At 42.8% G+C, this 115,343-nt stretch carries 89 protein-coding genes, 2 pseudogenes and 1 riboswitch (2 of these 92 cut by a window edge); of the genes and pseudogenes, 69 read left to right on the top strand and 22 right to left on the bottom strand.

Annotation, left to right across the window (positions count from 1 at the left end):
* The 3 genes from ACOJQI_RS20390 to ACOJQI_RS20380 all read right to left on the bottom strand — a co-directional run.
* Positions 1-149: the 5' end (the start) of a hypothetical protein gene (locus tag ACOJQI_RS20390; RefSeq protein ID WP_421381541.1), read on the bottom strand. Its footprint begins 154 nt before the window's first position; the window shows 149 of its 303 coding nt (coding positions 1-149); it begins with the start codon at positions 147-149; its stop codon lies off the left edge, out of view.
* Between the two features lie 318 nt (positions 150-467).
* A complete protein-coding gene (locus ACOJQI_RS20385) occupies positions 468-2,330 on the bottom strand; it encodes a cell wall-binding repeat-containing protein (protein WP_421381539.1) in 1,863 nt (620 codons plus the stop codon).
* Between the two features lie 98 nt (positions 2,331-2,428).
* Positions 2,429-3,817, bottom strand: coding sequence for a cell wall-binding repeat-containing protein (locus ACOJQI_RS20380; protein WP_421381537.1), 1,389 nt, complete (start codon positions 3,815-3,817; stop codon positions 2,429-2,431).
* Positions 3,818-4,108: 291 nt separating this feature from the next.
* On the opposite strand from ACOJQI_RS20380, the gene ACOJQI_RS20375 reads away from it, so the two are divergent.
* Complete coding sequence (locus tag ACOJQI_RS20375) at positions 4,109-8,422, top strand: S8 family serine peptidase (RefSeq protein WP_421381535.1); 4,314 nt, start codon at positions 4,109-4,111, stop codon at positions 8,420-8,422.
* Positions 8,423-8,608: 186 nt separating this feature from the next.
* On the opposite strand, the gene ACOJQI_RS20370 is transcribed toward ACOJQI_RS20375, so the two are convergent.
* Both ACOJQI_RS20370 and ACOJQI_RS20365 read right to left on the bottom strand, forming a co-directional pair.
* Positions 8,609-9,940 carry a cell wall-binding repeat-containing protein gene (locus ACOJQI_RS20370; protein ID WP_421381533.1) on the bottom strand — a complete coding sequence of 444 codons (1,332 nt, stop codon included), beginning with the start codon at positions 9,938-9,940 and terminating at the stop codon, positions 8,609-8,611.
* A gap of 207 nt (positions 9,941-10,147) precedes the next feature.
* Positions 10,148-10,726 (bottom strand): hypothetical protein, encoded by a 579-nt coding sequence (locus ACOJQI_RS20365; RefSeq protein WP_421381531.1) that lies wholly within the window; start codon positions 10,724-10,726, stop codon positions 10,148-10,150.
* 177 nt (positions 10,727-10,903) lie between these two features.
* Here ACOJQI_RS20365 and ACOJQI_RS20360 point away from each other — a divergent pair, with 177 nt between their 5' ends.
* The 6 genes from ACOJQI_RS20360 (at position 10,904) to ACOJQI_RS20335 (ending at position 25,080) form a co-directional block, all read left to right on the top strand.
* Positions 10,904-13,321 (top strand): cell wall-binding repeat-containing protein, encoded by a 2,418-nt coding sequence (locus tag ACOJQI_RS20360; protein WP_421381529.1) that lies wholly within the window; start codon positions 10,904-10,906, stop codon positions 13,319-13,321.
* Positions 13,322-13,747: 426 nt separating this feature from the next.
* Positions 13,748-18,001, top strand: coding sequence for a cell wall-binding repeat-containing protein (locus ACOJQI_RS20355; RefSeq protein ID WP_421385525.1), 4,254 nt, complete (start codon positions 13,748-13,750; stop codon positions 17,999-18,001).
* Between the two features lie 223 nt (positions 18,002-18,224).
* Positions 18,225-20,324 (top strand): cell wall-binding repeat-containing protein, encoded by a 2,100-nt coding sequence (locus ACOJQI_RS20350; protein ID WP_421381527.1) that lies wholly within the window; start codon positions 18,225-18,227, stop codon positions 20,322-20,324.
* A 58-nt stretch (positions 20,325-20,382) separates the two neighbouring features.
* Positions 20,383-21,135, top strand: coding sequence for a hypothetical protein (locus ACOJQI_RS20345; protein WP_421381525.1), 753 nt, complete (start codon positions 20,383-20,385; stop codon positions 21,133-21,135).
* 102 nt (positions 21,136-21,237) lie between these two features.
* Positions 21,238-23,478, top strand: coding sequence for a SpoIID/LytB domain-containing protein (locus ACOJQI_RS20340; RefSeq protein WP_421381523.1), 2,241 nt, complete (start codon positions 21,238-21,240; stop codon positions 23,476-23,478).
* Between the two features lie 165 nt (positions 23,479-23,643).
* On the top strand, positions 23,644-25,080 hold the full coding sequence (locus ACOJQI_RS20335) for a lipopolysaccharide biosynthesis protein (protein WP_421381521.1): 1,437 nt from the start codon (positions 23,644-23,646) through the stop codon (positions 25,078-25,080).
* Between the two features lie 97 nt (positions 25,081-25,177).
* Here the strand turns inward: ACOJQI_RS20335 and ACOJQI_RS20330 are convergent, their stop codons facing one another.
* The 3 genes from ACOJQI_RS20330 to ACOJQI_RS20320 form a co-directional block, all read right to left on the bottom strand.
* Positions 25,178-26,335, bottom strand: a complete 1,158-nt coding sequence (locus ACOJQI_RS20330) for a heparan-alpha-glucosaminide N-acetyltransferase domain-containing protein (RefSeq protein ID WP_421381520.1) — start codon at positions 26,333-26,335, stop codon at positions 25,178-25,180.
* A gap of 195 nt (positions 26,336-26,530) precedes the next feature.
* Positions 26,531-28,579, bottom strand: coding sequence for a cell wall-binding repeat-containing protein (locus ACOJQI_RS20325; RefSeq protein WP_421381518.1), 2,049 nt, complete (start codon positions 28,577-28,579; stop codon positions 26,531-26,533).
* A gap of 132 nt (positions 28,580-28,711) precedes the next feature.
* On the bottom strand, positions 28,712-29,266 hold the full coding sequence (locus ACOJQI_RS20320; RefSeq protein ID WP_421381516.1) for a BsuPI-related putative proteinase inhibitor: 555 nt from the start codon (positions 29,264-29,266) through the stop codon (positions 28,712-28,714).
* A gap of 279 nt (positions 29,267-29,545) precedes the next feature.
* Here ACOJQI_RS20320 and galU point away from each other — a divergent pair, with 279 nt between their 5' ends.
* The 7 genes from galU to ACOJQI_RS20285 all read left to right on the top strand — a co-directional run bounded on the left by galU (position 29,546) and on the right by ACOJQI_RS20285 (position 37,275).
* On the top strand, positions 29,546-30,415 hold the full coding sequence (galU, locus tag ACOJQI_RS20315) for a UTP--glucose-1-phosphate uridylyltransferase GalU (protein WP_421381514.1): 870 nt from the start codon (positions 29,546-29,548) through the stop codon (positions 30,413-30,415).
* 16 nt (positions 30,416-30,431) lie between these two features.
* Positions 30,432-31,733, top strand: a complete 1,302-nt coding sequence (locus tag ACOJQI_RS20310; protein WP_421381512.1) for a UDP-glucose dehydrogenase family protein — start codon at positions 30,432-30,434, stop codon at positions 31,731-31,733.
* 240 nt (positions 31,734-31,973) lie between these two features.
* Positions 31,974-33,425 carry an O-antigen ligase family protein gene (locus tag ACOJQI_RS20305; protein ID WP_421381510.1) on the top strand — a complete coding sequence of 484 codons (1,452 nt, stop codon included), beginning with the start codon at positions 31,974-31,976 and terminating at the stop codon, positions 33,423-33,425.
* Positions 33,425-34,624, top strand: a complete 1,200-nt coding sequence (locus tag ACOJQI_RS20300) for a glycosyltransferase (RefSeq protein WP_421381508.1) — start codon at positions 33,425-33,427, stop codon at positions 34,622-34,624. The genes ACOJQI_RS20305 and ACOJQI_RS20300 overlap by 1 nt, the downstream gene beginning before the upstream one ends.
* A gap of 12 nt (positions 34,625-34,636) precedes the next feature.
* The gene (locus tag ACOJQI_RS20295; RefSeq protein WP_421381506.1) at positions 34,637-35,368 is read left to right on the top strand and encodes a hypothetical protein; all 732 of its coding nucleotides are present in this window, start codon (positions 34,637-34,639) and stop codon (positions 35,366-35,368) included.
* Positions 35,369-35,709: 341 nt separating this feature from the next.
* Positions 35,710-36,468: a glycosyltransferase family 2 protein gene (locus ACOJQI_RS20290; RefSeq protein WP_421381504.1), complete on the top strand. Its 759-nt coding sequence runs from the start codon at positions 35,710-35,712 to the stop codon at positions 36,466-36,468.
* A gap of 138 nt (positions 36,469-36,606) precedes the next feature.
* Positions 36,607-37,275, top strand: coding sequence for a sugar transferase (locus ACOJQI_RS20285; protein ID WP_421381502.1), 669 nt, complete (start codon positions 36,607-36,609; stop codon positions 37,273-37,275).
* Between the two features lie 136 nt (positions 37,276-37,411).
* Here ACOJQI_RS20285 and ACOJQI_RS20280 read toward each other — a convergent pair whose 3' ends face one another.
* Together ACOJQI_RS20280 and ACOJQI_RS20275 are read right to left on the bottom strand one after the other, a co-directional pair.
* Positions 37,412-38,380: an LCP family protein gene (locus ACOJQI_RS20280; RefSeq protein ID WP_421381500.1), complete on the bottom strand. Its 969-nt coding sequence runs from the start codon at positions 38,378-38,380 to the stop codon at positions 37,412-37,414.
* An 85-nt stretch (positions 38,381-38,465) separates the two neighbouring features.
* The gene (locus ACOJQI_RS20275; protein WP_421381498.1) at positions 38,466-39,098 is read right to left on the bottom strand and encodes a YigZ family protein; all 633 of its coding nucleotides are present in this window, start codon (positions 39,096-39,098) and stop codon (positions 38,466-38,468) included.
* Between the two features lie 493 nt (positions 39,099-39,591).
* Here ACOJQI_RS20275 and ACOJQI_RS20270 point away from each other — a divergent pair, with 493 nt between their 5' ends.
* Positions 39,592-40,734, top strand: coding sequence for a sensor histidine kinase (locus ACOJQI_RS20270; RefSeq protein ID WP_421381496.1), 1,143 nt, complete (start codon positions 39,592-39,594; stop codon positions 40,732-40,734).
* Positions 40,735-40,763: 29 nt separating this feature from the next.
* Positions 40,764-41,444, top strand: coding sequence for a response regulator (locus ACOJQI_RS20265; protein WP_421385524.1), 681 nt, complete (start codon positions 40,764-40,766; stop codon positions 41,442-41,444).
* An 88-nt stretch (positions 41,445-41,532) separates the two neighbouring features.
* Here the strand turns inward: ACOJQI_RS20265 and treR are convergent, their stop codons facing one another.
* Positions 41,533-42,252, bottom strand: coding sequence for a trehalose operon repressor (gene treR, locus ACOJQI_RS20260; protein ID WP_421381494.1), 720 nt, complete (start codon positions 42,250-42,252; stop codon positions 41,533-41,535).
* Positions 42,253-42,365: 113 nt separating this feature from the next.
* Between treR and ACOJQI_RS20255 the strand changes: the two genes are divergently transcribed.
* Positions 42,366-42,986 carry a DUF3225 domain-containing protein gene (locus ACOJQI_RS20255; RefSeq protein ID WP_421381492.1) on the top strand — a complete coding sequence of 207 codons (621 nt, stop codon included), beginning with the start codon at positions 42,366-42,368 and terminating at the stop codon, positions 42,984-42,986.
* An 88-nt stretch (positions 42,987-43,074) separates the two neighbouring features.
* On the opposite strand, the gene treC is transcribed toward ACOJQI_RS20255, so the two are convergent.
* The 4 genes from treC to ACOJQI_RS20235 all read right to left on the bottom strand — a co-directional run bounded on the left by treC (position 43,075) and on the right by ACOJQI_RS20235 (position 49,593).
* A complete protein-coding gene (gene treC, locus ACOJQI_RS20250; RefSeq protein WP_421381490.1) occupies positions 43,075-44,769 on the bottom strand; it encodes an alpha,alpha-phosphotrehalase in 1,695 nt (564 codons plus the stop codon).
* Positions 44,770-44,855: 86 nt separating this feature from the next.
* Positions 44,856-46,529, bottom strand: a complete 1,674-nt coding sequence (locus ACOJQI_RS20245) for a glycoside hydrolase family 13 protein (protein ID WP_421381488.1) — start codon at positions 46,527-46,529, stop codon at positions 44,856-44,858.
* Positions 46,530-46,914: 385 nt separating this feature from the next.
* Positions 46,915-48,327, bottom strand: coding sequence for a PTS system trehalose-specific EIIBC component (gene treP / locus ACOJQI_RS20240; protein WP_421381486.1), 1,413 nt, complete (start codon positions 48,325-48,327; stop codon positions 46,915-46,917).
* Between the two features lie 411 nt (positions 48,328-48,738).
* Complete coding sequence (locus ACOJQI_RS20235; protein WP_421381484.1) at positions 48,739-49,593, bottom strand: MurR/RpiR family transcriptional regulator; 855 nt, start codon at positions 49,591-49,593, stop codon at positions 48,739-48,741.
* 166 nt (positions 49,594-49,759) lie between these two features.
* On the opposite strand from ACOJQI_RS20235, the gene gnd reads away from it, so the two are divergent.
* The 7 genes and pseudogenes from gnd (at position 49,760) to ACOJQI_RS20200 (ending at position 57,919) form a co-directional block, all read left to right on the top strand.
* Positions 49,760-50,662, top strand: a complete 903-nt coding sequence (gnd, locus tag ACOJQI_RS20230) for a phosphogluconate dehydrogenase (NAD(+)-dependent, decarboxylating) (protein ID WP_421381482.1) — start codon at positions 49,760-49,762, stop codon at positions 50,660-50,662.
* A gap of 123 nt (positions 50,663-50,785) precedes the next feature.
* A complete protein-coding gene (locus ACOJQI_RS20225; protein ID WP_421381480.1) occupies positions 50,786-52,132 on the top strand; it encodes a GntP family permease in 1,347 nt (448 codons plus the stop codon).
* Between the two features lie 72 nt (positions 52,133-52,204).
* Positions 52,205-53,740, top strand: a complete 1,536-nt coding sequence (gntK, locus tag ACOJQI_RS20220) for a gluconokinase (RefSeq protein ID WP_421381478.1) — start codon at positions 52,205-52,207, stop codon at positions 53,738-53,740.
* A gap of 230 nt (positions 53,741-53,970) precedes the next feature.
* Positions 53,971-54,813, top strand: a pseudogene (locus ACOJQI_RS20215) (HAMP domain-containing protein); the annotation flags it as partial.
* Positions 54,811-55,758, top strand: coding sequence for a methyl-accepting chemotaxis protein (locus tag ACOJQI_RS20210; protein WP_421385523.1), 948 nt, complete (start codon positions 54,811-54,813; stop codon positions 55,756-55,758). The pseudogene ACOJQI_RS20215 and the gene ACOJQI_RS20210, both read left to right, overlap by 3 nt.
* Positions 55,759-55,915: 157 nt before the next feature.
* Positions 55,916-56,824 (top strand): DMT family transporter, encoded by a 909-nt coding sequence (locus tag ACOJQI_RS20205; RefSeq protein ID WP_421381476.1) that lies wholly within the window; start codon positions 55,916-55,918, stop codon positions 56,822-56,824.
* A gap of 249 nt (positions 56,825-57,073) precedes the next feature.
* Entirely contained in the window at positions 57,074-57,919 is an 846-nt protein-coding gene (locus ACOJQI_RS20200) for a DegV family protein (protein ID WP_421381474.1), read from the top strand.
* A 34-nt stretch (positions 57,920-57,953) separates the two neighbouring features.
* Here ACOJQI_RS20200 and ACOJQI_RS20195 read toward each other — a convergent pair whose 3' ends face one another.
* A complete protein-coding gene (locus ACOJQI_RS20195) occupies positions 57,954-58,814 on the bottom strand; it encodes a processed acidic surface protein (RefSeq protein ID WP_421381472.1) in 861 nt (286 codons plus the stop codon).
* Between the two features lie 102 nt (positions 58,815-58,916).
* Between ACOJQI_RS20195 and ACOJQI_RS20190 the strand changes: the two genes are divergently transcribed.
* From ACOJQI_RS20190 to ACOJQI_RS20100, 19 genes are all read left to right on the top strand, one after another.
* Entirely contained in the window at positions 58,917-60,413 is a 1,497-nt protein-coding gene (locus tag ACOJQI_RS20190; protein WP_421381470.1) for a DEAD/DEAH box helicase, read from the top strand.
* Positions 60,414-60,607: 194 nt separating this feature from the next.
* The gene (locus tag ACOJQI_RS20185; protein ID WP_421381468.1) at positions 60,608-61,123 is read left to right on the top strand and encodes a ComF family protein; all 516 of its coding nucleotides are present in this window, start codon (positions 60,608-60,610) and stop codon (positions 61,121-61,123) included.
* A gap of 67 nt (positions 61,124-61,190) precedes the next feature.
* Positions 61,191-61,598, top strand: a complete 408-nt coding sequence (locus tag ACOJQI_RS20180) for a TIGR03826 family flagellar region protein (protein ID WP_421381466.1) — start codon at positions 61,191-61,193, stop codon at positions 61,596-61,598.
* A 91-nt stretch (positions 61,599-61,689) separates the two neighbouring features.
* Positions 61,690-61,953 carry a flagellar biosynthesis anti-sigma factor FlgM gene (gene flgM, locus ACOJQI_RS20175; RefSeq protein WP_421381464.1) on the top strand — a complete coding sequence of 88 codons (264 nt, stop codon included), beginning with the start codon at positions 61,690-61,692 and terminating at the stop codon, positions 61,951-61,953.
* Positions 61,954-61,989: 36 nt separating this feature from the next.
* Positions 61,990-64,500 (top strand): hypothetical protein, encoded by a 2,511-nt coding sequence (locus ACOJQI_RS20170; protein WP_421381462.1) that lies wholly within the window; start codon positions 61,990-61,992, stop codon positions 64,498-64,500.
* Positions 64,497-64,793, top strand: coding sequence for an EscU/YscU/HrcU family type III secretion system export apparatus switch protein (locus ACOJQI_RS20165; RefSeq protein ID WP_421381460.1), 297 nt, complete (start codon positions 64,497-64,499; stop codon positions 64,791-64,793). The genes ACOJQI_RS20170 and ACOJQI_RS20165 overlap by 4 nt, the downstream gene beginning before the upstream one ends.
* 45 nt (positions 64,794-64,838) lie before the next feature.
* Positions 64,839-65,261, top strand: coding sequence for a flagellar export chaperone FliS (fliS, locus tag ACOJQI_RS20160; protein ID WP_421381458.1), 423 nt, complete (start codon positions 64,839-64,841; stop codon positions 65,259-65,261).
* Positions 65,262-65,285: 24 nt separating this feature from the next.
* On the top strand, positions 65,286-67,115 hold the full coding sequence (locus ACOJQI_RS20155) for a flagellin (protein ID WP_421381456.1): 1,830 nt from the start codon (positions 65,286-65,288) through the stop codon (positions 67,113-67,115).
* 98 nt (positions 67,116-67,213) lie between these two features.
* A complete protein-coding gene (locus ACOJQI_RS20150; protein WP_421381454.1) occupies positions 67,214-67,651 on the top strand; it encodes a YaaR family protein in 438 nt (145 codons plus the stop codon).
* A 61-nt stretch (positions 67,652-67,712) separates the two neighbouring features.
* Complete coding sequence (locus ACOJQI_RS20145; protein ID WP_421381452.1) at positions 67,713-68,204, top strand: flagellar protein FlgN; 492 nt, start codon at positions 67,713-67,715, stop codon at positions 68,202-68,204.
* 18 nt (positions 68,205-68,222) lie between these two features.
* Positions 68,223-69,812 (top strand): flagellar hook-associated protein FlgK, encoded by a 1,590-nt coding sequence (gene flgK, locus ACOJQI_RS20140; protein ID WP_421381450.1) that lies wholly within the window; start codon positions 68,223-68,225, stop codon positions 69,810-69,812.
* A gap of 15 nt (positions 69,813-69,827) precedes the next feature.
* A complete protein-coding gene (gene flgL / locus ACOJQI_RS20135; protein ID WP_421381448.1) occupies positions 69,828-70,706 on the top strand; it encodes a flagellar hook-associated protein FlgL in 879 nt (292 codons plus the stop codon).
* A gap of 86 nt (positions 70,707-70,792) precedes the next feature.
* Complete coding sequence (fliW, locus tag ACOJQI_RS20130) at positions 70,793-71,239, top strand: flagellar assembly protein FliW (RefSeq protein ID WP_421381446.1); 447 nt, start codon at positions 70,793-70,795, stop codon at positions 71,237-71,239.
* Between the two features lie 4 nt (positions 71,240-71,243).
* Positions 71,244-71,465 (top strand): carbon storage regulator CsrA, encoded by a 222-nt coding sequence (gene csrA, locus ACOJQI_RS20125; protein WP_421381444.1) that lies wholly within the window; start codon positions 71,244-71,246, stop codon positions 71,463-71,465.
* A 156-nt stretch (positions 71,466-71,621) separates the two neighbouring features.
* Complete coding sequence (gene flgL / locus ACOJQI_RS20120; protein ID WP_421381442.1) at positions 71,622-72,746, top strand: flagellar hook-associated protein FlgL; 1,125 nt, start codon at positions 71,622-71,624, stop codon at positions 72,744-72,746.
* A 140-nt stretch (positions 72,747-72,886) separates the two neighbouring features.
* The gene (flaG, locus tag ACOJQI_RS20115; RefSeq protein ID WP_421381440.1) at positions 72,887-73,255 is read left to right on the top strand and encodes a flagellar protein FlaG; all 369 of its coding nucleotides are present in this window, start codon (positions 72,887-72,889) and stop codon (positions 73,253-73,255) included.
* A 13-nt stretch (positions 73,256-73,268) separates the two neighbouring features.
* Positions 73,269-75,335 carry a flagellar filament capping protein FliD gene (gene fliD / locus ACOJQI_RS20110; protein WP_421381438.1) on the top strand — a complete coding sequence of 689 codons (2,067 nt, stop codon included), beginning with the start codon at positions 73,269-73,271 and terminating at the stop codon, positions 75,333-75,335.
* A gap of 33 nt (positions 75,336-75,368) precedes the next feature.
* Entirely contained in the window at positions 75,369-75,773 is a 405-nt protein-coding gene (fliS, locus tag ACOJQI_RS20105) for a flagellar export chaperone FliS (protein WP_421381436.1), read from the top strand.
* A complete protein-coding gene (locus ACOJQI_RS20100; RefSeq protein ID WP_421381434.1) occupies positions 75,773-76,123 on the top strand; it encodes a hypothetical protein in 351 nt (116 codons plus the stop codon). The genes fliS (ACOJQI_RS20105) and ACOJQI_RS20100 overlap by 1 nt, the downstream gene beginning before the upstream one ends.
* 49 nt (positions 76,124-76,172) lie before the next feature.
* Here ACOJQI_RS20100 and ACOJQI_RS20095 read toward each other — a convergent pair whose 3' ends face one another.
* Positions 76,173-78,728, bottom strand: coding sequence for an EAL domain-containing protein (locus tag ACOJQI_RS20095; RefSeq protein WP_421381432.1), 2,556 nt, complete (start codon positions 78,726-78,728; stop codon positions 76,173-76,175).
* A gap of 363 nt (positions 78,729-79,091) precedes the next feature.
* Between ACOJQI_RS20095 and hpf the strand changes: the two genes are divergently transcribed.
* Positions 79,092-79,667 carry a ribosome hibernation-promoting factor, HPF/YfiA family gene (gene hpf / locus ACOJQI_RS20090; RefSeq protein ID WP_421381430.1) on the top strand — a complete coding sequence of 192 codons (576 nt, stop codon included), beginning with the start codon at positions 79,092-79,094 and terminating at the stop codon, positions 79,665-79,667.
* Positions 79,668-79,787: 120 nt separating this feature from the next.
* Positions 79,788-80,621, top strand: a complete 834-nt coding sequence (locus ACOJQI_RS20085) for a DUF1028 domain-containing protein (protein WP_421381428.1) — start codon at positions 79,788-79,790, stop codon at positions 80,619-80,621.
* Positions 80,622-80,646: 25 nt separating this feature from the next.
* On the opposite strand, the gene ACOJQI_RS20080 is transcribed toward ACOJQI_RS20085, so the two are convergent.
* Positions 80,647-81,210 (bottom strand): class I SAM-dependent methyltransferase, encoded by a 564-nt coding sequence (locus tag ACOJQI_RS20080; protein ID WP_421381426.1) that lies wholly within the window; start codon positions 81,208-81,210, stop codon positions 80,647-80,649.
* Between the two features lie 183 nt (positions 81,211-81,393).
* Here ACOJQI_RS20080 and ACOJQI_RS20075 point away from each other — a divergent pair, with 183 nt between their 5' ends.
* From ACOJQI_RS20075 to ACOJQI_RS20040, 8 genes and pseudogenes are all read left to right on the top strand, one after another.
* The gene (locus tag ACOJQI_RS20075) at positions 81,394-82,437 is read left to right on the top strand and encodes an SEC-C domain-containing protein (RefSeq protein ID WP_421381424.1); all 1,044 of its coding nucleotides are present in this window, start codon (positions 81,394-81,396) and stop codon (positions 82,435-82,437) included.
* A 324-nt stretch (positions 82,438-82,761) separates the two neighbouring features.
* A complete protein-coding gene (gene secA, locus ACOJQI_RS20070; RefSeq protein ID WP_421381422.1) occupies positions 82,762-85,281 on the top strand; it encodes a preprotein translocase subunit SecA in 2,520 nt (839 codons plus the stop codon).
* Between the two features lie 148 nt (positions 85,282-85,429).
* Positions 85,430-86,531 (top strand): peptide chain release factor 2 gene (gene prfB / locus ACOJQI_RS20065; protein ID WP_421381420.1). Its coding sequence is split into 2 segments (ribosomal slippage): positions 85,430-85,501 and positions 85,503-86,531, totalling 1,101 coding nucleotides; the frame shifts between segments, so codons are not numbered across the junction.
* 347 nt (positions 86,532-86,878) lie between these two features.
* Positions 86,879-87,756 (top strand): annotated as a pseudogene (locus ACOJQI_RS20060) (YitT family protein).
* A gap of 59 nt (positions 87,757-87,815) precedes the next feature.
* A complete protein-coding gene (cccB, locus tag ACOJQI_RS20055; RefSeq protein WP_421381418.1) occupies positions 87,816-88,163 on the top strand; it encodes a cytochrome c551 in 348 nt (115 codons plus the stop codon).
* Between the two features lie 440 nt (positions 88,164-88,603).
* The gene (ftsE, locus tag ACOJQI_RS20050; protein ID WP_421381416.1) at positions 88,604-89,290 is read left to right on the top strand and encodes a cell division ATP-binding protein FtsE; all 687 of its coding nucleotides are present in this window, start codon (positions 88,604-88,606) and stop codon (positions 89,288-89,290) included.
* The gene (ftsX, locus tag ACOJQI_RS20045) at positions 89,280-90,164 is read left to right on the top strand and encodes a permease-like cell division protein FtsX (RefSeq protein ID WP_421381414.1); all 885 of its coding nucleotides are present in this window, start codon (positions 89,280-89,282) and stop codon (positions 90,162-90,164) included. Before ftsE ends, ftsX begins: the two co-directional genes overlap by 11 nt.
* A 32-nt stretch (positions 90,165-90,196) precedes the next feature.
* A complete protein-coding gene (locus ACOJQI_RS20040; protein WP_421381412.1) occupies positions 90,197-91,546 on the top strand; it encodes a murein hydrolase activator EnvC family protein in 1,350 nt (449 codons plus the stop codon).
* 228 nt (positions 91,547-91,774) lie between these two features.
* Here the strand turns inward: ACOJQI_RS20040 and ACOJQI_RS20035 are convergent, their stop codons facing one another.
* Genes ACOJQI_RS20035 through ACOJQI_RS20025 form a run of 3 tightly spaced genes read right to left on the bottom strand, consistent with a single transcriptional unit; the run spans position 91,775 to position 95,630 of the window.
* Positions 91,775-93,001: a Ger(x)C family spore germination protein gene (locus tag ACOJQI_RS20035; RefSeq protein WP_421381410.1), complete on the bottom strand. Its 1,227-nt coding sequence runs from the start codon at positions 92,999-93,001 to the stop codon at positions 91,775-91,777.
* Entirely contained in the window at positions 92,998-94,095 is a 1,098-nt protein-coding gene (locus ACOJQI_RS20030) for a GerAB/ArcD/ProY family transporter (protein WP_421381408.1), read from the bottom strand. The genes ACOJQI_RS20035 and ACOJQI_RS20030 overlap by 4 nt, the downstream gene beginning before the upstream one ends.
* Complete coding sequence (locus ACOJQI_RS20025) at positions 94,092-95,630, bottom strand: spore germination protein (RefSeq protein ID WP_421381406.1); 1,539 nt, start codon at positions 95,628-95,630, stop codon at positions 94,092-94,094. The genes ACOJQI_RS20030 and ACOJQI_RS20025 overlap by 4 nt, the downstream gene beginning before the upstream one ends.
* 177 nt (positions 95,631-95,807) lie before the next feature.
* Here ACOJQI_RS20025 and ACOJQI_RS20020 point away from each other — a divergent pair, with 177 nt between their 5' ends.
* The 6 genes from ACOJQI_RS20020 to ACOJQI_RS19995 all read left to right on the top strand — a co-directional run bounded on the left by ACOJQI_RS20020 (position 95,808) and on the right by ACOJQI_RS19995 (position 102,531).
* Positions 95,808-96,395 (top strand): hypothetical protein, encoded by a 588-nt coding sequence (locus tag ACOJQI_RS20020; RefSeq protein ID WP_421381404.1) that lies wholly within the window; start codon positions 95,808-95,810, stop codon positions 96,393-96,395.
* A complete protein-coding gene (locus ACOJQI_RS20015) occupies positions 96,388-96,975 on the top strand; it encodes a peroxiredoxin family protein (protein ID WP_421381402.1) in 588 nt (195 codons plus the stop codon). Before ACOJQI_RS20020 ends, ACOJQI_RS20015 begins: the two co-directional genes overlap by 8 nt.
* Positions 96,976-97,155: 180 nt before the next feature.
* Positions 97,156-98,286, top strand: a complete 1,131-nt coding sequence (locus ACOJQI_RS20010) for a trans-sulfuration enzyme family protein (RefSeq protein ID WP_421381400.1) — start codon at positions 97,156-97,158, stop codon at positions 98,284-98,286.
* Between the two features lie 89 nt (positions 98,287-98,375).
* Positions 98,376-98,491: riboswitch (SAM riboswitch) on the top strand.
* A gap of 110 nt (positions 98,492-98,601) precedes the next feature.
* Positions 98,602-99,900 (top strand): O-acetylhomoserine aminocarboxypropyltransferase/cysteine synthase family protein, encoded by a 1,299-nt coding sequence (locus ACOJQI_RS20005; protein WP_421381398.1) that lies wholly within the window; start codon positions 98,602-98,604, stop codon positions 99,898-99,900.
* Between the two features lies 1 nt (position 99,901).
* Entirely contained in the window at positions 99,902-100,942 is a 1,041-nt protein-coding gene (gene metX, locus ACOJQI_RS20000) for a homoserine O-acetyltransferase MetX (protein WP_421381396.1), read from the top strand.
* Positions 100,943-101,088: 146 nt separating this feature from the next.
* A complete protein-coding gene (locus tag ACOJQI_RS19995) occupies positions 101,089-102,531 on the top strand; it encodes a S41 family peptidase (protein WP_421381394.1) in 1,443 nt (480 codons plus the stop codon).
* A gap of 59 nt (positions 102,532-102,590) precedes the next feature.
* Here the strand turns inward: ACOJQI_RS19995 and ACOJQI_RS19990 are convergent, their stop codons facing one another.
* On the bottom strand, positions 102,591-103,133 hold the full coding sequence (locus ACOJQI_RS19990; protein WP_421381392.1) for a DUF402 domain-containing protein: 543 nt from the start codon (positions 103,131-103,133) through the stop codon (positions 102,591-102,593).
* Positions 103,134-103,330: 197 nt separating this feature from the next.
* Between ACOJQI_RS19990 and ACOJQI_RS19985 the strand changes: the two genes are divergently transcribed.
* The 10 genes from ACOJQI_RS19985 to uvrA all read left to right on the top strand — a co-directional run.
* Positions 103,331-104,536 carry a PDZ domain-containing protein gene (locus tag ACOJQI_RS19985; RefSeq protein ID WP_421381390.1) on the top strand — a complete coding sequence of 402 codons (1,206 nt, stop codon included), beginning with the start codon at positions 103,331-103,333 and terminating at the stop codon, positions 104,534-104,536.
* Between the two features lie 161 nt (positions 104,537-104,697).
* Positions 104,698-105,213, top strand: coding sequence for a BsuPI-related putative proteinase inhibitor (locus ACOJQI_RS19980; protein ID WP_421381388.1), 516 nt, complete (start codon positions 104,698-104,700; stop codon positions 105,211-105,213).
* A 132-nt stretch (positions 105,214-105,345) separates the two neighbouring features.
* Entirely contained in the window at positions 105,346-106,221 is an 876-nt protein-coding gene (locus ACOJQI_RS19975) for a GNAT family N-acetyltransferase (RefSeq protein ID WP_421381386.1), read from the top strand.
* 176 nt (positions 106,222-106,397) lie between these two features.
* The gene (locus ACOJQI_RS19970) at positions 106,398-107,168 is read left to right on the top strand and encodes an alpha/beta fold hydrolase (protein ID WP_421381384.1); all 771 of its coding nucleotides are present in this window, start codon (positions 106,398-106,400) and stop codon (positions 107,166-107,168) included.
* 59 nt (positions 107,169-107,227) lie between these two features.
* Complete coding sequence (locus ACOJQI_RS19965) at positions 107,228-107,878, top strand: HD domain-containing protein (RefSeq protein WP_421381382.1); 651 nt, start codon at positions 107,228-107,230, stop codon at positions 107,876-107,878.
* Between the two features lie 64 nt (positions 107,879-107,942).
* Positions 107,943-108,176 (top strand): CsbA family protein, encoded by a 234-nt coding sequence (locus ACOJQI_RS19960; protein ID WP_421381380.1) that lies wholly within the window; start codon positions 107,943-107,945, stop codon positions 108,174-108,176.
* Between the two features lie 252 nt (positions 108,177-108,428).
* Positions 108,429-109,439 carry a serine hydrolase domain-containing protein gene (locus ACOJQI_RS19955; protein ID WP_421381378.1) on the top strand — a complete coding sequence of 337 codons (1,011 nt, stop codon included), beginning with the start codon at positions 108,429-108,431 and terminating at the stop codon, positions 109,437-109,439.
* Positions 109,436-110,281: an alpha/beta fold hydrolase gene (locus ACOJQI_RS19950; protein WP_421381376.1), complete on the top strand. Its 846-nt coding sequence runs from the start codon at positions 109,436-109,438 to the stop codon at positions 110,279-110,281. The genes ACOJQI_RS19955 and ACOJQI_RS19950 overlap by 4 nt, the downstream gene beginning before the upstream one ends.
* Positions 110,282-110,480: 199 nt before the next feature.
* Positions 110,481-112,463: an excinuclease ABC subunit UvrB gene (gene uvrB / locus ACOJQI_RS19945; protein WP_421385522.1), complete on the top strand. Its 1,983-nt coding sequence runs from the start codon at positions 110,481-110,483 to the stop codon at positions 112,461-112,463.
* Positions 112,464-112,470: 7 nt separating this feature from the next.
* Positions 112,471-115,343, top strand: the 5' portion of a protein-coding gene (gene uvrA, locus ACOJQI_RS19940) for an excinuclease ABC subunit UvrA (RefSeq protein ID WP_421381374.1). The gene runs 7 nt beyond the window's last position; the window shows 2,873 of its 2,880 coding nt (coding positions 1-2,873); its start codon is at positions 112,471-112,473; its stop codon lies beyond the right edge, outside the window.

Here is a 115,343-nt window from a genome sequence, read left to right as displayed (position 1 = left end):
ATCAAGTTGCCGGGATAATACATCAGTGCAGCTGCCGTAAGTGATAGGAGCAAAAGAGAAAGTAATGCTAAGGCAAGCTGTTTTTTATTAAGACCTCGCATGAATTTTATTCGATGTTTGAATCCGGCTGGGAATTCACTCAACATCATCACCCGCATTTCCGTAATTTGGATATATTATAGTATGTTGAGGGTTTGTATAGCAAGAACAATTTTCAGAAGTTCGAACAATCAGGAGGCACCATGCTATTAAAGGTGAGTTGTTAATAGAATCCGGAAAGTTGTTGGTAGTATGGTTGAAATTGTTGATAGATCGGAAAAGTTGTTAATAGAATTCGTGAAATTGTTAATAGAACTAGCAAACTTGTTAATAGCCTCATAGGAAACAGCCGCCAACAATCATAAATGCAAAAACACAGCCCCCTGCAGAAAGCTGGGGGCTTTAACATTAATTATTCTCTTGGACTATTACCAAGCGTTCTTTGCTTTTTCAGCCAATGATTGTGTCGTTTGATCTGTTATAGCACTTTTACCGCCAAGGAGTGTTAACTGAGTGAAGCGGGATTGCACTAATTCGCTTATTACCGGCGGAACCGTTGATGGTTTCGTAAGTATGATCGGGTCATGGAATTTTGCAGCCAGAACCGCTCCAGTAAGGGCATCGGCGTAGTTTTCACCAGTAGCGACATATCCATGATGGTTTCCAATGTTTAATTCGCCAATGATTTTTTCTGCTGTTTCATAACGGTTTTCACCGGAAATTCGTCTATCATCATTAATGCGGCCGGTTACCGTAGAACTTATTGCATTTTCTCCGCCTACCACAATCACATTGGATTTCGAGTTTAATAAGTTGGCCATCTTTTGATCGAGCTTTTTCCCATTTTTGTCTGACAGCAAAATCGGAATACCGTTCTGGGCTGCATATGGCGCAATGGCTAATGCATCAGGGAATGATTCGCCTGTCGCTAAGATCATTGTATTGGAATCCTGCTTAGATAAAATATGATTGGCAATCGCATAAGCAGTTTCATACCGGTCATCGCCGGAAATTCTGTCTTGAATGTTAATAAAGCTCTTAAGTTTGTCCTCTGCCGATTGAGGGATACTTGCTTTTCCGCCGAGGATAATGGCATTCTCGGCACCCAATCGCTCAACCTCCTCTTTTATGACAGCAATGGAAGAATCGATCTTCTCCTGTTTTGAACTGTCGAGTAAAAGGATAGGCGCATCATAATGGCTTGCAAGGGTTGTGCCTGATAACGCATCAGGGTAATTATTGCCGCTTGCAATGATGACTGTCTCAGCACCTTCATACCATCCGACATTTGAAATCCCAGCTGCGGTTGTATATCTGGAATCTCCCGAGATTCTGGACGTAACGGGCTGGAGGTAGGCGGAAGCTGTATAGCCTCTTTTTCCTTTTAGGGATCCGTTTAAGACCTCTACTCTATATAGTACCCATTGTCTGTATTGATCAAATGGGCTTGCTTTCGTATGGCGGACATACTGATTTTCCTCTGTTACTTGTAGCAGCGTACCTTTTGGCAGTTTAGCTATTTCGGTTACACCGTAATCAGAATAGAATTTCACCTCTGAGGTTGCAATTGTTATATCATCTGTCTTGAAATTCAATGTTGAACTGGTTAATTGTCTATCGTCCTTAATTTGATCTACAGTAATGTTAAGCTTCGCATCATCACTGTCCGGGTCTGTATTGTATTTAAAATAGGACGTTTCGAATGGCAGTTCTTTTAAAGCGATACTTGCGTCATTTACAAAACTGAAACGGTTAATTTTATTAAACACTTCTTCTTGATAAGCATCTCTGTTTCTTGCGCCAGTGTCATGGTATAAAGGGCTGTTACTGGATACAAGGCCATTATAAGCAAGGATAGGGAAATACCAATTTTCAATGATGTTGCGGTCGCCTTGGTTGATCATTGGAATGATTCTATCTTTAGTGGATAATGTCCAGTTCCATTTTTCATTAAGTTTTTGCAGTCCTCTATCGACGTTATAGCAAATATTATTCAATAATTGATCTTTATCATCAATATCATCGGTAACTTGCATGATGCCGTATCCTTTTGTTCCTCCAGGATCCGAAGAGATCAGATCTTGTTTCCAGCCGCTTTCCTGCAGTGCTATCGCTTTCACTACTTCCGGCGGGATATGGTATTCTTTAGCTTTCTCCGTCAGTAACTGGTTCACCTGCTGCATATTATCCGGATCTATCTGGCAATTTTCTGCCGCTTCCGCATTGTTCAAAGGAAACAAAGGCAGAACAAGAGAAAGTGATAAAATTAGTGGAGCTTTTTTAAATTTCAATGAATACCCTCCTAAACTAGTATTCTACGATTATACCATTATTTAGGAATAGATGAAGAAAAAACGTGCAGAAAATTGATCTGCACGTTTAATGTTCTTTATTCAAATAGAGACCAGATTTCGTCTTCGACACTTTCATTTACAGCGCTGTAACCGCCAAGGATTGTGAAGCCGAATGTCCCATGGTTGATGAACAGCTGTTTAACAGAAGGATCAAGCTTGTTTGGAGGAGTCAGTAGAATCGGCTCATTAAAGTTTGCCGCCAATACAGATCCTGTCAAAGCATCGGCGAAATTAGTACCGGTTGCAAGGTGAACGAAATCAGTATTCAAGCCAAGCTGCTCCACAATTTGCACGGAAGTGTCATAACGGTTAATCCCGCCGATTCTCATTGGTTCTTTAAACTTGTTAAAGACCGTTTTGCTTACTACGCTGGTTCCGCCAATTACGAGTGTATCTGAGTATGTGTTTGATTGGGTCAATGTGGCAGCTGGAATGGTATCCGTCTTTGTTAACAGGATAGGGAAACCGTTTTGAGCCGCGTATGGTGCGATAGAAAGTGCATCAGGATAGTTCAATCCGTTTACTACAACAGAAGTTCCGTTGTTAGGGATCTTCTTCGCAATAGCCACTGCCGTTGCATATCGGTCTGCACCACTGATTCGTGTTGTGGTCATGCCCATGTTCTTCAGCTTTGTTTCGACTGCTTGAGAAATCGCACTTGTACCTCCAAGGATTGTTACCTTTGTTACTCCCAAAGTGTCGATTGCTTCCTCGACAGTTGGGTGCAGTGCATCTTTCCCGGTTAAGAGGATAGGTGCGTTTTTATAATAGGCAAGTGGTCCGCCGGCAAGGGCATCAGGGTAGTTTGTGCCAGTTGCAAGGATGATTTCATCAGCTTCGAACCAGCCGTTGTAAGCCACTTGCAATGCCGTTTCATAGCGGTTTGCCCCTTCAATCCGATAGATATAATTATCTGCACCTTGATAAGTAAAGAAGTAATATTGCTCATTAATGCCTTTGTTGTTTGCATCAGTAAGTTCGATATAATATGTCCCGGGAGCAAGCTGGTATTCAGCATGCAGGCCATATTCCACTGAGCTATCATAACTAGTGCTTGTCACTAGTTGCTTCGAACTGTTATAGATTTTACCGGTAAGCTTCATGCTTGGATATTCTTCGTAGGATCCACCAGCTAAATAAAAGGGATCATCTGTAGATACGGTAATTTTATAGTAGTCTTTGTCATCTTTGCTGAAGGAGCCTTCGCCGAGGTATTCATCACTAAATACATTTGCCGTTTCAATAGTGTTGTTAGGTTCATCTTCAGTAAAAACACCAGTTTCAGGGTCAAAACCCAAAGGGGTCACAGGACTGCTGAACTGCTTGATTTTGGAAGTCTCTTCAGCAGAAACAGCTGACGCACCAAGCAGGGTACCGGACAACAACAAGGTTGTTAAGGCAGATTTAAAGATAATTTTTTTCAATTTCCATTCCTCCATATAACTAAAAAATATTATGGCAAAACCTCTTTAAATTGTAACGGTCCCCCGTTCTGGTCACTCCCCCTGTGTTCTATGAATTTACAATTTCTAGAATATTATAATGTACTGAAACCTTAAATACTACTAATATTTTTATGGAAAAAACAGGTTTTTAGGACTATTGAAAAACCTGCGTATAAATGTCTTTTTTTGTCGAAGGAATCAGATATTACATATATTCGTAAATTGCTATAATTAGCTGGAATATATATGAATCGTACTGGAGGAGTACACTTGGGTAAAGTTAATAACATTGTTTTGTCCCTTTCTTTAACTGCAGCTTTAATAGGAAACGGAGCTTCCTTTGCGGCAGCGGAGAAAACGGACAGGCTGGTTCCTGTTCAATCTCTCGTAAAAGATCATTTGAAAGCTGATGACAAGGTAAACCTGCAATCATTTCAGACCAGCAAACAGTCAGATGAGCATTCCTTGGTCATCAAGTATAAAGAAAGTCTCCCTGCCTCTCTTCATCAAAAAGCCGGTGTGACGATCAAGAAGCGGCTAGCAAGTTTGAAGTATGATATCGTCACCTATTCGTCCAAAGCTGACATCAGTAAAATCATCAAGACGTATGAAAGTGATAAAAATGTACTTTCCATCCAGAAATCGGTTCCTTATAAAATGTTGGAAACAAATGATCCCAAGTTGTCAAAAATGAGTCATCTTAACCAGATACAAACTGTTTCTACTTCCAATTCAACAGGAAAGAGTGCTGTGACAGTGGCGGTCATTGACAGTGGAGTGGATGCCAGCCATCCAGATCTCAAGGCGAACTTATTACCTGGCATCAACATTGTAGATCCTGCGAGGAAGTCTATTCCGGATATGCATGGCACCCATGTCGCCGGAATTATAGCAGCGGCAGAAAACAACGGCATCGGCGGAAAGGGAGTAAATCCCCAAGCCAAGATACTGCCGATCGATGTATTTAACGGAAGTGAATTTGCCTATGACTATGCAATAGCGGAAGGCATTCTTTATGCGATAGAAAATAAGGCGAAAGTAATCAATATGAGTCTTGGCAGCTACTATCCTTCACCAATTATCCAGGAAGCAGTCCAGGATGCCCTGGAATATGGGATCACGGTCGTGGCCGCTGCCGGCAATTCAGGTTCCAGCGAACCGGAGTATCCAGCATCCTTTGATGGTGTCATCAGTGTAGGTGCAGTAGACAGCAGCAGCAAACTCGCTGCATTTTCATCCTACGGGCCATCAGTGGATGTAGTAGCTCCTGGAGAGAATATTTACAGTACTGCGTATGACGGAGGCAAGAAGTCGACCTTCAGGCAGCTGAGCGGAACGTCTATGGCATCCCCGATGGTTGCTGGAGCGGCTTCGCTGCTATTGGCGAAAGATCCGGAATTGACTCCTTTCCAGGTTGAAATGATGCTTGAATCAACAACCAGGGACTTAGGTGCTGCAGGGTATGATACGAGATATGGTTATGGATTAGTAGATATTAAATCAGCTTTGGCTTTTGATAAAACAAAATTGCCGGCACAATCCATCATCCATCAGAACAGTGTTTTGTCCGTTGCAGAATCGATCAATTTAACAGGAATGAAGTATGAGGCATCTTCTTCTTTTGTTAAACCTTACGAAAAGCATTGGAGAAAGCTGGAGGTGAATCCCGGGGACTACCTGCAATTCACCTTAGGAGGCTCTGAGAATTATGATTATCAATTGGACCTGCTGTTTTACCCGGAAGGTTCAAGGCAGCCGTATGATATCCTGGCCATCAATGATGTGTCAAACGGTGCAAATGAAGGGCATTTATATGAAGCCTTAGAAAAAGGAACTCTTGTCATAGGTGTGAAAGATGCCTTTGGTCACTTTGGAGCCGGGAAACAATCATCTTACACATTAAAGATTGATGCTTCAAATCAATTGCTTACTGATAATAATGACAAGAATTCCACAGTTCAGATGAAACTGCCTTTTCAACTCAATACTCCTCATTACCTTTCAAATGCAGAAGGAGGTAGTGACCAGGATTATTATCATTTCAATGTAGACCAGGCACAAGTTGTAAACGTTGATTTGTCTGCTGTACCAGGGGTGGATCCAAGTGTTCGCGTATATATGCACTCCGGCACTGAGTGGACAGAAGAAGACATTCTAATGGAAGGGAATCTCCGCGGAATTGGCTATGGGGAAACATTTTCTTTTGAGGCATTGCCTGATGTTTCGTATACTTTGGAGGTCACCAATGAATCTTTCTTTGATGAAGATGACTGGTTTCTAAATGACTATGAATATGTTTCGTTTGGAGGCATATCTTCCTCACATATTCCGTATCAATTAGCTGTGAGAGGTAAGGTTCTGCCGGAAGATGTTGATGGTTTCCCTAAGAATTTGTGGAATACAGAGGACGGGATATCAGAATCTGAGATAGAAACTTATCGGCAAACAGTACAGCAGAAAGCCTTGAACCCAGTTGAAAAATTAACTGAGGAAGAGGACATTTCTGAAGGGGACTCTCTATCTTCTCTTTCAACACTCCTTACTTTGGACAAAAAAGAGAACGAGTATATTCAGTATATGGATGATATTGACCTGTACCGTTTTACAGCTGAATCATCAGGGGTGTACAATCTGAATGTTTCGGAAGCGGGCGATTTTCAGCCTGCATTGGAAGTGTATACTCAAGATGCCATGACAGGTGAATGGCTGTTGGCTGCAGCAAATTATTTTGGTTTCGGCAAGAGTGATTTGCAGATAGGATTAACTGAGGGAGAAACCTACCTAATTATGATAGGAAACCAATACTTTCAGCCGAGTATTGAACCATATGATGTCTCTATGGAAGTTGAGTATCTATTTACCGGAGCAGGAGATATTTTCGAACCTAATGACGATCCTGGCTTCCCGACTATCATTGATGAAGGAACTTTTACAGGTGATTTCAGCAAACTGAATGATACCGACTTTTATTATGTGGAGCCGGGGCAGACAGGTTTGTTCAGTATTGGGGCAGTGCCAGCACCCGAAACCCTGCCAGCAGATATTCCAGGATCCTTAAGATCAGCCATAGACCCTGTGCTATTAGTGATTGAGGATTCAGACGGCAATGGGTATTTGGATTACGATGAGTACGAAAAGGTCCTCGCCTATGATAAAGGGTATGGCAATGAATCTGAGGTTGCATCGATTAAGCGTAAAGCGGAAAGTGGTTATTTCCTTGCTCTGTTCAACTATGATTTCGGAGGACCAGCAACGCTTACGCCATATAAGCTTCACTTCAAGCAAATAAAAATACAAGATGAGGACAAAGATTCTAAAATAGTAGAAAATGTGCCTCAAAAACCTTTGCAGCTGAAACTAAATGGGGACAAACACCAAGCTAAAGGCTATTTCCAATATCTAACGGGAAGCGATACAGATATTGACTGGTACTCACTGAACACTTGGAAGAAAACAAATGTGGTAATCACACTGGATACATCATACGGCACTGACGGTGTCATAAAAGTATTCAACAAGCAAGGAAAACTGATTAAAGAAAGCGATCTATACGGGGAAAATGACGCGGAGCAGCTGGACCTGTCCTTAACAGAAAGCGGCCCGTATTACATTGCTGTGCAGGATTCTGCAAGCAATCCAAGTGCAGAGCCGTATCAGCTTACTATAAGCACAGCTCCACTGAAAGGGACAGAGCGGATAGGCGGTAAAGACCGTTATGATACTTCTTTCCAATTCTCATCAAGGATTCCGGATCATTCATTGAATACGGTGATCCTCGCGTCTGGAAGTAATTATCCTGATGCATTAACGGGGAATGTATTGAATAAGATACGAAATGGTACAACTCTATTAATCAACGATGATAAAGCGGTTATGGCAAAAGCTGTACAAGAAGCCAAGAGGCTGCTGAGGGATAATGGAAAGGTTGTCATTCTGGGCGGTAAACAAGCTGTTTCGGCTACTGTTGAAAAAGAATTCAAAAAACATTTCGAGGTATTGAGGATTGCAGGTACCAACCGTACTGACACATCCATTGAAATTGCGAAAAAAGTCACTTCGAAGCCGGGCGAAATCTTCTTAACTTCTGGATCAAGCTTTTCAGATGCGCTGAGTATCGGAGTATATGCAACAGAAAAGCAGATCCCAATACTGCTGACAGATTCCGCTGATGCTCCCTCCGCATCCTTAGTAAGTTATTTGAAAGAAAATAGCATTAAGAAAGTGACCATTATTGGAGGAGAGAACGTTGTTTCTCCGAAACTAGTATCGGAGTTGAAATCCAAAGGAGTTATGGATATCAAGAGGATCTCCGGCAAGGACCGCTATGAAACTTCCGTTAAAGTGGCTGAAACTTTTTATCCAGCAGGTAAGGGAGCAGCACTGGCAAGCGGAAAAGTGTTCCCGGATGCCTTGAGCGGAAGCCATCTTGCTTATTATCAACAGATCCCTATCATCCTGACAGATGGCAAATCAGTTGGAAGTGCTGCATCAGCATATTTATCGAAAACGACGAAAGAGTCATACTATCTATATGGAGGAACGAATGTCATGGAGGCATCGGTAGAAAAGGGATTACCTGAATAAGTTACTAAAAAAAGGACCATTTAGGTGGTCCTTTTTTTGTTGAGAAGAACGAAAATCCTGAAATTGATTTAATACTAATCAAGGAAAATTCATTTAAACAAAAATGTTTATCGTAAAGAAAAGTGGGTATAAAAAAAGAAAACCAGCTTCCACATTAGTGAAAACAGGTTTTCTTAATTAAGTCTATTATTTTATTACTCTTACAGATCCCAAGTATCTAGGATTCCAATAACTGTTAGATAAACTTGTGATTTCCACTCCATCATTGCCACTGTGAATGAACTCATTGTTACCAATGTACATTCCTACATGGGAAGGACCCGGTTTATACGTTTCAAATACGACGATGTCGCCAACGGCAGGCTGGCTGACCCGTGTACCCTGATTCCAAATATCCGTGGTTGTTCTTGCTACAGAAATATTGTGCTGTCCATAAACATACATAAGGTAACCGCTGCAATCAAACCCGCTTGGCGTTGTTCCTCCCCATTTATAAGGAGTACCTAGATATTTTTTGGCTGTTTGAACAAGTGCATCGGTATTAAATACCAGCTTGTTCTGAGCATAGCTTGATACTGCAGATTCCCCGCCGATAATCGTAAAATTCGTTATGTTAGCCTTCTCTACTGTATTAAGAACTACATCAGGCACATTATTCTTTTCAACCAGAATCACTGGTGCATTTCGTTTAGCAGCAAAGACAGAGCCAGTTAAAGCATCTGCAAAACTGTCTCCTGTCGCTACGACTGTGGAACTGACCGTGGAAGGGTACAGCTCATTCACAATGGTAGCAGCTGTATCATAACGGCTGTCACCAGCTACTCTTTTAGCGTTTGGCAGCTGGTTCACAACTGAATTGCTGATTACGCTGGTTCCTCCAACTACAAGTGTAGATTGATACTTTTTAAGAGATTCTTTTGTTTCAGCAGGTACACTGTTCTTCTCCGTTAGTAATATAGGCATTGTGTTGTTGGCTGCATAAGAAGCAATGGCAAGGCTGTCCGGGAAATTTTGTCCGTACGTAACAACAGCTTTTGAAGCATCTAGAAAGTTAGCTATCTTTGCTGCAGTATGGTATCGGTTTTTCCCAGCAATACGTTCCGAAGCAATTCCGAGCCCGCTGAGCGTTGAGTCTACGTTAGAGCGGATTGCTGACTCTCCTCCAAGTATGTATGCTTTGCTTGGGCTTAACCGTTTTAACTCTGACTGTACCTCAGAAGGGATGTTATCTTTGGAAACAAGCAAGATAGGGGCATTATATTTTTTTGCCAAAGGCACTCCTGCCAAGGCATCCGGAAAGTTATCCCCTACAGCGATGATTACATATTTAGCACCGTTCGGCCATCCTTGCTGCGAGACTTTGATTGCTGTATCGTAGCGGCTCTCACCGCTGACCCTCTCGACTGTTTTGCCGGATGCGGCTGCAGGTGATGTGACAATCAGGGAGATAGCCAGGAAAAGTGTAGAAATTATAGTGAAAAGTATAGGTCTTCGACAATTTGGCAGTACGTTAGTCATAATATTTTCCTCCGTTTTGCAAATTCTAAACATATTCTATCATCTGAAACTACTAATTTAGTTTACAGTTATGTAACAAAATTTCTGAATATTCGATAATGTATGGTGGTAAATGTCTAAAATTAAGTGGCGGGGAGCCTTTGTGGCTTATACGAGAGAAGATATACAAAAAAAGGCCGTTCCCATATTTTAAGGGAACGGTTTCTTTTATGCTTGCTCAGCAGGTTGCTGTTCGAATTCGACTTGATCTAATAGCATTAAAGCATACAGGCTGCTGTATTTTTTTACGACTTCATCGACTTCTTCTGGAGTACAAGTGAAAAGAGGTACGAAAATCTCTCTATTCTTCTCTTCAGCAAAGGCCTCCATAAAGATTATGGTCAGGTCCTGTTCGATTTTACTCGATGCAAAAACGGACTCTACTTTCTTTATTACCTCATCGTCCACAATATCATGTTCAACCAATTTGCTTGAATAAATAGGGAAAAGCTGTTCCATGGATTCTTCGATACGATCCTGGGCGTCATTGGTTACCTGCGAAATGCCCGGTATATAAGGAAATTGCTTTTGTTCTATCAAAGATCGCAGCAAAGTGTATACCACTTTTGTAGATTCTACATTAAAGGCAATATTAGAAACGAGTAATTTAACGTACTCTCTCACATTTTCACATTTTTCATGTTTTTCAGACAGTACCCTTAGTGTCTCGGCTTGAATGACATTTTTATCAATTGAAGAAGTCAGGCTTTGAAAAATTGATCCTACTCTTTGACTTAAAGATTCCATATGTATGATTCCTTTCTGTGCAGGTATTTAGTACTTTAGTACTTATGGTTTATATTTTATCACATATTTCAGAATATTTGTCATAAATTTTACATTTTCGACTCTATGAAGGTTAGTGGGGATACTTAGGCTGTTTTATACACATTCTAAAATTTGAATTACTTAGGAAAAAATAACATGGACCATACATTTGGGCTGATGGGCTGCAAAGGGGGAGAAACAATGTCCTTTAATGAAGAAGTCGGGATTCATTATGATGATCGTACCGAAACTCTTACTATTATTTTAAGAGAGGATTATACAGAGTTTTCCGATGAGCTTGGCCGTTTTGGTTCCTTGCAAGGAAAACATTTAAGAGACAGAATCCATCAGATTGTAGATGCTAATCGTCAATATCGCTCTATTAAAGTAGTCAAGATAATCATTGGACCTGTAGTGGCAGCAACGATACTTTGGAATTCGGGCCATGCAAGTTCAGCTACAAGGTTTAACTTGGGATACTTATATTTTGGGAGCACCAGTCAGCAGATTTCTTTTGTAGATAGGACATATGGATCCATAAGCGTTGCTTCTCCGAGCTATTTTGATATCCATGAAGATGGAAATCTTGATATTGCTAATCTGGATACACGATTTATTGATGAAATTCACAGAAAAGGGAAAAAAGTCGTGCCATTTTTAAGTAATCATTGGGATCGCGCAGTCGGAAGGGCAGCCTTGGAAAACAGGGTACAGTTAGCTCAACAGATTGCTGATGTCATTTCTAAATATAACCTTGATGGGGTTAATGTTGATATTGAGAATGTAACCGAAACTGATCGGAGCAGTTATACTGACCTCGTAAGGTTACTAAGGGAAAAAATCCCTTCTGAAAAGGAAGTTTCTGTAGCGGTAGCAGCAAACCCTAATGGATGGGAAAAAGGCTGGCATGGTTCCTATGATTATAAGGAATTAGCCAGGTATTCTGATTATTTATTATTAATGGCATATGATGAAAGCTGGGCAGGAAGCCCTCCTGGACCTGTAGCCAGCCTTCCTTTTGTAGAAAAATCTATTAGATACGCATTTTCACAAGGGGTAAGGCCGGAAAAAGTTGTTCTTGGGCTTCCTCACTATGGACGATATTGGGAACACGGCAAGAGTTATGGCGGGACTGGGATCACGAATAATGTTGTTCAAAGTTTACTGCAGAGTCATAGTAATATAGTCACATACGATGTGGAGAGCGGATCACCCAAAGCTGTTATCACTGTGGGGCCTGATGAGCCGGTCAGTTATGTGAATGGTAAAGCATTGCGACCTGGAGAATATACAGTCTGGTTTGAAAATGATGAGTCCATTCATGCAAAGGTGGCGCTAGTTTCTAAATATGGCCTTAAAGGTACAGGCAGCTGGGCGCTTGGACAGGAGTCCGCCTCTTTATGGTCTAAATTTAAGAATTGGATTGTTGATAAGTCAGAAATAGATGTTCCATTAGTGACAGGAAGAGTGGGAATTACAACCACGAATGTTAATTTACGAATTGGACCATCTACAATCTCGGAGGTACTGACAATGCTGGACAAGGGAGAATTGGTGAAAATAACAGGGGGGGCAATATCAGGTGGCAGTTATCAATGGCTTCCTATTGAACTGGATTCCGGCTTAACTGGTTATGCAGCATCTGATTTTATTAAAGAAAGAGAGTATGAAGAACTTCACGGAAGTAACCGCTATGAAACAAGTGCAGTCATATCTCAGCGTGGATGGCCTGAAGGAGCAGACACTGTATTATTGGGCCGGGGAGATGTGCCGGTTGATGCTCTGGCAGGAAGCGTGTTAGCCACCAAACTCGATGCCCCATTGCTTTTAACTGCCACGGATAGAATTCCTGATACAATCTTGGACGAAATCACTAGACTCAATCCCCAGACTATCTACTTATTGGGAGGAAGCAGCGCTATATCAGAAGTAGCAGAATCACAGCTTATTCATAAAGGATACAGTATAAAAAGGATAACGGGAAAAGACAGATTTGATACATCTGTAAAGGTAGCAGAAGAGCTGAACAGTGATACTGAAGAAATATTTATTACTACAGGAACTGATTCTCCTGACCCTCTTTCCATCGCCCCTTACTCAGGAATGAAACAGATTCCTATATTGCTGGCTGGTAAGGAACATTTACCAGAATCAACAATGGCATATATATTGAACAATCATATAAAAAGAGTAACGATAGTTGGCGGTATAAATGCAGTTTCAGTGGACATTGAGCATCAGTTAAAGGCCGCGAAGGTAATTGGGGTGGAAAGGATTTCAGGCACTGATAGATTTGACACGAGTGTAGAGATTGCTAAAAGGTATCAGCAAGATTTTCCAGAAGGAAGTTCATTGTTCTTTGCAAGCGGGAGAAGCTTTGTTGATGCATTGGCAGGATCTACTCTCGCAGCAAAACAAAATTCACCTATTGTACTCTTAGAGGAGAAGAAAATACCTTCCCCGGTTAGTCAATGGCTGAATGACACTAAAATGAACAAGGATTTAAGCATAAAAATCTTAGGAGGTTATAATGTGATATCCAAAGATGTTAGGATAGAACTAATGAAAAGATAAGCGAAAAGCACCATGTAATTTCCGTATATTTCAATTAGAGTGCCGAAACACATCTGGAAAAGAATGTGTTTCGGACTTTTTTATACATAATAGTTGAATAAAAATTATTGAATACTTTATTGAATAAATACATAGGAATGTCTTTGTGTTATTCGTTTCAGCACAAAATGTCCATTTTTATCTAAGAGGGGGGATTATGAAAAACTTGTGAATATAAAATTGTTTGTTGAAACGTGTCATATTCTAAGATGAATTTACTATTCATTTTTTAGAAGAGTAAAAAAAATGAGAAAATATGGGTCAATAGGTTGACGAAGGAAATTAAAACTATTAAAATATGAATGTGCTTTAAATTTTCTAAATTCTTTGAATAGGGAAATTTAGGTAACAATTTATTAAAAACTCAAGGGGGTAAACCGGTTGGTAATGAAGAAGAAAGTATTATCTCTTGTTACTACAGCATCGTTGGTAGCTTCTTCTTTCGCTGGCGTCGCAGCATTCAATCCTGAAAAAGCTGATGCAGCGCTTCAAGAAACTAAAAAGTTCAAAGTCTCGAACCATGAAGAGGTCGTGGCGCTTGCTGCAAGTAAAGCATCGACTCAAGAACTAGTTATCGTTGGTAATGGTAAAGTTGATGTTACAAGTCAATTGACGAAATTAGGAGTAAAGGTAAAACAAAACCATAAGAACTATGTATATTTAGCTGATGTCCCTACTCGTAAAATCATGGATGTAGTCAAGTTGGATGCAGTCCGTACAGTGGGTAAAAATGCTGAAACAACTATTGATACAGTTAATGACCCGGAATTAAAGGTTGAAGGTCAAAATAATGTGAATGAAAGTGCGGTTGTTACGCCGGAGCAGCATGAAACGCATGGTGCGACTGGGGTACTTGATTTCCATAAAAAGTACAATGGTTCTGGTGTTAGAATCGGTATCATCGATTCGGGTCCCGATCCAGGTCACGAATCTTTCACAAACAAACCGGCTAATTTTGACCAGACCCGTAAGTACGGCAGCTCAAAAATCGTCGCTGTAAGGGACTATACTCAATACGGCGGAACATATCCTATTGAAGAAAGATATAAGCAGTACATTGATCCGGACCTTAACCCTGTCAATATTCTTGCAGAAGGTGATGTCCTATTCTTTACTGCTGATGCCAAGCCTGAGGGAGCTTCAGTAACAGTAGGCGGAGTTACATATAATACTGCTGGTATCGATGCATCGGATGATAAGCTTTATGTAAGCAAATCACACTTCCAAAATAAGTATCAGGACTTGAATGGTGATGGAAAATACACTTTAGATAAAGACAAGAACAAAGTTTACAATGACAATTTCTCTGTATTGCTTGCTGGAAATAAAGTTTACATCGATACTGATAAAGATAATGACTTTACAGATGAAACAGCTTATGCAAATGGTGAAGCAGGAACGTTTGATATTGACGTGAAAAACGGCCCTGTGGGTGCTAACTTCCGCATCGCGGATATGGACCTTGATTTCCTTGGTGCAGGTGCCTATAAGAGAGTCAACCTATTCACTGACTTTAATGGACACGGATCGCACGTATCTGGTATCGCAGCAGCAAATGGACCATTAAGAGCAAATACTTTTGGTGCAGTTGCCGGTGAAGGGGTTGCCCCAGGTGCAGAACTTGTCGGTATGCGTGTATTTAAAGAAGAAGGCGGAGCTTCTACTTTCAGCATCCAAAGAGCAATGGTTGATGCCGCTCTTCCAGAATCTAAAGGCGGATTTGATGTAGATGTCGCCAACTTAAGTTTGGGATCTTCTCCTGACCTGAATGATGGCGGAGGATCTTATGGAGAACTAATGTCTCTACTAAGTGAAGATACGGATATAATCTTCGTAACTTCAGCTGGTAATGCAGGACCTGGTGTTGACACTGTAGGTTCACCTGGTGATGTTGCTCCTATCATCTCTGTTGGTGCGCAAATCAATGCTCAAATGTGGGCGAAAGAATATAATTACTTCCCTTACGGAGTGAAGGAAGTGAAAAACGGAGTCAAAGTTCCTAATGAAGGAAATGGCTTATGGTACTTCTCTTCTGTAGGACCAAATGAAGTAGGTAACCAAAAACCTGATATAGTTGGACCTGGTTCTGCATATGCAGCACATCCAGTTCAAGCTGGTCCATATGTAGTAATGCAAGGTACAAGTATGTCTTCTCCATATGTTGCAGGAGCTGTAGCTTTGCTTAAGTCAGCAGCATTAAAAGACCGTATTCCTTTTGATTATGAAATTGCCCGTGAAGCATTAATCCAAACTGCTAATCATATGGATGGCTATAACCGTGCGCAAGAAGGTGCCGGTATTATCGATGTAGATGCAGCGTATGAATACCTTCGCGAACATTTCATCAAGGAAATCAAAGAAGTGGACGTAACAGTATACCATGGAGAGAAAATCTCTGCCGGTCCTGGTCTATATGTAAGAAACAAAGATATTCCTGAAACAGTTGAAGTTCTAGTTGAGAACAATACTGATGAAGCTAAGAACCTGAATGTTTCTGCTTCTCACGATTGGTTCACTCCATCTGTCTCTACTATTAAATTGGCTGCAGGCGAAAGCAAGTATATCACTGTAAGCTATGATAAGTCTAAATTACAAGATGGCACAAACGCTGGAACACTATTGTTTGATGATGCATCTACTCCATACGTTGAAGCCAGATCTGCCCAAACGATCATCACTGGTACAGATTTGAACCAAGGTAATCACTTCCGTTCTCGTATTAGCGATGAAGTGCAATCTTCCAAGACTAAAGGTTATACATTTAATGTAGAACCTGGTATGAGTGAAGTTCGCTTCTCACTAAACGCAATCAGTAAAGATGACGAATATCAAGGTCGCGTGCGTATGATTGTATTCGATCCTGATGGTGTAGAAGTAAATGAGTTTGTCGGCTATGCAGGATATGCTGGTCTTGGAGTTGAAGACTTTGTAGCAAAATCACCTAAAGCTGGTACGTGGGAAGTTCATGTATATGGAACTGCTGCGCCAACTGAAGGGAAAGAAGTTAACAAGTTCCAATTGGAAGCTCTTGCACAAGGTGTAGTGGCTGAACCTGGAAGTATCAACCTAGGTAAAGTAGCTCCTGAAACAAAAACTACTGAATCTGTAACATTCTCAAACTACCTATCTAATCCTAGAGCGGTAAAAGTGGTTACAGCTGGATTCAGCAGCAGTAAACCAGTATCTGAAAAGGTAACGGTTGCTACTGGCCAGACATTTAAAAAGACAATTGATATCAAAAACAATGTTTCGCTTTCAGTGAAAACAACGAATCCAACCAATTCTGGTGATGACATTGATCTATACCTCAAAGATGCAAACGGGAAAGTTGTAGCCATGGATGCGGATGCCGATGCAAAAGAATCATTTAACGTATCAAAACTTCCAAATGGTAAATATACTATTGAAGTTGAAGGTTACAGCACTGTAGGACCAACTACAACTGTTGATCTATCAGTAACCAATGAATCTGTTCTAGATCCAGGTGAAGCAGGTCTAGGAAAGGTAGAAGTGACAAATGCAGCAAAAACTCTAAAAGTTGGAGAGTCTCTAACAACTAACGTTGAGATTACAACTCCAGAAGAGCAAATTAATGCATTAGGTGCTGTTTACTTACTTGATGCTAATACAAACGAAGTTCTATCTATTGCTCCTATCCGAGTTAATGGAGAAATCATTACTGAAATTGCGGGAGAAAACCGTATTGGTACAGCTCTAGCAATTTCACAACAATTTGACTCTGCTGATACAGTGTTAATCTCAACTGGTTACAATTTCCCTGATTCACTATCTGCAGGTCCATTAGCTTCTGCTTATAATGCTCCAATCTTACCAGTTGGCAAAGATGGAAAATTATCTGCTGAGGTATTGAAAGAGATTAAGAGACTTGGTGCTACAAATGCTTATATTTTAGGTGGAGAAAGTGTTGTATCCCCTGAAGTATTCACGCAGCTTAACAGCATCAGCATCAACTCTGCAAAAGTTACTCGTTTGTCTGATGACAATAAGCCAAACCGATACGGTACTAACTTGAAAGTAATTAACGAATTACAAGCTAAGTTAGTTGCTAAAGGAACAATGAAGTCTGATGGAGTATTCCCTAATGGAGTATTCGTTGCAACTGGCGAAAACTTTGCTGATGCATTAAGTGCAGCATCTGTTGCTGGTGCAAAAGATATGCCGATCATCTTGACTGATGGTAAATCTCTATCCGATGAAGCAAAAGCAATTCTTGCAAAACAGAAGAAGGTTTATCTTGTTGGTGGTACAACTGTAGTTTCTAAAGAAGTTGAATCTACTGTAAAAACTGTTGCAAATAAGGCATTCTCTGTTAAGCGTCTTGCTGGTGTAAACCGTTATGGTACACTTCAAGCAATCCTTAATGAACTTGGTTCAGGTACGGATACCCTATTTGTAGCAAGCGGTAAAGACTTCCCGGATGCATTATCTTCTACTCCACTTGTGAACAAGGAAGGCGGAATGCTTCTATTGGTAGATCCTAACCAATTACCAAGAGAAGTTGATGCATTCTTAACAAGATTTGTTTATGAGAATAAAGTTACTGACGTAAACGTTCTGGGTGGCCAAAACGCTGTGAGCCAATCTGTAAGAGATGCTCTTCGTACTAAGGTAACAAAATAATTCATCATTTTTAAAGAAACCATCTGCTTCGCAGATGGTTTCTTTTTTTGTTTGTATTCTATATTCCAACGCTAAAATGTTTCAAAATTTATTAGATATATTACTTACTACCAATAATTACTAGTTTAACATGCTGATAATGTCTAAAATTCTCGAATTTCCTGTCCGATAATAATGGTATAATGTAAAAAGTTGAAAAATATGACAAGAGAGGAAGTTATGAATGAGGAAAGTCTATCAAGTTGTTGTTCTATTCATTTCTGTTTTATTGTTGATGGCCCCATTTCCACAAGTTAGCAATGCAGCAGCAAACCCTAAAACAGTGGTCCTGGATCCAGGCCATGGAGGAAAGTATTCGGGGACTTGTGGTTATTCAGGAAATAATACAGGATATTGTGAAGAACAGGCTAACTTGGATGTTGCTTTGAAGGTCAGGGATTTATTGCGAAATACGGATATCAGGGTGCTCATGACGCGGGATACTGATAAGCACTTTTCTGAATATACTTCCGGCGATGGCGGGGATCTGGATGTTCGTACCAAATTAGCGAATGAACTAGTGAAAGGAAATAATGATAATAGTATATTTATTTCAATCCACCATAACGCATCTCCTTATACTCCATACGTTAAAGGCTTGGAAACCTACTATTATGACGGCCTAAAGTATTATGACTCCAGGTGGCCGCACGATCCGCTTCAAATCGAGTATCTTCCTGAAAGTAGACGTTTGGCAGAAGATGTTCACCCTAGATTGGTAAGCAATTTAGGATATATTGATCGCGGTGTACATAGTGACGAAGCTTTTTATGTAATTCGAAATGCACAAATGCCTTCTATTCTGGTGGAGCTTGGTTTTATGACGAATAGGGAAGAGGAAGCCAATATTAAGTCTCCTGCCAACCAACAAAAAGCAGCAGAGGCCATTTCGAATGCAGTTATCAATTATTTTAAAGTCTTCGAGGTTTATGATAGTAAAAATAATAGACTAGGTGTTTATGCAACAAAAGAAGAAGCTATCAAACAAGCAAATAATGAAACTCGCTATTATAGAAAAGTTATCGATAAAGACAAGCAATCGGTTATCTATGAAAATTATCAGTACGAGGTTCATCATAAATACGGTACGAGAATCAGTGATTATATAACCAAAGAAGACGCAATAAACAAAGGAAAAAGTGTGGGGAGCACCAGAGTTGTAGAGAAGGGGACAAATTATACTGTATGGTCTGATTACCTCACTCAGAATTACCGGGTCATCTCCAATGGATCTACAATAGGAACCTACTACGATTATAAGCAAGCGGAAGCAACCGCGAAAAACAGGACAAATTCAAAAATCTTGAATATTACTACTCAAAAGGTTGTTTGGTCAAATGATCCTGGTGTATCTGTTTCAGCAAATGCAAAATTAAAAACACTATCAGGAAGCAACCGTTATGAAACGGCAGTTAAGCTTTCACAAGAAATGTACCCAAAAGGGTTCTCTGCAGATAAACCAATGAAAACAGTCATTCTGACTACAGGCGAGGACTTTGCTGATGCTTTGTCATCATCCCCGCTTGCTGATGAATATGGACAGGCTCCTATTCTTCTGACGAAGCCAACTAAATTACCGGATACAGTTTTAACTGAAATGAAGAGATTAGGTACTAAAGAAGTTGTCATTATTGGAGGGGAACTTGCAGTATCACCCCAGGTCCAATCAAGGATTTCTTCTCAAGGTATTAAAACAACCAGAATTAGCGGAAGCAACCGATTTGAAACCAATCGTTTAATTTTAGGAAAACTAAACTCTGTAGAAGGAGCGTTTGTAGCAGCTGGACGCAACTATGCTGACGCCCTAGGAGCAGCACCTGTTGCTGCTGCGAAAAATTGGTCTATCGTTCTGACAGAATCAGATTCAATTGAAAATGAGTCTCTTGCTTTATTGAAAAATAAACCAGTCTCCATCTTAGGTGGAGCAGCAGCTGTTTCCAGCAATGTTGAAAACTCTATCAAGAAGGTAAATTCAAACGTGGAGCGCATCGGCGGTCAGGATCGGTATGAGACACTATCCAGATTGCTATGGTATAACCACTACATCATGAATTCTTCTGAAGTTTTGGTATCGACCGGAAACAACTTCCCGGATGCACTTGCAGCAGCACCTTTAGCCTTTGGACAAAATTCTCCATTACTCCTAGTAGGGAAAAACATTGACAGCGGTACAGAATCTCTGCTGATGAAATACGCAGAAGAAACTTCAGTGAGCCAGATCAAAGTCATTGGTGGAGTTGTAGAGGATTATAATATCGATAAAATAAGAGAAATTTTGCATTAACCAGTTGGAAGAGACTCGGATATCCTTTCGAGTCTCTTCTTTTAGGAGGAACTATACAATGAAAAAGTGGTTATTTTTAGCGATTGTTGGTGTGATTCTGGCTGGATGTTCAAATGGGAATTCCGATCAGGTAAGCAATGAACCGTCAACAGAAGAGACGTCCAATGATGAAAACGAAACAAAAACCCAAGAGGAAAATACTCAGCAGTCATCACAAGAAGATACAGTTTCCGAAAAGGATGAAGAAGACGAAGCAAAAGAAGATGGTCAGGCGGCATCTGAAACTGAGGATAAGAAAAAGTCAGATCCAAATGCAGGATTGAAAAAATATAGACCGGAAGTTGGCATGAAAAATATATTTACAGACGGCACTGCAGAAATATTTTCTGAAACAGCAGTGGCTGAAAATGACCAATTTATACAAGTAGTACGTGACTTAAATGGAAATCGAACAGTGTCTGTCTATGAATGGACGGCAGACGAGCTGGTGCTGGTCTATCAAGATACAGAATCTGAAGATCCTTTCGCTCCAATAGTAGAGAATTTTGGATCCAATGAGGAAGAACAAATCATAGGTTCTAATGAAGAAGTTTGGAAGCTAATAGAAGATAGTGCTACTGTAACCACTGAACTTGGTGAGTTTACCAATGTTAAGGTCGTTCAGAAAACGACCAATGAAGTTGAAGGGGCGGAAACTATTTTCACTAGATATTATGCACCAGAGTATGGACTAGTTAAAGAGGTCTTTGAATTAACGGGTGAACAAGGATATTCTGGTGAAGCGGTTCTGGCAAAGTCTGAAAAAAGATAAAAAGTAATTGCTAACCACTAAAAAAACTATCATTCTTACCGAAACTATAAGTAAAGAGATAGGATCCAAGTCTATTAAAAACATTATTCTGGGGGGAGAAAATTGAAGAAGAAAGTAGTTACGATGTTATTAGCCTTTTTGCTGGCCGTCACGCCTTTTTTTACAAATGGCATTGCGAAGGCTGATTCTATCGACAACGAAGTTTCAGTGGCGCTTAAGTATTATACAGGGAATCCAACGAGTGTGAATGTCACCGTGCGGGGTAAATACAAGATACTGGAAAATCCGAATGTCATGCTGGAAGAAGGCTATGAGTATACAGTAAGTTATGATAGTGCTTCTGGAAGCATTGTTCTATATCGCGGAAGCAAAAAGTTAATTGCCACCTCCAGCATACATACTATACCGGTAAAGTATGGCTTGGATAATTATATCAGAATCAACGGCCGTGCTTATCTCGGAGATATGAACTTCAAACCTGAAAGCTCGAAATATGTGAGACCAGTCAATAAATTGCCGATGGAAGATTACCTAAAAGGAGTGGTTCCTGGTGAAATGCCTCCTTCATGGGATGTTGAGGCATTAAAAGCCCAGGCGGTTGCAGCACGGACTTATGCTATGAGCAAGATAGATATGACAATTGATGATACCGTGAACTACCAACGATATGACGGGTATTCTTGGTGGGATGCCAAACTGGCGAATTCAACTCAGGCAGTGAATGAGTCTAAAGGGCATTTTTTGAAATCCAACGGGAAGCTGATCACCGCTTTTTACAGTTCTAGTAACGGCGGATCCACTGAAAATAATGCTAATCTGTGGGGCGGAGTTGCGCTGTCTTATCTACCGGCACAGAAGGACCCTTATGATCCTGTTAATAGCTGGGACTTGAAGTTTTCCCAGCAGCAAATAAACATTTCTTCATTAGACCTTACAAAACCAGGAAGCTGGTGGAATTCAGTTAGTGAGTTCGATACTACAGTTGCAAATAATGTAAAGACCTGGATTAAATCCAACGGATACAGTAATAAAGATATTAAGCTTGTAAGTATCGATAAGGTTACAGTAAACCCGGAAAAAACTTCAGGGGACAGAAGGATTTCGGGTGGCTACCGTTTGAAATTCTTTGTAAAAAATGAGGACGGGAGCTTCCGCAGTAAAAACGGGGAAATCGAATTAGTCACCATAGGTAAAGAGGACATAGGTATTGCCACATTACGTTATATGTTCGGTACGTTGAAATTTAAAAGTCACATTGTAGACCAAGTTTCCCTCGATAATGGACAATACCTTATCAAGGGAAGAGGTTTTGGCCATGGAATCGGGATGAGTCAATATGGTGCCTTTGAAATGGCTAAAGCAGGAAAGGGTTACCAGGAAATACTTGATTTCTATTATCCTACTACTACGAATGAAAACTATATATATAACTCTATCCAAAATATACAGGGATTAAACCGATATGAAACAAGTGCTGCAATAGCAGATTTTGGTTGGACAGACACAGATGCGGTTGTCTTAGGCCGGGGAGATAACTCAGTGGATGCATTAAGCGGAAGTGTATTGGCCAAGAAAGTCAACGCACCGCTGCTTCTTACTAAGACAAATGAGCTTCCAGCTGAGGTAGAGCAATCTCTGGACAAGTATAGACCAGGAACCATTTATATCTTGGGGGGAGTTTCTGCTGTATCAGCTGAGGTTGAGAAACAATTGAAGGATGAGTATACGTCAAATGTTATCCGTATCAGCGGTTCAAACCGACATGAAACATCAGTGAAGGTTGCCCAGCAAGTTGATAATGCCAGCCATATTATCATCACATCAAATCAATCTGATTCACCGGATGCTCTTTCGATCGCATCATATGCCGGTACAAAACAAATGCCGATCCTTTATACTTCTCAAAGTAAATTAGAGAGTTCGATTGCCGACTTCATTAAGAACGAAAACGTACAAAAAGTGACAATAATCGGCGGAGATTCTGCAGTAAGTCTAGGGGTTGAAGATGACATTCAGGCTATTGTCGGAGCTGGAAATGTTGATCGAATTGCAGGAGCAAATCGATATGAAACTAGTGTTGAGATTGTAAAAGCTTTCGATTTGGATCCTAAGAAGCTATTTTTCGCAAGAGGAGAAGAGTTTATTGATGCCCTGCCTGGGTCAGTCCTTGCTGCAACAATGCAAGCACCGATCATCCTGGTAGGAAGAGATAAGCTTCCTGAAAGTGTCGAACAGTATCTCAATTCAACTTACACCTATATCCCTGCTATTCACTTCCTAGGTGGAAGCAGTGCGATTTCAGTAGACACCAGAAATCAAATAATCTCAGAAGTTCTTCATTAAAAAGAAGAGATCCTCTTCAAACCAAAAATTGGATTGAAGTGGGTCTCTTTTTGTATGGTCGAAGCTTTACGTACTGATTGGATTCTATTACAATTAGAGACAGTGTAAAATTAGCTATGAATTTAACAAAAACACTTTATTTAGTAAAAGAAGAGGAATGAACCCATGATTTCAAAACATGCTTTTTCGTATCTTTTATCCCATGGTGTACCGGCGATTGTCAGCTTCCTGAGCATTGCCATATTTTCACGGATGCTTGCTCCCGAAGAATACGGTACCTATGCTGTCGTTTTTGCCATTGCGGCCATTATCAATGCAGTTGTTTTCGATTGGCTGAAGATCAGCTTATTACGTTTCTATCCTAAGTTTGAACAAGAACCTAACTTTCTTGAAACGATAAAAGTTACCTTTGTTTCTCTTGCCCTGCTGACATTGACAGGCGGCATAGTTGTTTCTTTATTTTATGATAGTGAAGAATTGGCAGCCATCTATATATTCATTGCTGTTATCCTGTCATGGACACAATCCTGGCAAGGTCTGAACTTGTCCTTGGTTCGCGCTCAGCTGTCACCAAGAAAGTATGGCTATCTTGCATTCAGTCGTGCTACTGGCGGCCTCTTGTTCGGTTCTCTGCTCATCTATCTAGGGTTTGGAGCGAAGGGATTATTATTCGGGATTATGATTGGATTCTGGCTGACCCTGATCTATCCTACATTGAAATATTGGAAACCGTATCTTAAACCAAGCGCGTTTAATAAGAAGTATGTCCAAACCTTCTTTAAGTATGGCATGCCTCTTACAGTCACATTGATGCTGAGCATCATTATCCATAACTCTGACAGGCTTATCATATCGTATCTGCTGGGGAAAGATGCCACTGGAGTTTACTCTGTTTCATATGACTTGTCTGAACAAACGATTTTCACTCTAATGATGGTCATTAACCTGGCTGCCTTTCCGATCGTCATCAAAACCAATGAGACTAAAGGTCTTCAAGCGGCTTATGAACAAGTGAAAAAAAATACCTCATTATTATTGATGATCGCACTGCCTGCTGCCACTGGATTTGTTTTACTCTCCCCGAATATTGTTAATATTGTTCTGGGTGAAGCATACCGGGAAGCAGCATTGATTTTAATTCCATATATAGCAGTTGGGGCTGTCCTTAAAGGGTTTAAGTTATATTCAATTGATATCATGTTCCATTTGAGTCAAAAAACATCAATTCAAATGATTCCAGTCGCTATTTCCGCTGTAGTCAATGTAGGATTGAACTTCCTCTTAATTCCGAGGATGGGAATAGAAGGCGCTGCTGTTTCAACCATCATTGCCTATCTGCTCGCTGTCATTTTGAGCTGGATATTAGTCAAGTTGAGAATGGAAGTTCCATTTCCATTAGTGAACTTCTTGAAAATCGTTGTGGCGGTTGTAGTAATGGCGTTGGCGCTGTGGCCGATTAAAGATGCTATAGGGATCTGGATGGCAATCGTTCAAGTCCTGCTCGGAGGTTTGGTTTATCTATTGATGGCTGTTGTTCTGAATATCGAGGGCGTAAGAGATATTGTGAAAAAGAAAGCGTTTAAGAAGAGCGGTGCTAATTGAATCATAAAAAGAGAAAGTCCCGGTTGACGGGACTTTCTTTTTTTAATAGGTGGAATATTTTTAAGTGTATTTTCTTTTAATTGCAGTAGTGTCTGCCTTACAAACGGACATACCAGTGGAGCTTATGGAGGATAGCTGCCACAAGAGTCCAAAAGAGTAGTATCAACCCGGCAAAAGTAAGAGCAGGGTAAGAACTCCAAGATTCTATCCACTGTAACAGGGCGTTGTATAGAGTGGTGTTCTCTTGTGCCGGAACACTGCTGATAGATATATTCACCAGTATAGCGGTTAAGATGAATTTCCCGAAATAAATCAATAAGCTATTACGGCCAAAAGCTTCTATTAACCATGTAGGCTTTCTGATACCATTTGTGTTAACTGGTTTTTTGGAGTCATCAAAGAACAGATACATAAGCGCAAGAAATCCAATTGTGATGGCTGCGGAAGTTAAGGTGAAACTTCCGGTCCAAAGTCTCTTATTAATAGGAAGGAACTGATATGAAATGAATCCGGAGAATCCTATTGTAACTGCCAAGCCGCCTAATTTTAGTGAGACCCTGTCCCCTCTGTAGAGCATGATGAGTATTCCTGCTGCGTACCCAAGCAGGACATTCCCCAATGCGCCAGGAATTGTCAGGACACCTTCTGGATCATATCCCCGCTCTCCTTGCCAATAAAGGTGGTTCTCGCTTATAAGCATCTTATCTGCTGTTATTCCAATGTTGCAGTCCGCTTGCGGAAGTCCCTGGGTACATTCCTGGCTGTAACTTAGCAGCAGTCCAGTGTGAGAAGAGACAATAATCAATGCAAGGATTGCAGCTCCCCACCAAGACCGGATGATTCTTGTCAAAAGCACCAGCAGGATGCCGGTCACCGCAAACACCTGCAATACTCCAGTGAAACGCAGTGTGGAAAAGTCCAGATTCCATCCGACGATGATATTAAATATAAGTCCCAGAATGATAAAGCCGACTGTTCTTTTTAATAATTTTCTCCATTTAACTTTTTTAAAATAGGCAATCGCCATCCCTGCTCCAAAAAGGGTCATAAATGCAGGGAAAACCAAATCCGTAATTGTAAGGCCGTACCATTCAGCGTGGTGGAGGAACTCGTAGCTTCCAGAAGGAAGGTTCCCCAAAAATACTGAAAGCAAAACCACTATTCCTCTTGTTAAATCAACTGATTGTATCCTGCTTTTTGGTTTGGGTGTTTCTGTAATAAGCGGTACTTCTGTTTCTTGTCGTTCAGCAAGCAATCCATCTTCCTCCTGTCTATGTAACTCTCTATTTATTGTAATATAGTTGGAATTTGAAATGTGAAAAATATATAAATTTGTAAAATGATGTTAGATTATGAAGGGGAATGAATTGCCGCTTCACCGCATTAACGCATTGAGGGACAGTCCCCTGTTACTTTAAAGTAACAGGGGACTGTCCCTCTTTTTAGGATGTTAGTTGGCGTTGTAGACTAGTTTATCCAGGTTCCAAGCCATTTCTAATGAGATGGCTTGGGGTCCGCCAAGGATGTGGTAGCCTTGCCTTTCTGGATAGGATTCTATTGCTTTCTTAATTACAGGTAATTTGTTTTCTTTTACAAGTATGATAGGGCTTCCGGTTTTAGACGCCATGCCGCTCGCTGTGAGGGCATCAGGAAAGTTTTCGCCGGTTGCAAAGATAAGGTCTCTTGCGGTGTTACTCTTATCAAACTTACTATGCACCAGATAATTGGTTTCATATCGATCTGCTCCGGCTACTCTCTCTGAATTGGGAATATCAGTGGTGATACTATCCGACAAAACATTCTGCCCGCCAATTAAATAAACCTTTGAAACTTGATGATCCTTGATATAGTGAGCTACTTTGTCCGATACTTCATTTTTTTTGACGAAGAGGACAGGGTATTGGTAACTGCCGCTATAGGCTGCTACTGATAGAGCATCCGGGTAATTTTCCCCTGATGCCACAAAGACTTTATCAGTGGAATAGGGAATCAACTTGTTGACTTCCACTGCTGTTTCATAGCGGTTAATGCCACTGACTCGAATTGTTTTTAAGTTGATTTCTTTCAACTCTGAATCCACTTCGCCTGAAATTGCACTTTCGCCACCTATAATTATTACACTATCGGCATTCAGTCTGGAAATTTCTTCTTTAACTCTTTCGGATAGAGTGTGTTTTTTTACAAGCAGAATCGGACTGTCAAGGTAGGATGACAAGGGTGAGGCTGCCAGGCTGTCAGGGAATTTATCTCCACTGGCGAGAATGATGAATCTTCCTGAAATCCTATTATTCTTCCACGTAATACTTCTTTCACTTAGTTCATCCCAGTTATTCTTCGAGATTTCTACTGACGTTTCGACAGAGGTTATCCCAGATAACCTGTTATTATTCTCTATGGTATCTAAAGCATTTAAAGCATTGATGGTGCCATGTCCCAAATCATATTCGCTTTGTAACGGAACAGCAGACTGTTCAATAATACGCTTTACTTGAAGACCGGTTAAGTATGGGGCTTGCTGCCGCAGCATAACTCCCAAAGAGCTGGCTATGGCGGTAGACATGCTTGTTCCTTCCATGGCTTTATAACCATCAATCCACGTACTGTAAATATTAGTACCGGGTGCCGCAACACTCACCTGAAATCCGTAATTTGAGAAGGGGGCCTTTTCAAATGTCTTGGTGTCTATACTAGCAACACCGAGCACATCTTCATATGCTGCAGGAAACATTACAGTATCATCATAATCATTGCCGGCAGCACTCACAAGCAGGACATCATTGCTTACAGCGTAATCGATTGCCTCCTGCAATGACCTCATTGTATAGTAGCTTCCCAGGCTTAAGTTTATTACATCTGCACCATGATCTACCGCATAATATATTCCTTTAATGATCGTGGACATATACCCAGTGTTGTCATCAAATACTTTTATTGGCATCAAGTTAACTTTATGAACAGTCTCAGTCTTGCTATTGCCGGAGAAAGAATTTATTAATCCTGCCACATGTGTGCCGTGGCCATTCAAATCGGAAGGGGGCTGTGATTCATCAATGAAATTTTTCCCTTCTATTAAATACGGTTCTAAATCGGGATGATCTAAATCAACACCAGAGTCGACAACCGCAACAGTAATTGAAGACTTAGGCGAGAACCTTTTCATCGCTTCATCATTATGTATTGCTGCCGCTATTTGTTGCTGGCTTTCTTGATAGGCTTCACTGGTGGTATTCTCTAGTACGTGTACCAATCGATCTCTTTCTACATACTCAACGTTTGGTTGCTTTTGTAAGTTATAAATCACTTCTTCTGCTTTGGAACTTGGAACCGATAGAACATCAATGGAATCATCTTCATTGTCCACTGATAATGCACTGACTTCTCCATCATTCTTATATTTTACAATTAATTTGACTTGATCTTCTGCTTTTGAAATCGTAAAGGGATAAGCGAGAGAGACCAGTACCAACAAGAGAATGGAGAAGACTTTTCTAGTAAACAATTTGCAGCACCTCTTTTATTAATTGTATCTATTATGCTATTTTATCTTAATTTTCAAAAATACTAAATGTGTATTATTACCAATTTTATTCTGTTAAAAGGAAATAAAAAAAGGCCGCCGTAGCGTCCTTTATCAAAATGATAATGAATCTGTATCTACTTCAAAATCAATCGTTTTTACAAAGTCACCTTTCGTTTCTGTTGTAAGCCAAACTTCCAGTGAATAGGAACCAGGAGTTAAAGCAGGGAAAGATAGATCTGTTGAATAAGTTTCTCCAGGAGAGACTACTTGTTCTGACATCACCTGCATGAAAGCTTTATCTTTGCTGTATTGCTCGACCACTTTTCCGTTTTTCTTAAGGATGTAGTCGTATCTTTGACTTGTTCGAAACTTTAGAATGAGATCTTTATCAGTATTGTTATGCACTGTATATACAAACTCATTCAGTCCTTCACTGCCTTCAGCCTTGTTTAATGTAGAATACACACCTTGCCGCATGTTTTCCTCTCCCGCCTCTTGATCTTTTCCTGTGTCACCGTTCGTTTCGTTCTCACTATTATTTGTAATATTGCTTGAAACTTCTTTAGAAGTTTCGTTATCCTCAATCGTTTGATCATTTTGCAAGGTTATAACTACCCAAGATATTAGGGAAGCTAAAGCAATGAATGTAATAAGCCATCTGGCCATGGATTATCCTCCTAATTAGAATCATTTATTAGTGATCTCACGTTGGAAAAACATAGAAGGTAGTTCCTTCTATGATAAATAAATATCTTTTAACAGACAAGTTTTGCGTTAGGGGAGCGGGGTACATATCATAGTATGTACCCTGCTTATAAATAAGTATGAATAATTTAAAGCTTGTTCTACAATTAAGTAACAAAATGAGTTTTTGACACTAATTATGCTATAATAACAATTGCTTTTGATATTCTTGGAAATACATATTAAGATGAGGTGTTAATTATGAAAGTGAAAAAGGCGATAATTCCTGCAGCCGGCTTAGGAACAAGGTTTTTACCTGCTACCAAGGCACAACCGAAGGAAATGCTACCTATTGTTGATACACCTACTATTCAATACATAATTGAGGAAGCGGTCTCTTCCGGAATTGAAGACATCCTGATTGTCACAGGAAGAGGGAAGCGTGCGATAGAAGACCATTTCGATAAAGCTCTATTGCTTGAAGATATGCTGGAGTCAAAAGGCAAATATGAAGAACTTGAACAAATCAAGAGGATCTCTGATATGGCTGATATACATTATATCCGCCAGAAAGAGCCTAAAGGGCTGGGGCATGCCATTTGGTGTGCTCGGAAATTTATAGGTAATGACCCATTTGCCGTCATGCTTGGTGATGATATTGTCGTTTCTGAAAAACCATGCCTCAAGCAGCTGATTGAGAGATTTGAGGAAAAGCAAAGTTCAATTATCGGAGTGCAGGAAGTCCCTGATGAGGACGTTTCTAAGTATGGCGTCATTTCTCCGATAGGAACAGTCGACGGGGATCTTGTTAAAATAAAGGATCTTGTCGAAAAGCCTCCTTTGGAAGAGGCACCATCCCGCCTGGCCATCATGGGCCGGTATGTGCTGACACCGGAAATATTGGATATCCTTGAAAATGTTGAACCGGGCAGCGGGAATGAAATTCAGCTGACAGATGCTCTGAAAGAGTTGAATCACCAACAAGATATGTATGGCTATCTTTTTAATGGCAGAAGATATGATATAGGGAATAAATATGGATTTGTTCAAGCTACCCTTGAATTTGCTTTAATGAGGGATGACTTAAGAGAACCATTGACAAAATGGCTGAAAGAAATCATTAACGACTGATGAAGGAGTAATATACATGAATGTTAGTGTTATCGGAACAGGCTATGTAGGTCTGGTATCAGGAGTGTGCTTTAGTGATATCGGCAATAAAGTGACCTGTGTAGATTTGGATGAGACAAAGATTAACAATTTGAAAAAAGGCATCGTTCCTATTTATGAACCCGGTTTGAAGGAGCTTGTTGTCAAAAATACCGAAGAAGGCAGATTATTTTTTACCACTGATCTTTCTCAGGCTATGAAGGATGCAGATGTTGTTCTCATTGCTGTAGGTACTCCTGAAAAGGAAACAGGGGAAGCTGACTTAAGGTTTGTTGAAGCTGTAGCGAAGTCCATCGGGGAAAACCTTGATGACTATAAAGTCATAGTCACAAAGAGTACAGTTCCAGTAGGGACCAACCGATATGTGAAATCCATTATTTCAGAGCATTGCGGGCACGAGAACTTTGACGTGGCCTCTAATCCCGAATTTCTCCGTGAAGGTTCTGCTATTCATGACACGATGAATATGGAAAGAGCGATCATTGGTGTTGAATCGGAAAAAGCTGGAGACATCTTAACTGAGCTGCATAAGCCGTTCAATACGGAAATTATGGTGACAGATATTGAAACAGCTGAAATGATCAAGTATGCTTCCAATGCTTTCCTTGCAACAAAAATCAGTTTTATCAATGAAATCGCTAATATCTGTGAAAAACTGGGTGCGAATGTCATTGATGTCGCCAAAGGAATGGGCTTGGATGCCCGCATTGGAGCGAAGTTCCTGCAGGCAGGCATTGGGTATGGCGGTTCTTGTTTCCCTAAAGATACCAAAGCACTTGTCCAAATTTCCGGGGAAGTGGAACACGACTTCCAATTGCTCAAGTCTGTAATCGAAGTGAATAATAAACAGCAAAGAGTATTGATAGACAAAGCTATAGCCCGTTTTGGCAGTTTGTCAGGTAAGAAAGTAGGGCTGCTGGGACTGGCTTTCAAGCCGAATACAGATGATATGAGGGAAGCTGCTTCGATCGTCATCTCAGAGGAACTTGTAAAACAAGGGGCTTCTGTAAAAGGCTATGACCCAATTGCAAGAGAAACAGCGGCAAAAGTCCTGCCGCAGGAAGTCGAAATTGTATCTTCAGTCAACGAGGCTATCGAGGACGCAGATATCATCATGATTCTGACAGAGTGGGATGATATTAAAAATATTGATTTGGAAATGATTGCAAACCTGCCTTCTAATCCAGTTTTATTTGATGGAAGAAACTGCTTCTCGCTGGATGAAGTAGCTAAATATAATTTGGAATACCATTCAATTGGCCGTCCTTCACTGATATAAATAATAACCCTGTTTATTTTTGGAGAAAAATGTCGTAAAATTGAATAGTCATAATAACGGAAACTTAGGATGGAATCAAAATAATGATTCCATCCTGAGTTTTTATGTTCAATTGATTTCTTCAGGGAGTATCCAAGCTTGTATTAAATCCAATACTAAAAAGGATCACCCGGCAAAAATAAACTGTTCTTTCATTGTTTATATACATAAGAAAGTCAAGAAAATTAGTGGAGGGTTATAATGGAGAGGAAAATAAATAGGTTGCAATGGATTTTTCAGGTTTTACTAGTTACTCTCCCAGTATTATTTATCTACTTTATATTTAAATCGGGATATGTAACATCCACTAAAACAACCTTATTCTTAATGATTGTCTATATGGGTTTTATCGGAGTACTATTATGGAAGAAAAGGGCGGCAGAAAACCTTCGTTTGGAAACTGTTTTGCTGTATTTGTTGATTGCTTCAGCATTCTTACAGGCCTCTTTCTTTGTAATTGAACTGGGTCCTTTCAGTTTATTCCCCTATCGTCTGCTGTTTTTATCGGTAACGGCCCTTCTTGTGCTGACCGTTCTCTTTAATCGCGGGTTCATTTATGAAGTCGATCTCAAGGTTAAGGGATATGCAGCGTTTTTGGTATTTTGGTTAATTTATGCATTATTGTCATTTACTTGGGTAAAGAATATTGTCGATGCCATTAAATATTTTGTTGTCATAGGCATTGGAATAATGGTTATCTTCTTAGTGGTGCTTCTTTTCAGGAAGTTCTCTAACTACATAATTTTTTACTATACATGGATATTCATGCTTGTGATTGTGACAGCCATTGGTGTATGGAATCATGTCACTGAACATCACCTGGTGACCTCGGCTATCATTAATGAGCCACCCCACAAGCAGCACATCCCTACATCGGTGTTCAAGAATCAGAATGACTTTGCCAGCTATCTTGCGATTAGTGTGTTTTTCCTGTCGGCATCTATAAAATATATTAAAAATTTCATCTATCGGTTAGCCTGCCTGGGTTTGCTTGGTGTCATGCTTTACCTTATTTATGTAACAGAATCAAGGGCGAGTATTTTAGCCATTGTTATCGGAGCGGCAGGCATGTTTTTCTTATGGCTGTCCACCAAAAATAAAAAACGATTGGTCATAGCGGGGGCTGTTTTGGCAGCATTGTTATTCATCGTTAAGTTTGATACTTTTTATAATATATATAATAAGGTAACGGAATTTAATCCTGCTCTTCAGGTAACCGATTCTAATGATATGCGAAGAAACCTGCTCCTCAATTCCACCAATTTCATTATAGATACCTATGGTTTCGGTGTCGGTTCTGGAAATGCGGAACATTACATGAAGTATTACAAGGAGTACCCTACCGGAGGTATCTTGAATGTCCATAATTGGTGGGTTGAGATATTTGTGGATTTCGGAGCTGTAATATTTATAGGATATGTCCTTTTATTTATTGGATTGATTTTTCATATATACCGATTCTCCAAAATGTCGGTAAATCGATTTGAAAAGATGGTCAGTCATGCTCTTTTGGGGAGTTTGATTACATTGTCGTTTGCCAGTATAAGTCCGAGTTCAATGTCTAATCTTAATTATTATTGGATTCTTCTTGCTTTTGCGTTAGGCTTTGTAAACTGGAGCCGGATAAAGTATTCGAATAAGGGGGTATCTTAATGAAAGTACTGGTACTCTCCCATTTATATCCTTCAACAGTCCATGAGACCAATGGAGTTTTTGTCAATGAGCAGGTAAAGGAACTAGCTGCCCAAGGGTGCGACATAACAGTTGTTTCACCCGTTAAGCTTGCTCCGTTTCCATTAAATAAAGTAAGCGCTAAATGGAAAGCGTATGCTGATTGTCCTTATGAGGATACAAGAGATGGGATAAAGGTTTATTATCCAAGATATATCTCACCGCCTAAGATGATATTGTTCAAACATACTGGACAGTTTATGTATAAGGCTGTTGAAGATCTTGTCAGCAAACTTCATAAAGAACAAAATTTTGATTTAATACACACCCATGTGGCACTGCCGGACGGTGCAGCAGCATACCGCCTTTCCAAAAAGTTAAATCTACCTTATGTATTAACTATTCATGGACAGGATCTGCAAAAGACGGTCCATAAAAACGAGGCTTGCAGAAGGGAAATCGGCAAAGCCATTGAAAATGCTGAAAGACTTATACTTGTAAGCAATAAATTGGCGAGGTTGAAAGATAAATTTTATCCGGAAATTAACACTCCTGTTTCGGTTATTTTCAATGGAGTCAATAAATTCTTTTTGCAAAAAGATGTAGTAGAAAGTAAGGGAGAATCTTATTTTTCAACTGAAGGCCCTAAATTGCTGAGTGTTTCCAACTTGTATACAGAAAAAGGGATAGAGGATAATATCAGGGCAGTTAAAGAATTGACCAAGAAATATAAAACCCTGGAATATATTATCGTCGGAAAAGGATATGATGAGGATAGACTGAAAAATCTCGTTTCAGATTTAGGACTTACTAATCATATTAGATTCATCGGTGCTAAAAAGAATAATGAAGTGAAACAAATAATGCGGCAATGTGATATATTTACAATGCCAAGTACAAATGAATCTTTTGGAGTTGTCTACATAGAAGCAATGGCCTGCGGTAAACCGGTTATTGGCTGTTACGGACAAGGTATTGAGGATATTGTAGAGCACGGTAAGACCGGTTTCATGGTCAATCCGCACAGTCCTGACGAAATTGTCCAGGTCTGTGAAGAACTCTTGACAGATGATGATTATCGTGCAGAAGTCGGCAATGAAGCATATAACGTTGTCTTGAAGAGATTCACCTGGGAAATCGCAGCAAAAGAAATTGTAACCGTATATCAAAACTCGTTATAGTATGGAGGCATTATGAACGAATTAAAAAGCCTGTTTAAAAGTATTGGGAGTAGAATAAAAAAATACCTATGGGTTGTAATTTTGATTCCTGTTTTGGCAACCGTGTTGTCACTTTTTGCAGAACCTCAATTGACTGTCCAAAAGAAGACAGATCCTTATTTAGCTACCGCTGAAATTCAGCTTGGACAGTTTGGAGATGACCAGGTCAATAATCCTGATCAAAGTATTTATTACTTGAAAAGCACCAGCTTTTTGAAAAGTGCAGCTGAGGAACATGGTATAGAGACAGATGTAGAGGAATTGAAGCAAAGGCTGGAAGTAGTCAAGGAAACCAACCGGCATATTAAACTTACTTATATCGGTGACGATAAAGGAGCCCTTGACACTTTAGAGGCTATTGTGAACAGTTTTATGAGTCTAAGCGAAGAGCGCTATTCAGAACGTGTGGAAGTTGCCCAAACATCAATTGAAGAATTGCAGGATAAAGCTGTGGCACCGGAAGCAGAAGTGGAGAAAGATAAGTTCCTTTACCAATTAAAAGCTGATCTAACGGCGTGGAATGATGCTCAACTTACAGAACCAGTCCAGTTGATGGGAGAGGCTGAAGAGGAAGTCATCCAAGCGGAGCTGCCAACTTCCGACCCTGTCAATCGTGCTGTTCTTGGCTTGCTTGTCGGAATAATGCTGGTTGTGGTCATCATTGTCACACCTGAAATCTTTGTAACCAGAAACGAGCGTTTATAGAGCGCAGAGAAAAAAACGACAACTTCAATTTAAAAAGAATCTGTATTAAGGTGCAGATTCTTTTTTATTTTGAGCACATTATAAATAAAACAGTGATTTATGCCCATTTTAAAAATGTTTTGAGCTCACGCAGACGGGAATAATATTATTGAAATAAGTTAAAGCATTTTTTTGAAAAAGCTTGTAACTTTTATAGGGAGTTTATCGTCTAAGTATTAGGCTTGCAAAACTGGGGTTGTAATCATTTTTTAAAGGCAGGTAAAATTCTGTCACCAAGTTGATATATGCAAAAAGGCAAATTTGTAGTATATTGTTAAGTGGTTGAAAGGAGCATATCACCAATGAACAAAACAGAGACACCATTAATATCAATCATAACCCCGGTATACAAAGCTGAAAAGTACTTAGGTGAAACCATTCGTTCCGTTAAAGAACAGACTTATGAAAACTGGGAACTCATCTTGGTTAATGATCAATCACCTGATAACAGCAGGGACTTGATTTTATCTTTTGCAGAAGAAGATTCAAGGATACGCTTGATTGACTTGGAAGAAAACAGCGGGGCTGCAGTTGCTCGGAATACCGCAATCAACGCTGCAAATGGCCGGTACCTGGCTTTCCTGGACAGCGATGATCAATGGCATCCTGAGAAGCTCGAGAAGCAGCTGGAATTTATGCAAAAGAATAAAATAAGTTTTTCCTTTACAGGTTATGAAATCATTGAGCAGGATGGCAATAAAACCGGTAAAATTGTTCAAGTGCCTGAAAAAATCAACTATAATCAGTTATTAAAAAATACAATCATTGGGTGTCTGACTGTAATGCTGGATAAAGATAAAATTGAAAGAGTGCAGATGGTCAACATCAGAACAAGACAGGATCTAGTATTGTGGCTTGATATTCTCAAGCAGGGCCATACTGCATATGGAATTAATGAAAGTCTAGCCTATTACCGAAAAGTAGAGGGATCCATCTCCAGTAATAAGCTGAAAGCCGCCAAACAGAACTGGAAGGTATATCGTGATATTGAAAAATTATCTTTGCCCAAAGCTCTCATTGCCTTTGCAGGATATGCCTATAATGGATACAAAAAAAACTAATGTAATCAACGTTTCAACTGATACTAAGGAATAGGGATTCTCAATTTTATCTTGACAAAAATCAGTATTAAGTAGAGAATATAGACGAATATAGACAATAACTGATATATTCATCCAAAACTTGAGGTGAAATCGAAAATGGCAATTGATCGTGCAGAAATTTACTATAAGAATTATTCCAATTATAGAGAAAATTATGCAGACAAACAAATAAATTTAGATGATAAAAGAATGTACCTTGCCCTAAAACGATTTGTGGACATTATGATTTCAGCTGTTGCATGTGTAGTCGCTCTTCCGATTATCTTGCTCGCTGTAATCGCAATCCGTTTAGAATCCAAGGGGAACCCTTTCTTTATACAAGAAAGAAGTGGATTAAACGGTAAAAAGTTTAAGATAATGAAGCTTCGTTCCATGCGAGTAGACGCAGAAAAGAATGGACCGCAGTGGGCGCAGAAAAATGATACCCGTGTAACACAAGTAGGAAAGTTCATCCGCAAAACGAGAATTGACGAGCTTCCTCAGTTATACAATGTGTTAAAAGGTGATATGAGTATCTTTGGACCAAGACCGGAGAGACCGATGTTTGTCGAACAGTTCAACAAGGAAATTCCTGGTTTTGAAAAGAGATTATTGGTTAAACCAGGTCTGACAGGATGGGCCCAGGTTAATGGCGGATACGATATTACCCCAGAAGAGAAGTTAAAACTTGATTTATACTATATCGAAAACATGTCTCCTTCATTGGACACTAAAATTATTTTGAAGACACTCAAAGTTCTTTTAACTGGTGAAGGCGCAAGATAATCCAGCTCAAAAACACTTCCGTTATTTTTAAATAGCGGAAGTGTTTTTGTTTTCTTTTACATCTCACCGGCTTCAATGATTGCCTGGAAACAAAATAAAAAACCCGCCGCACTAATAAGTGCAGCAGGTTTACTCATCATGTATCCTGTTCCAGGTGCTGGCTAAGTTCTGTTTGCAGCTCTGAAAGCTGCGCTTCGTCCGGACGGAAATAATAAATTCCACCTATATAGTCATCGGTACCGCCTAAAGTAAGCTTCTCAATCTTATCTGAGCTGAAACCAGGGTACTTTCTTTGAATGGCAACTGCATGCGTGACCCGCATGTTTGTCTGGATGTTATCACCTACATGCTCTGCTACATCATCCAGCTTTGAAAGTGATGACGGGGAGAGTAGTTTATCAATAACTGCCATCATTACTTGTTTTTGCCTGTCACCACGACCGAAATCACCTCGTGGATCCTGTTTTCTCATACGTGCGTAGGCAAGGGCTTCTTCACCATTAAGTGTCATTTCCCCTTCAGTAAAATAAATCATTTGTTTATCTTCATCGCTTTTCTCGGAGAAGTCGAATGGAACATCTATTTTAACGCCGCCAACTTCATCAATAATGTCTTTAAACCCGCTGAATCCAACCGTTACATAATAATCAATGGGAATATTTAATAAATTTTCCACAGATTCAATTGTGGCTTCCTTTCCTCCAAAAGCATAAGCGTGGTTTATTTTATCCTTCTCGGCTTTTCCTGGAATTTCAGCCAGGGTATCCCTTGGAATGCTCAACAATTTAACTGTTTGGTCAGATGGATTGAAGGTGGCGACCATCAGTGAATCTGTCCTGCCATTTTGCCCCCCGCTGGAGTAATCTTCCACACCCATTATTAAAACAGAGAAGGGATCTTTACTGACTTCGACCGCTTCTTCCCTCAGCTTGGACTTATCACCTCTGTCCAATTGGTTAAACGACTGATTTGCGGCATCATACGCACTGTATAATATATAACCGCCATACGCACCGGCCCCCAATAGAATGAGACCAAAAATCATAATGATCCTCTTAATGCGCAGCCTTCTTCGCCTGCGGTTCTTATTTTCATATCTTTCCAAAATAATCACTCCTGAATTGAGTATTGCCTTCAGTAGTATATATCTTATTAGTATATACATCAATAAAGTAAAAGATTAAAAATTATTACAGTTCGGTTTCTAAATAATGAAGGTTCTCTTCAGAGATTTCTCCTTGACCGTTTGTAAGCTCCGTCATCCATTCGACAAACGCTGTCTTCTTATTTTCTTCAACAAAAGTTTCAATTTCTACGGCATCCAAATAGTTGATTCCTTTAAGAGGATAGATAGAAGAGCGAATCTCATTTTCGACTTTTCCCAGCCACGTATAGTCGATTTTTGTCTTCATCACCCGCATCAGGGTTCTTTCGACAACTCCAATTGCATTGAGGCCCTCTGAGACTGATTTTCCATAGGCTCTGATTAACCCGCCGGCTCCCAACTTGATCCCCCCGAAATAACGTGTCACGACGACTACAGTATCCTTCAAATCCCTCTTCTTTAGAACCTCCAGCATGGGAACGCCAGCTGTTCCGCTCGGCTCGCCGTCATCATTTGCTTTTTGTATGAGGTTATGTTCGCCTATCATGTAGGCGGAACAATTATGGTTGGCATTCCAGTGCTCTTTTTTTATTTGCTGGATGAATTCCTGTGCTTCCTCTTCTGATTCAGCACGTTTAATATGAGCTATGAAACGCGAACGTTCAATGGTTATTTCATGTTCTCCCGTTTCTTTCACTGTTAAATACTTTTGCAGCAAAGTAATACTCCTCTCTACTAGGTTTATCTATAATTAATCAAGGGTAATAAATCACAATTCGACAAATTGCTCATCTTCCATTTTACTATACATAATCACACAACGCATTAACGAGTTAAACTTTAACGCTTTAAAGCAATGGGGGACAGTCCCCCATTGCTTTAGAGTGCTAAAGCGGAATGGGTTTGGGGAATAATATGTAATGAAAGTTTAATGTTCGACAAAATATGACATGGTATAATAGACATAAAATTAGCTCGCTTAAGCGGCTTTTTGAAATATGCCTAAATGAATAAAGGATTTCTTATAGATTTTATGGAATTTTTACTTTAGGATAATGGAGGAAGTTCCATAGGAAATTAGGCGTGGTAATCCGTCAATCGATTTATGCCTATTTATTCATTTCAGCGGGAGAGCTAACTTTTAACTATTTTGAAATAGTAATGAAATAAATTCCATGTACAATGTACTTGTTACTAGGAGGAGGGTCCCCGTGTCAATTAGAAAGGTGAACACCAAGATGCTGGATAATATTTTAGAGCAGATGATCGACACGGTCGGCCGCAGTAAGAATGATGTTTTTGAAATCGGCGAACAGTGTCGAAATGATTATGAATCAATCACTGAAGAATTAAAAGTAATTAGGGAATCAGTCTATAAGGTCATCAAAGAAGGTGACGAACTTGAACGGAAGTCCAGGTTTGCAAGAAAAAGGCTTTCAGAAGTAAGCCAGCACTTTCAGAATTTTTCTGAGGAACAGGTCAGAGAGGCTTATGAAAAGGCACATGACCTTCAAATGCGGCTGTCATTGAACCGCCAGACTGAAACGAGGCTTCGTGAGCGCCGGGACGACCTGGAAAGGCGGATTCGTAATTTAGAGGAAACCATTGACCGGGCAGAGCATTTAAATTCCCAGATTTCTGTGGTCCTCAATTATTTAAGCAGTGACTTAAGGCAAATGGGTGCAGCACTTGAAGATGCTAAAGAAAGACATGATTTTGGACTTCAGATTATAGAGGCTCAAGAGGAAGAAAGGAAAAAGCTTTCCCGGGAGATTCATGATGGTCCGGCGCAAATGCTGGCTAACGTATTGCTTCGGTCTGATTTGATTGACAGAGTTTATAGGGAAAATGGTCCTATGGAAGCTCTTGGAGAGATTAAGGATCTTAAACAAATGGTCCGTTCGGCACTATATGAAGTCCGCAGAATTATTTATGACCTAAGACCGATGGCCTTGGACGATCTGGGTTTGGTTCCGACCCTCACAAAATACTTAAGTACTATCGAAGAGTATCATAAGAGTACAAATATAAGGTTTGTGAATGTCGGTCAGGAAAAAAGGCTTCCACCCAAGTATGAAGTGGCATTATTCAGGCTGATTCAGGAATCGGTCCAAAATGCTTTGAAGCATTCTGAAGCCACAGAGATACAGGTGAAATTGGAAATTAACAAAGATAAAGTAACAGTCATTATTAAAGATAATGGTAAAGGATTCGATACTAAACAAAAGAAAAGCGGGTCCTTTGGAATCATGGGCATGAAAGAACGGGTGGAAATCCTTGATGGGGAAATGAGCATCGATTCAAAAGTCGGTTCAGGAACCCTTATCCTTGTCCAGGTTCCATTATCAGCATAAATTTTTTCTCGTACACATAGGGAGGCGAAATCATGGCAACGAACATTGTCATTATAGACGATCATCAGTTATTTCGAGAAGGGGTAAAACGCATCTTAGAATTTGAACCAACTTTTAATGTATTGGCAGAGGGAGACGATGGCTCAGAGGCTATGGAGCTGGTAGAAAAACATAGTCCCGATGTTGTATTGATGGATATCAATATGCCGGAAATCAATGGTGTAGAGGCAACTCAACAGTTGATCGAAAAGCACCCTGACACTAAGGTCATCATTCTTTCCATTCATGATGATGAAAATTATGTAAGTCATGCACTAAAAACAGGAGCACTCGGCTATCTATTGAAAGAAATGGATTCCGAAGCACTGATCGAAGCGGTTAAGGTAGTGGCTGCAGGTGGTTCTTATATCCATCCGAAAGTTACACATAACCTAATCAACGACTACCGCCGTTTGGCAAATACACAGGAAACAGGCGGCTTCAAGCAAAGCGAAGTAAGGCGCCCGCTGCACTTGTTGACTCGCCGTGAGTGTGAGGTACTTCAGATGCTGGCTGACGGAAAGAGCAACCGCGGTATCGGGGAAGCTCTGTATATCAGTGAAAAAACAGTGAAAAACCACGTAAGTAATATTCTGCAAAAAATGAATGTAAACGACCGTACTCAGGCAGTTGTAACAGGGATTAAAAATGGCTGGGTGGAAGTTAGATAAATTAATGGGACGAGCTCTTAAATCAAGGGCTCGTTTTTTTTGTGTGGATTTTAAACAAATAGGCTGTCCTCATAAAACAGCCTGTTTGTTAATGCTTCCTCCGCGCAAAGTCAACAAACCGGAACTTGTCCAACCTGTGCCGCGATTCAGTATATTGGAAGAGCGTCGTATCTTCCAGATGCACGTAGTTCTTCACGACAACCACATGGTCGAAACCTGCTAGGTCAAGATAGGAGCGGTCTTCTTCTGTACATTTCTCCACGACGATTTCTTTTTTTGCATAGGAAATAGGGAGCTTCATTTCATTTTCCAGGTATTCATAGATAGAACTCTCGCAAATTTCCTTTGTCAGCAGAGGGACATTCTTTTTCAAGAAGTAGTCTTTATCAAGGATGATACGCTCGCCTTTGATATTGCGGGCCCTTACGACCTTCCAAACCTCTTCGTCCAGGCTGCAGCCGAGCTGTGTTGCCAGTGCTTTATCCGGCTTGATCAGGCCGAAATCATAGACGATTGTTTGGGATTCCCCTCCCAGCGAACCCTGTAGTTCCTTAAAGCTGACAAGTCCCGAAATCGGGAAACTCAGTTTTGACACATCCAAAACAAGGGATCCTTTTCCGCGGATTTTTTGGATGAACCCTTTCTGGGAGAGGAGGGTCAGCGCCTTGCGGATGGTTTCCCGTGAGGTTTCATAGAGTTCTGAGAGTTCGTTTTCAGATGGAAGCGTTTCGTTGGCCGGGTAGGTCTCATCTTGGATCTTATCCGCCAGTTCTTGATATATTTGCATATATTTATTGTTTTTTGTCATAATATCACCATATTTATTTTACCATACTCAGGTATTTTCAATAAGAACTTGAGAGTTTTATGATTTTTCAGGTAAAATGGAGATATCGCATATTTTAGAAAAGGGTGAAGGATTTGACTACACAGCTTTGGAAAAAATTCATGATTGGTCTTGGAGTGAGCAGCCTTCTGCTTGCAGGCTGTAACAATAATGAAGGAACTGAAAATACGGACAAGCCTGAAGATAATACTCAGGAGGAGCAGACTACCGAGGAAACTGCTAATCCATATGAAGAGGAAACAGCTCAAATCCTGGATGATGCTCAGGAAATGGAAGAAGCATCAGATATTCCTGAAGAAGAAAAGCAGGCCATCATGGATGCGTTTAATGAATATATTGAGTCTTTCAACGATGAAGATGTTGAACGATACATGGCTACACTTTCAGAGACACCAGTCAACTTTACGCTGGAAGAGGAAGAAGCAGCCGTCAACAATGTATTCAGCAAACTCGATGTAAGAAGAAAAGCTTCAAATGTGAAAATCGTTAACTATCAAGGAAAAAAAGCAGACGTTTATGCTGAATTGGAAGTAACTACGAAAGATCCTAACAGTGACCGCCAGGCGACTACGCACGGCAGACAATTGACAATTTTCCAGAAGACAGATGAGGGCTGGAAGGTGTCCATGATCAGGGTTATGCAGGATCCTGAGGAAAAAGCGGCTGAAAGTGAGTCAGAGTCTGATTCTGAATAATTTGAGGAAGTGCCAGCTTATTGCTGGTGCTTTTTTTGTGGGAAGGACGCTCAAAAAAATACCCGCCAAAATCAGCGGGTATGAGTAGTTATTTTGTTAGTCGATATACAACCGATTCATATGGACGAAGTTTGATGAGCTCAAGGTCCGTTTGGCTGTCATCATAGTTGGATATCAGGATTTCACTGCTCCAGCCATCGATGTCCAGTTCATCGTTCGGCAGGTCGAAGACGGTTTTATTACCGTAGAAGTTGTTGACCACAAGCAGCTTTTCGTTTTCTCCGTTGCGTACATAGGCGAAGACATCTGCGTGTTCCGGTGTCAGCAGCTGATAGTCGCCGTCTGTGATGATGTCGTGTTCTTTTCGCAAAGAGATCAGTTTTTGATAGTGATAGAAGATGGAGTTTTTGTCTTCTAATGCTTTCTCTGCGTTGATTTCAGGATAATTGCGTGCTACCGGAATCCAAGGAGTACCGTTTGTGAAGCCTGCATTTTCGCTGCTATCCCATTGAACCGGTGTACGTGAATTGTCACGGGATTTATGACGAAGGATTTCCAGGATTTCTTCCTCGGATTTCCCTTCCTCTTTTAAAATGTTGAAGATGTTGATCGACTCAACATCACGGTATTCTTCGATGCTTGTGAATTTGGGGTTTATCATCCCGAACTCTTCACCTTGGTAGATGTAAGGTGTTCCCTGCATCATATGGATGGTTGTTGCAAGCATTTTCGCTGAAAGGTTGCGGTACTCCCCGTCGTTGCCATACCGTGACACGATACGCGGCTGATCATGGTTGCACCAAAACAGGGCATTCCAGCCGCCGCCTTTGTGCATTTCACTCTGCCATGTAGACAGGATGTCTTTCAGCTGCAAGAAATCAAAGTCTGCCACAGTCCATTTTTCGCCGTTCGGATAATCGACTTTTAAATGGTGGAAATTGAATGTCATGCTCAGTTCGTTGCGTTCAGGGTTTGAGTATTTTATGCAGTTCTCGATGGTTGTCGAGCTCATTTCACCGACAGTCATGATGTCGTAATTTGAGAATACTTCTTTGTTCATTTCGTTCATGAATTCGTGAACGCGTGGGCCGTCCGTGTAAAACTTGCGTCCGTCTCCCGGTGCCACTGAACCGTCATCGTCAGGGAAGTCCTGGTCCTTGGAAATCAGGTTGATGACATCCAGGCGGAAACCGTCGACACCTTTATCGAGCCAAAATTTCATCATGTCGTATACTTTTGTGCGGAGTTCTTCGTTTTCCCAGTTCAGGTCAGCCTGTGTGACGTCGAACAGATGAAGGTAGTATTGGCCTGTCTCATTGTCATATTGCCAAGCGTTGCCTCCGAATTTTGACTGCCAGTTTGTCGGTTCCGATCCGTCTTCCTTGCCGTCATGCCATATGTAGTAGTCACGGTAAGGGTTATCCTTGGATTTGCGGGATTCGATGAACCACTCGTGTTCAGTTGAAGTGTGGTTCACAACAATATCCATGATGATCTTGATGCCTTTGTCATGGGCTTCAGATAATAGTTCGTCGAAGTCTTCCATCGTTCCGTACTCTTCATGGATGTTAAAGTAGTCGGCGATGTCGTAACCGTTATCGCGCTGAGGTGATTTGTAGATCGGTGTCAGCCACACGACATCGACGCCCAGCTCTTTCAGGTAGTCCAGTTTCTCGGTAATTCCTTTGATGTCCCCAACACCATTGCCTGATGTATCATTGAAACTCTTTGGATAAATTTGATAAACAACCGATTTCTTCCACCAAGGTTGCTGTTTTTTCATATTCATAACACCTGCCAGAAAGTATTTTGTTATTGTGCTTTAATACGTTAACGTAACAGGGGACTGTCCCCCATTGCGGTAGTGTGTTAAAGGGTGAAGACGATGCCTTCGTAGGGCTGCAGTTTCATTTGTTTGGTTAGTTTTGCTTCGCCTTTGTAGTTGCGAATGAGTGAGCTCGCATTTTCGCTTACGACTTCTTCAGGGAGTTCGACTTCCAGGTCTTCGCCGTAGAAGTTACAGAGTACAAGGAGTTTTTCGTCTCCCAATGTCCTTGTGTAAGCATATAGTTTTTCGTGATTAGGCAAGATCAGGTCGTATTTTCCGTATACGATGATGTCATACTGTTTGCGCAGCACAATAAGTTTTTTATAGTAGTTAAAGATCGAATCTTCATCGTTGATCTGTGCTTCTGTGTTGATTTCCTTATAATTCGGGTTGACGGCAAGCCAAGGCTGACCGGATGTGAACCCGGCATTCTCTGATGCATCCCATTGCATTGGGGTACGGGCATTGTCCCGGCCTTTTACATAGATGCTTTCCATTGTCTTTTCTACAGGTTCGCCGGCTTCCGCCTGTTCCTTGTAAAAGTTTAGTGTTTCAATGTCTTCGTACTCATCAATTGAGGAGAAGTGGACGTTGGTCATGCCGATTTCTTCCCCTTGGTACACATAAGGTGTTCCTTTCATCATGTGAAGGATGGTTGCCAGCATTTTCGCTGATTCCTTGTGGTATTTCCCGTCATCACCAAATCTTGAAACGACGCGGGGCTGGTCGTGGTTATTAAAGTAAAGTGAGTTCCAGCCGTCTTCCTCCAGAGCTGTCTGCCAGTGAGTCAGGTTTTCTTTTAAATCAGGGAGATAGAGGGGCTTTAAATCCCATTTCCCGTTTTTGCCGTTATCCAAGCTCATATGGGAAAATTGGAACACCATATTCAGTTCGTCACGGTCCTCACCAGTGTACAAGCGGGCCTGATCTGGGTTGACGCCGGGCATCTCTCCGACTGTCATGATGTCATACTTGGAAAGGACTTCACGGTTCATTTCCTGGAAGTAGTCATGAATCTTCGGACCATTGCGGTAGTATTTGCTTCCAGAAGCGTACTTTTTCCCGGGTTTCACTTCATCATCAGGGAGGCCTTCCACCTTGGAAATGAAGTTGACGACGTCCATGCGGAATCCGTCGATGCCTTTATCTAGCCACCATTTCATCATCTGATAAACTTCTTCGCGCAGCTCCGGGTTTTCCCAGTTGAGATCAGGCTGTTTTTTCGAGAAAAGATGGAGGAAGTACTCACCGGTTGCCTCATCGTATTCCCATGCAGAACCTCCGAAATTGGAGCCCCAGTTGTTCGGCTCTTTGCCGTCTTTCGGCTTGCGCCATATGTAGTAATCGCGGTAAGGGTTATCCTTCGACTTGCGGGATTCCACGAACCATTTATGTTCATCGGAACTGTGGTTGACGACAAGGTCCATGATCAGTTTCATGCCGCGGTTGTGCATTTCCTTTAAAAGAAGATCCCAGTCATCCATTGTACCGAATTCATCCATGATGTCCTGGTAGTCGCTGATGTCATAGCCGTTGTCATCGTTTGGTGATTTATAAACGGGGGAGAGCCATACGACGTCGATACCGAGCTCTTTTAAATAATCAAGTTTGGAGATGATTCCCGGGATGTCACCGATGCCGTCGCCGTTCGAGTCCATGAAACTGCGTGGATAGATCTGATAGACAACACTTTCTTTCCACCATTGTTTTTGCATGTTTCCCACTCCTCTAGTCTTCATAGTGATAGTATGTATTGTTTGAATGTTTTTATATCCGTTGCTGCTTAGAAAAGGGTGTTGATTTCAGCTGCAGGGGCGCGACTCCGCGGGGCGGGCGTTGAGCCTCCTCGGCTGCGCCTGCGGGGTCTCACCTGTCCCGCTAATCCCGCAGGAGGTCGCACCTCCTTCCACTCCAATCAACATGGTATGAGAACGAAAAGGATATTGTTTTATGTTGAAAATATGCTTTCTTAGACGAGTTGACTCTTGCTCTTATTTGCAATCAGCTCTGAACTGAATAACATTAAACACCCTTAGAAAAACAAAAGAGAAGAGCCGGTGCGAGCTTGGGCCGGCACCGATTCTTCTTCATGAAAATGTGTTAGTTCTTTTTAGAAAACTTGGAAAGCACAAGTGTCAGTACGAAAGGTACGATTAGTGCTACAAGCATACCGATTGCGAAGATTCCCCATTGTGTTGATGGAATCGAGAAGAAGGCAGGGATACCGCCGACACCGATGGATGGTGCGATGACATTTCCGACTGTGATGATCAGGCCGGCAATCGCTGAACCAGTGATCGCAGCGATGAATGGGTATTTGTAACGAAGGTTGACCCCGAACATCGCAGGCTCTGTAATACCAAGCCAAGCAGATACCCCAGAAGATACCGCAAGACCCTTAACTTTTTCATTGTGTTTCTCAACGATCAGCATAGCGAATGCTGCTGCACCTTGGGCAACGTTTGAAAGGGCAACCATCGGCCATAGGAATGTTCCGCCGATTGAACCGATCAACTGAAGGTCTACCGCAAGGAAAGTATGGTGCATACCTGTGATAACAAGCGGTGCGTAAAGACCACCGTAGATAAGACCGCCAAGTGCCGGTACTGCATCAAAGATAGCTGTAACGCCGTCTACTAACCATCCACCAAGTGTGAATGTGATAGGTCCGATGACGGTGAAAGCCAGGAAACCTGTGACTAATAATGAAATCGGGGCAACCGTAAGCAATTGGAATGCATCCGGAATACGTTTTCGAAGCCAGATTTCAATTTTTGCCAATACCCATGAAGCCACAAGGATAGGCAGGACCTGTCCTTGATAACCAACTTTTTCAACGGTCAAGCCAAGGAGATTCCAAGTCGGGATTTCGCCGGATTGCTGTGCGCTCCCGTAACCCCATGCATTAAGCAAATCAGGGTGAACAAGCATTAAACCAAGGACCATACCGAACAGCGGGCTTCCGCCGAAACGGTTAAGGGCACTCCACCCGATTAAACCAGGCAGGAATACGAAGGCCGTGTTGGCAATCAAGTTGATGATCGAAGCGATATCAGCCCATTGCGGGAAAGCTTCGACAACACTTTCATCCATGAAGATTCCCGGCTGTGTCAGGATATTGTTGATCCCCATCAATAGACCGGCTGTAACGATCGCAGGCAGAATTGGAATAAAGATGTCTGCGAGTGTTTTTACCGCCTGTTGAAGCGGATTCATTTTTTCGGCAGCTGCATTTTTTACATCCTGTTTAGAAGCTTCCTGAACTCCGGTTTCTTCCGCCAGGATTTTATAAGCTTTATCAACAACTCCCTGTCCGATGACAATCTGGAATTGTCCGTTAGTAGAGAAGGAACCTCTGACAAGATCAATATCTTCCAGGCGTTCTTTGTCTACAAGACCCTCATCATTCAATACAAGACGAAGGCGGGTCACACAGTGCGTGGCAGTATGGATGTTCTCCTTCCCGCCGATCGCTTCAATAATTTCGCGTACAGATTCTCTATTTACGCTCATGGTTTTCCCTCCCGTACGGGGTTTTTCCCCTTGTTTTCAAAGTTGCGCCTGCTGCAGTTCATGTTATGAAAAATAATTTCAATTACTATTGTGTGAAGAATGAACCAATCTATCCATTCAAATATTCCCCGGTAACTGCAGATTAAACAACCAAGCAAAAATAACGCTTACAAATAACGCTTACATTTTTTAACGACTTGTTGTATATACAAGTTATGAGATTATTGTATTCCTGTATATACAAGTTGTCAACACTTTGGTGACAGGCACGCCCCGGTTTTTGTCGTACGATTTCCTTGGCAAAACAAAAAAAGCCTGTGAAAATCCTTTGAATAAAGGGCTTTCACAGGCTTTAGTTTATTAAAAATTACCAAATTCTATCGACATATTTCGAGGCGTGACTGTCACGCACTAAATCCTCTTCACAGATATCGCGTTCCGCATCTTCTTCAACGCGTTCTGCCCTTCTTTTTCCCGCTTCAGCATGACACTGACATACAGGGCATCAAAGATGGATAGCTGGGCGATACGGGAAGAGAGGGCTTCGGATCGGTAGTCGGTTTCTTCTGAAACAGTATATAAGGAAATGTCCGATTTTTCGCTGAGCGGCGACTTCGCGAAGTTGGTGATCGCAATCGTCTTTGCCCCTGATTCTTTCAATACTTTCATAACCTGCAGGATATCTTTCGTAGATCCTGAATGAGAGATGAGTACTGCACAATCCCTTTCGGTCATCTGGGAAGCCGTCATTAATTGAATGTGGCTGTCGGTTGAAGCATGGACACGCAGTCCCGTCCGGATGAACTTATGATAAGCATCCATGGCAACAATCCCTGATCCGCCGCTTCCAAAGAATTCAATATTGTCCGCAGTCACCATGGCATCGACTGCTTCCTGGAATTGATTTTCTTTTAAAACCATCAACGTATCTTCAATCGTCTTCATATTAGAACGGAACACTTTTGATGCGATTGTTTGAGGTGTGTCGCTTTCGTCGACATTCTCATGGATATCACGCATGGGAGTGACAATTTCCGCGGCAAGGGCAATCTTCATGGACTGATAGCCTTTGAAACCGATTCTTTTACAGAAACGGAAAACAGTTGAATCGGCAACACCGAGTGTATCGGCAAGGCCGTTTATAGTTGAATGAATAATATCTGTAGGATTGTTTAAGATATAATTGGCAATTTTTTTCTCTGTATCACTGAACTGGGAGTAATGTGATCGAATACTCGCCAAGCAGTGCTGGTGATTTTTCTTCATGTTTCTCCACTCTCCTGAAAGGGTTTTCATAATTCTATTATACAAGAAAAGAGGAAAAGAAAAAAATATTTTTCTGAAATCGCTTGCAAAAAGAAAAATATTTTTTATAATAGAGTTATCGCGAAAATAATTTTCATAAAACAATTTTTCAACTGAGGTGTTATTAATGCAAATCGGCATGATTGGTTTAGGAAAGATGGGATATCAGCTCTCCCTGAACCTCACAGATCATAAACATAATGTTGTCGCTTTCGATTTGAACGAAGAAGCGATGAAAAAAATTTCCACAGAAGGAGTTCAGACCGCTTCTACTATTGAAGAACTCGTTTCTAAATTAGAAAGACCAAGAACAATCTGGATGATGGTCCCTGCGGGTGACGCAACAGAGTCTGTCTTTGGACAAGTTCTTCCTCATCTTGAAGAAGGCGACCGCATCATCGACGGCGGAAATGCCCACTACAAAGATTCTTTAAGAAGAGACGAGCAGGCTGTTGAAAAAGGTGTTTACTTCTTCGACTGCGGTACAAGCGGCGGAGTGGATGGAGCACGATACGGTGCCTGCACAATGGTCGGCGGAAATGCAGAAGTATTCAAAGAGATCGAGCAAATCTTTTCTGATATCTCCGTTGAAAACGGTTACCTTTATACAGGCAGAGCCGGCAGCGGTCACTTCCTGAAAATGGTCCACAACGGCGTGGAATACGGAATGATGCAGGCGATCGCTGAAGGCTTTGATATTTTAGAAAAAAGCCCGTTCGATTACGAGTACGAAAAAGTGGCGCGCGTTTGGAACAACGGTTCTGTCATCCGCTCTTGGTTAATGGAACTGACCGAGAACGCGTTCTCCAAAGATGAAAAGCTTGAAGGCATCAAAGGTGTCATGCATTCTTCAGGTGAAGGAAAATGGACGGTTGAAACGGCTCTTGATCTTCAGACAGCTGCACCGGTCATCGCGCTGTCACTGATGATGCGCTACCGCTCTTTGGAAGACGACACCTTCACAGGTAAAGTCGTTGCGGCGTTAAGAAATGAATTCGGCGGCCATGCTGTTGAGAAAAGTGATAACTAATTAATACTGCGGTGCCTGGCACAAAAAGAGTATTTTGAGCCAGGCACCAAATTAAAACCCATTATAGCAAGCGTTTACAAACTATTAATCTACTATACTACTTAGGGAAGGCAGGAATAGACAATGTCAGATCAAATGTTAATTCTTGTGGCATTAGCAGGTATTTTTCTTCTATTATTCTTGGTTATTAAAACAAAGCTTCACGCTTTCGTAGCTTTATTGCTTGTGAGTTTGATTGTTGGTATCGCGGCAGGCATGCCGTTAAATGAAGTCGTTGGTTCGATACAAAGCGGAATGGGTGGCACCCTCGGATTTGTCGCCGTTGTTGTTGGTTTAGGTGCAATGTTCGGCCGTATGCTTGAGGTATCAGGCGGTGCGGAGCGTCTGGCGCAGACGATGATCAAAAAGTTTGGCCAGGACAAAGCGCAGTGGGGCCTTGGTATTACAGGTTTCCTTGTAGCAATCCCAGTATTCTTTGATGTTGGTTTCATCATCTTGGTGCCGATCGTTTACGGTCTGGCTAAGAAAACAGGAAAGTCTCTTTTATACTATGGTATCCCGTTGCTTGCAGGTCTTGCGGTAACACACAGCTTCATCCCGCCGACTCCAGGACCGATCGCGGTTGCTGATTTACTTGGAGCAGACCTTGGCTGGGTAATCCTGTTCGGTTTCCTTGCGGGTATTCCGTCCATGATCATTGCAGGTCCGCTTTTTGCAAAATACATTGCGAAGAAAATTCATGTTGTTGTTCCTGACTACATGGATGCTGATGAAGAAAAAGTTTACGATAAAGATCTTCCAAGCTTCAAGCTTGTGGCGTCACTTATTTTCATTCCATTAGTATTGATTTTATTGAATACGGTTTCAGGTGTACTATTAGAAGAAGGAAACACAATCCGCAGTATCTTAACGTTCCTGGGTCACCCATTCGTTGCGTTGACAATCGCGACACTGATGACTTTTACATTCTTGGGAACAAAACGCGGTTACTCGCGTCAGGATGTAGCAGATATTGCTACGAAATCTCTTGAGCCTGCCGGGATCATCATCCTTGTAACAGGTGCCGGTGGTGTGTTCAAGCAAGTATTGATCGACTCTGGTGTAGGACAAGTCCTTGGTGATATGATGGCTGGATCCGCTCTGCCGCCGCTAGTGCTGGCATTCTTGATCGCAACAGTTGTCCGTGTGGCACAGGGGTCTGCGACAGTATCAATGGTTACAGCAGCAGGTCTGATGTCTCCATTAATCGCGACTCTTGGACTTGAAGGCCCGATCCTTGGCTTGATGGTTATCTCGATCGCAGCCGGTGCGACAGTATTCTCACACGTGAACGACTCAGGCTTCTGGCTTGTGAACCGTTACTTCGGTTTGGATGTAAAAGATACATTGAAAACTTGGACGGTAATGGAAACATTGATCGGTTTCGTCGGATTCGGTGTGGCGATTATTCTATCATTCTTTGTAGCATAATATAATCAATTCAAAAGAAAGGAAGGGCGAGCAATCGCCTCTTCCTTTTCTGCGTACGGGAGGATTTTCAACATGGCAAATTATTATATTGGCGTCGATATTGGAACAACAAGTACAAAAGCAGTGGTTTTTGATCAAAAAGGACAGGCAGTGAGCCGCTTTGGAGTGGAATACCCGCTACATACTCCGGTGCCGGGTACCGCTGAGCAGAATCCGGAAGAAATTTTTCAGGCGGTACTGACGGTTGTAAAAGAAAGCATGATTACAGGAGGAGTCAGCGGTGAGGATATCCGCTTCGTTTCCTTCAGTTCAGCCATGCACAGCCTGATTGTGGTGGATGAGGAAGGTCAGCCGCTGACAAATTCGATTACTTGGGCGGACAGCCGCAGTGCTGCCTGGGCGGATAAAATTAAGAATGAATTGAACGGACATGAAATTTATTTGCGTACGGGAACACCGATTCATCCAATGTCGCCGTTAGTTAAATTGGCTTGGTTAAAAGAAGAGAAGCCTGAGCTGCTGGCTGCGGGCAATAAAATGATCGGAATCAAGGAATTTGTTTTCCATCGCCTGTTCGGCGAGTATGTCGTGGACTACTCGATCGCTTCTGCAATGGGAATGTTCCATTTGGAGAATCTTGATTGGGATGCTGAAGCCCTTGAAGTTGCGGGTGTGACGGCAGAGCAGCTTTCACGACCGGTTTCTACCACTGAATCATTGACTGGCTTAAAAGCGGAATTCGCGAAGATGATGGGCCTTCCGGAAGAAGTGCCGTTTATTGTCGGTGCCAGCGATGGGGTTCTTTCCAATCTTGGAGTGAATGCGATTGAACCGGGCGTTGTTGCTGTGACAATCGGGACAAGCGGAGCCATCCGGGCAGTGACAGACCGTCCGGTGACAGATCCGAAGGGCCGGATTTTCTGCTACGCCCTGACGGAAAACCACTGGGTAATCGGCGGGCCGGTTAACAATGGCGGTATGATTTTCCGCTGGGTCCGTGATGAACTGGCTTGGGCCGAAGTGGAAGTGGCGAAACGCCTTGGAAAAGATCCATATGAGGTACTGACGGATATTGCCGAAAAAATCCCTGCGGGTTCCAACGGCCTGCTGTTTCATCCGTATATGGCGGGAGAAAGAGCGCCGCTTTGGAATGCCGATGCCCGTGGTTCGTTCTTCGGACTGGGTATGCACCACAAGAAGGAGCACATGGTCAGAGCGGTCCTTGAAGGAATCGTCATGAACCTTTACAGCGTTCTGCTGGCCTTGGAAGAATTGATCGGGACACCGGCGAAAATCCAGGCGACTGGCGGCTTTGCCCGTTCAACGCTGTGGAGACAGATGCTTGCTGATATCTTCGACGGAGAAGTAAGCGTGCCGGAAAGTTTTGAAAGCTCCTGCTTAGGTGCAGTTGTACTTGGAATGTACGGCCAGGGCGAAATCGACTCATTTGACGTAGTCGGAGACATGGTCGGTTCCGTGCACTCGCACCAGCCGAACCGTGAAAACTCAGAAATCTACCGCGAACTGATGCCGATCTTCATCCGCATCCCGCGCCTGCTCGAAAGCGAATACGAAGCCATCAGCCAATTCCAAAGAAAACACTCATAAAAAATTGGGGGACAGTCCCCTGTTACTTTAGCGTAGCAGGGGACTGTCCCCCATTGCTTTAAAGCGGTAAAGCGACTCCTCTGAAAAATGTTGAGAAATTCAGAAAAACATATGAAGATTTTGTGAATGATGTCGAAATAAGTAGTAAGACAAATTCCGTAAAGTCCTCCTAGGGGGCATCATGAATTATTATTTCACAGTCTTAATTACATAAGGTGAGGGGTCGAAAGATGAAGAAACCGGGGAGTAAGTTCAAGAGGAAGCCGAAGTCTCAGGTCGAAAAGCCAAAGAAACCTAAGAAAGAATCCAAAGGCAATCTTAGTGTTTGGAAGAATATGAAGGTCGGCCAGAAATACATAATCGCTTTAAATGTTACCATCGTTCTTTTCTTGATATCATCCGTTATTATTTTTATGCAGTACAATAAGATCCAAAATAATATTGAAAAGGTGGATGTCAGCAATGTCCGCTCCGTCAAACTGACGGAAATGGGAAGTATCTTCCGGGATAAGGCCTTATTGCTGCAGCGCTATGCCAACGAAAAAGATCAGCAGATTGTAGAAGATTTTAACACTCAAGAAGAAAAGTTCATTACGTTCACACAGGATCTTACATCTCAAATGAATACAAAGCAGGAAAAGGAATTATTCGCATTTATTATCGAAAGTGATAAAGAATTAAACAGTCTCTTTCATGACGAGGTTGTTCCTAGCGTAGACAGAAATTCAACAGTCCTTCTTGATACGACTTTGAAAAAAGCCGGCATCATTGCGCCGAACACAGTCAAAAAGCTTTATGAACTTCGTACCATTGTCATGGAGGCTAAGGATGCAGCCCTTGAAGAAGCATATGAAGGTATTAGCCAAAGCAAGATTATCATGGTTGCGGCCATCATCATCTCCTCGGTATTGGGAATTGCTATCCTGTTTATCATCAACCGCATGATCTCAAGAAGCCTGAACAGGGTGGTTAAAACAGCCAACGCCATTTCTGAAGGGAAATTGAATGCCGAGGAGCTTACGTACCTTGGCAAGGATGAGGTCGGCCAATTGAGCCTGGCAATCAACAACATGAAAAATAACCTGGCTTCCATGGTGAGGGACATGCGCAAGGTATCCGAGACGGTTACAGAGCAAAGTGCTACGCTTTCTCAGTCCTCTTTGGAAGTCAGAGAAGGCAGTTCACAGATTGCCGTCACCATGCAGGATCTGTCAGCAGGTGCCGATCAGCAGGCTAACTCGGCTTCAGAATTGAATGAGATGATGGTTAGTTTTACAAGAGCTGTAGAAGAATCCAACCGTTTTGGACAGGAAGTCAACGAATCTTCTAAAATCGTTCTTTCCAAAGCCGAGGAAGGGTCTGCATTGATGTCTGAATCCGTTGATCAGATGAAAAAAATCTACACAGTGGTAGAGACATCCGTCGAAAAGGTCGAATCATTAAAAGCACGTTCCAACGAGATTTCAAGCCTTGTCAATGTCATTCAGGGAATCGCGGATCAAACGAACTTGCTTGCCCTTAATGCTGCTATTGAAGCTGCCCGTGCCGGAGAAAGTGGAAAAGGCTTTGCCGTTGTGGCAGAAGAAGTAAGGAAGCTTGCCGTTCAGGTTTCCCAGTCGCTTGAAGGAATTTCAAAAGTGGTTCACGGCATTCAAAATGAATCCAATACCATTGCTTCCTCGTTGAATGATGGATACACAGAAGTCCGAAGCGGAACCGAAAGCATCGAGAGGACGAGGGACAGCCTTACTGCACTTGGCGGCCAGATCTCGTCAATGGTCCACAACATTGAACGAATCTCTGCTAACTTAGTGGAAATCAACAGCAAAGGTTCTGAAATGAACGAGTCCATCGAAAACATTGCATCTATTTCTGAAGAATCGGCTGCAGGGGTTGAAGAAACATCCGCAACGGTCCAGCAGTCCACAAGCGTCATGGAGGAAGTTGCCCGTAACGCAGAAAGCCTCAATGACCTTGCAGATAAACTTGATGTTTTGATTCGCAAGTTCGAAGTTTAATATGTTTTGAAAAAATCCGGCTGAGGATATCCGCCGGATTTTTTTTGCGTGGAAGAGAGAAGAAGGGGATTTCATCCATAAGCAAAAACTGCAGTCATTTTCTTCTAAATATTGTATTATGATAGGTATTGATTTATAGAAGAAAGAAGGAATACATATGGTCAGGTTATATGGCGGTCTTATTACCCTCAGTCTGATTTGGGGGCTTTCGTTTGTTTTTATAAAGGTTATTGTCGATCCTGCAGGTGTCTGGGGGACGACTTTTCTAAGATGTCTGGCGGGTCTTCTTGTACTGCTTCCTTTGTTCATTAAAAACAGGATGAAAAAAGAGAAAGCACCGCTTCCAATTGGCAAGCTGTTGATCGTTGGCCTCGTAAATGCCGGGCTTCCATGGTCTTTGATCGCCTGGAGTGAAACGCAGATCAACAGCAATACGGCATCCATCCTCAATGCGACGACACCTCTTTGGACAGCACTAATTGGGTTTGCAATCTTTTCAGTCGTCTTGACCGGATTTCAATGGATTGGAATTTTAGTGGGATTTGTAGGAATTCTGGTATTGATGGATTTCCAGGTAGCCGGCTTGTTCACTTCTAACTTTATCGGGATTGGGACGATGCTGCTTGCCACCATCTGTTACGGCTTTGCCGGACAGTACACTAAACGGTCGTTGAAAGGTGTCAGCATGGTGGCGATGTCCACTTTCCAATTGCTTGTCGGCATGGCAACAGGGTTGATCGGAATGCTGTTCACAAGGGGAATCGAGTGGGGAGCTCTATTTGATATAAAAGTCCTCTTATCAGTCATCGGATTGGGCTGTTTTGGATCGGGAGTAGCTGCCTTACTATACTTCTACGTGCTCACCAACGGAAGCCCGGAATTTGCTTCAACCGTAACTTACTTGATTCCAGCTTCAGCAATGGTATGGGGATTCGTCTTGTTGGGAGAGCCCATCACCTCAAACCTAATACTTGGACTGATCATTATCTTTGCAGGTGTCTTCCTATCCTCAAGAAAAGGAAAAAAACGGGGAACAGTGGGCAAATCATTGGCAAACCAACGATAGTAAGTTATTAATCAAACGTTTGATTAATAAAAATAACGCTTTACCACTTCACCGCGGTGGGGGACAGTCCCTTGTTACTTTAACGTATCAGGGGACTGTCCCCCACCGCTTTAGTGTGGTAAAGAGGTTTTTTCGCGGATTGTAATGCAAATCATTCCTTTTTCATATAAAATGGTCTTTATACATAAAGTTATATAAGACAAGTTACCGGGTCGGTCCGGTAAAATATATATTAAGGAAGGTACTTGAATGAAAACTGCAATTGTGACGGATAGTACTGCTTACATCCCCAAGGAATTGCGCGATCGATATGATATAAAGATGATTCCACTCAGCGTCATTCTCGGCGGTGAATCCTATCGTGAAGAGGTTGATATATCCGCCAGCGATTTTTATGAGGAAGTCAAAAATGAAGAAAAGCTCCCGACTACTTCTCAGCCTCCGCTTGGAAGTTTCGTTGAGCTGTATGAAGACCTGGCGAAAAATTATGATGCTGTCATTTCCATTCACCTTTCAAGCGGAATCAGCGGAACCTACCAGGGCGCGGTACAAGCAAAAGACATGGCAGAAGGGATAGAAGTGTATCCTTATGATTCCGAGATCAGCTGCATGGTTCAAGGATTCTACCCGATTTATGCTTCAAAGCTCGCTTCAGAAGGAATGGACCCAAAGGAAATCCTGATTAAATTAGATGAAATGAAAGAAACGGTCAAAGCCTATTTCATGGTTGATGACTTGGCACACCTGCAAAGAGGCGGCCGTCTTTCCGCGGCACAGGCTATTATCGGAAGCTTGCTGCAAGTCAAACCGCTCCTGCATTTCCAGGAGAAAGTCATCGTGCCATTTGAAAAAATCCGCACACGTAAAAAGGCGATGAAGCGTATTGTCGAATTGCTCGACAACGACATCCAAAAGGGATATCCAATGCAAGTAGTCATCATCCATGCCAACCGCGAAGAAGAGGCGGAAAAGTGGAAAGAAGAATTACAACAGAAATATCCGGATACTGATTTCACTGTCAGCTACTTCGGCCCTGTCATTGGAACCCACCTGGGCGAAGGCTCGATGGGCATGGGATGGTCCAGGAAAATGTAAAAGAATCCCGCTGAAAAAATTCAGCGGGATCGTTTTATTTGCCAGGAAGCATATGCTTCAAGTTCGTCAACTCACCGGCAAGTTCACCAACATCGGCAAGCTCCTCAGCACCTTCCAGAACATACTCATGAGCCATCATTTCTTCCGATAACCTCATATCCAGAAGCAGTGTACCTTGGTCGTCAAATAGTTCAATAAACAATGCTGCTTCATTGAACGTTTTCATAGACAGAAGTTCATTGAAGGAAACGCTCCTTCTTTTACCTGAGACATCCTCAATATAATACTTTGGATTGATTTTTAACATTGTCATCATATCAGACCAGACCAAACCCAGCTTCTCGACTTGGGCTGGAGATAGTTCAGCCTCGGGATCCAGCTCAAGATAAGGTTCAATTCTCGCAGAAATCAAATCCATCTGCGTCTCCAACTCTGTTTCATCCAATGCCATTAAATGATTGAAGAAGGCGTCCACTTCATTCTCCGTCAGTCCCATTGTTGCTAAAAAGTCCTCCGCCTCTTCCATATACGTGTCGTGATTTTTGTAAAAGTCGATGGAAACATCCAGGTCCTCAACAAACCAATAATCATCGACCGTCTCCCCGAAGCCTGCCAACAGTTCATCAAGCTCAGCTCTGGTCATTTCATAATCCGCCAGCAGCTGAGCCAGTGTTTCATCCGTTAGCGGTGTTCCCATCATCACCCGTAAATCATCAGCCGTTTCAAAATCATCCAGCGTCAGCTCGTAGTAGTCAAGGTACTCCGTAAGCTCCTCCGGTGTCCAGCCAAGCTCGGCCAGCAATTGGTTGACGTCCTCTTGAGGAGGTGCCGCATATGTAACAAGCGATGACGAAATTAAAAGAAAAACAAAGACGAACCCAGTAATCTTTTTCAAGAAAATGCCTCCATTCAATGAAATGTTTTCCTAGCTATTATGTGAAAGAATGGAGGAATCATTCATGGGAAGGAGAATAATAATAGAAAAGGAGTGATGTATTTGCGATTTCAATTTACGGAAGAAAAAATCATCCCGAAACCTCTTATAAAAACCATTAATCAAACGTTTGAACGAATTTCAGATTTGCCGGAAGAACTCCCGGCACCGCCATTCAATCCCTCTTTCCTATTTAATCCTGATCTCCAATCTCTCCTGGAAGGAAAGGCTCTTCTCCCCGAAGAAATCCCTCATTCAACGGAAGAAATCCAACGACACTATGAAAACGGCCACCTCATTTATTCAAAAGGAATACAGACAGTTAAAGGCAGGTCACAGTGCATGCGCTGCGGAAATAAAGACGACACCCTATTCGCCAGTTTTCCTTGCAGCCGCTGTGGAGACGAGTGTATCTACTGCAGGAAATGCATCATGATGGGAAGGGTGTCGCAGTGTTCACCGCTAATCGAATGGACAGGACCTTCCCAAAACACAAAAATAGAAGGGGTTGAATGGAAAGGAACTCTGTCAAATGGCCAGCAAACCGCCTCCGACAAAGTAATAGGAGCAATCAGCAAAAACACCGATCTCCTGGTATGGGCAGTATGCGGCGCAGGGAAAACAGAGGTGCTCTTCAACGGTATTCACCAGGCACTGAAAATCGGAAAAAGAATCTGTATCGCCACCCCGCGGACCGACGTCATCCTGGAACTCGCTCCCCGCCTGAAAAAAGTATTTCCTGCAGCGAACCCAGTCGCCCTTTACGGAGGGAGTGATGACCGCCAAAAACTCTCCCAGCTTGTCCTCTCCACAACACACCAGCTCTACCGCTATAAATCAGCCTTTGATGTTATCATTGTCGATGAGGTCGATGCCTTTCCTTATTCATTTGATCAAACACTTCAATATGCCGTACAAAAAGCACGAAAACCCCATTCCTCCCTAATCTACCTCACAGCCACTCCCGACAGCCAACTCAAGAGAGAAGCCAAACAGGGAAAAAGGGATTCCGTCACCATCCCGGCCCGTTATCACAGGCATCCTCTGCCAGTTCCTTCTATTAAATGGTGCGGCAACTGGAAAAGCCAACTTGATAAGAATCGTCTTCCATTCCCCATCAAGCAATGGACGGAAAACCGAATATCCATAAACAAGCAAGCCCTCATCTTTTTCCCGAGTGTTAAAACAATGGTTACCGCACTTCCACTCTTCCAAAAACTGAACTCAAATATCGAATCTGTCCATGCCGAAGACCCAGAACGAAAAGAAAAAGTCCAGCGCATGAGAGTTGGAGAGATTCCGATATTACTGACCACAACCATTTTAGAAAGAGGGGTGACCATTCCTAATATCGACGTTGCGGTGGTGGGGGCAGAAGAAGAGATCTTTACTGAAAGCGCCCTTGTCCAAATTGCCGGCCGGGTCGGCAGAAATGCCGAATATCCTTCGGGTGATATTACCTTTTTTCATTACGGCAAGACATTGTCAATGATCCAATCTATAAAACATGTAAAAGAAATGAATCGCGAAGGAATGAAAAGGAGGCTCTTGAACAAATGAATACCCACTGCCTCGACTGCCACAGGGAAATTGATTACCCCGTTACCTGGAACTCCTTCCTTTTTACGCCAAAAGAATTATGGCTCTGCCAAAAATGCTTCTCTCAACTGCATCTCCTCATTGGTGACAGATGCAATCTCTGCTCCCGGCCATTGTCTTCTCTCAAACCGCAGTATATAAAAGAAGGAACCTGCTTGGACTGCATCAGATGGGAGCAGGACCCTAAGTGGACGGGGGTTCTCGCACAAAACACTTCACTATTTTTATATAATGAGTATTTAAAAGAATACCTCGCACGCTTCAAGTATCGCGGGGATTATGTTCTGGTAAAAGCTTTCACTCAAGAGCTCCAACTAGAAATCTCCAAAATAAAATACGACTTCATCACCACCATCCCTTTAAGCCCTGAGCGCCTGCAGGAAAGAGGATTCAATCAGGCTGAAGCGCTGGCAAGGGAAGCTGGTCTCACCACCGAGCCCCTGCTCATCCGGCGGCATTCCGAGAAGCAATCAAAGAAATCACGCCAGCAGCGGATAGACAGCGAAGAAGTTTTTGAAGTGAAATCTGGCCAGGAAGCCGACATCTCCAATAAATCCATCCTCATCATCGATGACATCTACACCACCGGGACCACCCTCCGGCAGGGAGCCAAAAAGCTAAAGAATGCCGGAGCCCGGGAAATCTCCTCCATCACATTGGCAAGAGGCTGACAATACTAAAGAGTTACGTCCTGAAGCCGATATAAGAAATAAGAGCAAGAACGAGGGGAGAAGAACCATGTCAGAACTGTTAAATTGCCCAAAATGCAACGGACTTTTCATAAAAAGCCAATTCCGAGATACATGTGAAAACTGTTACAGGGAAGAAGAAAAGAAATACGAAGAAGTGTATCAATTCTTGAGAAAGCGGGAAAACAGGGCTGCTTCCATTGAGCGAGTTGTAGAGGTAACAGGGGTAGAAGAAAAACTCATCCACAAATGGGTACGAAAAGGCCGTCTCCAAACAGCCCATTTCCCGAACATGGGTTATCCGTGTGATAAATGTGGAAGAATTATACCGAAGGGGAAACTTTGCGAACGATGTACAAACGAGCTGACGACTGACCTGCAAAGATTAGCCTCAGAAGAGCAATTTAAAAACAAGAAAAAGCAGGCTACCTACTACTCAGCTGGTGAACGGGAATAATTAGGAAAAAACGCCCAGAGACCCCATACTAAACAATCCGGTGCCCGCTCCGATATAATAATTAGGAACCGTAGAGAAAGTGAGTGGTTTTATGAAAATCAACAATATTAATACTCCGAGATTGAATCCATATAACAAGCAGCTTAATAAAATCGATCAAGCAAAATCCATCAATAAGCCTTCAGATAAAGTGGAGATTTCCTCTGAAGCAAAAGATATGCAAATCGCAAATCAATTTAACGTCGAGCGGCAGGAAAAGGTGAAAAACCTAAAAGTCCAAGTAGAAAATGGAACCTACAAAGTGAATCATCAGGAACTAGCTAAAAGCCTGAAAAATTTTTACAAGCAGCAGTGATCCTAAAGAAGTTCTTTTACGGAGCGTGAACACGTTATGCAAATTCATCATGATCTGAAAGTTTCATCCAGCCCTTTTGATCCTAAATCCCTTTCTTTAAAAGAAGGGGATATTTCTTCTGCTATCGTAAAGGAGAAACTCCCTAATAATGAAGCTGTAGTCAATATCAAAGGACAGGAGATCAGGATGAAGCTTCAAGGGGAGTTTGCAGCTAATGAAAAAATCAAAATTCAAATCAAAGATCCCCAAACTCAACCTCCTTCCGGGAAAATCATTGAGCGGTCTCCTCTTCCCGTTGCGGAAAACAGAACGCAAATCCAAAGCCAGTCCATTAAGTTTACAAATGAAATAAACATTTCCCATGAAATGAAAGCCGCAATAGATCGGCTCTTAAGTAAAGGGATTAAAATAAGCAGAGAGTCACTAACCCATATAAAAAATTATATTGAGTATACAAACAGAACAGAGTACCAGAAGATTGAAACGCTTGACATGCTGGCCAAAAAGCAGATAAACATCACTCCATCGACACTTAAATCAGTTGACCAGGCTTTGCATGGAGAAGGGGTTGCTAAGCAGCTTGACACTCTCCTGAAATCTGCAGACCCAGAGTTCGACTGGAGTTCAGTCAGTGACACAATCCAAAAGGACAGGGAAGCAGCTTCTAAAGGGGTGAAAACCCAATCGGATATTGACCAGTTGATTCAGAAAGCCAAAATCTCGTTTCCAGAAGGATCTTCTCAGCAGCAGGAGGCAGAGGAACTAATCAATACTATCAGCAAACTTGATAGAGCAGCCATCCAAAGGTTAAAACAAGCCATAGATGCCTTGCTGAAAACTATGAAAACCTCAGGTAATCTTCAAATGCTTTCGGAATTAGAAGGCCTTTTATCGAAGGGCGCTGATATAGAAGGCGTTGTCCATCAGTTAAATAAACTGATGCCTACAGAAGGTGAAGCCGAATCGGCAGAATCACTCGTGAAGGATGCTGTTAAACTAACAAATCTAAAAGCAAATCTGACAATGAAATTGGATGTCCTTTTTACAAGTGATGGAGAATCTAGTGATATTAAAAGGTCTGAAGAACAGCCAATACATAAACTACTGCAGCAGCAAATAAAAGCAGTTCAGAAAGAACCCGACTTTAATAGAGTCATTAATACTATTGAAGAAAATGTGGTTCGGTCCTCTTTTTTGTCCGATTCCCAAAAATCTGCTGTGATACATGTCCTTGGTAAGGCAGGTGCATTATTTCAAAGCGGGAAAGAACTCGTTGCGAGACAAGAAGTGCTGAAAGTGCTAGGCAGCATAGAAAAGCAGGAAGCTGGTAAAAATCAGGCAGCAATCGCCTCAACTCCACCTCAGCAGCAAGCCGAAGCCTACACATTAAACGATGAAATACTCTCAATGATTCCAGTCCAGTCAAAGGATATCATCGTAAACACAATAACGAAGAAATTATCTCAAATGGCGATGGACTTTAAAGAATTCAAGAATGATATATCCAGGAACCTGCAAAGTGTTCAGCAAATGATCCAACAGTCCAAACAGCGTGCTTCCATAACGGCCAGGCCCATGCTGGAAAACACGATCAAACAATTGGATCAAGCCATACTGAAAAGTGATTTCATGCTTTATACAGACATGAAAACAGAAAAGGACCTCTTAATGGCAAGCTCGCGTCTTGCAGAGGCGAAGAAGCTGCTCGCTAAAGGCGACTATTCAAGTGCCCATAAGATTGTCCATGAAGTGAAAACAAACGTGGAAAAAATGATTTTCAAGCCATCGGATGTCCGGGTAAAGCATTTTGTATCAAAAGAGATTCTTCAATATGAACCAATGCCTTTGTCAGGCAGATTTAGTGAGAACATCAAACACTCTGTTCAAGCCGTTTCCCATGAACCGTCAGCAAGGCAAACCTTCGAATATTTACGAAGTTTGGGCCTTACTCATGAGTCGGAGCACGCACAGTCACTCGTGCAGAACGGTAAAGCAAAAGAAGATCTTCAAATGTCATTGAAGAATATATTGATGAAGTTTAATCAGTCTGATTCAGAATTCCAAGGAACTGCAAAAGGTGATCAGCTGCTTCAAAACCTAACTGGCCAGCAATTAATCAGTAAAAACGATTCTTCCGGATTGCAGAACCTGATGTTTACCCTGCCGATGCTGTTAAAAGACCAAGTGGAAGATGTCAAAGTGTACATCAACTCGAAGAATCCCCAGCAAAAGGTGGATTGGGAAAACTGCAATTTGTACTTTTTAATAGAAACACAGAAATTAGGAGAGGTCGGCATTGCGCTAAGCTCAGTTGATCGTACGCTATCCGTACAAATAAGAAATGACCGTGACGGTTTTCAGAAAAGGATGGAGCCGGTGGCTGATCTTGCCAGAAAGCGGCTGGAGGGAATCGGATACAAAATTGGAAGTATACAATTCTCCAAGCTGACGAAACAACCTGATGAAGAGACCAAGGAACTACGGAGACCGCCTCATAAGGGAGCAGTAACAGGAATGACCGAGAAAGGATATGATTTCACCATATGAATTCTATCTACTATAACCAAAAAAACAGAAGAAACGTGAACGGTCCTACTGCCGCTGTCATCCGCTATGATGAGTCGGAAGAAAAGGCTCCGAAGGTCGTCGCGCGAGGTTCAGGGCATATAGCCGCAAAAATTATGGAACTTGCAAAAGAACACAACGTATCGATGCAGGAGGATTCCAGCCTGGTCCAGAGTCTCCTGGATATTGACCTAGGAGAGAATGTACCTCCCCAGCTGTATTCAGTCATTGCGGAAATCTTACTTTTAATTGAAGAAATGGAAAATGAGTATTAACAAACAAAATTTCCCACCGATATAGATAAGGGAGGTACATAGCACATGAATTTACTTACAAAAGAATTTATCTACCAGAAGTCGTCGCAGGAAATCACGGCATTACTATATGAAGCTTTAATAGCGAATGTCCAAGGCGCCATTACAGATATTAATGAAAAAAAATTAATAGATTCCAATGAAAAACTGCAAAAAGCCAATGATATTCTAGAGAGATTAGGTGCAGGGCTGAATTATGAGGCCGGCATCATAGCTGACCAGCTGGACGCACTTTATAACTATATGTCCGAGCTAATCATTAAGGCAAATGTTTCGAAAGACGTTACTCTTCTCGAAGAAGTCATCCAAATAACTGGAGAATTGGCAGACTCGTGGAGAACTTCTATGAGAAAACCAAAGCAGCCTCTTAAAAGAATGACACAGAAAGCAAATGCCTACGAAAAAAACGTCATGGTATACGATAAATAAAAGAACAGAAGCGAGGATATAAAGATGAAGATCAATCACAATATACAAGCCTTAAATGCATACAGAAACCTTTCTCAAACGATGGGGCAGACTTCAAAGAGCCTTGAAAAACTTTCATCAGGCCTTCGTATCAACCGTGCGGCTGACGATGCTGCAGGTCTTGCGATCTCTGAAAAAATGCGTTCTCAAATCCGTGGTTTAGGAATGGCAGAAAGAAACTCCCTCGATGCGATTTCCTTGATCCAAACAGGTGAGGGTGCATTAAACCAAACACATGAAATATTGCAGCGCATGAGGGAACTGGCTGTTCAGGCAGGAAACGGGACATTGGAAGAACAGGATCGCACAGCAATCCAAAATGAAATCGACCAGTTGACTTTTGAGATTGATCGTATTGCGGACACGACTCAATTCAACCAGAAGAAGTTGTTCAGCGGTTCAGAAAAAGGACATGCGTTTGCCAGTGTGGATTCCTCTAAAATTGATTATACGAATAATGGAACCTGGAACGGCACCGTTTCCGCTCCCCCTTCTGAACCAGCTAGTATTGAATTAGTTTTTGACGAGGCGGTGGGTGGTCTATCAGACACAACTACTCCATCCCAAATTGAAGGCAAGACATTTACAATCAATAATAAGACGTATGAAGTTGTAACTTCAGCAAATCCAACATCTATAACGGTGAATGGAAATATTGCAGTAAAAGTAAATTGGCAGGAGCCCCTGACTGATAATGCGATATCCAGCAATATAGACAGTTTAATGACCTCTCTAAAAGGGGCCGTTGAGGCTAACGATACAGTATTCAATGATCCGTCAAATCCTGTTTTAAATTCAACTATTATGACAGCAACGGACTCTGATGGTCTAACAGAAGGGAGTCCAATCTCAGGGAAATTGATTCTTTCATCTTCCAAGAATATGTCAGTTGCTGAAGGGAAAGAAATCAGTCTTGACTTGTCAGGTTTTACTGCAGTTAAAGCTTATGAGCCGGGAACGACAACTCCTGCTACTACATTAACAGGAGAGCCGACATCAGCTATTTTTGAATCTACTCAATTAACATTCGGAAGCCTGCCTACCGCAAGCGATGAAGTGCCATACGCAGGTGACGAGTTGAAAATTGAAGGGTTGACGATCAGATTTTCTCATTCCCCTCAGGCAGGATATACCGGCGGACCGAGTGCAACACTAGATATTAAAGGAAAAGATCTATTTGAGATTGCGGATAGCATCAAATCTGTATTGAGCACAGCCCAAAGTGAGAAACCTAGTGTTGTGGAAGGGTTAAGCAGCTTTGATGTCGTAGGGAATACCCTTGTCCTATCAACGAACAGAACGGATGACGGAAGCACAAACGGCCTGGACATCAGCATGAAAGATGTGAACTTTGAAGCATATAAAAACAAAGATCTTGAACTGGACATGCAGATCGGGGCAAATGACTCTGAAGTACTCAAATTGTCACTGAGTGTCATGGATGCAGGGAAACTAGGATTAGCACGCGGTGCTGACGGATCATTCCTCGGTACGGGAATCAATGCTGTTAAAGGGGTCGATGTCAGTTCCTCTGAAGCAGCAAGAATGGCAATCTCCCGTATTGATAATGCCATCAGGCTTGTTTCAGAACAGCGCAGTGAACTGGGGGCGATCCAAAATCGTCTGGAACACACGATCACAAACCTGACTACTGCAAATGAAAACCTGACGTCAGCGGAATCTCGGATCAGGGATGCAGACATGGCAAAGGAAATGACTACATTTACAAAAAACAATATCCTGAACCAGGCTGGACAAGCAATGCTGTCCCAAGCAAACCAGCTGCCTCAGGGAATCCTTCAATTATTGAAATAATTAAAGCAGGTGGCGGGTCAAACTTTTGGCCTGCCTCTTTTTTCTTGGCAGCAGTTCCTATAGAATTATCTCTATAAAGCCTAACTGAGGTGGTAAACATGGACGTACAAAAGATTGGGAGAACCGGATTAAATAAGATAGATAAGAAGGCCAAGACAGCTACAGAATCAGTCTCTTTTACAGAGGTCATGTCAAAAAAGAGAGAAACAGCTCTTTATGATAAATTTGCAAACATGGCAAAAGAAATAGAGACACAAGGAAAAATCCTGGTGGAATCAAGAACAGTAGAGGATTTAAAAAGATATAAAAAGATGGTGAAAAACCTTCTGGAAGAAGCGGTCAACAATGCCTTGCAGCTGGAGGAACAAAGAGGCTTCAACAGGCGTGGACGCACAAAAGTCTATAAAATCGTCAAGGAAGTGGACTGGAAACTTGTCGACCTTACGAATGAAGTCCTGCAAAAAGAACAGAAAGGCCTGAATATCCTGAACATGGTCGGAGAAGTCCAGGGACTGTTAATTAATATTTACACTTAATTTCTTAGAGAATCAACCGATATAACTAACAGTGATCATTTATATGAAAGAAGTGTAGAGAATGTCGAACGTAAAGAGTCTTGGTCAGCTGTTAGAGAAAATGGTCAAGCTGCAGAAAAGCCTCTATCAGCTTGCTTTGAATAAGACGGATATCTTAAAAATCGGAGATGCAGAAGCTCTAGGACAATTGATGAAAAATGAACTGAGCCATATAAAAGCAATTGAAGCATTAAACAATAACTCTGAATCTATTAAAAACCTGATTGCTTCAGAGCAGGGGGTCCCGCTCCCTGTAACACTGTCAGCTATCATTGAGTCGGTACCCGCTTCGGAAAAAGATGAACTGCGCTCTGCGCAAACGGAGCTGCTGCTTGTCACAGAAGAATTAAAGAAACGGAATGAACTGAATCAAGAGCTGCTGCAGCAGTCTCTTCAGTTTGTAAACTTGAACCTGGATTTACTGGTTGGCCAGCAAGACCCCGGAAACTATTCCCCGTTTAACGGCGATGAAATCGGGATGAGCAACCGCCCAATCTTTAATTCAAGAGCATAAAAGGAAGGAGGAATAATCATGCGAGCAACTTTTCAAGGGCTGGAAACGGCCAGGAGAGGCATGTACACCCAGCAAAGCGCCCTTCAAGTGACAGGGCATAATGTGGCGAATGCCAATACACCTGGTTTTACAAGGCAGAGAGTCAATTTTGAACAAACAGAAACCTATCCACCACCGGCAATGAACAAGCCTCAAATTCCGGGTCAAATCGGTACCGGCGTTCAGGCTGAATCAGTCCAAAGGATAAGGGACTCGTTCCTGGATGTCCAATACAGAGGAGAAAATAACAAGCTGGGGTATTGGGAAACAAAAGCGGAATCCCTGAAGAAGATGGAAGAAATCATGAATGAACCATCAGATTCAGGCCTCGGCAAAACAATGGATATGTTCTGGCAGTCCCTGCAGGATCTGGCGGTCAATCCCAAGAACTCAGGTGCCCGCTCCGTTGTCCGGCAGCGCGGGATGGCTCTTGCAGAGACATTTCAGTATCTATCAAACTCATTGTCTACCATCCGGCAGGATCTGAAAAATGAAATCGGGGTAACGGAAAAGGAAGTAAACTCCTTATTAAAGCAGATACATAATGTCAACCAGCAAATAGGGGATGTTGAGCCACATGGTATGACCCCCAATGATTTATATGATGAAAGGGATCGTCTGATTGATGACCTTTCCAAGCTGGTGAACATCAAAGTTTCTTATGAGCCATCCGGAGGGAACGCAAATCCCCTGGCTGAAGGGAAAGCCCTTATCTCATTAGTGGGCAGCAATAATGTCCCGTATGCCAACCTCGTGCACGGAAAAGGATATCAGGAAATCAAGGTGAACATGTCTGCATCCGTGCCAGATGCTAATGTGGAAAGCATATCTGTCGGAAGCCAGAGCTACACGATGGAAAAATTTAATTCCGATGGGAAACTAAAAGGGTTGATCGAATCCTTTGGCTACATCGACAAGGATGGAAATACACAAGGTTCCTATCCTGATATGATGGCAGAACTGGATAATCTGGCATTCACCTTTGCCACGGAATTCAATAAAATCCATTCGGCAGGGATGAGCCCCAATGAAATTAATAATGTGGATGAAAACGGCGAGAGAAACCCAATCAATGAGGACATTCTTTTCTTTGTAAACGGCGGGTCCAATGATTTGACCCCAGCTGACAGAAAGGGCTTCGCACAGAGAATCGGTCTTTCAGACGAAGTCAAGTCCAGCTTGGATAATATAGCGAACGCGGATGGGACAAACCCTGAGGAAGCAACAACGGGAGATTCCAGCGTATTGCTTCAATTGACAGAAGTCATCAACAAGGACTTTGACTACGGACAGAACTCGCAAATGTCCAACTTCAGGAACTATTATGAAGTCCTAATCGGGGGCATGGCGGTCGATACACAGAATGCTGTCCGTCTTACCAATAACAGCGCCACCCTGAGGCAGGCGGTTGAAGAAAGAAGGATGTCCACTAGCGCTGTTTCACTCGATGAAGAAATGACCAATATGATTCAGTTTCAGCATGCATATAACGCATCAGCGAGAATGATTTCCCTTCAAGACGAATTACTCGATAAAATCATCAACGGTATGGGTACCGCTGGAAGATAGGCAGGTGGATAAACAATGCGCGTAACACAAAGTATGCTTGCGTCTAACTCGCTGCGTCACTTAAGCAAAAGCTATGAAAAACTCGGGGATTACCAGGACCAGCTGGCAACAGGGAAAAAGATCACCCGTCCCTCCCAGGATCCAGTGGTGGCCATGAAAGGCATGTACTACCGTTCCAACCTCGCTGAAAATGAGCAGTATCAGCGAAACCTCTCCGAAGCCTATCTGTGGATGGACCATTCTGAAGCAGGGCTGGAGCATGCCACCAATGCCCTCCAACGGGTCCGAGAACTTGTCATCCAGGGAAAAAATGATACCTACGGAGATCAGGACCGTGAAGCCATCTCTCAGGAAATCGAGCAGATCAAACAGGATTTAGTGGAAGTCGCCAATACAAAAGTGGCTGGACGCTATATCTTCAATGGGACCAACGTAGATTCTCCCCCGGCAACCCATGGGGAACCGCCGGTTGTTACTATGAATACAGAAGACTATCTTGTGGAGGTTTCACAGGGGCTGAATTTAAAAGCGAATATCGATGCCGGTCAAGTATTCAGCCAGGAACTTTTCACAGCCTTGGAAGATATTAAACAAACCTTCCACAAAGACTATAGCGCTCATAAGATGGATAAGCTTCTAACGAACTTAGACAGCAAAATCGGCTCATTACAAGCAGAAAGATCCGAAACAGGAGCCCGCTACAACCGTTTGGAAATGATAGATAACCGCCTGACTAAAACAGAAGTCATGGCGAACCAAATCATATCCGATAACGAAGATGCCGACATCGAAAGGGTCATCACAGACTTAAGGGCACAGGAAAGTGTCCATCAGGCAGCATTAAGTGTCGGGGCAAGGATCATCCAGCCCACATTGATGGACTTCTTAAGATAACTTCATATTAGTTTAATAAAGGACTGTACTTATTAGAGGACAGTCCTTTAAACATAGATTGAAATTTAAAAAGAAGGAATGAAAACATGAAAATCTTAACGAAATATCATGGAGAAATAGAGGTACAGCCTCAAGATGTACTAACCTTTGACCACGGAATACCAGGCTTCTTGGAAGAAAAACAATTCACCTTACTGCCATTGCCGGAAACCGCTTTTCACATCCTGCAATCAATGAAAACACCAGAACTGGGCTTTGTGGTTGCAAGTCCTTTTACCTTTTTCAAAGACTATGACTTTACACTGGACACGACGACCGTTGAACAACTTGGCAGCCCTTCTGAGGAAGAGGTGCAGGTACTCAGCATTCTGACAATTAAAGAGCTTCTGCATGAGTCAACCGCAAACCTGCAGGCACCGATTATTATCAACCTAGCAACGAACAAAGCCAAGCAAGTCATCCTTAACAACACTGAATACAAGCCCAAACACACAATCTTTGCTCAGCCAGAGCATGCCGGGCAGAAGGGGTGAGGAGATGCTGGTATTAACAAGAAAAGCAGGCGAAGCCATTCAAATAGGGGATGACATCGAAATCAGTATCGTCTCTATAAAAGGTGATCAAGTCAAACTGGGTATCAACGCTCCGAAAAACATTGAAATCCACCGAACAGAAATCTACCTGTCCATCCAGGAAGAAAATGCTGAAGCATCAAAAGGCATAGAGAACCTCTTGAATCTTTTACCAAAAAAAGAATAAATTTTTAACTGAAACTATTAAAACTGGCCGAAGGGTGCCGATATTACTAGTGTAAGCAAGAGAATGGCAGGGCGGCCGACCAGTTGTTCTTTTGCAAACTAATACTTAAGCAGTTCACAAGGATGTGGACTCTATATTCAAGGAGGAAATTTTATAATGAGAATTAATCATAATATTGAAGCCCTTAATACGTTCCGCCAAATGGGTGCAGCAAACAAAGGTATGGCTAATTCAATGGAGAAGTTAGCTTCTGGTCTACGGATTAATAAGGCAGGAGATGATGCAGCAGGTCTTGCAATCTCTGAAAAAATGCGCGCACAAGTTAGAGGGTTAGATCAAGCATCTGAGAATGCTCAAGATGGTATTTCACTAATCCAAACAGCTGAAGGTGCTTTAACTGAAACACATGATATTCTTCAACGCATGAGAGAATTAACTGTGCAGGGTGCAAACGATACAACTCAACCTGAAGATAGAGCAGCGATTAAAACAGAGTTAGATCAACTTATTGAAGAAGTTGATCGTATTGCATCAACGACTCAGTTTAATGGTAAAAATTTATTAACTGGAAGTTTAGGTGTTAAGGCTGCCGGCACTGGTTCTGCAGAGGCAGGATTAACAGGTGCGGGTGCGACTATAGATGTTTCTGGTGTTACCTCTGGAGCAACATTAACTTTTGGTCTTACTGGGAATAACCTTTCAGTAGATAATGGCAGTGGAGTTGTTCAGACAATTGATGTAGGAGATGCTACTAATATTGGAGCAGGCACCACGTTAGATTTTGATAAAGTCGGACTGAAAATAACCTTCTCTGCAGACACTGATGTATCGGCTACTGGTCTTGCATTAAGTACAAAAGATATTGACACTACTGGCAATCAAGCAACACTACAAATTGGTGCAAATAAAAACCAAAAACTTGATATATCTATTGGAAATATGAGTTCAGATGCAGCAGGCTTGGATGTAGGCAAGTCAGTTATTAAAGTAGATAGCTATGCGAACGCTCAAACATCTTTGGATAAACTTGATTCAGCTATTGCAGAAGTCTCAACTCAAAGAGCAACTCTTGGTGCTTGGCAAAACCGCCTAGACCACACAATTAACAACTTGAGCACATCTTCTGAAAACCTAACAGCAGCCGAATCCCGTATTCGTGACGTTGACATGGCCAAAGAAATGATGAACCAAACAAAAGAAAGTATCCTTGCTCAAGCTTCTCAAGCAATGCTTGCAAAAGCAAACCAAAACCCACAAGGTGTACTTCAATTATTACGTTAATATTAGATTACTTAAAAGGGACTCTAGTGATAGGGTCTCTTTTTTATCATTATTATCTACTAACTCTACTAATAGTATAAACAATTTATACTCCTGACCGATACTATCATAGAGAATAGTAATTCTAGGAGGCTTATTAAATGATTGAAAAAGTGGCAGGCAGCGGGGGAAACTCCCAAGTCCAATCATTTACTTTTAAGAAAGAACTCAGTGAATTAACACCGGATAAAATTCAGGAAATCCAAAACATTGACCTTCCAAAAGATCAACACCAAGAGCCTGTCACAAAAGAGGAAGTTCAACAAGTCGTAAAAGGGATGAATGAGTTTTTATCTGCTACCAACACTCATATCAAGTTTGAGTTTCATGAAGAATTAAAGGAATACTATGTAACAATAGTGGACAATACATCGAATGAAGTAGTGAAAGAGATACCTGCAAAGAAGGTATTGGATATGTATGCGGCCATGACGGAATTCGTCGGGCTTTTAGTAGATAAAAAGATTTAAAGGAGTGATAAAGATGAGAGTTGGCGGATTGGCGAGCGGAATGGATATCGATTCGCTGGTAGCGGATTTAATGAAGGCCGAGCGCATACCTTTGGATAAGTTGAAGCAGAAGAAGCAGACGCTGGAATGGAAACGGGATGATTACCGGGCGATGAATACGCTTCTTCTTGATTTTCGTTCCGAACTGACACAGTTTAAGCTGACTTCAAAGTACCGAGCGCGCCAGACGGCCTCCACGGACGAAAGCAGAGTCACTGCAACAGCTTCGAGCGGGGCGTCACAGGCTTCTTACACTATCAATAATGTTACACAGCTGGCAACCGCTGCTACCAAAGTTAGTGGAACTGACCCTGCAGACAAGTTATCCAGTAATCCAAACAACAAGCTGGACGCAAAAGCAGGACTGTTCAACCAGACATCAAAGCTGGCTAACGGGTCAGGGTTTACTTGGTCACAAGGTGTCATTGAAAAGCAAACAATCAAAGCGGCAGCAGATGGACCGTCTCTATCTATTGATATTGGTACAAGCACCTTAAAAGATCTGGATAAGATGAGTGTCAAGGTCAGCGGGAAATCGTTTGAAGTGTTGACGGCTGAACCGACTGGAGGGCTTGGAAGCAATCAAGTTCTCGTAGATGGGGATGGAAATCTTAAGTTTGGCAGCACTGTGAAGAAAGACAGCTCTGTGACTGTGGAGTATGTAACTGTTGATAAGACCCAGAATATTGATACGACCAATCCAGTGAAAGAATTTCAACTGGCCAAAGGGTCAATTAGCACTCTGACTCTTGATATAGATGGTAAAAAGTATACTTTAGGAACAACTGATGACAAAGGAAATACCGAGTTAGTTGAAGTAGGGAACACTGCCAATTCTGTCGGGATGATCAATAAAGAAACCGGTAAAATTACTTTTACAGAAGAAAAGTCGAACCTGCCAATCTCTGTTACATATACCCAGAATTACACAGATTTCTCCCTGCAGACTGTTAATAAAGATGGCGGGAAAAAAGTGAATTTCCTCATCGCCGGGAATGAATCTCTCAATGGAGCTATCAGTAAAGTAAACGGATCGGATGCAGGGGTGACGATGTATTATGATTCATTCGCTGACCGGGCCACGCTGACGCGGACCGAGACGGGAAATTTCAACACAGATGGTTCAGAAATAATTACTTCCGGTGATTTTCTGGATAAGTTGATGAAGTTTGGCTCTTCCACTGAAACCGGCGGAACGAATGTCGAGTTTGAGGTGAATGGACTTAAGACAGAACGTACGTCCAACACGTTTGAGATGAACGGCGTCACGTTTACAATTAAGCAGACATTTAGCTCAACGGATGTACCCAACGGAGTCAGTACTTCGGTCAGTAACAATACGGAAGATGTTTTTAACAACATCAAGGGCTTTGTTGAAAAGTACAATGAGCTCATCGATAAAATCAGCAAGAAGACCGGTGAAGAATTTTATCGCTCCTATGGACCGCTGACAGACGACCAGAAAGAACAGTTAAGTGACAAGCAGCAGGAACAGTGGGAAGAAAAAGCGAAAAGCGGTTTATTAAGAAGAGATTCGACGCTGTCCGGTCTGCTGAGCACTATGAGGACAGACTTTTACCAGCCGGTTGATAATGCCAATGTTAGCCCTATTTTCAAGCAGCTTTCGAGTATCGGGATAACCACTACCGCCAACTATCTTGAAGGCGGAAAACTGGAAATCAATGAAGCCCAACTGAAAAAAGCGATAGAAGAAGATCCGCAGTCAGTCGAAAATCTTTTCAGAGGCGGCAGTGAGGCGACTTCTGATTCCCAAAAGGGTATTGTGCACCGTCTTTATGATTCAGTAAATGAAACGATCGATAAATTAAAGGAAAAAGCCGGCGGTGCTTTTTCAACTCAGCAGCAATTCATGCTTGGAAGAGAATTGAAAAATGTCGACAGTCAGATCACCCGTTTTGAAGACCGGATGAAACAAGTGGAGGACCGCTATTGGCGTCAGTTTACCGCGATGGAAAAGGCCATTCAGCAATCGAACCAACAATCGGCGTATTTGATGCAGCAATTCAGCGGCGGAATGTAAGATAAGAATGCAGAAAAGCAAGGGAGTGTCATTATGGCAGTAAACAACCCGTATAAAACGTATCAAAATAACTCAGTTACGACAGCCTCTCCAGGGGAACTGACGTTAATGCTTTATAACGGCTGCTTAAAATTTATTCAGCTGGCCAAAAAAGGAATCGAAGATAAGAATATTGAACAAAAAAACATCAATATCCAAAAGGCTCAAAATATCGTCAGTGAACTCATGGTTACCCTGAACATGGACGTAGGGGTTTCAGAGAATATTATGAAATTGTATGACTTCATCCACCGCCGCTTGGTGGAGGCAAATATTAAGAATGACCTTGGCGCCCTGCAGGAGGCTGAAGAGCTTATCACGGATTTTCGTGATACTTGGAAGCAGGTCATTCAGCTCGACCGCCAGCAGAAGTTTGAAGGTAAGGGCGGACAAGTGTAATGTCGGCTGTTGAGGACTGCCACAGGATAACGGAAAAGCTCCACAGTTTGGTTCATAGAGAGGTGGATGAAGAAGAGCGCGAAGACCTGATTAAAGAGGTGGAGTGGCTTCTCGGACAGCGCGAGACGTTATTATCACAGATTTCCCCTCCATTCACGGAAAAAGAAGGCAGACTGGGAAGTGAAATTGTATCCTGGAACAAAGCAATCAATCAAAAGCTGAAAACCATCCAACTCTTCATCAAGCGGGATATAAATGGTGTTTCAAACAAGAAAGATAAAGCGCAGCGCTATTCAAATCCTTATGATAACCTTCAGACAGATGGCTACTTTTATGATAAGAAAAAATGATTAACACAATAAAGCCGGCATTCTCTAGAGGATGCCGGCTTCTCTTTGCTTATCGATTTTTCACTTCCCTCAGAAACTCAAACAAGTCTTTCTCTATCAGATTTGTATTGCCGGGGGCGATATCCCTCTTTAGTGCAAGGGAAAGGGTATTCAATGATTTGGTCAGTGTCTCCCTTTCGGCTTCGGTAAGCAGGAATGCAACACCGTACCGAAAGAAGTCTTCATCAACTTCCTCTTTCCAAACGACTTTTCCCTTAAGGAACATATCTTCCCCAAGAATTCTAAGTGAGAATTCTAGAAGGATATCGCGGTTAGGCGGAAATTGGATGTGAGAAATGAAGCCCAATCCTCCCGGTCCGATATCCGTGATGGCTATGCTGGTTTTCCCGGTGGTGATTTTTCTGTTATTGATGCTGACAATTGTGGTAAAGCCTTCAAGTGGCAGGCGGGGATGCAATCTGAAATATTGGCGCCGTTCAAAGGTGAAGCTCCTGGTCCCCCGTGAAAGTGGTTTAATCGTCTTCTCCCTAAGCATAGTAACAAATTCTTCTACAGGAACAGGCTTGCTGTAGACATATCCCTGTATGAAGTGGCAATTAATCTTTCTTAGATATTCCAGTTGTTCCTTTGTTTCAATTCCCTCAATTGTGGCAGACATATTTAAATCCTCTGACAGGCTGGCAAGATTTTTAATGATTGCTCCGTTTTTTGAATCACTCCCCAGCTCCTTGGTATACGAACGGTCAATTTTGATACCATCAACAGTCAAGTCTTTTAGATATGCAAATGAGGTATATCCTGTTCCGAAATCATCAATTAGGATGCGGAATCCCTTTTCTCGCAACTCATCAATGGTTTGTTTGACAATCTCTTCGTGATGAAGAAAGACTGCTTCTGTAATTTCCAGCTGGATCAGCCAGGAGGGGAGTGCATATTTTTCAAGAACAGAGAGAAGGTTTTTTGTTAAGTCTTTGACAAGGAAATGCTGTGGAGAGAGGTTAACCGAAACCGGAACCAGGGAAATACCCTGATTTCTCCACTCCTTCAATGTCATACAGGCTTTTTCGAAAACCCATTCTCCCACATCGATGATAAAGCCATTCTCCTCCGCATAAGGGATGAATTCGTTCGGAGAGACAAGACCCCACTCAGGGTGATTCCAGCGCAGTAGCGCTTCAGAGCCTATTATTTTATTGAGGCGCACATCAACTTTGGGTTGAAAGTATAGCTGCATTTCATCGTTATTCAAAGCGTATCTAAAGTCTTTCTCCAACACGAAACGTTTATAAGCATCAATGCTGTTTTCAGGAGAATATAATTGGTACGAGTTCTTCCCGGTTTCTTTGGCTCTGTTCATCGCTGCAGAGGCATTCTGAAATAGTTCGTTTATTCCATTAGAGTCTGAAGGATAGAGGCTGATACCAATGGAGATGGTCATCAGCAGTTCTAATTCCCCTATTACATAAGGCTCTTTTAACTGAGTGATGATGCCTTTGCATAGAGCTGTAACACTATTCAGCCCTTTGTAATCCTTCATGAGCAAAACGAAGTTATTGTGGTTGAAACTTGAGACAAAGATGCCTTTATCTTGTAAATTTAACAAGCGGCGTGCTGCTTCTGCCAGAATCTGATCTCCAATGACAGGCCCAAGTGATTCGTTTATGTACTTGAAACGGTTTAAATCTATATAAATAAAAGCAAATTTGGTGTTTTGCTGTATATAGCTTTTCATTTCATTCTCGAGCATCTTTCGATTGGGTAAAGCTGTCAGTGTATCATGATGAAGCAAATGCTCGACCCGGTCTCCGAGTTCTTTGTCTTTCGTTATGTCAGTTACGATGCCATGGTACCGGATGATGTTGTTTTTGTTATCTATAATTGGAAGAATTTTTTCGTTCAACCACTTTATTTTTCCAGATGGAGTAGTGATTCGATAGCGGTGGCAGATGCTTTCTCCTTGTTTTAGATGCTTGATATTTTCTTCATAGCTTTTCTGGTCGTCTATGTAGACTAAGTCTCTCCATTGAGTTTGTCCTTTTAAAAACTTCTCAGGATCCATTTCAGCAATATGCTTTACTCCTTTGCTGCAAAAGGTTATGGATTTTCGTATATTATCATAAGACCAGATGGCGGCTTTCAGTGTGTCGGATGCATGTTCCAGCTCCTGAACTTTCATCTCGAGTGTAGACTGCAGGGTGATTTTTTCCGATACATCATGAATAATGGCATATACGCCGATTGTTTTATGGTGTTCTTTAATAGGGATATGGGTGATTTCCAAGTTTAAGAGACTGCCATCTTTATGATATGCCTGAGAGGTGAACTTCTGGACTTTTCCTTTTACTGCAGCTTGAAAGTGTGTCCAGACTTGATCTTTCAATTCGGCAGGAGTAAAGTCAGTAATTAACGCAGTTTCCGGCAGCTTATACCCCGTAATAGAGGTGGTGGCTTTATTGATGTCCAGGAATTTTCCTTCAGTATCAAAGAGTATTATGATATCGGGTGACTGATCGAAAAGTAACTTTAAACACCTTTCTTCTGTGAAGGAAGAACTCTTTATTTCTGTTGGCAAGTTCTTTCGAAGAAAGTTCAACAGTGGTGCCAAATGGAAAACACTCCTTTTTGATAAACATGTTGTTAATTTAGTATAAAAGTACCAGTAAGTATCAGCAATACATAATTTGTCAGAAAACCACGGTAATTGTTTCCTGTTTTATCGTAGGGTGACGAATTATGTCGAGGAAGATAGTATTTTTGTGCAATGATTCACAAAGTATTCAATGATTAGAGGTCTACAAAAGATGTTTACATGAGAAAATGATAATAGAATATTTCTCATATCCCCTGTCTATAAGCTTTCAACAAGATATTCAATAATTCGTCAAAATTTTTCGAAAGATTAAGCAGGAATATTAAAGGGAATAGAGAAATATATAAACATAGCTTTATCTATAAAGGAGGAGTTTACATGTTGAACTACAACATTCGAGGCGAGAACATTGAGGTAACTCCAGCGATTCGCGAACACCTGGAGAATAAGATTGATAAGTTGAATCGTTACTTCAATGAAACTCCTGATGCTGACGTAAATGTTAACTTGAAGGTTTACGCTGATAAGAAGACTAAGGTCGAAGTGACAATCCCGATGCCGCACTTAGTATTGCGCGCCGAGGAACGCCATGAAGATATGTACGCAGCCATCGACCTGATCGTAGATAAATTAGAACGCCAGATTCGTAAACACAAAACAAAAGTGAACAGAAAAATGCGTGAAAAAGGCAGCCCGAAAGAATTCTTCGCCGCTCAGGAAGGCTTGACAACAAGCCAGCTGAATGAAAAAGCCCGCGAAGATGAAAGTGACATTCCTGATGAAGTTGTAAGAACAAAGCAATTCAACTTGAAGCCGATGGACAGTGAGGAAGCGATTCTTCAAATGAATCTTCTCGGCCACAGCTTCTTCATCTACACTGATGCAGAGACTAATGCGACGAATATCGTGTATAAGCGCAGAGACGGCAAGTACGGGTTAATTGAAACAGCATAAAATCTGAAATAAACATCCTGCAGGTTTCTGCAGGGTGTTTTTATATATTTGAAAAAGGGAATTTGTTTCGGGCGGCGAATAACTTTAGGGGAAGATAAATATTGTCGGGAGGAATGCAACATGACATTCAGCATTGTCGGATTTGATCCGAAGGAAAAGGAATGGGGAATTGCTGTTCAGTCTAAATTTATCGGGGTTGGTGCGGTTGTTCCATTTGCTCGTGCAGGAGCGGGAGCAGTGGCGACACAGTCTTACGCCAATACAGCATACGGACCACAGGCTTTGCAGCTGATGGAAGAAGGAAAAACAGCGGAAGAAGCGTTGGAGATCATTACGAAGGATGATCCTGAGCGTCATTTACGACAGGTCGGCCTGATTGATGCACAGGGGAACGCCGCTACTTTTACAGGAGAAGGCTGCTATGACTGGGCAGGAGGAATGATGGGAGAACATTTTGCTGCCCAGGGAAATATCCTGGTTGACCAGAGGACTGTCGAGGCGATGGCTGAGACTTTTACTTCAACAGAAGGGACTCTGGCAGAGCGGCTTTTGAAGGCACTTGACGCCGGCCAGGAAGCGGGTGGCGATTCTCGCGGCAAGCAGTCGGCTGCTATCTATGTGGTCAAGGATAAAGGAGGTTATGGCGGCTTCAATGATCGCCTGATCGATTTAAGGGTGGATGATCATCCAGATCCGATTAAAGAGTTGATCCGGATTTTTAACCTTCATCAGCTCTATTTTGCCGCTTCCAAGCCTGAGAGAGTGGTACCAGTGGATGGGGATGTCCATGAAGAGCTGAAGGCTGAGCTGGAGCGCCACGGCTATTTGAAAGAGGATAAGACGGTGAACCAGGCTTTACGTGATTATCTACATACTGAGAACTTCGAGATGAGGGAGCATGAAAGCAGAATTGACCTGGATGTCTTGGAGTTCATGAAAAAACAAAATAGATAAAAGAAACGGATAACGTCTTGGTACGTTATCCGTTTGGTTTTACAGCATCGATTATGAGCGATACGCAATTCAGTTCGCCGTTTTTGTTTCTGGGATCAAAGCGCAGGGAACGGAATATTACTCCTTCTGCAGGATTCCATTCCTCGGCATAGAACACACCATTCTCATCACAATATTCAAGCAGGTTCACTTGAAAACCTGCGTCCTGGAACATCTGCTGAAGCAGTTTGTAGTTATACAAAATTTGATGTGAAGCCGCAGGATGTTCAACAGGTCCGGGTCCCCCGACTTTTACTGTATTTTGATACTCTTCGTTCGGGAAAAAACCGTCTGGGACAGCACAGCGGATATAGCCTCCTGGTTTTAAGTATCGGAAGCATCTTTTTGCAGCTGCCAGCCCTTCCTCAAAGGTAAGATGTTCCCAAACATGTTCAGCCACAATGGCATCTATCGAATTGGGAGAAAATTGTGCTTTCCACTGCTCCTCTTTTAGCAGATCCAGTTCATTTTCTTGGGTATGCCGCCAGCCGGGGTTGTTATTGTATTCACCGGCTCCTATTACGATTTTTAATTCTTTAATTGTTTCCATGAGCTCCTCCATATCGTTAATTCCTCTATTAATTCGCTTAAATCTTGCTTTTTCCTGTTCCGATTAGCAACTTTTACAAGAAGCGTATTGCCCCTAAACAGTTTAATGTTTGTGGGAAGTAGATTATAATAGTAGTTTGTGAGCTTTATATAGAACTGAAAAGCAACATCAGGAGGTACGACTATGACAAGTATTCGCCGAAATGATCCGTGTGAGTGCGGAAGCGGTAAAAAGTATAAGAAATGCTGCGGTAATCATTCCGCTGTCAATATTGATGATTTAGTGCTGGGCGAGCTGGAAATCCTTCAAGCGCAGCTTTATGATTTTATCGCAGTACATAATAATGAAGAGCTGGAAACTGATTATCATCGCTACTATTCTGAAATGAAGGTGATGAATAAAGACCAGGAAATCTATGAGATGGCTTTCTTAAGCTGGTATGGTGTGACGAAAAAGCTGGAAGACGGGCTGACACTGGCAGAGCGCTTTGTCGAAAAACAGGGCAAGGCGGTTACCAGGCCGCAAACTGTAAAGAGTCTGGAAAAATGGAAGCAGCCGAGGATTGTGGCTGGTAAGGTTACATCTGTTCAAGGGACGGAGCTTGTGATTGAAGATACGGTTGAAGGAGAAGTCTTCAATGTGAAAGGGGCTAACCCTGAGATTGTTGCTGGCTGTTTCTTTTTAGGCATTCTTCTTCAAAACGGGGAGACCTATCTGCCGTTTGCACAGTATTTCGTTTACCCGGGAATTGCAGAAGTTTGCAAGGATGCTATGGTTGAAAAAATGAAAGAGGCAGATCAAGATGAGGTTGAAGAGTATCTTGCTGCAAACTATCTCTATCTGGCTGATTACTGTTTCTACCTGTACACCGGGCAAGGGGAAAGCGAGCAGAAAGAAGCGGCAGTCGATGCAGTTGAAAGCGAAGAAAATCCTGCTTATACAGAGGCGATTGATTCGATGGAAAGCTTCCTGAAAGAGCAGGGGGAAACTGCAGAAAGTATTGAAAAGGCTGCTAGGCTGCTGTCTCAGTATTTTGAAAGCGAGTCTCCCAAAATCAGAAACCCGCAGATTTATTCGGCTTCCATCATTGAAGTGATCAAGACAGACACCGAGTTGAAAAATGACTACCTGCAAAAGGATCTGGCCGAAGCCTTTGAAGTTTCTGCAAACAGTATCTCAAGGCGTTCGAAGGAAATGAAAAAAATAATATTGGCCGAAATGGTTTAATACCAAAAGAAAGGGCGCTTCCCAGGTGACGGGAGTGCCCTTTCATGTATTATTGCATTAACGCAACGGGGGACTGTCCCCCGTTGCGTTAATGCGTTAAAGTGCCGCTATATGTCGGTTGTTGTCACTCTTTCTTGATAGTGGTAATATTAATAAGGAATATTGTGTATTTTTAAAAAGGATTTTTACTAGTTCGTATAGAAGTTATTTGTTCATATTGGCAGATTTATTAATCCGCTTATAAATATCTAAAACCTGAGCTGACGAAACTTATGCAGCTTGCTTTTTTCACAATTACATTTCCACTAGAAGGAGCGCTCATACATGATTGGAATTTTAAATAAAGTGTTCGATCCCAATAAACGCGAGCTGAAGAAACTGGAGAAGTATGCTGACCAGATCGATGCTCTTGGTCCGGATATAGCGAAGCTTTCGGATGACGGCCTTCGCAAGAAAACGGAAGAGTTCAAGAAGCGCTATCAGGATGGCGAGTCCCTTGACGACATGCTTGTCGAAGCATTTGCGGTTGTCCGTGAAGGGGCAAAACGTGTCCTTGGGTTATATCCATACCGCGTTCAGTTAATGGGTGGTGCATCCCTTCATGAGGGAAACATTTCCGAGATGAAAACCGGTGAAGGTAAAACGTTGACTTCCACCATGCCCGTTTACCTTAACGCGATTACCGGCAAAGGTGTTCACGTTGTAACGGTCAACGAATATCTTGCCAGCCGTGATGCTGAGGAAATGGGTCAGCTTTACAACTTCCTTGGCTTGAGTGTAGGCCTGAACCTGAACTCGCTGTCAAAAGAAGAAAAGCGTGAGGCATATGCTGCAGACATTACGTACAGCACAAATAACGAACTTGGCTTCGACTATCTGCGTGATAACATGGTTCTTTATAAAAATCAAATGGTTCAGCGTCCGCTTCATTTTGCCGTAATCGATGAAGTTGACTCCATCCTGATTGATGAAGCCCGTACGCCGCTGATCATTTCCGGCCAGGCACAGAAATCGACTCAGCTGTACATGCAGGCGAATGCAGTCGTCCGCATGCTGAGCAAGGAAACAGACTACACTTATGATGAAAAAACAAAAGGTGTTCAGCTGACGGAAGATGGTATCAATAAGGTGGAGAAAGCTTTCAATATTGAAAACCTATTTGATCTAACTCACGTAACGTTGAACCACCATATCCTGCAGGCGTTGAAAGCACATGTCAGCATGCATAAAGATGTTGACTATGTTGTACAAGATGAGGAAATCGTGATCGTCGATTCTTTCACAGGCCGTTTGATGAAAGGACGCCGTTACAGTGACGGCCTTCACCAGGCGATCGAGGCGAAGGAAGGCGTCGAGATCCAGAATGAAAGCATGACAATGGCGACGATCACGTTCCAGAACTACTTCCGTATGTATGAAAAACTGTCTGGGATGACCGGTACAGCGAAAACAGAGGAAGAGGAATTCCGCAACATTTATAACATGAACGTTGTTGTAATTCCGACGAACAAGCCGATTGCCCGTGATGACCGTGCGGATTTAATTTACGCCTCCATGGAAGGCAAATTTCGTGCAGTAGTTGAAGAAATTGCTGAACGCAATCAAAAGGGCCAGCCGGTGCTGGTTGGTACGGTTGCGGTTGAAACGTCTGAATTGATTTCCAGGCTTTTAACGAAAAAAGGTGTCCGACACAACGTATTGAACGCGAAAAACCATGAACGTGAAGCGGAAATTATTTTAGAAGCAGGTCAAAAAGGCGCTGTAACTATTGCGACAAACATGGCCGGCCGTGGTACGGATATCAAGTTGGGTGATGGAGTGCTTGATCTTGGAGGATTAGCGGTCATCGGTACAGAGCGCCACGAATCACGACGTATCGATAACCAGCTCCGTGGTCGTTCCGGACGTCAAGGGGATCCGGGTGTGACTCAGTTCTATCTTTCAATGGAAGATGAATTGATGCGCCGTTTCGGTTCTGATAACATGAAGTCCATGATGGAACGCCTTGGGATGGCGGATGATCAGCCGATCCAGAGTAAGATGGTCAGCAGAGCCGTGGAATCTGCACAGAAACGTGTTGAGGGTAACAACTTTGATGCACGTAAACAGCTTCTATCGTATGATGATGTCCTGCGCCAGCAGCGTGAAATCATCTACAAGCAGCGTTTTGAAGTTCTTGATTCCGAGAACCTGCGTGAAATTGTGGAATCCATGATTAAATCTGTCATCACACGTTCGGTTGAAGCACATGCTCCAATCATCGAAGAAGAAGAGAAGTGGAACCTGAAAGGCATCGTTGATTATATCAATGCTACACTTCTTCAAGAGGGTGACGTAACAGTAGCAGACCTTCAGGGTAAAGAGCCTGAAGAAATGGTCAACCTGATCTACGCGAAGGTCCAAGAGCGATATAACGAAAAAGAAGAAGAGCTGACTCCAGAGCAAATGCGTGAGTTTGAAAAAGTTGTCCTTCTTCGCGCGGTAGATACGAAATGGATCGACCACATTGATGCGATGGATCACCTTCGCCAAGGTATCCACCTCCGTGCTTACGGTCAGACAGACCCATTGCGTGAGTATCAGCATGAAGGTTTTGCAATGTTTGAAAACATGGTTGTGTCCATCGAGGAAGATGCTGCCCGCTATGTAATGAAAGCGGAAATCCGCAATAACCTTCAGCGTCAGGAAGTTGCGAAAGGGCAGGCTGTCAACCCGAAAGAAGATGGCGGCGCCAAAGCCAAGAAGAAACAGCCGGTCCGTAAAGCGGAAGATATTAAACGAAACGATCCATGCCCTTGCGGAAGCGGTCAAAAATATAAAAACTGTCATGGTAAAGTAGAGTAACCTTTTAAAAAAACTACCTGCCTTCTCTAAAATTTAGAGGTGTCAGGTAGTTTTTCTGCGGGTAGAGAATGATAGGAAACTTTGCGAACCGGACCCAATAAACGTTATAATAAAACTTATGCTTACTAATTAAACAGAGGTGAATTTGATGGAACTTTTTGAAGTGAAATCACAATTAGAAAATACAGCCAAAAAACTGGCGGACTTCAGGGGGTCTCTTTGACCTCGAAAACAAAGAAGCACGGATAGCTGAACTTGACGAAGTCATGGTTGACCCTAATTTCTGGAACGACCAGCAGGCTGCGCAGGGAGTCATCAATGAAGCTAACAGCTTAAAGGATCTAGTGAACGAATACAAAGACATGCAAGAGATGCAGGAAAACCTGGAAGTAACGCTTGAACTCGTGAAAGAAGAGAGCGATGCAGACCTTCAGGAAGAACTTGTTGAAGAAACAAAAGAGTTAAACAAACGTTTGAATGATTACGAACTTCAGCTGCTGCTCAGTGAGGAACATGATAAAAACAATGCAATCCTTGAACTTCACCCGGGTGCCGGCGGGACCGAGTCACAGGACTGGGGTTCCATGCTGCTGCGTATGTATCAGCGCTGGGCTGAGAAAAAAGGCTTCAAGGTTGAAACCTTGGATTATCTTCCTGGTGATGAAGCCGGAATTAAGAGCGTAACTCTTTTGATCAAAGGCCATAACGCTTATGGATACTTGAAAGCGGAAAAAGGGGTCCACCGTCTGGTAAGGATTTCACCGTTTGACTCTTCTGGACGCCGTCATACTTCATTCGTTTCCTGTGAAGTCATGCCGGAGTTCAATGAAGAAATTGAAATCGAAATCCGGACAGAGGACCTCAAGATTGATACGTACCGTGCGAGCGGTGCAGGTGGTCAGCATATCAACACGACTGACTCTGCCGTTCGTATCACTCACCAGCCGACTGGTGTGGTCGTGACATGTCAATCAGAGCGTTCTCAGATCAAAAACCGTGAACAGGCAATGAAAATGCTGAAAGCCAAGCTTTATCAAAAGCGTATCGAAGAGCAGGAGCAGGAACTTGCGGAAATTCGCGGAGAGCAAAAGGAAATTGGCTGGGGAAGCCAGATCCGTTCCTACGTCTTCCACCCATACTCCATGGTTAAAGACCACCGTACCAACACAGAGATGGGTAACGTGCAGGCTGTCATGGACGGAGATATCGACAACTTCATCAACGCCTACCTTCGGTCCCGTATCAACTAAATATTTGTGTCGCCAAAACCTTCCTTATAATAGGAAGGTTTTTTTGTGTGAGGGAGGTAGGTGAATCCTTTACCCCTTCACCGCAACGGGGGACAGTCCCCCAGTGTAGTACCGCATTAACACGTTAAAGTGGTAATATTTACAGGTTCCATCCCTCATGCTATACTCTCAAAGGCTGTATCATAATCTGACAAAAGATGACACCGATTTTCTAAGAAGATAGACACTTCAACACTTTAAAGTGTTGGGGGACTGTCCCCCGGCACTTTAAAGTGCTAAAGGGTCAATGATGAAAACACGGTTGTTGGTCATACTAATACTTAATACATCAAAGGAGATTGACTGGGATGGGAAAGAAGGATAAAAGACGCCGCGGGCAGCAGCATAACCCAACGCTTGAAAAAATATTGGAATACGTATATGTACTCGTTGGATCGGCGATTGTCGGGATTGCCTTCAACGTATTTTTACTCCCGAATGAAGTTGCTTCCGGGGGCGTGAGCGGTATCTCTACGATTACCAAAACCGTCTTTGACTGGAAACCTGCCTTCGTTCAGTGGGCGTTCAACGTTCCTCTGTTCGTTGCAGGCTTGATTTTCCTGGGCTTTCAGTTTGGTTTTAAAACGGCACTTGGTACAATTTTTCTTCCGTTTGTTGTTTACTTGACGGAGGACTGGGAAGCATGGACACTCGATCCGCTTCTTGGTGCTCTTTTCGGAGGAATAGGTGTGTCGGTTTGGGACTTGGAACAGTATTTCGTGGTAAAGCCTCAACAGGCGGCACAGACCTTGCTGCACAAATCATCAACAAATACTCCGGGCTTTCACTGGGCACATGTGTTGCCATTATAGATGGAATGATTGTATTAACCGCCGCCATTGTTTTTGACATAGAAAGAGGATTATACGCATTAATCGGACTCTATGTCACAAGCAAAACGATCGACCTTGTACAGGTAGGGTTCGGCCGTTCAAAGATGGCGATGATCATTACGAATCGCCAAGAAGAGATTCGGGAAGGTGTCCTGAATAAAATTGACCGCGGTGTGACAAAACTATCTGCATACGGCGGATATACAGACGATGAGCGTCCAATACTGATGTGTGTCGTTGACCAGCGCGAGTTCACAAGATTGAAACAACTGGTCAAAAGCATTGACCCGTCTGCATTCGTCGTGACTATGGATGCTTCAGAGGTCCTTGGTGAAGGTTTTAAACGGGTGTAATCCTGGTATAATAAGGAATGAGAGGAAATGCACTATTTCTCATTCTAGGAGGAATTACAATGAAAAAGACATTATTGGCACTATTATTCGGTTCATCCTTGGTATTGGCTGCATGCGGAGATAATGCATCAGATGAAGCGAGCGACGCAAACAACCCGCAGGATGCAGCTGAAAGTGCTGCAGGGACTGAAATTGAACCTGAAAAAATCGTTAATCAAAAATGTTCGAGCTGTCATGGCGGAGATCTGTCAGGCGGAATGGGGCCGGCTTTGAAGAATATCGGTTCACAATTAAGTGAAGATGAAATCCTTTCTGTTATCCAAAATGGTAAAGGCGCAATGCCGAAGAATATTATCGAAGGTGATGAAGCCGAAGCGGTTGCAGAGTGGCTGGCAGAGAAAAAATAAAAGGAAGTCTCCGGACTTTCTTTTATTTTGTTTAAAAATGTTTATGATTCAGCAAACAGGGTATATTTATTACATTCAAGAAGCTACACTCCTATATTAATACTTTGGAATCCTGAATTTCGACATTCCTTTAACTTCCTTTGTTTTTTCGACACCAAGTCCTTCTTCCTATTATTCCTCTATAGTAAAACCCTACTTTTCTCCCTTTCTTATCAAAATATCAGAAACCCAAATAAGGAAAAATATGCAATTGTTGTTGCATTTTGATACCAAAATGTAATATAAATTATCCTTAACTTCCTAGGCAATGATGTTATAATACTTTTAGTAAGTTATTAATTCGAGTTTTTTCTACATTATCTTATTTCTTATATACTTAAGCCTTGAGAAAAGACATCTTCGCTCGAACACTATAAATGTTTAACTTGGGTGGTAAAAAAATGATCAAAATGAAAGACGTATATAAACAGTATCCGAACGGGATTATGGCCGCAAACGGATTCGACGTACATATTAAACAAGGTGAATTCGTTTATGTTGTAGGACCAAGTGGTGCTGGTAAATCGACCTTCATCAAAATGATGTACAGGGAAGAAAGAGCAACCAGGGGAGAAATCACTGTTAATGGTATAGATTTGGTCAAGCTTAAAAACAAACGTGTTCCTTACTTAAGAAGGAATGTAGGGGTGGTCTTCCAAGACTTCAAACTACTCTCTTCTCTAACAGTCTATGAAAATATCGCTTTCGCTCTTGAAGTTATTGAAGAATCTCCTAAAAATATTCAAAAGCGAGTGATGGAAGTATTGGATCTTGTTAAACTGAAACACAAAGCAAGGATGTTCCCGGATGAACTATCAGGCGGTGAGCAGCAGCGTGTTTCACTCGCGCGTTCCATTGCAAACAAGCCCAAATTGATCATAGCTGATGAGCCGACTGGTAACCTTGATCCGGAAACCTCATGGGAAATCATGAATGTTTTTGAAGAAATTAATACACAAGGGACTACCGTTGTAATGGCTACGCATAACCGTGAAATTGTCAATACAATCAAACACCGTGTAATTGCCATTGAGAATGGCAGAATCGTCCGGGATGAACAGCGAGGTGACTACGGTTATGAAGCCTAGAACCATAGGAAGACACTTTCGTGAAAGTTTGAAGAGCCTAGGAAGGAACGGCTGGATGACGTTTGCGTCTGTCAGTGCCGTTACGGTCACACTTCTTCTTGTCGGTGTGTTCGTTGTCCTGATGCTGAACATGAATAAAATTGCTACTGATATAGAGCAGGATGTTGAAGTAAGGGTTCTTGTTGAATTAGGAACTGAAAAGGAACAAATTGAAGAGTTAAGATCGAAAATCAAGCAAATAGATGGGATTGCCAGTACTGAGTACTCTTCTAAAGAGAAAGAATTGCGTAACTTAATGGAAGATATGGGAGAGGATTTTCGTCTATTTGAGCAGGACAACCCTCTATACGATGTTTTTATCGTAAAAGCTGCTAACCCGCTTGAAACAAAAAGAATTGCCAACGAAATTAAAGGTTTTGAAAATGTAAATGATGCACTTTATGGAGAAGCCAAGATTGAAAGATTATTCAGCTTCCTTCAAATGAGTCGCAATGTTGGTTTGGTATTGATAATTGGACTCCTGTTTACGGCAATGTTCCTGATTTCCAATACGATTAAGATCACAATCGTTGCCCGTAGAAAAGAGATAGAAATAATGAAATTAGTCGGTGCTACAAACTGGTTTGTACGCTGGCCGTTCATTTTGGAAGGTTTATGGCTGGGTGTCCTCGGCTCTATCATTCCGATAGCAGTAGTTTCAACAGGTTATTACTACGCCTATCAGTTCATTGAACCAAAATTGCGAACAAGTTTTATGCAGATACTTGAATTTACCCCGTTCATCTATCAAGTAAACTTCCTGATTATCCTTATGGGATGTTTAATTGGAGCTTGGGGAAGCTTTATGTCCGTTAGAAAATTCTTAAGAGTTTAATAGGTTGATAGAAGCCGAAAGGAGCATGTCGCTTGAAAAGGAAAACATTAGTCACTTTATCAATTGCCACAACACTAACAATCGGAAGTTTTCAATCAACTGGAATTGTCGCTAGTGCACATACTTCAATTAGCGAGTTAAAAGAAAAGCAAGATCAAGTTGAAGGCCAGAAGGCTGAGATCAATCAGGAAATTGATCAAAAAACTACTGAAATCAATGACAATATTTCTCGTCAGGAAAAAATCAAAGAAGAGATTGCAGCTCTAGATACTAAAATTCGTGACACAGAAGAAAATATAAAAGAAAAAACAGCTGAAATTGAGAAAACCAACGAAGAAATCGAGAAGCTTAAAGAAGAAATTAAAGTACTTGAAAATAAAATTGCGGAAAGAAACGAACTTCTGAAAGAGCGTGCGCGTTCCATGCAGGAAAAAGGCGGCTCCGCAAGTTATATGGATGTACTCCTAGGTGCAGAAAGTTTCGGAGACTTCATCAACCGAATCACCGCCGTTAATGCTATTGTAAGTGCAGATAAGAAGATTATTGATGAGCAAAAGGCTGATCAGGAAGAACTTGAAAAGAAGCAAGCAGAAGTAGAAGCCAAGCTTGCAGAGCTGGAAGACGACAAAGCTAACCTTGTTTCTCTTAAGCAAGATTTAGACAGCCAAAAAGGTCAAAAGAATGAATTATTTAAAGAGCTTGAAGCAGAACAAGATAAGTTAAAAAAGGAAAAAACAGATCTTGTAGCCGAAGTAAACGAGTTGTCCAAACTGGAAGCGCAAATCGGTGGACAAATCGAGGCAGAGCAGGCCCGGTTAGCTGAACTTGCCCGTCAAAAAGAAATTGAACGCCAGAAAAAAATTGAAGCACAGCGTAAAGCTGAAGCTGAACGACTTGCAGCTCAGCAGGCAGCCAATGGAAGCAATAGCGGTTCAACAGCATCAACACCTGAACCAACGGCAGCAGTTTCAGAAGGAAGATGGACAAGACCTGCTTCTGGATACATCACGACCGAATATGGTTATGATATCTTGAATGGCCAATCGCGGTTCCATTACGGTATGGATATTGCTGCTGGGGGAAATGTTCCGATTGTTGCTGCAGCTGACGGCTATGTTATAAAAAGCCACAAAAGCACAAGCTATGGTAACGTTGTTTACATGACTCACTCCATCAACGGCCAAACATTTACGACTGTTTATGCTCACATGTCAGGTTCCATCGTGAGCAGCGGCCAGTTCGTTGAGAAAGGCCAGCGAATCGGTACAATGGGTAATACAGGTTATTCCTTCGGTCAGCATTTACACTTCGAATTGCATGAAGGCCCATGGAATGCAAGTAAATCCAACTCTGTTAACCCTCGTAAATATATCAATATGTAATAAAGTAAAAACCGCTGAAAAGGCAACACCTTTTCAGCGGTTTTTTATTTATCCCTGAAAAACCAGAAATTCATAAAGGGCATGATGCTGATGACGCATGCGAGCATTCCCACCATTACGGCACCGAGTTTGTTTTGATCTTTCCAAATCAGCCTCGCGTAACGAACCGAGTAGTAAGCAATATAGGCACATATAATCAATGTCAGCCAGAATATAAGATCACCACCGTTAATCCTTGATCATTTCTTTGTTTCTTGGTCTTAACAGCTTTCCAAAGCTATCGAGTTTAACATGCATGTTTACTTTTACTTCAGCCTCCGGGTATGATTCCATCCAATTGTATTTCTGATACTGCTGGAGGTTGAGAAATTTCCTTCTTGCCGTCAGGGACCAGTTAAAAGCTTCTGCCTTTAATTCTTCCTGGGTCTTTTTCACAAATTGTTCAGCAAGTGCCGTGAAACGCTTTTCCATATAGTGATCAAGCAATTCTTGTTTTTCAAGATCTTCCACGTAATTGATCATGCTGGGAATGGACAGGATTCTTACATCCAGCCAGGCATCGACTGTGATGACGGGCTTTGGTTTGCTTACGTCCACCTTTACAGCCGTTTTCCTATTAGTGGCTTTCCCTGTAATCCGAAATTCTTCCTTGATTGGATCTGGGTAAGTAAAAGCGATGTCCTGTGGATTTAGGTGTTCGGTTAGAATGGTCATGATCCGTACCTCTTCCCCTGTCAAGGTTCCGACCATTTTACCGTCGCGGAAAGCTGCCCCTCCGATGATTTGTACAGGAGTCCCGCCTTTTTTATACAGTTCCCCTGGTAAATAGTTGTCTTCATTTTCTTTTATATTTAAATCAGTTTCCTCAGCAGTTGTATAGGTTGCAAGAGCAAGACCTGAGTCGGCTTCAATGTCATGCAGAACCTGCTGGAGGTCCGATTTGGGAACAAGAGCATTGGTTTCCCATCTCCTTGAAATGAAATCATAGAATTTATGCGGACTTGCTTCGAAAACCGGCTTGTTTTTCCGGAGATAGTCACTGGCTCTTTCTTTTGATACGAGAAGAATCATATCCCTTCTTGCTTCAGGGTCTCTTCCCAATGTGCCGATGCTTTCTAGAAATTTATCAGACTTGGCAAATTCTTCACTGATTACCAGTGCCTTGGTGTGATAGAAATTGATACTGCGGGTTTCAGCCACATTGAGCATGTCCCGGGCAGAAATTAGATCAGGCATCCTGATGGTAATGGTTTTAAATTCCTCAGAACCAGGCTGGCTCCCCGGATCACCTGCCTGGGGATCAGCCAGCTGATAGGTGATGTCCAAACCGGCTTCACCTTTTTCAGGGAGGTCGATGCCAATGACGAGCACGAATCCTTCTTCTTCTACCTCGATCTTATCTGCACAACCAGTTAAAATCATCAAACATAGTGCTAAAACAAGAAGACGTTTCATTTTTTAAACTCACCTCTCAGCTTTGCCACAATCAGAAGGGTGACCGGGATGATGAACAGCAGGATCGATGTGACCATCAAAATGATATTGCTTCTAAGAAGGAGAACATTTTGAACAACATTCTCGGGGAGCAGCCCAATCATGATGGTCAGAACGGCAAAAGGTAATATGAGTGGTTCAAATTCTTTAATCTTGGCAGTATAGGCGAAAAAAGCTGTTGAAATGTACAGGTAGACTGCAAAGCGGATCAGACTGGCAACACTCCAGAAAGCAAAAAATAACGCTTCAATATGTGAGACATATCTTCCGAAGGTCACCATCCTGGAAATTTCATGAAATGGATACGCAATAAACTCAATCGACGGATAGTCGAAGTAGGCGATGAAAACAACAAAGAAAACCATTAACTCAAAAATGGAAACGGCCAGTCCAAATAGTGTGGCATTTTTGAATGTTTTATAGTCCCGGAAAAAAGGAAACAGGATCGAGAAGAACAGCAAATCACTGGTGATGGATGCATAACTGGCACCGCGGAAAGCGACTTCCTTCAGCCCGAATCCGGCAATCGGAAATAGGTATCCAAAATAGAGCTCACTCCATAACAGCACCACAATGAAAAACAACGACACCTTAATGTAAGGAAACGTAATCCAGGCAGTCCTTCCCATGGCCAGAAGCCCGCGATTGGCAAGGAAATAGCTTGACCCGATCAGGACAAAGAAAAGATGGGTTGAACTTGTGGCTGGGAAATACATCGTGTTGATGATATCCACATAACTTCTGCTGTCCACAATTGTGGCAGAATAGGAAATCAGGAAAAGCGTCATGCCAATCAGAAAGCCGAAAAACTTTCCAGTGACTTTGTACGTAATATCCATGATATTCTTGTCCTTGTAATGCTTCACCAAAATCAGGATGCAAACAAGCGGAACAGACATGACCAATCCGGAGAGGAGCGGAACCATCCATGCCGCTTGAGCTGTCTCTTTGTATAAAAGAGTTGCAGTCATGTCCGTGAACTTGATTCCCAGTGTGATGGTGATCAAGGCGAACAACTCACGTGTGCCAAGCTTTCTGTCCGGTGGAGAGATCATTCGCTGTTTTCTCCTTTCGGCTTCTTCATTTTCTCCGCCTCAATCGGGAAAACATTCAGCGGGCGCAGCCACTGTTTCCAGATTGGAGGCCGTACGACAAGATCCTTTGATGAAGGGTAATGCGGGGCCATGGGCGAAAGAAACGGCACATCAAAGGATGTTAAAGTAGATAAATATCCTATACACATGGTGATACAGATACCGAGGCCTAAAAAACCCCAAAGACTGCCAAACAGCAGGAAGATATAGGTGGACAGGCGAATCATATAGCTGAATGACAGGTTGGGTATGGCAAAGGAAGCCAGACCGGTAATTGCGATGACAATGACCAAAATTGGACTGATGATATTTGCTTCAACTGCCGCCTGCCCTAAAATCAATGCCCCTACAATTCCGATTGTCGGACCAATGGGACTTGGAACCCTTACACCGCCTTCTCTGATCAGTTCAAAGGCAAACAGGAGCATAAGGACCTCAAATATGGCTGGAAAAGGAACTTCCTCCCTGGTGGCGGATATGGCGAGCACCAAATCGGTCGGAAGCATTTCAATATGATAATTTGTAACGGCTATATAAATGGCAGGTGTCATGATTGTAATGAAAATCGCAAGCAGCCTAAGAAATCTTGTGAAATTCCCATAGGGCCATCTAGCGTAATAGTCCTCCGAAGTATGAAAGAAGGACCAGAATGTGACAGGCAGAATCAAGCTGCTCGGTGAACTGTCCATAAGCAGAACAACATGGCCTTCGTTTATGAAACTTACCGCTCTGTCGGGCCTCTCAGTATATAAAACAGTCGGGACCAATGAATAAGGGCGTTCTTCGATATGCTGTTCCAGAAGGCCGAGATTCTGTACTTCATCCGAGTTGATTTGTTCTAAACGCTTTTTTACTTTTTTTATCAAATTAGGATTAGCAACATCGTTTAAATATATCAGTGCTACCTGACTTAATCCTTTTTCACCGACAGTCACATACTCTGTTATAAGCTCTGCCGACCTCAGTTGTTTCCGGATCAAAGAGATGTTGACGGCAATGGATTCAATGAATGCCTCTTTCGGGCCCTTCAGGACCGCTTCATCTTCGGGTTTTTCGACACCTCTCTTTTCAAAACCGGCTGTGCCGAATAAAAAAGCATGGTCTTCTCCTTCGATGAATAACGCAGAATTTCCCATTAATATATTGGAAATAATGTTTTCTAAATTGCATTCTTCCTTTATATCTTTAATAGGTACTTTATTAGCAAAGAAATCTAGGTTGAGCTGTCTCTCAATATTCTGGCCGGGATAATCAGATATAAGGTTAGGGATGAGTTCTTTTTCAATCACATTTTGCTGGCTCATGCCATTCAGGAAAATGAGAACGGCTTTTCTATTGAAAACTGAGAGTTTCAATGGTCTGACAGCTAAGTCCTGGTTTACGGGATGATTGAATGCCTTCTGGATTTGGGTGATATTGTCTTCAAGCGTCGCTGAAAATCCTGAACAATCCTGGTTTTCTTTCATTTGTTCTTTCTGCCGTTTATTTTTAAGCATCCCGTCCACCTCCTTTAACTAATAGAATGCACAAGAATTACTTCGTTATGTAATTTTTGGTTCCAAAGAAGGATTTTGACTTTGTTCATACTTTAATGCCCTATGAGGTATCCGATGCTGTTATGATGTATGATAGAAGAGAGTTAACTCTGAAAATAGGTAAAGTTGGTGTGAAATTTGAAGTGGTATAGCATAGGGGCCTTCAGTTTTCCTTCCGCATGGGGGGCGCTGATTGCTGCATTTATCATCACGGGACTCTTTTTAAGGCTTTATTATGGTAAAAATCAAAATGAATGGTTCGGGAATAGCGTCTTTTGGTTTCTCGTCACATGGAAATTCAGTGTCATCTTGTTTGACTTTTCTGGTGTGATCAGCCAGCCGCTCTCCATTCTTTACTTTAACGGCGGTTCGAGGGGCTTTTGGCTCGGTGTGGCTGTTTCTTTGATATACATCTATTTCAAAGGAGAGAAGAAGCGCCTCATCAGCGCCTGGTTTTTGGTCATCCTGGTCTATGAAGGGGCTTCTGAATTCTTGGCTGACAGTGCTTCGATTTTGAGCGCGGTTAACCTCTTGGCCGGTTTCGGTCTCTTTTATTTTCTTCTGCAAAGAGGCAAGGCGGAGATAGTGCTGCAGTTATTTACGGGAATTCAGCTGCTGGTGAATTTTTCACAAGGGCACTTTATTTCTACAGAAAGTGCCTCGTATATACTGGTGTCAACGGCAGTGCTGGTCATTAACAGATTAGGGAGGGGTTCAAATGAGTAAGAAATTACTGGGGATAGGGCTGGTTGCGGTATTAGTGGGCTTATTTGTCGGCAATATCTTCATGAACCAGGCCTCTAAAAAGGAAGTGGAAAAGCAGGTAGCAGATCAACTGGAAGAGTCGGGCCTTGAAGTTGAATTTGGAAGCGAAGGTCCAGGCGAGGGGGATGCTGCGCCGGATTTCACTTTAACGACCCTGGATGGCAAAGAAGTGTCGCTGTCTGACTATAAAGGGAAAAAGGTAATCTTGAATTTCTGGGCGACATGGTGTCCACCGTGTAAAGCGGAAATGCCGCATATGCAGGAATACTATGAAAAGTATCATGAGAAGGCCAACGTGGAAATGCTGGCTGTCAATCTGACAACGATTGATGAGGGAAGAGCTGCCATTGAAAAGTTTGTCGAGGAATATGGACTGACATTCCCGATACCACTCGATGAAGAAGGGACACAGGGAACCATCTATCAGGCCCAGACCATTCCGACCTCCTATATGATCGACACCAATGGAAACATCCAGCACAAAATCCTCGGCCCCATGAACAAAGAAATGATGATCCAGTTAGTTGAATCCATGGAGTAAAAGTAGTGCTTTAGCACTTTAACGTGTAAAGAGGGACAGTCCCTTTCAGTGCTTTAGAGCACGAAAAGGGACTGTCCCTCTTCGCACGGTAATACGTTAATGTGGTAAAGTGTGACAGGCGATATTTACTGTCGTATAATGGGTGGAAAGGCGTTTTTTAAAGGAAAAGGGGTTTTTGAGATGAAATTTGACACAAAAGTTGTTCACAGCACGTTACATAACCGCAGCATCAAAAGCAAAACTACACCGATTTATCAAACCTCTGCGTTCTCATTTTCTTCCTTGGAAGAACTCGAGGGTTTTTATGAAGGGAAATCCCCTTACTTATACACAAGGTCCGGAAACCCGAATACCGATGAGTTGGGTGATATGGTCGCCGCTCTTGAAGGGGCGCCTGCAGGTGTGGCTGCAGCATCTGGTATGGGGGCAATCCTGGCCGGTATTCTGGCTGTGGCAGAAAGCGGGGACCACATCATTGCGGCTGAAGATATTTACGGCGGGACTTATCATCTTTTAAACGAAGAGTTGAAAACATTTGGGATCAAGGTTTCTTTTGCCGATTTCAGTGACCATGAGGAGATCGTTAGAAACATTACACCGGAAACCAAGCTTCTTTATAGTGAAAGCATTACAAATCCTTTTTTAAGGCTTGAAGATATCAAGGGAATGGTGAGCATTGCAAAGAGGCATGGGCTCAGAACCATGATTGATAACACATTCGCGACACCCTACCTCATGAACCCATACAACGACGGCGTGGATATCGTCGCCCACAGTGCCACAAAATACATCGGCGGCCACAGTGATGTGACGGCAGGAGTAACCGTTGGACCGGATGAACTGATGGCAAAAGCAAGGAACAAAGTCATTAATCTCGGCATGAATCTTAGCCCTCATGAAGCGTGGCTGACGGTCAGGGGCTGTAAAACATTGTCGCTGAGGATGAAGCAGCAATGTGATAATGCTGAAAAGCTGGCTGAAGCACTGGACGGATATGAAGGGGTTAAAACTGTCTATTATCCTAAAAAAGCTTCTGAAAAAGGGAGCGGAGCCATCGTAACCATTGAATTGGAGGAGCACAACGATATCCACAGGTTTTTCACAGGACTAAGCTGGGTGAAAATTGTGCCAACTTTGGCAGGCGTGGAAACAACAGTTTCCTATCCGCAAGGCACCTCCCACAGGGCATTGACGGATGAAGCCAGAGAGAAAATCGGAGTGAATCCACAGGTGGTCCGGATCTCTGTCGGAATTGAAGATGCAGAAGATATCATCAAGGCATTCAAGGATGCAGTTGATTCGTCGAAATAAAAAAATTCAGAATAATCATTGACCTGACAAAAATAGTCAGTTATAATCCAACTCATACGACATATACATTTTCATAAGCAAATCGATATCTCTTATCGAGAGCGGCGGAGGGAATAGGCCCGATGAAGCCCGGCAACCTACAGGCAGTTTTCTGCTTGGAAAGGTGCTACATCCTACAGACTGAGACCAGTCTGGAAGATAAGAGGAGGAGCATTGACTTTTCAAGCCCTCTTCTTAGCGGAGAGGGCTTTTTAATATGCAGAATTCCTCTTCGCTTCCAGTACAATTTTTATAAAATTTGAGGAGGAAATTATTATGACAAACCATCAATTCGACCCGGAAACATTATTACTGCACGGAGGACAGGAACCTGATCCGGTAACAGGCTCGCGTGCCGTTCCGATTTACCAGACGACTTCTTATGTTTTCAATGACACCGAGCACGCCCAAAATCTGTTTTCACTAAGCGAGCCCGGGAACATTTATACGCGGATCGGCAACCCGACGGTCGATGTTTTTGAGAAGAGAATTGCGCTGTTGGAAAAAGGGGTGGCCGCGGTCGCCGTTTCTTCCGGAATGGCAGCCATTTCCCTGGCGATTTTGAATATAGCTGGGGCTGGTGATGAAATCGTAGCCTCTTCCAAGCTCTATGGCGGGACGTATAACCTCTTTGCGGTCACGCTGCCTAGATACGGCATCAAGGTGAAGTTCGTGGACAGCACAGACCCTGAAAACATCCGAAAGGCGATTACTGAAAAAACAAAAGCGGTCTTTGCTGAAACGATCGGGAATCCGAGCTTGAATGTACTGGATATTGAAAAAGTGGCGGATATTGCCCACTCCAATGGCATCCCGCTGATTATCGATAATACATTCCCGACACCTTATGGCTGCCAGCCGATTCAATATGGAGCGGACGTTGTGATCCATTCGGCAACAAAATGGATTGGGGGTCACGGAACGGCAATCGGCGGAGTGATCGTCGACGGCGGCCAGTTCGATTGGGACAGCCCGAAATTCAAGGATTTCACTGATCCGGACCCAAGCTATAACGGCCTTCGCTACGTTGATGTCGGGGAAGCAGCTTATGCTGTAAAACTGCGTGTCCAGCTTCTTCGCGACCTAGGTGCCTGCTTGAGCCCGCATAACGCGTTCCTTCTTTTACAGGGACTTGAAACACTGCATTTAAGAGTTCCGAAACATAACAGCAATGCGCTGGAAATTGCCCGTTACCTGGAAAATCATCCATCAGTGGACTGGGTGAGCTATCCTGGTCTTGAAAATCATCCAGCTAACTCGCTGGCTGAAAAATATCTGTCCCATGGGCACGGCTCCATCGTTAATTTCGGCATCAAAGGCGGAAGGGAAGCCGGCCGAAAACTGATTGATAATATCACTCTATGGTCACATGTCGCTAATGTCGGTGATGCGAAGTCACTGATCATCCATCCTGCGTCTACCACTCACCAGCAGTTGAGCAGCGAGGATCTGATAACAACAGGTGTAACAGAGGAACTCATCAGGCTGTCCATCGGATTGGAATCCGTCAAAGACCTGCAGGCGGATTTAGATCAGGCTATTACAAAGGCGACAGCAGCAACCGCTTCTGTATAAAATGAGTCAAGTAATCTATGAAACAGGGACCGTTCCAATTGGAGACCTCTGTCTGGAAAATGGGAAAACAGTGAAAAGGGCCGAATTGAAATACGAGATGACAGGCAGGCGCTCAGGACCTGTCATTCTTGTCTGCCATGCTTTGACTGGAAGCCATCTCAGTGTCGGAACCGAAGAAAATCCAGGATGGTGGAGGGGGTTGATCGGCCCTGCAGCCTATATCAATACCGAAGAATATTTGGTGATCACCTTCAATGTTTTAGGAGGTTGTGACGGTTCGACTGGGCCCGCTACACTCAACCCGGAAACCGGGAAACCTTACAGGATGACGTTTCCGCAGCTGACTGTGAGGGATATTGTACGTGCGCAGTACCAAGCATTGGAGGAGCTTGGAGTCTCTTCGCTGGAAGCAGTAATAGGCGGATCCCTTGGAGGGATGCAGGCTCTCGAATGGGGCCTGCTATACCCTTCGTTCGTGAAAAAAGTGTTCCTGCTGGCGAGCACCCCTTATTTTTCGGATTACGGAATCGCCTTCAATTATATTGGGAAAACAGCGATAATTTCCGATCCAAACTGGCTGGATGGAAATTATGAGCAATCTTCAGATGTGAACGGGCTGAAAGTGGCAAGAATGGCCGGAATGGTCACCTATCGTTCCGGGGAGTTATTTGAAGGAAGATTCAACCGAAGCAAGGCCAGCGAAGAACAATTTCAGGTGGAATCCTATCTCGCGTATCAGGGGGAAAAGCTTGCCAAACGGTTTGACCCAAACAGTTATCTATATTTAATGGATGCCATGAACAGTCATGATATCGGGAGAGACCGGGGCGGCTGGAGGGAGGCGGCGTCAGAGTTTCAGCCTGAACTGACTGCCCTGGGATACACCAGCGATTTAATTTATGCGCCTTCGCTGATTAAAAAGTTTGCTGATCTGGTTCCTGAGTCTGCTTATTACGAAGTAGAGACACTATTTGGCCATGATGGATTTTTAACAGAGTTTGAGAAGTGGGGAGATTTGATTACAAAGCACTTGGAAAAATAGCTACCGGGACTCATAACTTGTCCCCTTCCGGCATATAGTTTCAATAGCAAAGACATCGCACCGCTGATTAAGCGTTTTTGTGTGGTGTCTTTTTTATCCAAAAAATACAGTGATGCTGTTGAAGCTTGTATATAGGAGGGAACGGAATGGAGCAGCGAAAAGGCCTCATCATCATAGCGGCCGCCTCCCTTTTGACCGGTGCAGGGGGAATGTACGGCGGGTTGAGTTTACTGGATTCTTTTAAAAGTGAGACAGGAGGAGCGGTGGCTGAAGACGGCGGTCCGCTGAGTGACAGGCTGCATAAAGTGGAAGTGGCTTATGATCTCATCGCGGACAAGTATGTAGAGGAAGTGGACAAGGGGGAACTGGTCGAGGGAGCGATTCAGGGGATGCTTGAGACCCTGGGGGACCCTTATTCGGTGTATATGGATGCGAGCACCGCCTCGCAGTTCAACGACTCCCTCGGATCTTCCTTTCAAGGGATTGGGGCAGAGGTCACGGTGATGGATGGAAAGCTGCTGATTGTGGCCCCATTCAAAGATTCCCCGGCTGAAAAAGCAGGACTGCGGCCAAATGACCAAATCCTGAAAGTTGATGGGGAAGATATTACTGGTCTTGATTTATATGAAGCAACACTGAAAATCAGAGGTGAAAAAGGATCTTCAGTAGAATTGGAGATTATGAGAGAAGGACTTTCGAAGCCTATCAAGGTCAGTGTGAAAAGAGATGAAATTCCGCTTGAAACCGTTCACTCGGATGTGAAGAACGAGAACGGAAAACATTATGGAATCATTGAAGTATCCTCATTCTCGGAAAACACATCCAAGGATTTTAAAAAGCAGCTAGGAGACTTGGAGAAACAGGGGCTTTCCGGCCTTGTCATCGATGTCCGGGGAAATCCAGGCGGCCTGTTGTCGAGCGTCAATGAAATGCTTGCGGAGTTTATAACAGACGATATTCCATATGTCCAGATTCAGGAGCGAAATGGCGAGACTTTGAAATATTTCTCCGAGATTAAAGAGAAGAAATCTTATCCTATCACGGTCCTTGTCGATGAAGGAAGTGCCTCGGCATCTGAAATTCTTGCAGGAGCGTTGAAGGAAGGTGGGGGCTATCCGCTGATCGGAACGAAAACATTCGGTAAAGGGACAGTCCAGCAGCCATATCCAATGGGTGATGGCAGCAACATCAAGCTTACCATGTTTAAATGGCTGACCCCTAAAGGCAATTGGATCCATAAAAAAGGAATCCAGCCTGATATCCCGGTCAAACAGCCTGCCTACTTCTATGCCCATCCTCTAGAAGCAGAAAAGCCGCTTGTTCCTGAAATGAACAACGAACAAGTGAAGAATGCCCAGCAGATGCTAGAAGGACTGGGATACAATCCAGGACGGACCGACGGTTATTATAATGAAGCAACAGAAGCGGCAGTCAAGAGTTTTCAGCAGAAACATGAACTGGGTGCCACGGGTAAAATTGACAGTCAAACAGCCTCCAAACTTCAGGAGGAGATTTATTCAGCGGTAAAAGATGAGAAGAATGACGTGCAGTTGAAGGCTGCTTTGGATTATTTGAAGAGGTTGGATTGAGGGAAGGTAAAAGCATTAAGAAATAAAGATAAAGAAGGCCCGGTCCTTGCCGGGTCTTCTTAATAATACTGCTGCTTTATTTCCTCTATTAGTTCCCCAGGGAATTGTTTTTTGTTCAACCTTCCCAATATATCGGACAGAGCATTCAGGCTGTGTGACACCTGTTTTTCAGAAAGTGCCCCTAAAGAATAAGCCTCATAAAACTCATCCATATCAACAACATGATAACTCCCGTCCTCAAACACACGGATATCGATCAGCAGATCATGGACACATATCAATCCGTCCCGTTTCTTTTCATATTCGACGATATCAATGAGCCAGCCCTGATGAGAACTTTTAAAACCATATGAAAATTGAAGTCCGAGTTCCAGCTGGTAAATGATGATGAATTTCTTATTTGAACTTTCAGGCGGCAGTTCAATCACCGTGGATTCATCCAATGCCAGAAATCTGTGTGGATTCTCCTGATTCAAAGCCCGGTCTTCTTTTAACTGCAGCGCTTCCTCGATTATTTCCGGCCTGTTTTTCCTCAGGTCCTTCGTATATTCTAATTTCCCATGCTCTCTTCCGACATGATTCCAGTAAACAACGACATCCAATTGACATTCCTCCCGACAACCTTCACTTAACCATTCGTCAGCAGCTTGCAATTTCCTTTATATTTCCCGGGAAAAAGTCTCCTTGTCGAATGGCTGGAAAAATTAGTAGATTGATTATATTAAAATTCAATAGGTTTTACCGTGCTGATTTGTTAAAATAATAGAAAAGATTAACACGTTGAGGATGGTGAACACCATTGGTACAGCATTGGCTTGTGGAGATTATGAAAGCAGGCGGCAAGCTGTTTTTGAATCCGCTATTATATATTTCTATTATAGTTGCCTTGTTCAGCGGCTATTTCCGTGTGAAGCGGGAGAGGCGCGAACTGCATACGAGGATTTTTGATATGTATCATGAAATCCGTTTTTTATTTCCCTTGGGACTTTTACTGGGTCTCGGGTTTTCGCTGCTGACAATCGGAGCGGGGCTTGTAATTCCGTTTGGAAGCCTGCTGTTGATTGGAGGGGTAACAATCCTGTTGGCATTGACTTTCAAAACCAGGCTGCTGACTCCGGCGTATACTGTCGGAATTGGATATTTCCTGCTCTTGGCGATCTATTATTTTAAGGTGGAATTGCCAATCTTCAATACATATTTCGAGCAGCTGAATGAAGGATTGCTGAATGCTGTTGTCGTTTTGCTGGGAACGCTGCTTTTGATTGAAGGTGTACTCATCAGCCACAGCGGCTGGAAGAAGACATCACCAAGATTGATCAGAAGTTCCCGCGGTTTGAAAGTCGGCGTTCAGGAAGGAAAGAAGCTCTGGGTCGTGCCGATGTTCCTGCTGATGCCGGTGGGTTCTCTGGATATGCCTTGGACCTGGTGGCCGGCATTCACGGTCGGATCCCAGACCTATTCGTTGATACTGTTTCCCTTTCTTATTGGTTTCGGTCAGCTTGTCAGAAGCACTCTACCGCATATCAGCATCAAGGAAACCGGAAACCGAGTTTTCTGGTTTGGGGCACTTATACTGACCATTGCAGTAGCAGGCTACTTCGCTCCACTTGTCTCCATTGCCGGAGCCCTCTTGGCGATTGTCGGCCGTGAATGGATGGCTTACAGGCAGAGAGTGCAGGACAGCGAGAAATCGTATTTTTACTCAAGAAAGTCTCAAGGCTTGATGATCCTGGCCATTCTTCCGGGCTCCCCGGCTGAGAAAATGTCCCTTGTTTCCGGAGAAATGGTGACAAAGGTAAATGGATTCCATGTACAGACCGAAGAAGAATTCTATGAGGCTCTCCAGCAGAACCGGGCATACTGTAAGCTGGAAGTAATTGATACAAACGGGCAGATCCGCTTTGCTCAGGGCGCCCTTTATGAGGGAGATCACCATGAACTTGGCATTATCTTTGTTGAGGAAGATCGTGAGTGGTCGTCTAAAGTCGGGTATCATTTTGTTTAAAAGGGTATAGAAGTGGATATGACTTGAATGCCTTATGAGGGACTCCTCTCATAAGGCTTTTGTTTTACAGAAGACCATTTTCAGAAAAAAGTGTAACTTTATCTTACGATTACCGTCCACTCCTATAAGAGGAGATAAAAGGAAGAAAGGAGTGTTGATGAATGATCAAACGTGTATTGGTTCTTATGATTATGCTCTTTACCATCGGAATGACGGCAGCGTGCGGAATGAGTGTGGAGCAGGGTGAGAATTCCGGTTCGGGAGAGGCAGGTAATGGTTCCCAGGGGAACGGAGGCAATGAGGGAGATGCGATTGAAGACGGGGGGCAAGGAATTGTGGCAGGAGAAATTGAACCATCATTGATGAAGAATGAAAACGGGCAGTTTGTTTATACCGTCAAAAATCAGACTGAAAAAGAAGTGACTTTCGAATTTACTAGTTCTCAGCGTTATGATTACGCAGTAAAAGATGAAGAGGGCAAGACGGTGTATTTATACTCGAGCACAGCAGCCTTCATGCAGGTGCTGGGTGAAGAAACATTGGCTCAGGGAGAAGAGTTGTCTTATACAATCGAACTTCCGCCTGATGAAGATTTCGAAGGGGGAACCACGCTGGAAGTCTGGCTGACTCCCAAAGGCGGGAAAACAGCCCCGACTTCTGCAAAACTGAATCAATAAAGTATTCTAGACAGCAGTCCTGACATGGCTGCTGTTATTTTAAGGTTGGTTGCTTTAGCACATTAATGCATTGGGGGACAGTCCCCCAGCGCATTAACGCAGTAAAGTGCGATGAGAAATGGGGGAATATAGATGAGGGATTATAGATTCATCAAGGGGTACAGGGACGATGATGTTTTAAGGAAGAGCTTCAATCAACTGGCTCTCGATACATTCGGAATCAGTTTTGAGAAATGGTATAAGCTTGGCTTTTGGACAGATAAGTATGAACCATATTCTTTTGCAGAGGGAAATAACATCATTGCCAATGTGTCGGTCAATAAAATAAACTTAATCATCAGTGGCGAACGAAAGAGTGCAATTCAAATCGGAACGGTCATGACACATCCTGATTACCGGGGAAAAGGTCTCTCGGGTGCACTTATGAACAAGGTAATGGAAGACTTTCAAGATGTTGATTTGATTTACCTCTTTGCAAACAGTACCGTCCTGGATTACTATCCGAAGTTTGGCTTTAGGTCCGTCGGGGAGCAGCAGCCAGTCATGAAGCTCTCCGGGAGCGGGGAAGGAATCACGCTTCAAAAACTGGACGCTGATAATAAAGAAGATTTAAGCTTCATACATAAATTAGCAGAGAGAAAGGTGCCTGTGGCGAAAACATTCAGCACAACTGACACGGCGGAATTGCTGTTGTTCTATTGTACCTATGTGTTTCCGGATGATATCTATTACTGGGCAGAAGAAGAAACGGTCATCCTTATGAAAAAGGAAGGTAGCATCCTTCATCTATTTGATGTCATCAGCCCTAAAGAAATAGATTTGAAGGTTCTGGCAACAGAGATAGCCACTCCTGAAATTAAGGAAGTGCACTTTCACTTTACATTCCAGAACAGCTCAGAGAATTTTACAACGGTACCGTTCAAAGGTGATGAAGTGCTTTTCGTCAAAACCGCCAATGGCCTGGTACTGCCGGAAACCTTCAAACATCCAATCACTTCCCAAGCATAACTTGAGATCCTTTCCGCACAATGGAAAGGATTTTTTTATAGGATGCACTTTAACCCTTTAAAGCGGCGGGGGACTGTCCCCCAGTGCTTTAAAGCGGTAAAGTTTGCCCACTTTCTGTATGTTATGTCTTTTTTCTGCCAAAGCTAAGGGGAAATTGTGCAGGAGGAGGGATTGGAATGGCCGTTTGCAGCTTCAAGGACAGGGAGTTATTTTTCGAGGATTACGGGGAAGGGGTGCCGATATTAATGATTCATCCCCCGGGACTCGGCAGGAAATCATTTATTTACCAGAACCCTTTGAAGGAACAGTTCCGCTTGATCATCCCGGACCTCAGCGGACATGGCGATTCTTATAATGAAGAGGACTTTGTCAGTATTGATACATACGTAGAAGAAGTAAAGGCGGTCCTGGACCATCTGGATATCAGCAAATGTGTTCTGCTGGGGTATTCGGCTGGAGGTGTGATTGCCCAGGAGTTTACTTTTAAATATATTGATATGGTGGAAATCCTCATACTGGCAGGTGGATATCCCAAAGTACAGACGGTCCGCCTGAAGGTGATGCATCTTCTCGGCATGAGGACGATCAAAGAGAAGCCGCAATTGATGATCAATGTTTTATCCAAAGCCCATGCAAAGACCCCTGAAGCTGAACAGGAGCTTCATGAACATATGGAGAAAGCCAATCGCAGCATCTGGTATCACTATTATAAGCAATCGCTGTATTATAACTGTACGGACCGCATTCTTGACTTGAAGGTACCGCTCCTGCTCATTTATGGCGGCAAATCCGACTGGATCAACAATCAATATCGGCTGTATAAGGAGCATCCCCAGCATGAACTCGTGATTCTGGAGAAAGCCAAACACCAGCTTCCGACTCTGTTTTCCAACTCTTTTAACAAAGCCATTTTTTATTATGTTAAAAAAATGTTGAACAGGGAATGAAAAGGAGTATAATGAATGAAACCAAAAAATAGAGACTAGTTGGCAGGGAGGAGGATTTTATGGGGATCCATCATTATTTTAAAAGTCTTTCAGACGTGGAGAAACTCATCCGCTGTCCGGGAAGGTTCAAATACCAGGACCATAATGTCGCAAGCCATTCCTTCAAAGTCACCAAGATTGCGCAGTTCCTTGGGACGGTAGAAGAACATAATGGGAATGCCATCAACTGGAAAGCGCTCTATGAAAAAGCGTTGAATCATGACTACGCTGAATTGTTTACGGGGGATATCAAAACCCCGGTAAAATACGCTTCCGAAGAGCTGCGCAGGCTGTTCAGCGAAGTGGAAGAGGAAATGATCACCAAGTTCATCGATCAGGAATTTCCTGAAGAATATCAGGATGTATACCGTGAAAGGTTCAAGGAAGGAAAAGATTCCACCCTTGAAGGAAGGATTCTTTCGGTAGCCGATAAGATTGATTTACTTTATGAATCTTTCGGAGAGATTCAAAAAGGGAATCCCGAACCGCTGTTTTTGGAGATCTATGAAGAGGCGCTTGCCACCATCCTGAAATTTCATGAAATGGACTCTGTACAGTACTTCCTCAATGACATCCTTCCAGAAATGCTTTCTGAGAAAAACATACCGCATGAACAGCTTAGTGAAATGACAAAGAAAATTGTTGAAGGATTCAGCAGTTCGAAAGATTAAACTAACTCTTCCAATTCGTTTTTTGGTAAAATAAAGATAACGGATACTTTGAGGAGAGAATAGAATGGTTTCAAAATATATTTTAGGCATATTCCTGCCTGGACTGCTCGTCGTCCTGTTTACGAGAGTAACATATAACCACATTGTCGGTCTGGTGTTGACGGTCGCTCTGATAGCAGCTTCCGTTTATAAAGGATATACTGATTCGTGGGGCCTGATTGTGGTGGATGCCGCATCTCTTACAGCAGGCTTTTGGTACAGTAACCGAATGAGGAATAAAGCGAGAAATCGCAATTGAAGCCCTGATCATGTCAGGTGCTTTTTTATTTTGGTTGAAAAAGTGGATAACTAACAGTATTTTGTGGATAAACAAGAGTTAATCACAGGTTGATATTAGAGTAAACGGACTTATACCCATATTATTCACAAAAACGGGAAGTTATCAACAAACAATCCACATAATCAACAATCTATCCCCAAAGTTATTAACAAGGTAAAGGGATCTCTATCTAGAATTGTTTAGGTATCTCAAAAAAAGGAGAGATCCGCCATGTATGAACGCCTTATTTCATGGGTTGAAGATATAAAGACTCGAAACCACAGTTCAGGAGCTGCCTTGTTCATCATCAAAGATAACCAGACGGTGCTGGAACACTACAGCGGCGCTCAATCAAATTCACCCGATGCTAACCCTGTCAGCAGCAGTACCAGGTTCAATATTGCCTCTGCCCGGAAAAGCTACCTGGGGCTTGCAGCGGCTTATGCTGTTTATGAAGGGAATATCGGGAGCCTTGATGATCTGGCTGTGGATTATTTTCCTCAATATGACCGGAAGCTGCTTGGCGGCACGACAATCCGCCATCTCATTACCCATTCACATGGGCTCCATGAAACGGAGGGTGGAATACCTTTTCGGGAATTCCCTCCGGGAGAAGACTGGGCGTATAGAGGAATAAACATTTTAATGATGACCGAATTGATGGAAAGACTGTACGGTAAAAGTTTTCCACAGCTTTTAAAAGAAAGAGTGTTTGACCCGCTGGGATTCAGCGAAACAGCATGGGAAATAAAACCTTGTGAAAATCTTGCGGAAGTCATCATGAATCCTGCCGAAAGAGCCATTTCCAAGCTGGGCAAGACCGCAAACGGGATGGAATCAAATCTCTTTGTTTCTGCCAAGGAGCTTGCCTTATGGGGAAATCTCCACTTGAACATGGGGAAAGCAGATGGAAAACAGATTGTTCCACGGGAAGTCATCGAACTCGCTGCCACCATCCAAAGTCCTTCTTATAAAAATAAAGACCTGCCTCAAAACGGGTTCTTTTGGTTTGTACAGGGGGAGCCGGCTGCACAAAGTGAACTGGGTGAGCGGGTGCCAAGGGGCTCCTATCAGATTCTCGGTGTCACTGGTCCAACTGTATTAGTCATTCCGGAACATAACGCGGTGGTCGTTAAGATGTATAACAAACGCTATAACTACGGAGGAAGCAATTATCTTCATTACTTAAGAGAGTTCAGCAATCTTGCTGCAGATTGTTTAAAAGGGGAGAAAGTACGATGAAAAAGTGGGAAAGGATGATGGTTGAAACGGATAGGGGATCTTTTGAAGTCTTTACTGCAGGTGAAGGAGACCCGCTGTGTGTCACGCATCATTACTCTATTTTCAATGACACCGGGGATTATTTTGCCGAAGAATTCACGGGGACTCACAAAGTCATACTAGTGAACCTTCGGGAAGCGGGAGGCTCGGAAAAAGCCCAGGAACATTATCAGCTCAGTCTGCTGGAAACGGTTTTTGACCTGGAAGCCATCCGGGATTCACTCGGATATGAAAAGTGGATTTTTGCCGGACATTCGACAGGCGGGATCCTCGGAATCGTTTATGGAATCTACTTTTCCGACAGCCTGAAGGGGTTGATAGCAGTCGGGGCAGCGGCGAGGGATTTTTACACTTTTTCTGAAGAGTGTATCTATCACTCCTCCCATCCACAGTTCGGGACCATGCAGGAATATAATGAACGTCTGAAGCAAGCGGATTTATCCATAGAAGAGAGAAAAGACATATCGATGAACAGGATAAAGCTGTCACTCTATAAACCTGAACTCTACCATGATTATTTCAATAAAAACATACATAAAGGGTTATCGGCTATCCGCATGAATTTCATGAACAGGGAGTTTCAAATATTTGATGTCACGAGGAAATTGAAATTGATTTCCGCTCCAACTTTGATCATGTGTGGAAAACACGACGTTCAATGCCCGGTGGAATTCTCGATCGAAATGGCGGAAGAGATCCGGAATGCAGAGCTTGCCGTTTTTGAAAACAGCAACCACTATCCTTTTTTAGAAGAGAACGGGCTTTTTAAAAAAGAAGTATCTTTATTTATAAATAGGATTTGAATATGGCCGGGAAACCGGTCTTTTTTTATATGGTTCTTGTACATTTTCCGAAGAAAAGATATGCGAACTTTTGTTCGTTTATTGTTGGTTTTTTCTACTGAGCTTGTGGTAGAATGAGAATATTGAATACAGAGGCTTTAGAGAACAAGCATACAGGGTATATTTGATATATAAGTCTATTTGAACGGGAGGCAGGATGGTGAAAGATCAATTTCAATTAAAATCGAAATACCAGCCGCAGGGGGACCAGCCGGCAGCCATCAAGGAAATCGCCCAGGGCATACGCGATGGAAAAAGGCATCAGACCTTGCTGGGGGCGACGGGGACAGGAAAAACGTTTACGGTTTCCAATGTCATCAAGGAAGTCAACAAGCCCACCCTTGTCATCGCACATAACAAAACACTCGCCGGACAGCTGTACAGCGAGTTCAAAGAGTTTTTCCCTGACAACGCGGTTGAGTATTTTGTCAGTTACTATGATTATTATCAGCCGGAAGCTTATGTTCCACAGACAGATACATTTATAGAAAAAGATGCAAGCATCAATGATGAGATCGATAAACTGCGGCACTCGGCCACTTCTTCCTTGTTTGAACGGAAGGATGTCATCATCATTGCCAGTGTCTCCTGTATTTACGGTCTCGGTTCGCCTGAGGAATACCGCGATCTTGTTGTCTCACTAAGAGTAGGGATGGAAATAGAACGGAATCAGCTGCTCCGTAAGCTGGTCGATGTTCAATATGCCCGTAATGATATCGATTTTAAGCGCGGAACATTCAGGGTCCGCGGGGATGTCGTTGAAATTTTCCCTGCTTCAAGAGATGAACATTGTATGCGTATAGAGTTTTTCGGAGATGAAATTGACCGTATAAGGGAAGTGGATTCCCTGACAGGCGAAATCATCGGGGAAAGAGATCACGTTGCGATTTTCCCGGCATCCCACTTCGTTACCCGTGAAGAGAAGATGAGGATTGCCATCGGAAACATTGAGCAGGAACTTGAAGAACAGCTGAAAGTAATGAGAGAAGAAAATAAGCTTCTTGAGGCACAACGGCTGGAGCAAAGAACAAGGTACGACCTCGAAATGATGAGGGAAATGGGCTTCTGTTCGGGAATTGAGAACTATTCACGTCACTTGACACTCCGTCCCGCAGGATCGACGCCATATACGCTTCTGGATTATTTTCCGGATGACTTTATGATAGTGATCGATGAGTCCCACGTGACACTTCCCCAAATAAGGGGGATGTTCAATGGTGACCAGGCGCGTAAAAAAGTTCTGGTCGATCACGGCTTCCGTCTGCCTTCAGCGATGGATAACCGCCCGCTCAAGTTTGAAGAATTTGAGAAAAAGGCGAACCAGCTTGTCTATGTATCGGCGACGCCGGGACCTTATGAAGAAGAGCACAGTCCTGAGATGATTCAGCAGATCATCAGACCGACAGGCCTGCTGGATCCGACTATCGATGTGCGTCCAATTGAAGGGCAGATTGATGACCTGATTGGAGAAATCAATGAACGGATCGAGAAAAACGAACGTGTATTAGTAACCACATTGACGAAAAAGATGTCTGAAGATCTCTCGGCTTATCTGAAAGAGATCGGAATCAAGGTTCAGTACCTGCATTCGGAAATCAAGACCCTTGAGCGGATTGAAATCATCCGTGACCTGCGGATGGGTAAATATGACGTCCTCGTCGGTATCAACCTTCTGAGGGAGGGACTGGACATTCCGGAAGTGTCGCTTGTGACGATCCTGGATGCCGATAAGGAAGGATTCCTCCGTTCAGAACGTTCCCTTATCCAGACGATCGGCCGTGCAGCCCGTAACTCAAACGGCCATGTCATCATGTATGCAGATAAAATTACCGATTCGATGCAAAAGGCCTTGGATGAAACGCAGCGCCGCCGTGAAATACAGATGGAATATAACGAAAAGCACGGAATCACCCCGCAAACGATTCAGAAAAACATTCCAAACCTTATCCGTGCCACTCATGCGGCAGAAGAACAGGCTGAGTACGAGGGACCGCAAAAGAAGGTTGCGAAGCTTACGAAACCAGAGAGAGAAAAGCTTATTGCCAGCTTAGAAGGAGAAATGAAGGAAGCAGCGAGAGCGCTGGACTTCGAACGTGCCGCCCAACTGCGTGACACGATTCTAGAGTTAAAAGCGGAAGGATGACCTGTAAATGGCTAAAGATCAAATTGTAGTACAAGGAGCTAGAGCTCATAATTTAAAAAACCTGGATGTGACCATTCCAAGGGATAAGCTTGTTGTATTGACAGGCTTATCCGGATCGGGAAAATCCTCTTTGGCCTTCGATACCATTTACGCCGAGGGTCAGAGAAGGTATGTCGAGTCGCTGTCTGCTTATGCAAGGCAGTTTCTCGGGCAGATGGATAAACCGGATGTCGATGCAATTGAAGGGTTGTCGCCGGCAATCTCCATCGATCAAAAAACGACCAGCCGGAATCCCCGTTCAACGGTAGGAACGGTAACAGAAATCTATGATTATCTTCGATTATTATTTGCCCGCGTCGGAAGGCCGGTCTGTCCGATACACGGCATTGAGATAAGCTCGCAGACCATTCAGCAGATGGTCGATAGAATAATGGAATACCCTGAGCGTACAAAACTGCAGGTGCTGGCACCCATCGTTTCCGGAAGGAAAGGCACTCATGCTAAAACATTTGAAGATATCAAAAAGCAAGGTTACGTAAGGGTGCGTGTGGACGGCGAAGTCCTTGACCTTGGAGATGATATCGACCTTGAAAAGAATAAGAAGCATGACATTGAAGTCATCATCGACCGTGTCGTTGTGAAGGAAGGAGTGGAAGCACGCCTTTCCGATTCGCTTGAAACAGCTTTGCGCCTGGCTGACGGCAGAGTCATCATCGATGTCATCGGGGAAGAGGAGCTGCTGTTCAGTGAACATCATGCCTGTCCGGAGTGCGGCTTCTCGATCGGTGAACTGGAACCAAGGATGTTTTCTTTTAACAGTCCGTTTGGTGCCTGCCCGAGCTGTGACGGTCTCGGAGCCAAACTGGAAGTAGACGAAGACCTGATTATACCAATTTGGGATAAGACGTTGAATGAGAATGCCATTGCACCCTGGGAGCCGACAAGCTCGCAATATTATCCACAGTTGCTGAAAGCGGTCTGCAACCATTTCGGCATCGATATGGATGTACCGGTGAAAGATCTGCCGAAACACCAATTGGATAAGATTCTTTATGGATCAAAAGGCGAAGAAGTTTATTTCCGCTATGAAAATGACTGGGGACAGGTGCGTGAAAACTATATCCAGTTTGAAGGTGTCGTCAATAACGTTCAACGCCGGTATAAAGAGACAAGCTCTGATTTTATCCGCGAACAGATGGAAAAATATATGGGAGAGCAGCCTTGTCCTAAATGTAAAGGATACCGCTTGAAGCCTGAAAGTCTTGCGGTGAAAGTGGATTCCCTTCATATCGGTGAAGTGACTGCCTTCTCCATTGAAGAGGGGGAAGCCTTCTTCGCGAAACTGGAATTATCGGAAAAAGAAATGAAAATCGCTAACCTGATCTTGCGTGAGATCCGAGAAAGGCTCGGCTTCCTGGTCAATGTCGGTCTGGATTATCTGACACTCAGCCGTGCAGCCGGAACCCTGTCCGGAGGGGAGGCACAGCGTATCAGACTCGCAACCCAGATCGGTTCGCGCTTGACGGGTGTCCTATATATTCTCGATGAGCCGTCCATCGGTCTTCATCAAAGGGACAATGACCGCTTGATTTCCACCCTGCAGAATATGCGGGATATCGGAAATACCCTTATCGTCGTTGAGCATGATGAGGATACGATGCTTGCGGCCGATTACCTGATTGATGTCGGTCCTGGAGCGGGGGTGCATGGCGGTGAGATTGTCTCTGCAGGTACACCGCAGGAAGTCATGGATGATGACAATTCATTAACAGGCCAATATTTAAGCGGCAAGAAATTCATCCCGCTTCCGGTTGAACGGAGAAAGCCGGATGGCCGCTTCATTGAGGTAGTTGGTGCCAAAGAAAATAACCTGAAGAATGTCAAAGTGAAAATTCCGCTGGGCATCTTTACGTCGGTAACAGGTGTATCAGGATCAGGGAAAAGTACACTGATCAACGAGATTCTTCATAAATCACTGGCCCAGCAGCTTCATAAGGCGAAATCGAAGCCTGGTGCGCACAAGCAGATCAAAGGTGTCGAGCATCTTGATAAAGTGATTGATATTGACCAATCACCGATCGGCAGGACACCACGATCCAATCCGGCTACCTACACCGGCGTATTTGATGATATCCGTGACGTATATGCGAGCACCAATGAAGCCAAGGTGCGCGGCTATAAAAAAGGCCGATTCAGCTTTAACGTAAAAGGCGGACGTTGTGAAGCATGCCGCGGGGACGGAATCATCAAAATTGAAATGCACTTCCTTCCGGATGTTTATGTGCCTTGTGAAGTGTGCCACGGAAAACGATATAACCGGGAGACGCTGGAAGTGAAATATAAAGGCCAAAATATTGCAGATGTGCTGGAAATGACCATTGAAGATGCACTGCAATTTTTTGAAAATATACCGAAAATCAAACGCAAACTGCAGACGATTGCAGATGTCGGTCTGGGTTATATCAAGCTGGGACAGCCTGCAACTACGCTTTCCGGCGGGGAAGCACAGCGTGTGAAGCTCGCTTCTGAGCTTCACCGCCGCTCGACAGGCCGTTCCCTCTATATCCTGGATGAGCCGACAACCGGCCTCCATGTGGATGACATTTCCCGTCTGCTGGTTGTTCTTCAGCGTCTTGTCGAAAACGGTGATACCGTCCTGGTTATCGAACATAATCTCGATGTCATCAAAGCTTCAGACTACATCATCGATTTGGGACCTGAAGGCGGAGACAAAGGCGGAACCATCGTCGCTTCAGGAACACCTGAAAAAGTGGCAGAAGTGCCGGAATCCTACACAGGTAAATACCTGAAACCGATCCTCGACCGCGACAGAGCAAGAATGGAAAAACGAATCAAAGAAAAAGAAGAAGTCGGCAGCAG

Origin of the sequence: Bacillus salacetis (assembly GCF_049177075.1) — a bacterium.
Taxonomy (GTDB): domain Bacteria; phylum Bacillota; class Bacilli; order Bacillales; family Bacillaceae_B; genus Rossellomorea; species Rossellomorea salacetis_A.
This window is presented reverse-complemented; position numbering and strand designations above follow the sequence as displayed.

Bases quoted from the DNA above. Each gene is read 5' to 3' on its own strand.
- ACOJQI_RS19950 (WP_421381376.1), top strand. From the start codon at position 109,436: ATGAAAAAGTGGGAAAGGATGATGGTTGAAACGGATAGGGGATCTTTT.
- fliS (WP_421381458.1), top strand. From the start codon at position 64,839: ATGAATTTACTTACAAAAGAATTTATCTACCAGAAGTCGTCGCAGGAA.
- ACOJQI_RS20235 (WP_421381484.1), bottom strand. From the start codon at position 49,593: ATGAAGAAAAATCACCAGCACTGCTTGGCGAGTATTCGATCACATTAC.
- ACOJQI_RS20300 (WP_421381508.1), top strand. From the start codon at position 33,425: ATGAAAGTACTGGTACTCTCCCATTTATATCCTTCAACAGTCCATGAG.
- ACOJQI_RS20145 (WP_421381452.1), top strand. From the start codon at position 67,713: ATGTCGAACGTAAAGAGTCTTGGTCAGCTGTTAGAGAAAATGGTCAAG.
- fliD (WP_421381438.1), top strand. From the start codon at position 73,269: ATGAGAGTTGGCGGATTGGCGAGCGGAATGGATATCGATTCGCTGGTA.
- ACOJQI_RS20370 (WP_421381533.1), bottom strand. From the start codon at position 9,940: ATGACTAACGTACTGCCAAATTGTCGAAGACCTATACTTTTCACTATA.
- metX (WP_421381396.1), top strand. From the start codon at position 99,902: ATGAGTCAAGTAATCTATGAAACAGGGACCGTTCCAATTGGAGACCTC.
- treP (WP_421381486.1), bottom strand. From the start codon at position 48,327: ATGAGCGTAAATAGAGAATCTGTACGCGAAATTATTGAAGCGATCGGC.
- ACOJQI_RS20100 (WP_421381434.1), top strand. From the start codon at position 75,773: ATGTCGGCTGTTGAGGACTGCCACAGGATAACGGAAAAGCTCCACAGT.
- ACOJQI_RS20015 (WP_421381402.1), top strand. From the start codon at position 96,388: ATGAGTAAGAAATTACTGGGGATAGGGCTGGTTGCGGTATTAGTGGGC.
- flgL (WP_421381442.1), top strand. From the start codon at position 71,622: ATGAGAATTAATCATAATATTGAAGCCCTTAATACGTTCCGCCAAATG.
- ACOJQI_RS20035 (WP_421381410.1), bottom strand. From the start codon at position 93,001: ATGAAACGTCTTCTTGTTTTAGCACTATGTTTGATGATTTTAACTGGT.
- ACOJQI_RS19955 (WP_421381378.1), top strand. From the start codon at position 108,429: ATGTATGAACGCCTTATTTCATGGGTTGAAGATATAAAGACTCGAAAC.
- ACOJQI_RS20025 (WP_421381406.1), bottom strand. From the start codon at position 95,630: ATGCTTAAAAATAAACGGCAGAAAGAACAAATGAAAGAAAACCAGGAT.
- ftsE (WP_421381416.1), top strand. From the start codon at position 88,604: ATGATCAAAATGAAAGACGTATATAAACAGTATCCGAACGGGATTATG.
- ACOJQI_RS19970 (WP_421381384.1), top strand. From the start codon at position 106,398: ATGGCCGTTTGCAGCTTCAAGGACAGGGAGTTATTTTTCGAGGATTAC.
- ACOJQI_RS20085 (WP_421381428.1), top strand. From the start codon at position 79,788: ATGACATTCAGCATTGTCGGATTTGATCCGAAGGAAAAGGAATGGGGA.
- ACOJQI_RS20150 (WP_421381454.1), top strand. From the start codon at position 67,214: ATGGACGTACAAAAGATTGGGAGAACCGGATTAAATAAGATAGATAAG.
- ftsX (WP_421381414.1), top strand. From the start codon at position 89,280: ATGAAGCCTAGAACCATAGGAAGACACTTTCGTGAAAGTTTGAAGAGC.
- fliW (WP_421381446.1), top strand. From the start codon at position 70,793: ATGAAAATCTTAACGAAATATCATGGAGAAATAGAGGTACAGCCTCAA.
- ACOJQI_RS20290 (WP_421381504.1), top strand. From the start codon at position 35,710: ATGAACAAAACAGAGACACCATTAATATCAATCATAACCCCGGTATAC.
- hpf (WP_421381430.1), top strand. From the start codon at position 79,092: ATGTTGAACTACAACATTCGAGGCGAGAACATTGAGGTAACTCCAGCG.
- ACOJQI_RS20180 (WP_421381466.1), top strand. From the start codon at position 61,191: ATGTCAGAACTGTTAAATTGCCCAAAATGCAACGGACTTTTCATAAAA.
- ACOJQI_RS20245 (WP_421381488.1), bottom strand. From the start codon at position 46,529: ATGCAAAAACAATGGTGGAAAGAAAGTGTTGTCTATCAGATCTATCCA.
- ACOJQI_RS20360 (WP_421381529.1), top strand. From the start codon at position 10,904: ATGGACCATACATTTGGGCTGATGGGCTGCAAAGGGGGAGAAACAATG.
- ACOJQI_RS20295 (WP_421381506.1), top strand. From the start codon at position 34,637: ATGAACGAATTAAAAAGCCTGTTTAAAAGTATTGGGAGTAGAATAAAA.
- gntK (WP_421381478.1), top strand. From the start codon at position 52,205: ATGGCAAATTATTATATTGGCGTCGATATTGGAACAACAAGTACAAAA.
- fliS (WP_421381436.1), top strand. From the start codon at position 75,369: ATGGCAGTAAACAACCCGTATAAAACGTATCAAAATAACTCAGTTACG.
- ACOJQI_RS20075 (WP_421381424.1), top strand. From the start codon at position 81,394: ATGACAAGTATTCGCCGAAATGATCCGTGTGAGTGCGGAAGCGGTAAA.
- flgK (WP_421381450.1), top strand. From the start codon at position 68,223: ATGCGAGCAACTTTTCAAGGGCTGGAAACGGCCAGGAGAGGCATGTAC.
- ACOJQI_RS19965 (WP_421381382.1), top strand. From the start codon at position 107,228: ATGGGGATCCATCATTATTTTAAAAGTCTTTCAGACGTGGAGAAACTC.
- csrA (WP_421381444.1), top strand. From the start codon at position 71,244: ATGCTGGTATTAACAAGAAAAGCAGGCGAAGCCATTCAAATAGGGGAT.
- ACOJQI_RS20205 (WP_421381476.1), top strand. From the start codon at position 55,916: ATGGTCAGGTTATATGGCGGTCTTATTACCCTCAGTCTGATTTGGGGG.
- ACOJQI_RS20030 (WP_421381408.1), bottom strand. From the start codon at position 94,095: ATGATCTCTCCACCGGACAGAAAGCTTGGCACACGTGAGTTGTTCGCC.
- flgL (WP_421381448.1), top strand. From the start codon at position 69,828: ATGCGCGTAACACAAAGTATGCTTGCGTCTAACTCGCTGCGTCACTTA.
- treC (WP_421381490.1), bottom strand. From the start codon at position 44,769: ATGAAAAAACAGCAACCTTGGTGGAAGAAATCGGTTGTTTATCAAATT.
- secA (WP_421381422.1), top strand. From the start codon at position 82,762: ATGATTGGAATTTTAAATAAAGTGTTCGATCCCAATAAACGCGAGCTG.
- cccB (WP_421381418.1), top strand. From the start codon at position 87,816: ATGAAAAAGACATTATTGGCACTATTATTCGGTTCATCCTTGGTATTG.
- treR (WP_421381494.1), bottom strand. From the start codon at position 42,252: ATGACAAAAAACAATAAATATATGCAAATATATCAAGAACTGGCGGAT.
- ACOJQI_RS20350 (WP_421381527.1), top strand. From the start codon at position 18,225: ATGAGGAAAGTCTATCAAGTTGTTGTTCTATTCATTTCTGTTTTATTG.
- flgM (WP_421381464.1), top strand. From the start codon at position 61,690: ATGAAAATCAACAATATTAATACTCCGAGATTGAATCCATATAACAAG.
- flaG (WP_421381440.1), top strand. From the start codon at position 72,887: ATGATTGAAAAAGTGGCAGGCAGCGGGGGAAACTCCCAAGTCCAATCA.
- ACOJQI_RS20200 (WP_421381474.1), top strand. From the start codon at position 57,074: ATGAAAACTGCAATTGTGACGGATAGTACTGCTTACATCCCCAAGGAA.
- ACOJQI_RS20355 (WP_421385525.1), top strand. From the start codon at position 13,748: ATGAAGAAGAAAGTATTATCTCTTGTTACTACAGCATCGTTGGTAGCT.
- ACOJQI_RS20165 (WP_421381460.1), top strand. From the start codon at position 64,497: ATGAATTCTATCTACTATAACCAAAAAAACAGAAGAAACGTGAACGGT.
- ACOJQI_RS20170 (WP_421381462.1), top strand. From the start codon at position 61,990: ATGCAAATTCATCATGATCTGAAAGTTTCATCCAGCCCTTTTGATCCT.
- ACOJQI_RS20320 (WP_421381516.1), bottom strand. From the start codon at position 29,266: ATGGCCAGATGGCTTATTACATTCATTGCTTTAGCTTCCCTAATATCT.
- ACOJQI_RS20305 (WP_421381510.1), top strand. From the start codon at position 31,974: ATGGAGAGGAAAATAAATAGGTTGCAATGGATTTTTCAGGTTTTACTA.
- ACOJQI_RS20080 (WP_421381426.1), bottom strand. From the start codon at position 81,210: ATGGAAACAATTAAAGAATTAAAAATCGTAATAGGAGCCGGTGAATAC.
- ACOJQI_RS20310 (WP_421381512.1), top strand. From the start codon at position 30,432: ATGAATGTTAGTGTTATCGGAACAGGCTATGTAGGTCTGGTATCAGGA.
- ACOJQI_RS19980 (WP_421381388.1), top strand. From the start codon at position 104,698: ATGATCAAACGTGTATTGGTTCTTATGATTATGCTCTTTACCATCGGA.
- ACOJQI_RS20345 (WP_421381525.1), top strand. From the start codon at position 20,383: ATGAAAAAGTGGTTATTTTTAGCGATTGTTGGTGTGATTCTGGCTGGA.
- ACOJQI_RS19975 (WP_421381386.1), top strand. From the start codon at position 105,346: ATGAGGGATTATAGATTCATCAAGGGGTACAGGGACGATGATGTTTTA.
- ACOJQI_RS20005 (WP_421381398.1), top strand. From the start codon at position 98,602: ATGACAAACCATCAATTCGACCCGGAAACATTATTACTGCACGGAGGA.
- ACOJQI_RS20155 (WP_421381456.1), top strand. From the start codon at position 65,286: ATGAAGATCAATCACAATATACAAGCCTTAAATGCATACAGAAACCTT.
- ACOJQI_RS20225 (WP_421381480.1), top strand. From the start codon at position 50,786: ATGTCAGATCAAATGTTAATTCTTGTGGCATTAGCAGGTATTTTTCTT.
- gnd (WP_421381482.1), top strand. From the start codon at position 49,760: ATGCAAATCGGCATGATTGGTTTAGGAAAGATGGGATATCAGCTCTCC.
- ACOJQI_RS20010 (WP_421381400.1), top strand. From the start codon at position 97,156: ATGAAATTTGACACAAAAGTTGTTCACAGCACGTTACATAACCGCAGC.
- ACOJQI_RS19960 (WP_421381380.1), top strand. From the start codon at position 107,943: ATGGTTTCAAAATATATTTTAGGCATATTCCTGCCTGGACTGCTCGTC.
- galU (WP_421381514.1), top strand. From the start codon at position 29,546: ATGAAAGTGAAAAAGGCGATAATTCCTGCAGCCGGCTTAGGAACAAGG.
- ACOJQI_RS20365 (WP_421381531.1), bottom strand. From the start codon at position 10,726: ATGGAATCTTTAAGTCAAAGAGTAGGATCAATTTTTCAAAGCCTGACT.
- ACOJQI_RS20335 (WP_421381521.1), top strand. From the start codon at position 23,644: ATGATTTCAAAACATGCTTTTTCGTATCTTTTATCCCATGGTGTACCG.
- ACOJQI_RS20285 (WP_421381502.1), top strand. From the start codon at position 36,607: ATGGCAATTGATCGTGCAGAAATTTACTATAAGAATTATTCCAATTAT.
- ACOJQI_RS20210 (WP_421385523.1), top strand. From the start codon at position 54,811: ATGAAAAATAACCTGGCTTCCATGGTGAGGGACATGCGCAAGGTATCC.
- ACOJQI_RS19995 (WP_421381394.1), top strand. From the start codon at position 101,089: ATGGAGCAGCGAAAAGGCCTCATCATCATAGCGGCCGCCTCCCTTTTG.